Below are 115,343 nucleotides of genomic sequence, written 5' to 3'. Positions count from 1 at the left end.
TTCAGGAAATGATTGACATCTGTGATTTCGCGGTAGGATTATCACGCCAGTTAAACGGTCAAACCATGCCTTCTGAGCGTCCAGGGCACGTCATGAGAGAACAATGGCACTCTATTGGTGTTGTAGGTATTATTTCAGCCTTTAATTTTCCAGTGGCAGTTTGGGCTTGGAACACAGCTCTAGCATGGGTTTGTGGTGATGTTTGTGTTTGGAAAGCTTCAGAAAAAGTACCACTTTGCTCAATAGCTTGTCAAAATATTATTGCAGGAGTATTAAAAGAAAATAATTTGCCAGAAGGTATTTCTTGTATTATTAATGGAGATTATAAAGTAGGTGAAATGATGACTACTGACAAAAGAATTCCATTAATATCTGCTACAGGTTCTACAAGAATGGGACGTATTGTGGGAACAACTGTTGCAGAACGTTTTGGAAAATCCTTATTAGAATTAGGTGGAAACAACGCCATCATTATTACGCCAACGGCCGACTTAAAAGTAGTAGTACCTGGTGCTGTGTTTGGAGCTGTTGGAACCTGTGGACAACGTTGTACTTCAACAAGACGATTAATAATTCATGAATCTGTTTACGATAAAGTAAGAGATGCTATTGTTGGAGCCTATGGACAATTAACCATTGGGAACCCTTTAGATCAAAAAAATCATATTGGACCATTAATCGATAAAGAGTCTGTAAACACCTATTTAGCGGCTATTGAAAAAGCAAAAGCTGAGGGCGGAAACGTATTAGTTGAAGGAGGTGTTTTGGAAGGTGAAGGTTACGAATCTGGATGCTATGTAAAACCAGCAATTATTGAAGCAGAAAATAGTTTTGAAATTGTACAACACGAAACTTTTGCACCTATCTTATACTTAATGAAGTACTCAGGAGAGGTTGAAAATGCTATTGAAGCTCAAAACGGTGTTGCACAAGGGTTGTCGTCTGCAATTATGACTAACGAAATGAAAGAAGCTGAAAAATTCTTATCATTCTCAGGATCAGATTGTGGTATCGCAAACGTAAACATTGGAACTTCTGGTGCCGAAATTGGAGGTGCTTTTGGAGGTGAAAAAGAAACTGGCGGAGGACGTGAGTCTGGATCTGATGCATGGAAAGTGTATATGAGAAGGCAAACAAATACTGTTAATTATTCAGATGAATTACCTTTAGCACAAGGGATTAAATTTGATTTATAAGAAGTGTTAATTCAAATTGGAAAGCCACATCGAAAGATGTGGCTTTTTTTATTTAACAGCTTACCAAGCAACCTTTAAGTCTTTTTGCATCTATACTTAAACAGTAATAAGCTGACTAAAATTAGTTACGAATAACACCATTTTATTTTTTTATAGCATTACTATTTTTTAGTTGCAACCTTGAGTTTGATGCGAATGTGAGCGTTGAAAATTTAGGTAAAGTGGTCGATGAAAATAACACAGCGATACCAAATATCTCAATTAATCTCTCCTACATGTATCGCAATGATAAAACAAAAATTCGCACCTCTTCTAATTTACAATCAAGATTTGATCGTGCCCAGTTTTCTAATTTCGGGATTGGGATTAATTTTCAATTTGGAAAGGCGCCCGTAATTTCGGGTTTAAAAAAATAAAAGATAAAAAAACGCTTTTAAGAAACCAGGTTTCTATAATCCTTTGTGTGTTAGTCGTTTATTTTGTTTATTTCATCGAATTTTAAGAAATTAAACTCTAAATGTTTACAAAATATATTAATATTTTGATAACTTAATATTCAATAAGCTATTAATCAATATTACCATGAGTAAAAAAACCAGTTATTTATTGGGTATTTCACTAACAATTGTGCTTGGAACTATTTTCTCTTATTTTTTAGGTGGTAAGGGGTATTTTGATGCTCAAGAAAAAAAGGGTGAAGCGCGAGCGATAGTCGTGCAAGAATCAAAAGTTGATAAAGTCTCAAAAAAAGTGTTTTCAGCTATTGATTCTAAAAATGGAATGTCATTTAATGCAAATGACAATTTTAATTTTGAAAACTCAGGCTTTCTAATCGTTAACCCTTTATCAGAAGAACTACATGAAGTGGTTTCTAAATTAACAAGATATATTATTGATAATCCTAAAAAACAATTAGAAATTATAGGGAATTACGAAAGTAATGAGCAAAACAATTCTGCATTTCCTAATTTAGGATTAGCACGAGCTTATTCTGTAAAATCATATCTTGTTTCTCAAGGCATTCCTTCACATGCACTCAATATTTTTGGAAAGTTAGATGATGATATAATCTTAAGTACAAATGGCATTTATTATGGCCCTTTAGATTATAATATAAAGACAGTTATAGAAGGCGATACACATATTAAGGACGTTGTAAATGGTTTAGGAAAAGAGATTAAAGCCAATCCTTTAGTGATTCATTTTGATATTGGAAATGCTAACATAGAACTCTCTAATGCGCAGAGGTCAACATTTGCTAAAATTGCCAGTTATATAGATAAAGCTGATGAAAAAACATTAATACAAATTGTTGGACATACTGATGATATTGGAAATCGTTCAGAGAATATTAAGCTTGGACTAAGTAGGGCAAATATTGTAAAGCAATATTTAGTAAAAAATATGATTTTAGAAAGTAAAATAGAAACATCTTCAAATGGACCAGACCAACCTATTGCAGATAATAAAACAAAAGACGGACAGTCTATAAACAGAAGAGTAATAGTAACAATTAATTAACAAAAATTAAAATTATGGATATGTATTTATTAATTCCAATTCTAGTCGGACTTATTTGTGGTTTATTGGGGTATTTTTTAGGAAAATTTTTAGGAGAAAACAACCCTTCCAATACTAGTGTCGTAGACGTTTATAAAAATAGAATTTCAAAATTAGAAGCAGATCTTACTGCTCATAAGTCTAGTAATGGAAGTTTTGTAGTCTCAGGAAATGGAATTTCCTCAGGTGCTGGAAATTCTGGTGTTCGATCGGTCATGATGGCTAAAGATAGAGATTTGGTACACGATTTTAATTAAATTTAAAGTACTTACTGATGCATGCCGCTAAAGCTAAAAGTTGCTAAATGTAAAACATAACAAAAGAGCCAAATCTTGGTAGCTTTTATAGTCTGGAAATGCTTAGATATTTTAAATAGCGGAGTCGCTTCAATAGCAATATTTATAAAACTAATTTAGATAGACCAAGCCCATGTTGCTGTTCATGTAGGATGGCAAAAAATAAAAGTATAGAAAGGACCTCAAGTAGAGGCCAATAAACGGCATACTTTTAAAACCAAAAACCAGTACTCCTAAAATTTCAGGAGTACTGGTTTTTTTAAACTATTAACTTAATGGCAAAGGTCTATTGGTAGCGCTTAGATTTAAATAAATGATTAATCGTAGCGTAAATAGATAAAGCAGATGTAATTTTAGTTTACGAAAAGTATAATTGGTAAACTTCAGTCTAACTATATTTTACTTTACGTAAAATCCTTACAGATTCTTTAAACTTAATATAAACAGCATCGCTATAGGCTTTTAAGTAAGGCTTTGCTTCCATTAATTTATCTATAGCTTCATGAAATAAATTTAAATAACAGATTAAATACGTTGCAGATAAGTTTTCAAGATCACTCGTTTCGGAAAGGTTTAGAGTGCCCCCTTTTTTTAATTTTTCTAAAATGGCATTGTTAGTATTGTAGATATGGTGCAATACTTTTTTGTCAAATTCTGGTGGTTGAAACACTAGAGTAGAATCAATAGTATAATTAGCGTTGTCGTTAAATTGAATGATTGTTTCTTCTAAAGGATAGTATTTAAAATTGTCCTGAAGCCCCAAAGACACGTATTCTATTATTTTAAAGGTGTCCTCATCAAACGAAATAGAAACGTCATCTAAAGCTGAATAAAATAAACGAACCTGCTCATTAATGAGCTCAATGTCTACTCGTGAGAAGAACACGGTGTCTTTCACTTCTTTACGCTGCCCAGCCCAACAAACTACAAAATATTCTTTGAAGACTTTGTATTGTGGGTGGTAGTCTTTTCGTTTATTCATAAAATCGAAAACACCGTCCAACGTGTATTCGATATTATTGTGCGAGTGACTTTCAATAGCTTCAACTATTTCGGAATTAACATCTTTAATATCGCTTTTAAACACTTTAGGCATGCTCATGCTACCGTCTCTAAAAAAAACAGAGCCACCATAATATTTCCAGATGTTTTTTCGTAATGACGTTAAACCGTCATTACCGCGAATAGTAACTAAACCAACAACTTTATGGTCTGGTAAATGTGGAAATGGAATGTTCTCATACTGTACAACTGGTGGATTTGTGAGGTAAGCATTAATAAGGTTTTGAATTTTAGAATCATCAAAAAAATCAACACCAACAATAGCGTTATCCTCGTCTTCTACGCCAATAACAATAAACGAATTGTTTTTAGGATTGCTGTTTGAGAGTGCGCATACGTGTTTTAAAAACTTCGCTTTCCCCTCTTTTAGGCTAATATCAATTTTTCGCTTTTTGTCATAGAAACTGTTCTCGTCGTTATGGGCAAGTAGGTTTTTAATTAAAAGGCGTTTGTTAATCATATTCATTTCCTGTACGGGCAGGAATCTTATTAGTTATTTCTAAACTTCTATTGGGGTAAGCAATTGACTTATCGCTATGTTATGCCACATTTGATGTGGAATCCATATCAAAGTAACGCAATTTCTTTCTTTAAATTCTCTCTAGCCTGTTTTTCATATTTGGTTTGAAATGCTTCTGTAAAATAGATGGTTTCTCTTTCTAAAAAATACTGTAATACTTTTTTTCGTCCAGGCTTATACATAAAATTAGGATAGCGTTTGTATTCCTTTCTAATGTTAGTTATGTATCTTTTATAGGTTTTCCAATCTGTGCCTAGAATTGATAAATCTAGATCTAAAAGATAGGCGTTATCCTTGTTTTCTTTTAAAATTATTTGGTGTTTTTTTGTTGAAACAATCAAATTCATAACGATTTCTACTCGTTTTGGATTGAAACCAAATGAGTTTAGGCGTTTTTCAGCTAAAACAGCACTTTTCTCTTCGTTGTCTTTTTTGTGTGATTTATAGATACTGTCGTGATACCAAACAGCTAATTTGAAAGCTTCTAAATCTTGAATTTCAGCTTTTAAATCTTCAGCTTGAAATAACATATTATAAATATGTAAAAGGTTATGGTAATATCTGGTTTTCGAAGTGTATCTAGTTTCAATTTCAGTCCAAAGTTCTTCAATTAAAGAATCATCACAGTATACTGAAATCAAATGGTACCATTCCGTTTTTAACCAATCAATCATAGGTCTTTCTTAACAATAGTAGAGCTAGCTTGTGCCGTACAGAACATTAAGACGTCTGCAATATTAACATGAGCTGGACGAGAAATAGCAAAATAAATAACATCTGCAATATCTTCTGGTTGCAAGGCTTTATAGCCTTTATAAACATTGTCTGCTAAGCTTTCACCTTTAAAACGCACTTGAGAAAATTCGGTCTCTACTAATCCAGGATTAATAGCACACACCTTTATTCCAAACGGATTAAGATCGATACGCATGCCTTCTGTAATAGCAACAACAGCATGTTTACTAGCACAATACACATTGCCTTTTGGATAAACTTCTTTTCCAGCCGATGAGCCAATGTTAATAATATGTCCAGATTGGCGTGCTGTCATTTGCGGAATCACCGCTTTACTAACATAGAGTAATCCTTTTACATTAATATCTATCATAGCATCCCAATCGGCAATACTGCCTTCATGAATGGGATCTAAACCATGGGCATTGCCAGCATTATTGATTAAAATATCTATGTTTTTAAAGGCTTCTGGTAAAGCGGCGATGGCTTCAAAAACGGCTGCTTTGTCGCTGACATCAAAGTTTAAAGTGTGCACTTCGGTATGCTTACTTAACGCTAGCTCGATCGTATCCAAGCGCTCTTGGCGCCTGCCACAAATAATTAATCGAATGCCCTGTTTTGCAAATTCATGAGCGGTTGCTTTTCCTATTCCACTGGTTGCCCCAGTAATTAATGCTGTTTTTTTCATACTATTTCCCGCGTGAGCAGGACTCTTTTTAAAGTTATGTTTATTTTTCTCTTATTTTGGGCTGCGTAACATTGGTTTTCATAACATGAAATTCCTGACTACCTAGGAATTGGTTAAGGCACTTTATGCCCTTGACAAGACACTAATATTAAAAACCAGTCTTCTAAATCTAAATCAATAGCCACTGTCTTTGCGGCATTTGTCATCCTGTCTAAATTGGTTGTTCCAATAACTGGGTGAATAGCTGCGGGATGTTTTAACAACCAGGCTAATAATAACTGATCTTCGGTTGCATTATACTTATGTGTTAATTCATCTAATTGCTTACGAATGCGTCTAATTTGCTCCGTATCTTCTTTAAAAACAGTGCCTAGTGGCGACCAAGCCATGGCTTGTATGTTATTCGTGGTTAAATAATCAAGCGTACCATCATGTATCGCGGTATGTTGCGTTAAAGAAAATTCAATTTGATTCGCAGACACTTCCGTTTCTTTTCGAATCAAGTCCATCTGCGAGGGTGTAAAATTCGAAACACCAAAAGCCCTCACTTTACCTTGCTTTTTGAGCTGTGAAAAAGCTTCGGCAATAACTTCAGCTTCCATTAACGGACTAGGTCTGTGTAATAGCAGTAAGTCTAAATACTCTGTTTTCAAGTGTTTTAGGGATGCTTCCGCCGAAGCAATTATATAGGCCTTACTGTAATCGTAATGCTTCACTTTATTATAATGGCGTGTTTTGCCTAAATATTGAATGCCGCATTTGGATATAAATTGAAGGCTACTTCTGTTGGCTCCGCTTTCAGCGAAAGCACTACCAAATTCAGCTTCTGTAGTATAATCACCATAAATATCGGCGTGATCAAAAGCGGTAATACCATTTTCAATACAATGGTTGATACGTTTTATCATTTCAGTTTTAGAGAGTTTCTTTCCCCAAACGCCCCAAGTCATAGTACCGGCAATAATTTTAGAATAGTTCACTTAAAAACGGGTTAAAATAGTTTCCTTAAAAATAAGGAATAGCCTATAAATTCTCTTTAAAAAAAGACGCTTAATTGTTAAACTTATTATAATACGGGTTTACAAGAAGTCTGTAAGTTCACAGCTCACGTAAATTAGAGTACAAACTTTTAATAAACAAAAATTATTATTATGAATAAAATGAAATTTTTAAATTACGCAATTTTATCATTATCACTGGTATTTGCTTTCAGCTGTAACAAATCTGATGATACTAACCCTGTAGAGGGAACTTCTAAAATATCTGTTAGACTAATGGATATGCCAGGCGATTTTGATAACGTATTTGTAGATGTTCAAGATGTCATGATAAAATTGAATGATGATAGTGAAGACGATTCAGGTTGGGTAAGTGTGGAAGCAATAAACACTGGAGTCTACGATTTACTCGAATTGACAGGAGGTATTGATGTGTTGTTATTAGATGACTTTGAATTGCCATCGGGATATTTAAATCAAATCCGCTTGGTTTTGGGTACTGATAACACAGTGGTGATTGATGGAGAGACCTTTCCTCTAAATACGCCTAGTGCACAACAATCAGGATTAAAAATCAAAGTAAATCAAGATTTACAACCAAATATTAATTACACCTTTTTACTTGACTTTAATGTAGACGCGTCTATTGTTATGGCTTCAAATTCTGAAAATATTAATTTAAAACCAGTAATTAGAGCAAGCGTTGAAGCACAATCAGGTTATATTACAGGAATGGTAACACCGCTGGATTTACAAGTTTTAATCGAGGCAACTAATGGCGTTGAAACGATTTCGGCTTATGCTGATGAAACGGGACAATTTGTTTTAGCAGGACTTGGTTCGGGAACTTATACCGTTACTGCCACTCCAGATGCTGCTTCGGGATTTACAGCTCAAATATTTGAGAATGTAGAGGTCGTTGTTGGAGCATCAACAGACATTGGTACCATTACATTTGAATAAAAGGTCTTTTTTTTATATAAAGCCAGTATCAGTATGATACTGGCTTTTTTATTTTTAACCAATTATTAACAAGATATTAGTTAAAAAAGTGACAATTTGCAGATCTAAATTTCCGATATTATATTCGACGTTTAAAATTTATAAAAAGATGGAAGAAACCAATACAATTGATATTAAATCAATTAACGAGAAAATTGAAAAGGAAAGTGCTTTTGTCGATTTGTTGATCTATGAAATGAACAAGGTAATCGTTGGCCAGAAAGGCATGATTGAGCGGTTGCTTATTGGCTTGTTAGGTCAAGGACATATTTTACTTGAAGGAGTGCCCGGATTAGCAAAAACATTAGCGATTAATACCTTATCGAAGGCTATAGACGCAAGCTTTAGCAGAATTCAATTTACGCCAGACTTATTACCATCAGATGTTGTTGGGACTTTAATTTTTAATATGAAAGAGAATGATTTCTCAATTAAAAAAGGACCAATATTCGCCAATTTTGTATTGGCAGATGAGATAAACAGAGCGCCAGCAAAAGTACAATCTGCCTTACTAGAAGCAATGCAGGAAAAACAAGTCACTATTGGTGATGAAACGTTTATTTTAGATAAACCTTTTTTAGTAATGGCAACGCAGAATCCTGTGGAACAAGAAGGAACCTATCCTTTACCAGAAGCGCAAGTGGATCGTTTCATGCTAAAAACAGTGATAAATTACCCAAAGAAAGATGAGGAGCAACTCATTATGCGAGCGAATTTAAAAGGAAGCTGGGAGAAGGTAAATCCTGTAGTGTCTATCGCTCAAATATTAAGAGCTCAAGAAGCGGTTCGCGAAGTCTATATGGATGAGAAAATTGAAAAATACATTCTCGATATTGTTTTTGCAACACGTTTTCCAGAACAATATAAACTTGCCGATTTAAAACCCTTAATTTCGTTTGGAGCATCGCCTCGTGGAAGTATTAATTTAGCAACAGCTGCAAAATGCTATGCTTTTATTAAGCGTCGTGGTTATGTTATTCCAGAAGATGTTCGAGCAGTGGTTCACGATGTATTGCGTCACAGAATCGGGATTACTTACGAAGCTGAAGCTGAAAATGTCACTTCAGAAGATATCATTAACAAGATTGTAAATGTGGTTGAAGTACCTTAAATAGTTATCGGTATTCAGTCGCCGTTTGCAGTTGCTTACTCGTACTGGATACTTGCTCAAAACTAGAGGTTTAGTTGATAACTGAATACGGAGACTGAAAACTGTTTACTGAATACATGGATACTAAAGAATTACTTAAAAAAGTACGTAAAATTGAGATTAAGACACGCCGGTTGTCTGATCATATTTTTGGAGGTGAATACCATTCTACTTTCAAAGGTCGCGGTATGACTTTTTCTGAAGTGCGCCAGTACCAATATGGAGATGATGTTCGTAATATTGATTGGAATGTTACAGCCCGTACAAACGAACCTCATATTAAAGTATTTGAAGAAGAACGAGAATTAACAATGCTATTAATGGTTGATGTTTCTGGTTCTGAATTGTTTGGTACAGATCAGCAATTTAAAAATGAAATTATTACAGAAATTTCTGCGACTTTAGCGTTTTCTGCTACACAGAATAATGATAAAATAGGCCTGATTTTATTTTCAGACCAAGTTGAATTATTCATCCCGCCAAAAAAAGGAAGTTCTCACGTGCTTAGAATTATTCGTGAGTTACTAGAATTCGAACCAAAAAGCAAAGGCACAAATATCGTTGAGGCCTTAAAATTCATGCGTAATGTGATGAAGAAAAAAGCCATAGTATTTGTATTGAGCGATTTTATTGCAGACGATTATAAACAAACATTAAAAATTGCAGCGGGAAAACATGATGTTACTGGTATTCGTGTGTATGATAAAAAAGAAGAAGCAATCCCAAATCTAGGAATGGTGCAAATGCAGGATGAAGAATCTGGAGAGTTAATGTTGGTCAATACCTCCTCTAAAAAAGTACGACAAAACTACAGTAAATTTTACCATGAGAAAGTAGAATATTATAAGGATAGTTTTGCAAAAGCAGGAGCAGGAACTATAGATTGTAGAGTGGATGAAAGCTACGTAAGAAAACTACTGGGGTATTTTAAAAGAAGAGGATAATTAAGAATGATGAATAACGAATTACCAATGACGAATCATGAATTAAAGCAGAATAAAACAGTTTTTTTGTCTTTTTTCTTTGCTCTTTTTTCTTTCTTCTCTTTCTGTCAAGTCCAGTCTTCTATAGATGTGGATTCTATAAAAATTGGAGAACAAATTACGTTTAAAGTTGCCGTAGAAGCAGACACTTCAGAGGTTGTTATCTTTCCTGAAGGGCAAACATTTGGTGCTTTAGAGATCATAGAGTCTTATAAAATAGACACGACTAAAAAAGACGCCAGATTTAACCTTATTAAAAAATATGGATTGACCAGATTTGATTCTGGAACCTATACTATTCCTAAGCAAAAAATACTAATAGGTACTAAAGCATTTTATACAGATTCTCTTAGCGTGGAGGTGCGAGAAATCGCTGTAGATACTACTAAACAAGGCTTGTATGATATTAAACCCATTATAGAAGTTGAAAAAAGCACGGGTAATTGGTGGAAGTATTTACTGGGCATTTTATTGGGGTTTGCTTTAGCAGCGTTCTTGTTATGGTGGTTTATCTGGAGGCAAAAACCCTTAAGTGAAGAAGAAGAAATTGCTTTGCTTCCGCCTTATGATCGTGCAAAATTAGCATTACAGAAATTAGATGAAAGTGGCTATTTACAGAATAAAAATTTAAAAGATTACTATTCTGATTTAACCTTCATTATTAGAAAATATTTAGACGAGAAAGTATACGATCGCGCACTAGAAAGTACGACTTCCGAACTCGTTTCAAGGTTGAATTTGCTTAAAGACGGTAATCAAATAGAATTAAGTAAAGAAGATATTCGAAACATCGAAACGATATTAAACCGAGCCGATTTAGTGAAATTTGCTAAGTCTGCACCAGACGTTGCTTTGGCCGAGATTGATAGAAAAACCATTGCTTTAGAAATCGATCATGTTCAAGAAGCTCTACCCGAACCTTCTGAAGACGAGAAGCTATTGGACGCTCAGTACAAGGAAGCTCAAGAGCGAAAAAAGAAACGTAAAAAAATACTGGTGACCGTTTTTATTTCGGTGTTTTTGTTATTTGCAACGATAACAGGATTTGTAATTAAATTCGGATTCGATTACGTAAAAGATACTGTCATTGGGCATGAAAGTAAAGAATTACTCGAAGGCAATTGGGTAACGAGTGCCTATGGGAGCCCTCCTATTACTATAAGTACACCAAAAGTTCTAAGGCGCGTTGAAATTCCTGAAAACGAAAATCAAAATGAGGTAAAGACAAGTGCTTTTTCATATGGAACCGTTTTAGATTTGTTTAGTGTTACTGTTAATATACAAGTATTACCACAACAACAAAAACAAGGCGAGACCCAAGAAGAAGCAAACACTCCAGAAATTGATTTGAATGAAGTATCAGAGTTAGTCATAAAAAGCTTAGAATCTAAAGGCGTAAAAGACATCGTATTGTTGCGAGACAAGTTTGAAACGCCAAGTGGGGCTCAAGGCTTAAAAACATATGGGACATTAAATATGCCAAGTCCAGGAAGTGATAAACTAAGAGCAGGTAAATTTATTTTATTACAATTCACGGTACAAAATATATTACAACAAGTTATTATTACAGCACCAGATAATGACGATTATGCAGATCAAATGATTACACGCATTTTAAATTCAGTTGAAGTAAAACCAAAACAAGACTAATGTTCGAAGGCATAGAATTTTTAAATATAGAATTTTTCTGGCTGTTGTTATTGCTCCCGTTGGCTATGCTTTGGTATCTTTTTAAATACAAAGGGCAAACAGCAGAACTAAAAATATCAACCTTAAAAGGGTTTAAAATCACCAACTCTTGGTTGCCAAAATTTAAGCATTTGTTATTTGTTTTTAGATTGGTAGCATTAACCTTTTTAATCATTGCTTTAGCAAGACCAAGAACGGTTGATGTCTCTTCAAAAACAAAAACAACCCGTGGGATAGATATTGTTATGGCAATCGATGTTTCTGCCAGTATGCTAGCAAGAGATTTAAAACCAAATCGCTTAGAGGCACTAAAAAATGTGGCTTCAGAGTTTATTAAAGGGCGACCAAACGATCGCATTGGTTTGGTAGAATATGCGGGAGAAAGCTACACGAAAACACCAATAACAAGCGATAAAAGCATTGTTTTACGTTCATTAGGGGACATAAAATATAATACCATTATTGAAGGAGGAACAGCTATTGGTATGGGTTTGGCAACTGCTGTCAATCGTCTAAAAGATAGTAAAGCAAAAAGTAAAGTCATTATTTTATTAACAGATGGCGTAAACAATTCAGGGGCAATAAACCCTACAATTGCCAGTGAATTAGCCGTCGAGTTTGGTATTAAAACCTATACTATTGGTTTAGGAACCAATGGGATGGCACTATCACCAATTCAAATCAAACCAAACGGCGAATTTCAGTATGGAAGAGTTCAGGTAGAAATTGATGAGGCTTTATTAAAGGAAATTGCACAAGTAACAGGCGGAAAATATTTTAGAGCAACAAATAACAAGAAGCTGGTAGAAATTTATAACGAGATAAACAAACTTGAAAAAACCGAAGTAGAAGAGTTTAAATTCTATAACTATGAAGAGAAATTTCGATGGTTTGTATGCGTAGCAGGCGTTTTATTACTCATTGAGCTATTGTTGCGAATTACTATTTTTAGAAGTTTTGTTTAATAAAAGTCAAAATACTAAACATTAAAGATGTTTGATTTATTAGAAGAAAAAATATGGTTTTGGGGATTGCTGGTCATTCCATTAATAATTGTTTTGTTTTTAGGACAACAATTATGGAGACGAAGTGCCCAAAAAAAGTTTGCCGATAAGACATTGTTAAAACGGCTAAGCCCAAACAGATCCTTGTTTAAACCCGTATTAAAAATTGTGATTTTATGTTTGGCTTTTGCCTGTTTAGTCATTGCTTTAGTCAATCCTAAAAATGGCTCAAAATTGGAAACGGTTAAACGCGAAGGGGTAGATATTGTCTTTGCAGTAGATGTTTCTAAAAGTATGTTGGCCGAAGATATTGCGCCAAATAGATTAGAAAAATCGAAGCAATTGGTCACACAAATTATTAATAATTTAGCGAGTGATCGTGTCGGTATTATTGCCTATGCGGGTAAGGCATTTCCGCAGTTGCCAATAACAACGGATTATGCATCAGCAAAGATGTTTTTGTCTAATATGAATACAGACATGTTATCTTCTCAAGGCACTGCAATTAACGAGGCGATTGAGTTAGCTAAAACCTATTATGATGACGATGAGCAAACCAATCGCGTGCTTATTATCATATCAGATGGAGAAGATCATAGTGAGGTTTCAGCAAGAATAGCAGAAGAAGCCAGTGAAGAAGGAATTAGAATTTTCACCATTGGTGTTGGCGATGTAAATGGAGGTCCAATTCCTATAAAACGTAACGGTGTTATTCTTAATTATAAGAAAGACAACGAAGGTGAAACAGTAATCACCCGTTTAGACGAAGAGACCTTAAAAACCATAGCAAAAGAAGCTAATGGTGCTTATATTAATGGTAATAACACAGATAAAGTAGTTGAAGAAATAAAGGAAATCTTAAATAAAATGGATAAAACTGAATTTGAAGCGAAGCAATTTGCCGATTTCGAAGACCAGTTTCAGTGGTTTTTAGGTTTCGGAATTCTCCTTTTATTCCTTGATATTTTCTTGTTAGAACGTAAAACGGCATGGTTGAAGAAGCTTAATCTATTCAATGAGAACCTTTAGTTTTTTTAGAGCGCGCGCTTTAAATAATTGAGACTCTAAATTTTATAAAATCCTTAACACGTTTGAATCCAGGGCTTTCATATATTTAGACGTTGAAAAAACAATAATAACACCCACATTTACAAAAGTAAATATGAAACTAATAATAACCTACATATTCCTTTTAATAGCAGGATTTGCGTTTGCTCAAGAAGAAGGCAATAAAAAGGAGCAAGCCAAAATAACAAAGAAAGCCAATGATTTAATCAATGAAGCTAATGATTTAGCGAGCAATGATAACTTTGTGTTGGCAGAAATGGAATATAGAAAAGCGATTTCTACTAAACCCACTAGTGTTGCAGGTACTTATAATTTAGGACATTCATATTATGAGAAAGGAAATTATGACGAGGCGTTATATCGCAATCAGCAAGCGGCTAAAAATGCGACAGCTAAGCAAGAAAAACACAGGGCTTTTCATAATATCGGAAATATTTTAATGCAAAATAAAAAATGTAAAGAGGCTGTAGAGGCTTTTAAAAATGCGTTAAGAAACGACCCAACAGATGATGAAACACGATACAATTTAGCTCTGGCTAAAGACTGTGCTAAAGATGAAAAAGAACCACCTCAGGAAGAAGACAACAAAGACGATAAGGAAAAAGATAAGAAAGAAAACGAGGACGAGCAAAACAAAGATAAAGAGCAGGAAGACCAAAAAGATAAGGAAGGTGAAGGTGAGAATGAGGATAAAAAGGAAGGTGAAGATAAAAAAGATGAAGGAAAGCCTGATGAGAAAAAAGATCAAGAGGGTCAAGGGGATGATAAGAAAAAAGAACAACCAAATCCACAGCAGCAACCAGGACAATTATCGCCTCAGCAAATTAAAAACTTGCTAGAAGCGATGAATAATCAAGAACAGAAAGTACAGGAAAAAATGAATGCCGAAAAAGTAAAAGGCGTTAAAGTACAAACCGATAAAGATTGGTAATACGAACTATGATTTAGGAATTATGATATTAATTGTAAATCTAAAATCTAACATCGTGAATTATTATGAAACTGATAAAAAAAATAGCGCTTTTATTAATCATACTTTCAACAAGTATTGCTACCGCACAAGTTGAATTTCAAGCTAAAGTAAGCAAGAAAATCTTAGGTGTTAATGAGCGTTTACGTGTTGATTTCTCTATGAATCAAGATGGCGATAATTTCAATCCGCCAAGCTTTGAAGGCTTTACTATTATTGGAGGCCCAAATCAATCGGTAAGTAATTCTTGGATTAATGGAAACCGCTCTTTTGAAAAAACATACAGTTACTTTTTAGCACCAGATCGTGAAGGCGAATTCATGATTACACAAGCTACTATAGAGATTGGAGGTGAAACTTACAAAACAACACCTATTGTTATTAAAGTAACAAAAGCCATAGATAAGCCTAAAGATCCTAATGATCCAGATGTGATTGTTGCAGACAACATACACTTGGTCGCTGAGGTCTCTAAAAATAATCCCTACCTGAACGAAGCCATAACGGTTGTTTACAAATTATATGTATCTTCAAATACTGGCGTTAGTAATTGGCGTGAAATTGAAGATCCTAAGTTTGATGATTTCTGGAGTCAAAATATAAATGACAAAAGTTTAAAAGTCCAGAATGGAAAATACAAAGGAGAAGACTATAGATATGTGGTACTGCGCAAAACAGTGTTATTTCCTCAAAAAACAGGTAAATTAGAAATAGAGCCCTTAAAATTAGAAATCACCGTAGATGTCCCAACAACGCGACGCGATATCTTTGGAGGTCGCTTAATGAGGCAAGTACACAAAACGGTTGCTGCGAACGTACGTATTATTGATGTAAAACCGCTCCCAGAAGAAGGAAAACCTTTAGATTTTACAGGAGCCGTTGGTAATTTCGATTTTAAACTAATCACTTCGAAAACCGAATTAAATGCAAACGAATCCTTACAAGCCAAAGTAGAAGTTTCTGGTCAAGGAAATTTGAAATTGTTTGCACTGCCTAAACTTAATGTGCCTAGTTCTTTAGAAGTTTATGAACCAGAACATGAAGAAAACATAAATACTAACTTTAACGGAATGCAAGGGAAAATTTCCGATAGCTATACGATTGTTCCACAGTATAAAGGGAAATATCCAATACCAGCGATTTCATTTTCATATTTTGATTTAGAAACCAATAGTTACAAGCGCCTATCCTCTGAAGAGCGTACAATAAATGTTTTAGAAGGTCCTGTTTACGGTGCTTCAGACAATAACTTGGTGGCGCAAGGCGCAAATAAAAAACGTGTTATTCTAAACAATGACCAGTTTGCTTTTATTAAAACTGATGCCAATTTAGAACCAAAGCAGAGAACCTACTTTTTTAAATCTACGGTCTTTTGGGTGAGTTTATTAAGCCCTTTGTTGGCGATTCCATTGGCTATTGTTTTCCGAAGAAAAAGAGAAGCACGCGCTGGAGATATTGTAGGCAATCGCTTAAGAAAAGCAGATAGATTATCGAAAAAGTATTTAGGGGAGGCGAAGAAAGCTTTAGGTCAAAAAGAAGCTTTTTATGTTGCCTTAGAAAAAGCATTACACAATTATTTAAAAGCTAAATTAAATATAGAAACCAGTGATTTAAGTAAAGATAAAATCAAAAGATTACTGGCTGAAGGAGACGTTGAAAAAGAAGTGATTTCAGATTTTGAAAGTATTCTTGAAAACTGTGAATTGGCCCGATATTCGCCAATAACGACGGTAACAATGAAACAGGATTATGAAAAGGCTGCAAATACTATTAACTTAATTGACAAACAAATTAAATAACGTTTAACACTATTACTGTGTAAGCAGGACTCTATTTTTAAATGAAATGTTTCGTTTTCAAAGAAAATAAAATGAAAAAATTAAGCTACATATTTCTATTCATTTGCGGACTACTTTCTGCACAAAATGAAGTGGTATTTGATCAGGCTAACACCTTATATAATGAAGGTAAGTTTGCTGAAGCATTAGATAAATATGAAACGATTTTAAAGGGTAATCAGCATTCTGCCGAATTGTATTTTAATATCGCCAATGCACATTATAAGCTAAACCATATTGCTCCAAGTATTTATTATTATGAAAAGGCCGCAGCTATGGCGCCAAAAGATGAGGAGATAATGAATAATTTGGCCTTTGCAAATAACATGACAATAGATGCCATAGAGAATATACCAGAGACCAGCATTTCTAAAACGCTAAATAAAATTAAAAACGTCTTTTCTTTTGATGGTTGGGCACTACTCTCTGTTATCTCGGTTGTCTTATTTGTCTTACTTTATTTAGCCTATTATTTTACTTTTGAAACAGGAAAAAAACGATTATTTTTTACAGGAAGTGTACTGTCCATTTTTTTAACCTTTACGGCATTAGCGTTTACTTTTCACACGTATAATGTAGCAAAAAATAATAAACCAGCCATAGTTTTTGCTCAGGAAGCTCAAGTAACAAGTGAACCCAATTCAAGAAGCGTAGAGGCCTTTGTTCTCCATGAAGGCACAAAAGTCCAGGTTTTAGATACTGTGAGTCACTGGAAAAAAATTAAACTTTCAGACGGAAAAACAGGATGGATACCAGAAACTGACATTAAATTGCTGAATATCTTTTAAAGATTCCTTAACCTTTTTTTGCTTCACAAATCATATATTTGCATTTCAATACTAAGAAATGTTTAAAAACAGTGTATCTATTTTCTTGACTGTCTTATTTATGGCGTTTACAACGTTGCCATCAATATTGGTATTCGTCGATAATTCTATAGATATCTCATTTCTAATGAATGTTTCTGAAGAAGAGGAAGAAAAGGGCAACACCAAAAATAAAGAATTAGAAGTTTTTGTTTCAAATACTTCGTTGGGTTCAGATCACTTTTCAAATTCAGAAACCGAAGATAATGTAAGATATACTTACAAAAAGTATTCTAAACCACACCTTAATTTAATTTCTCCACCACCCGAATTCATTTAATACTTTTTTAAAAAAGGACTGCTTAGTCCAAAAAAAATTATTAAAACTAGCTATTGAATTTTTTCAATAGCGCAAATGAATTTATATATGTTTAAAACGTTGAAGAATGACTTGCCAGCGAGTATAGTCGTGTTTTTTGTAGCTTTACCACTATGTTTAGGTATTGCCTTGGCCAGTGGAGCGCCATTATTTTCGGGAGTAATTGCAGGAATTATTGGTGGTATTATTGTTGGAGCCTTAAGTGGTTCTAAAATAGGTGTTAGTGGACCGGCAGCAGGTTTAGCAGCCATTGTATTAACAGCAATTGGCTCATTGGGAGGGTATCAAAATTTCCTTGTAGCGGTTGTTTTAGGAGGTGCTATTCAAATTATTTTTGGTATTTTAAGATTGGGAATTATTGGCTATTATTTTCCGTCTTCGGTAATTAAAGGAATGCTAACAGGTATTGGAATTATTATTATTCTTAAACAAATTCCACATTTTTTTGGTTATGATGCAGATCCCGAAGGTGATTTTGCCTTTTTTCAGGTCGACGGAGAAAATACCTTTTCAGAAATCATTAACTCTGTAAATAATATTCAACCAGGAGCCGCTTTGGTTGGTATCCTAGGCTTAGCTATTTTAGTGCTTTGGGACAAGGTGCTTTCTAAAAAAGGCAAGATATTTCAGTTAATTCAAGGGCCTTTAGTTGCTGTTGTGGTAGGTATTATCTTTTATGCTGTTACTCAAGGAAATTCTGTTTTATCGATTGAAAATTCACACTTGGTAAATGTTCCAGTTCCAGATGATTTAACCTCATTTATTGGGCAGTTTAGTTTTCCAAATTTTAGCATTATAAGTAATATAGACGTTTGGATAGTCGCCTTTACAATCGCTCTAGTGGCTAGTTTGGAAACACTCTTATGTGTTGAAGCTACAGATAAGCTAGACCCAAATAAATATGTGACTCCAACGAATAGGGAGTTACTTGCACAAGGTACAGGAAACATCATTTCTGGAATGATTGGTGGCTTGCCAATCACTCAGGTAATTGTTAGGAGTTCTGCTAATATACAGTCTGGTGGTCGAAGTAAAATGTCTGCAATAATCCATGGTTTTCTCTTGTTAATTTCTGTGATTTTAATTCCAAGATTACTCAACATGATTCCACTTTCTGTCTTGGCTGCAATCCTTTTAGTGGTAGGTTATAAGTTAGCAAAACCAGGATTGTTTATAAAAATGTATGAACTGGGTTGGAAACAATCTATTCCATTCGCAATAACAGTTTTGGGTATTGTTTTTATAGATCTTCTTTGGGGAATTGGCTTAGGTTTAGGGGTAGGAATTGTCGTTATTCTAATTAAAAGCTTCCAGAATTCTCACTTTTTACACATAGAAGATAAAAGTAATGGACAACATAATATAAAAATGACGCTAGCGGAAGAGGTGACCTTTTTTAATAAAGGAGCCATACTAAAAGAATTAGATAGCTTGCCTAGAGATACGTATTTAGAATTGGATGTAAGAAAAACCAGATATTTAGATAATGATATTATTGAGATTTTAGAAGATTTCGCCTTTAAAGCCAAAGAGCGAAATATAGACATCCGCTTAATATCAGAAAAAGGAATTGTTGAAAACCCAGAAAGCTTCATCGAATTTTTCAAATTTAGACCAAAAACAGCCTAAAAGTTCAAATCATGAAATACAACAAATATAAAATACTAGTACTTTCAGATTTGAAAACCTCTGCCGAGTCAGAATTAAAAAGCACTGTAAGTTTAGCAAAATTAGTTGATGGTGAGATTACGCTTTTCCATGTTAAAAAACCAATAGACGTTGTAGAAACAGATAGTCAATTGTCTGCTATGCGTTCTATTAATGAGGAACATATTATCACCAGCAAAACGATTGAAAATTTGGTGCAACCTATCTGCAAAGAATTCGGATTACACATAGAATGTGAATTGGCGCTTGGTAATGCTAAGCATGAAATTGAGAATTATATAAATAAATATCAGCCAGACATTATTGTGCTTGGAAAGAGAAATCCAAAAAAACTTAACTTTATAGGCGATAATCTTATCGATTTTGTTTTAAAAAAGCATGATGGTATTATTATGATAGCAGCGAAACAACATGCACTACAACCAAATCAAGAGTTTTCTTTAGGCGTTTTAAATACCACGGAACACACTAACAATACGGGTGTTATTGAAGGATTAATTAATAAAACAAAACACCCCGTAAGGTATTTTGAAATTTCTAAAAACACGAATAGCACTCTCAAAACAGAGACAGCTTTAGGCAAAGGCGCGATAGAATTTGTCTTTGAGCAAGGTGCTAAAGCAATCGATAATGTTTCTAAATATGCATCAAAAAACAATATAAACCTGATGTGTGTAGATACAAGAAACAATGATAAAGCAAGTAAAACTATTAAAAACGTTATAAATAAACTTAACGTTTCACTATTATTAGTAGGGAAACAAAAACAAATGCTACACAAGTAGTACTAAAATATTAAATAATTATGAAAGCACATACAAAAGAAACACAAGCAACACTAACACCAGACAAGGCAATACAGTTCTTAAAAGAAGGTAATGAGAGGTTTCAAAACAACTTAAAGGCAAATCGTAATCTTTTAGAGCAGGTTAATGATACTAGTGATGGCCAATTTCCATTTGCCACAATACTTAGCTGTATAGACTCACGTGTCTCTGCAGAGTTAGTTTTTGACCAAGGACTAGGTGACATATTTAGCGTTCGTATTGCAGGAAATTTTGTAAACGAAGATATTTTAGGGAGTATGGAGTTTGCAAGTAAATTAGCTGGTACAAAACTTATTGTTGTTTTGGGTCATACCAGTTGTGGCGCAATTAAGGGAGCTTGTGATCACGCCGAAATGGGAAATCTAACAAAGCTAATTCAAAAAATAACACCGGCTGTAAACGCCGTTATAGAGCCTAAGGATGAAAGCTTAAGAACGTCAGCAAATCTAGAATTTGTTGATGAAGTATCTAAGAAAAACGTCCTATTAACTATAGATAGAATTCATGATGAAAGTCCAATTTTAACAGAAATGGAGAAAAGCGGTGAAATCAAAATAGTAGGTGCCATGTATGATATCAATACAGGTGCGGTAGATTTTTATTAATATAGAATAAGCTTAATGGGAAAAATTAAATTAAAAAATAAAAATATCATAGCAACACTAACTTTATCGTTAGTGTTGCCTTTTTATGCTTTAGGTCAAGCGAACGATTTAGGGAATTGGCTAATTTATATAGGGAGTAAAAACTTGAATAACGGTTGGAATATTCATAATGAAGTGCAATACCGAAATTATGATGCCATTGGTGATTTAGAACAACTTTTATTGAGAACAGGAGTGGGTTATAATTTAACCGAAAACAACAATAATCTCCTGTTAGGGTATGGTTATATTCTCTCTGAAAATTACATAGGAGAAACAGACGAAAAGCTAAGTGTAAACGAACACCGAATTTTCCAGCAGTTTACAACTAAGCAAGAGGTTGGTAAAGTTGGTTTAAGTCATCGTTACCGATTTGAACAACGTTTTGTAGAAGACGATTTTAAAATGCGATTCCGTTATTTTTTAGGAATAAAAATACCACTTCAATATAAGGAAGAAGGTAAAAACCCTTTGTATCTTTCAGCATATAATGAGATTTTTTTAAATACCGAATCATCAATTTTTGATAGGAACAGATTATATGGCGGCTTGGGCTATCAGTTTTCAGAAGCATTGCGGTTAGAATTAGGCTATATGAATCAGTTTTTTGAAACCTCAGGTAGAGATCAAATCAATATTATTGCTTTTGTTAATTTCTAAAGTACAGTAAACTTATAATTTGATAATTGTAAAAGACAAAAGATAAATATCAGCGTTTTATGTTGAGAATTAGTACTAAATTAGTGTAAAACCAAAATCACAGTTAATGAAGAAATTTTTTACCCATTTAAAAGGAGACGCATTTGGAGGTATCACTGCAGGGATTGTAGCATTACCTTTAGCATTAGCCTTTGGTGTGTCGTCAGGTTTAGGACCTCAGGCAGGGCTTTATGGTGCAATATTTATTAGTTTCTTTGCAGCACTTTTTGGAGGAACAAATACACAGATTTCTGGACCAACGGCGCCAATGACTGCCGTAAGTATGATTGTTATAGCTACAATAATAGCAGCAAATGATGGTAGTGTAGAAAAAGCATTGCCAGCTATTTTAACTGTGTTTTTACTGGCAGGTCTGTTCCAAGTAGGACTAGGTGTTCTGGGTTTTGGAAAGTACATAAAATACATTCCGTATCCTGTAGTTTCCGGTTTTATGACCGCTATTGGAGTGATTATTTTGGTGACTCAAATTTTACCAGCCGTTGGGTATTACCCTAAAGAGGACTTAGATCTAGTAAGCCAATTTAAGCCGCAGGCAGAAGAACTCATTTTAGAAAATATTTTAAGAGAAGAAGCAGGGGAAGGTATTTTGGTTTTAGAAAATTTTCAAGAAACTATTTTACGTGCTAATTCCTTAACAGAAGAAGATATTGCAAAAGAATCTCAAACTTTGGCCAAATCTGCAACTTCTGGGGTTATGGGAACCATTAAAACATTACCTAGAGCTATGAAAAACATAAATTGGCTGGAACTCGCTTTGGCATTATCCACCATATTTATTGTTTATGGTTTTAAAAAGATTACCACAAAAATACCAAGTGCATTAGTGGCATTAATTGTGGTCTCTGGGATCGCATTTGGATTTGGATTAGACTACCGACCTATTGAAGAAATTCCATCAGGATTACCAATCCCTAATCTTGAAATTTTTACAGGATTTAAATTAGCCTCCGTAACCCCTTACATATTTACAGCAATTACTTTAGCCCTCTTAGGGGCCATAGACTCTTTACTAACGAGTGTAGTGGCAGACAACATGACCAAGACCAAACACCAACCTAATAAAGAGTTGGTTGGACAAGGGATAGGTAATAGTATAGGTGCTATTTTTGGTGGTATTCCAGGTGCTGGAGCCACGATTAGAACCGTAGTTAACATTAACGCTGGAGGTAAGACCAAGCTTTCAGGAATGATTGCAGGGATCTTGCTTCTTGTCATTTTACTTGCTTTAGGCCCTGTAGCTTCAAAAATTCCAGCAGCTGTTTTGGCAGGGATTTTAATAACGGTTGGAATTGGTGTTATGGATTATAAAGGGCTTAAGGCAATTCCGTATTTACCAAAGGATATGAAAATTGGTCCAGTAAAGGTGAGTTCAGAAGTATTGATAATGATAGTCGTTCTTTTACTCTCAACTTTTTGGAACTTAGTGTATGCTGTTGGAATAGGTTTAGTGATTGCTTCTTTATTATTCATGAAAAAAATAGGAGATCTCACAGCCAGAAGAAGTGATGTGAAATCATTAAAGGAAGAAGCGTGGTCTGATGAAAGTAATTTTCCTGAAAATTTAAAAGAAGAAGTCTTTATAAAACACATAAAAGGCCCATTGTTCTTTGGTTCAACTTCAGATTTTCAAGCGTTATCAAAACAAATACCAATTACGGCCAAAACGGTTATTATTAGGTTAGGTCGGATGCAGTACATGGATCAGTCAGGATTATATGCCATGGAAGATGTTTTAGTAGACCTTAGAAAACAAAAGATTAATGTCTTATTTGTTAACTTGTTAGAACAACCTAGGTATATGATGGAACGCATAGATATTATTCCAGATTTAATACCAAAAGAGCATATTTTTAAAGATTTTAAATCTTGTCTTAATTGGGTCAAAAATAACGTGGAAGATAAATTTTAAAAGCACTATGGATTTAAAGCACGTATTTGATAATAATGAAAAGTTTATAAAAGAAAAGTTAGCTAAAGACAAAAATTATTTTGAAGATTTAGGAAAAGGTCAGAATCCAGAACTGCTTTATATAGGGTGCAGTGATAGTCGCGTTACTGCAGAGGATTTAATGGGACTGGGTCCAGGAGAGGTGTTTGTGCATAGAAACATTGCTAATATGGTTTCTGGGATAGATTTAAGCGCCATGTCTGTGGTTGAATATGCCGTTGTGCATTTAAAAGTAAACCACGTTGTGGTTTGTGGTCATTATGCTTGCGGTGGTGTAAAAGCAGCCATGCAATCTGCAGATTTAGGTATTTTAAATTCATGGTTGCGTAATATTCGTGACGTGTATCGCATTCACAAAGAGGAGCTTAATGACATTAAAGACGAAGAAAAAAAGTATGATCGTTTAGTAGAACTCAATGTAAAAGAGCAATGTGTTAATCTTATAAAAACGGCAGCAGTCCAAAAAGCGTATAGAGATAGAGGGTTAAAAGTACACGGGTGGGTATTTGATGTACACACCGGAAAATTAATAGATTTAAAAATAGATTTTGAACATTATTTAAAAGATATTATGGAAATCTATCATCTAGATTAAAAAAAAGCGGCGATTAATAGCCGCTTTTTTTAGATGCCATTTTCTGGAATAGTTTCTTCGTCTTCGTCACTTTCCGTTTTAATAATATTCGGAAAAATTAAAGGCGCAATCGATTTTACTGGTTCGTATAAAAGGGAATCCTCAATGTGTTCCTCATCTACAAAGGTTATAGTGCTATTAAGCTTATTAAACACAATCAATAAAATACTTAAAATCAAACCAACCTTTAAAACACCAAACAGACCACCAAGCAACTTATTTAATATGCCTAAAGCCGCAAAGTCGGCTAATTTTGTCAGCGCTTTTCCTGCTAAAGCAATAACAACGATAATAATCACAAAAGTAATAGCAAAGGCAGTAATGTTGATGGTTTTTTCGGCCCATTCTGTTCTGGTTTGAAGAAATTCAGCCACATAATAACTAAAGTGAATCGCGCCGTAAACGCCTGCAACTAAAGCAACAAGAGAAGCGATTTCAACAAAAAGCCCTTTCATAAAACCACGAACGAGTCCAAATAGCAAGAGCGCACCTAAAACAATATCAATAACCGCCATAAAATTAGATTTTACACAAACCTACACAAATTTTTACATTTTAATAAATAAGGTTCATAGAGAACGGTTTAGTTTGCTAACTTTGAACTTTTCAAACTTTATTTTGAATATATAAAATGGCAAGAGACGAAGCATTAAAAGAACGCTGGGATTTGGTAGTTACTAAGTTATCCAATCAATTTGCAGATGGAGATACACTAGATTTGGATGCTATTATTTATCTTATTGGTGTACAAGAATTAGGACAGCTAGATAGAGCTTTTAAAAAAGACCAAAAGTTAGACCTTATGCACATAGCAATCTGTAAGGTACTATCTCCTTATGGCTATTATGAATTAGATTTTGTTGACGACGAAGGTTGGCCACATTATACAATCAAAGAAGAATTACCACATTTAAAAGCTGGTGAGCAAAGTGTGTTAATGAAAGAAGCGATTGTTAATTATTTTATTGAAACAGAATATATAGAGTAATAGTTATTAGTCATCCACTTATAGGTGGACCATTCCAGAAAGATTAGTCTATAGGTAGTCGCCCATAAAATGGGTTTAATCTTGAAGATTCCTGACTATTTACTTAAGGCAGATCTCATAAAAAATAGTAAATTTGCCATTCATTTAGAAGATTATGATAGATAAGATAAAAGAACTCATTGCTGAAGCAGAAAGCTTTAAAACGCAGTCTAAAGACGAGGTTGAAGCCTTTCGTATAAAATACTTGGGTAAAAAAGGCCTGCTTAATGAATACTTTGCAGAGTTTAAAAACGTTGCTAACGAACATAAAAAGGAGTTTGGACAAGTCATAAATGAGTTAAAAAACACCGCTCAAGAAAAGGTTAATACTTTAAAAGAGGAGTTGGATAGTACCACTGAGAATTCTGGCGCGTACGGTGATTTATCACGACCTGGAGAACCCGTAGCTTTAGGTGCACGTCATCCCATTTCATTGGTTAAAAACCAGATTATTGATATCTTTTCTCAAATAGGATTTAATGTTAGCGAGGGTCCGGAAATAGAAGATGACTGGCATAATTTTACGGCCTTAAACTTACCAGAATACCATCCGGCACGAGACATGCAGGACACCTTTTTTATTCAAACGAATCCCGATATTTTATTACGTACACACACCAGTTCTGTGCAAGTGCGTTATATGGAAAATAATCCACCGCCTATTCGTACTATTTCACCGGGGCGTGTGTATAGAAATGAGGCTATTTCTGCCCGTTCACATTGTTTTTTCCATCAGGTAGAAGGTTTGTATATCGATAAAGATGTGAGTTTTGCAGATTTAAAGCAGACCCTACAATATTTTACAACAGAGTTATTTGGGAAATCTAAGATAAGGTTACGTCCCTCTTATTTCCCATTTACAGAACCAAGTGCAGAAATAGATGTGTATTGGGGACTAGAAACGGAAACCGATTATAAAATCACCAAAGGGACAGGTTGGTTAGAAATAGGCGGTTGTGGGATGGTAGATCCAAACGTATTAACTAACTGTGGTATTGATGCCAATGAATACTCAGGTTTTGCCTTTGGCGTTGGTGTCGATCGTATCGCGATGTTATTACATCAAATAAGCGATATTCGGTTATTAAGCGAGAACGACGTGCGTTTCTTAGAACAGTTTAAAAGTGCTTTATAAATAAAGACCTATAAAAAAAAGCCCAACTGAAACCCTCAGTTGGGCTTTTTTCTCACTTTAAAATCTTAAAAAACACAATATGAGATTACTAAAAGCTATAGAATCAGTAAAGAATTTAGTGTTTTAAATTATAAGCACTATCGCTTTTTGTAAGCATTTTGTCTCTATTGAGAAGATAAAGGAAAGAAATAAAATAAAGAGAACCGCTATTGCGGCAAGTAAGCATGAAAAACGACATTGAAATCCCTAAAGTTGAAGGCGTATACATTGCCATTGTAAACGAGTACAATGACCTCTACAAAACGCAAGATTGGAATGCCTATATTATTAATGATAAAGCGGTAGACCTAGAAATGGTATTGATCGTAACTAGTGGATATAACGCAGATAAAATGACTTCTATTTTTCGTAAGAAATTAGACCTTTTGCCAAAAAAAAGCTATGCTAAAATCGAATTGATGCAAGACGATTTATTTGCTTTAAACAATCAGTTTAAAGTGTCTTTTTTTGAAGGAAATAAGATGTTTGATAAAACCTATACCTTTAGAAAAAACACTATTAATTTAAAGGCCTTACAGCCCATACCATTAATGGAAGCACGAGGAGTTATGGTGAAGTAGTTTTTCTCTTAAAGTAGTCAACAGGGTTTTTTATTTATTGGAGAGATCAAAGAATGTGATCTCTTTTAAGTAGTCATAAAACCATATATTAATGTTTAAATAAGATAAGAATTTATATGCTGAATATATTTTCGTTGAACTTGAGGCACTATGGAAGTATAGTTTTTTTTTAAAATGCGTGTAACGTTTAAGTTACACGCATTTTTTTTGATAAAAAAAAATAATTATTTCTAATCTTTAGTAACTGTATAAGCTACAATAGTCCAGGCAATTAAGTTCATGGCAGAAATAACGCATGCCGGAGTTGAACCTCCGTCAACCAAAAGCATTTTTGAATCATTTAATTCTGTAATTGAGTTTTTGCTAAATGTTAGCTTTGAGTTTTGTGTTTTCATGATTTTTGTTTTTAAATTTAGTTTATGTTGTATTTTTTTAACGGCATACAAGTTTTCCGCTCTAATCATTTTTTAGATGCTTTTGTCTTTTAATCGATAAAGTCGATGGCTTCAGCAAACGTAAAAAGAGTTAGATTAATTAATAGTATTGTTTTAATGATTTCTGTATAAGTTTTTTAATTAAATATTTAGTGCAGACTAGCATCAGATTTTGATAATCCGTTTCTAAACTTATCTGAAATAGAGTCTGGAATACAAACGCCATGCGCATATGTAGTAGCTCCAATTTTTCAGGAAACAGTTTGTTATTAATTTCCGCATTTGAACTTTCTGTAAATACTAATTTTACCTTATCATGATTTTTTAATATATCTTAATTTTTTTAGCTCTGTTTCTTATGAAAAAAAGGGTTGTGCTTTTAGAATTAAATAGTCTATTGCAATTTTTTTTCTACAAAGAAATTTATAATGAACGCGTAAAACAAAGTTCTAATCGCTAGTTTTATAAAACTAGCGATTAGAAAAAGTATTGATTCTATTGGTTTTAGAAGGGATTTAAGAAATACTACTTATTTTTTTGATATAAACGGAAGGAGTCAATCCAGTAGCTTCTTTAAAGTATTTTGAAAAGGAATACGTGCTTTTATAGCCAATCTCTTGAGAAATTGCTTGTACAGAATATGATCTTAATCTTTTATTATTTTTGAGTTCAAGAATAACATAGTTTATTCTTAGTTCATTTATATAAGCACTAAATGTTTTATCTAAATGTTTGTTTATGACCTGTGAGAGGTATGAAGTGTTTGTTTTAAGACGCTTAGCCATATTATGCATTGTGCAATCCTGATTTAAATAATATTTTTTATCTTCAAATTCTTTTACTTTTATAAGTATTTTTTCTGCCTGTTCATTATCAATAATATAAGCTGTTTTTGCTGAAGTTTTTAAGAATTCTTCGTTCTCCATAACCGAATCATTACTAGTTTTATCATTAGCTTTAAATTGCTCTGATGTGGATTTGATAGTAATTATTGAATTTTTTATTAAAGCTTCATTATTTTCATGATTTTTTATTTTAACCATTAGATAATCAAAATGTTTTTGGCTCTTTCTTTTTCTAGTTTTTGATGTAATAATTAGCGTAAGTGAAATAAAACATAAGACTAGAGAAAGAAAGAGCCAAAATTGAGATTTATTTTTATGATGGTCTTTTTTATCTATTTGTTCCTTTACATCAATACTGTAAATATTATCTAAGGTAGCTAAGCGTTTATCTGTTAATTTTTGTTTTTCAATTGTAAACTTTTTATAATATATAACAGAAAGAGTACTGCTGTCAATAGCTTCATAGTTTGTGGCTAGTAATTTATAGTATTTAGAGAGTTCTTCTTCCGTTTTTTCTGAATTAGTACTAAGAATAGATTTAACTATGGTAATAGAATTTAAATAATCTCCTAAATTTCCTTGGGTTAGAGACAAAAGATAATTAGCCTGATTTTTAAATTTTAGGTTGTTAAGATTTTTTGCTATTTTTAGTGCACTATCAATCTCTATTAGTGCTTTTTTATGTTGCTTCTGGTATAGTAAGCATTCTGCTTTTAATTTAAAGAAATAATATTGAAGTTCTCTATTGTTTTCTGACTTGGCATCTCGCATTCCCTCATCAATGAGTATTAAAGCACTATCTGGTTTTTTAGTGTTTAAATAGATCTCCGCCAAGTACTTTCTTGTATACCTTAATTTTTTTACATTTTTTCCTTTCTTTTTTTCTAAAGTATAAATTTCTCGCAATATTTTTAAGGCTTTTTCTGGTTGGCCAATTTTATTCTCCATGATTGCTAGAGAGTGTTTTATAAAATCTTTTTGTTCTGGTAAGCCCTCTTTTTCTAGGATGTCATTACACTCTTGATAACATAATAGAGCATATTTGTAGTTATGCTGTTTTTCATATACTTTACCAATGTCATATTTAAATCTAAAAATATCTGCGGGGCTCTTACAATGAAAAAGGCCTTTGTTATAATAAAACAGAGTACTGTCTATATCTCCTTTTATGTTATGAGCTACTGCCAAAGCACCGTAGCCCATTAATACATACTCGTTTTTTTTACTTTGTTTAATCAATTTTTTAATGAGTGGAATAGCTTTTTCAGGTTCATTATAAAGGTATTTTTTAATAGAATCTACTAAAGTGTTTTTAGGATCTTGAACAACAGAATTACCACCTCTAAAAGAGAGAGTGGTAAATGAGATAATAAAAGAAAGGATTATAAGATGAAAGAGTTGTTTTGTGGCGATTTTAGGTTTAATCATTGAAGGTGAGCGGTTTGTTCTTTTAGGCGACTAACATTTTCGCTAAATTTATAAAAATAGCTAACTGTAGTTTCCGTTTCAGTTAGAATTACAATAAGTTTACAGCTAAAATTAAAACATACTATGAAGTCTCAAACAAAGGTAAATTTATATTTAATAAAACAAACCGTTTTGGAATTAAACGTTGAACAATTGAAAACTGTTGTCGCTGGTGGTGACACTATAATACCTACAAGTATTACAGAAACGAGGAGTTCTACTATTTTGTGTTTAGTTTAGCTCTTATTAAGTTCTGAGTGTTCTTTTATATTTCAATTAAAAACACTCTTAATTTATAATAAAAAGAGTATTAAATAGTGTTTGTGAAATTTAAAGTTATACTTAACACTGCTGGTTTAAGAAACCAGCAGTGTTAAGTATAATTGTATTTCTCTAGTATAAAGATTTTTAAAAAACTAAAAATCTCATTTTTTTATTTTTTATAAGTAGTTAGATTACTAATTTCCAGAGAAATTAATTATATGTTTCTTTAGGTAATGTGTGTTTACTGCAGGAATGAAATGATCTTTATTATTGTATAAATAGAAACATATTAGAAACGAAGTATTTTTTAGACTATATATTTATGTTTTAAATAGGTGGGTTAGCTATTACTTGTTGTCGTTCAGAAAGTAATGGTAATCGTTTTATTGTTGAGCGTTTTTTTTAGACTTTTTTCTACCAAAAAACCGAATCATGAAAGCACGAACTTTATGATAACACGATAAAAATTGAGACGAATCTTTTGCTAAGGCATTGGATTAATCCAACTTATCAGTTAATTTTATAAACACCTTTTTTGCATCTTTACCTTCATATAAAATATCATAAACTGCATTAATAATAGGAAGTTGCGTTTTCTTTTTATTAGTTTTATTTAGTTCAAAAGCACTTTTAGTGGCATAATAACCTTCAGCAACCATACTCATTTCCATTTGTGCAGATTTAACCGTGTAACCTTTACCAATCATATTCCCAAACATCCTATTTCTCGAAAAAACAGAATATCCGGTTACCAGTAAATCGCCTAGGTAAGCCGAGTTATTAATGTTGCGTTTCATTTTATGCATTTTCTTAATAAAGCGTTTCATTTCACGAATAGCATTACTCATTAATACACTCTGGAAATTATCGCCGTAACCCAATCCGTGAGCGATTCCGGCAGCAATGGCATAAATGTTTTTTAGCATAACAGCGTACTCAGTACCAATAACATCATCACTAATTTTAGTTTTTATATAGTCACTCGATAAAGCATCAGCAATAAGTGTTGCTTTTTCTGCGTCAGTACATGAAATCGTGAGGTAAGACAAACGCTCTAAAGCAACTTCTTCCGCATGGCAAGGCCCGGCAATAACGCCAATGTTTTCAAAAGGGACGTTATAATTATTGTGAAAGTGTTGCCCTAAAAGCAAGCCAGTTTCTGGGATAATTCCTTTTACAGCACTTACCACAATCTTATCTGTAAGTTCTAAATGTAGCTTTTTTAATTCAGTACTAATAAATGCAGAAGGAATAACAAAGATTAATACATCGGCATAAGCGACCATTTCATTAATGTCATTACTAAGCTTTAGTTTTTCTAAATTGAACTCTACCGAGCTTAAATAGCTTGGATTGTGCTGTTCTTTTAACAGATGCTCTTTAGTATAAACACTACGCATATACCAGCCTACCTTTTCCTGGTTTTCACATAACATCTTCACAATGGCGGTGGCCCAACTTCCAGAACCAAAAACAGCAAATTTTAATTTTTTACTCATAAATCAATTTCTAATCTCGTTCAAAAATACGGAAATAATAATATTTATTAAACAGGTGATAATCAAAAGAATAACATTTTTGGCACGTCTTTTGAAAACCTTGTAATATCAATCTTTAAAACGACAGATTATGAAAACATTTAAATTACTCTCGATATTTGCTTTAACAGCAACTTTATTTACTTCGTGTTACACAGAGGTAGTTGTAGATGATTATGCAGGAGGATCACCAGTAGTTCCCGTAATTACATTAGAACAAATGTTACGTTCACATGAATTATGGTATGTAGATATAAATCAAACGGTTGGTTATGGTGAAACTCCTTTTTTACAAATCGCTTTTACAGTTTCTTTTAGAAATGGTGCTTTATATGCAAACAATAATTTAGTGGGTATTGGAAGTCAGGGTAACGGCTTTGGGGTTCCTATAGGCTATTACAATACAAATAATATGATATTGGATATCGATCATACTGTTGACGGTTATGATAGCTTTGATGTGTATCAAATAGATAATAACACAATAGAATTATACAATCCGTTTAATGATACCTCATACTTTTTAAATGGATACCAGCGCTCAAATTTTGATTATGACTATGTGTTTTATGATAACATTCGTTATTTCATGCAAGAATATGAAGCATGGGAAAAAACATATACCAGTGAATATGGTGCTTTGAATGAGTTTGATAATGAAAACTACCTGCAGTTTTTAGCTGGTGGAAATGACAACACCTTTAGAAGTTCACAAGATCAAGTTGGTACAAATCCAAATAACTTATACTGGGATTTTACAGGATTTTATGGTGTGGCTGAGGTGTCAGGGAATATGTATTCAAAAATAATGACATTAGAGTATGATTATTTTGATAACGAACAATTTGAATTAAGTGTCATTAATGATCAGACAGTAGAATTATTTCACGCTTCTTCAGGAACAGTCTATGAATTTAAAGGACGTGGTTATATAGCATATTTAAAAGAAGGAAAGACTTTAGATAAATCTAAGTCTTCAGCAGAAAAGAAACGTAAGCAACACACAGCAAAAAAAGAAAACACACGCGAAAGCACACGAGAAAAATAAAATTTTGATTAGTTAATTTTATGAAACTGTTTAAGGAGTAATCTTAAAACAGTTTCTTTTTGCTCTAAACTGATTTTATGATAATAATAAGATTTATAAGTTGCAATTGAAAGAGAATTTATCCAACTTTACAAGTAGTACGAACCAATTAAAAAAAACAGAGACTATGGGATTATTTTCATTTATTAAAAACGCGGGAGCTAAAATTTTCGGTTTAGGAAAAACGGATAAAGAAGATACTAAAGGAGCTGCTACTACAGAAGTAGATAAAGAAGCGGCTGCATCACGAAAATTAGAAGAAACAATAAGAGACTTAAACTTAGATGTTGAAGGACTAATTGTACATATTGATGATGATAAAGCGACTGTTTCTGGTTTGGCAAAAGATCAGGCGACTAGAGAGAAAACAATTTTGGTGGTTGGAAACAGTGAAGGTATTGCCACGGTAGATGACCAAATGACGGTTGAACATAAAGAGCCAGAAGCACAATTTCACACGGTTGTGAGTGGAGATACTTTAGGGAAAATAGCTAAGAAATTTTATGGTAATGCAATGAAATATCCAGTTATTTTTGAAGCTAACAAACCTATGTTAGAGCATCCAGATAAAATTTATCCTGGCCAAGTATTACGTATTCCTGCTTTAGACTAAAAAGTTCCTGTTTTACGGAAATAAAAAAAGCCAACTCTGACGAGTTGGCTTTTTTTCGCTATTAATCAAACTAATAAATAAAACCTACATTACCTATTAGAGATACTTTATAATTACTTTTGAGAAAGTGTTTAGTAAAGTACTACCCCAAAACTAGGGGAAACTTAGAGAGTCCACAAATGAATTTTTTGCATTTTTATGCATTTCATCGAAAAACAGTACTTTTAGGTAGTTTGCGTTACGGTGAAAACCGTAAATCGATAAAAAAAGGCTTTTTTAGGTTTTTAAAAAGGAGTATTTTATTAAAAAAGGGCTGAAAACAGCAATTGTCATTATTCGTATTTTTCAAAAATACCCGAATCTAAGGCAGTCCAAAGGCAGGCTTTTTGTCCGCTAACTTTTAAAGTTTCATTTGCCTGGCTATTGCAAGTTTTAAATAAGCTATAACTTCCACTACCTTCATAAAAGGCATTTCCTCTTTTTTAAAACTTTTTTCAATGTGTAAAATAAGTCGGGCATATTGTTCCTTACTTAACTTATTATGATTTTATGGCAGTTCTATTTAGTAGAACAAAAAAAAGCCAACTCTGACGAGTTGGCTTTTTTTCGCTATTAATCAAACTAATAAATAAAACCTACATTACTTATTAGATATACTTTATAATTACTTTTTAAAAGTGTTTAGTAAAGTACTACACCAAAACTAGGGGTAACTTAGAGAGTCCACAAATGAATTTTTTGCATTTTTATGCATTTCATCGAAAAACAGTGCTTTTGGGCAGTTTGCCTTACGGTAAAAACCGTAAATCGATAAAAAAAGGTTTTTTTAGGGGTTTAAAAAGGAGTGTTTTATTAAAAAAGTGCTGAAAACAGCAATTGGCATTAGTCGTATTTTTCAAAAATACCCGAATCTAAGGCAGTCCAAAGGCAGGCTTTTTGTCCGCTAACTTTTAAAGTTTCATTTGCCCAGCTATTGCAGGTTTTAAATAAGCTATAACTTCCAGTGCCTTCATAAAAGGCATCTGTATAGCCATAATGGGCATTGGTTTTGATTTTTATAAAAAAGCCATTTTCGTCTTTTTTAAAGCTTTTTTCAATGTGTGAAATAATGCGGGCATATTGTTCCTTACTTATCATGATTTTACGGCAATTACTATTTTCTTGTAAACGATTATAATAAGTAGTATGCATAGCAGTTGTGCCAAGACCAGTAGTCGCTTTAAATGCCGTTGAGAATTTTAATTCAGACCAGGTAGGTGTTTCTAAATAAAAACCTTTGTCTCCCCAACCAAAAGCAATGTATTCATAGGTATTGCTGTCATTATTTATCTGCTCCTGCTTTATTAGTTTACTCCAATTTATTTGTTCAGTCTTTACAGGTAAAATAATGTCTGTATGTACCCCGTTCGTTTTAATATAAATAGCCATCTCATCGGGAGCATCGGCTTCTTCATCAATGCTGATTTTAGATAAGCCATAACCCACAATAAGATATAAAGTTATTAAAGCTACAAGAGAAAGTGCTGTTTTGCCTAATATTTTTAAGTATTTTGTAATGGGTCTGTTTTTAATTGTAAGTTACTAAATAAAGTGGACTATTTCTGAATACTTATACTTGATAAACTTAATATAACAAAAAACGCCAACTCTATTTGAGCTGGCGTTTTTTCGCTATTAATCAAACTAATAAATAAAACCTACATTACTTATTAGATATACTTTATAATTACTTTTTAAAAAGTGTTAAGTAAAGTACTACACCAAAACTAGGGCAAACGTAGAGAGTCTACAAATGATTTTTTTGCATTTTTATGCATTTCATCGAAAAACAGTACTTTTAGGCAGTTTGCATTACGGTAAAAACCGTAAAGTGCAAAAAAAAGCTTTTTTAGGATTTTAAAAAGTAGTGTTTTATTAAAAAAGGGATGAAATAGCAATTATTAGTATTCGCATTTTTCAAAAATACCCAATCGAAAGCAGTCCAAAGGCAGACTTTTTGTTCACCAACCTTTTAATAGCACAAAAAAAGCCAACTCATTTGAGTTGGCTTTTTTTAAGCTAATAGTTTAAGGGATAAATATGAGCTTACTTGTTTGTTAGTGATACATGTGAATCACTTTGGATTAAATAATTAATAAAATACGCTGTTGAGCCTATAAATGGAATACCTAAAATGAAAAAAACCCAATACAATTTATTCTGATTGTAATTTTTGTTAACTAGCCAAAGGCTCAAGGCTGTATAGCCAAATAAGAGTAACAATAAAAGCAATAAATTTGTAGGGCTTACTACGTTCATTTCTTGATTTTTTATCAAAGCTATTCGAATGATACTTTGCTTACAAAAGTTTTTTTGCTGTTTTTGTGTCGTTCGTCGAAAAGTACTGTTTTTAGGCACTTTGCCTTACGGTAAAAACCGTAAATGAAGAAACGGGCTACTTTTTAGGGTTTAAAAAAGGAACTGTTTTTTTGTTAAATGGAACGTTGAGGGTGTAATACGCCTACTGTACTCTTCGTTTTTTGGTTTGAGTAATTACCTATAAAAGTTCATCTCATCTAAGTACTCCCAAACATTTTTAGGCAATAGTGGCTTCACGTTTTTTCCTGCCTGTATGGCTTTTCGAATCATGGTAGAAGAGAGTTCTATGATTGGTGCATCAATTTTATGAATCTTTTTATGTCCGGTAAACCGTGTTTCTACTGTGCCTTCAGAAATTCTTGGATAGACATAAATACTATGATTTTGAAGTATACGCTCATAATTTTTCCACTTGTGAAAACTTTTTAAATTATCCTCTCCCATAATAAGAGAGAATAGATGTTTTGGGTGTTTCTCTTGGAGATAAGTAAGGGTGTTAATCGTATAATTAGGTTGCGGTAAATTAAACTCTATGTCAGTTGGCTTTAGTTTGGTGTAGTCTTTTGTCGCACGATAGACCATTTCCAAACGTTGATAATCAGCTAACAACGTCTGCTTCTTTTTAAAAGGATTATGAGGGGTTACTACAAACCATATCTCATCCAAATCGCTATTTTCTACCAGTTGGTTAGCAATGATTAAATGCCCAACATGTATGGGGTTAAAAGAACCAAAATAGAGACCAATGTTCATTATTTAATTAAGTCTTGTTGTGATATTTAGTATTATCAAGGCGTTATGCTTATTTTTTAATTTCTGTGATTATAAAATGTCCAACCACAGCTTCAGCTTCTTTTAATGCTTTTTCTAAATTATCATTTTCTATAATAACATCAAAAAGAGGAGCAGTCGCTAATTCGGCACTAGCTTTAGCAACACGCATATTTATTTTATCATCACTTTCGGTTTTTCGCTTTTTTAACCTAATTTTTAACTCATCAATACTTGGCGGTTTAACAAAAATAGATAAGGTTTGCTCTGGAAATTTTCGCTTTATACGTAGCCCTCCCGATACGTCTATATCAAAAATAACATTTTTACCTAAAGCCCATAGGCGCTCTACCTCAGTTTTAAGAGTTCCATAAAAATTGTCTCTGTAAACTTCTTCCCATTCAAGAAAGTCTTCATCTTTTATGTGCTGCTTAAATTCCTGGGCAGACATAAAATAATAGTCTTCCGCGTGGCTTTCTTGCCCACGTTTTTCTCTGGATGTAGCAGAGATTGAAAACGCAAGGTTTAAGTCTTCTTGATTTAGTAAATGTCTTACAATGGTTGTTTTTCCAGATCCTGATGGAGCAGAGAATACAATAAGTTTACCTTGTTTCATTAAAGTACATTTAGAAGTTGTTCCTTAATTTTCTCGAGTTCATCCTTCATTTGTACTACTAATTGCTGCATTGGTGCATAATTACTTTTTGAACCTATAGTGTTGATTTCTCTACCCATTTCTTGACCTATAAACCCTAATTTTTTCCCATTAGAATCTTTAGAGTTTAGCGTTTCTATAAAATAATCTAAGTGGTTTTTTAATCTTACTTTTTCTTCTGTGATATCAAATTTTTCTATGTAATAGACTAATTCCTGCTCAAAACGGTTTTCATCATATTTCTCGCGTAACTCTTCAACCCCTTTCTTTAGTCGTTCACGAACACCTTCAATACGCTCAGGGTCCATAGTAATCACTTGCTCTAATAAATCACTAATGCTTTCCACGCGGTTTTTAAAATCTTGCTCTAAAACTTGACCTTCATTTAAGCGATACTCATTTATAGCTTTGATGGCGTTTTTAATTTCAGCTTCTATTTGCTTCCATTCGTTTTCGTCTATTTCTTCACGCTCTGTATTTAATGCATCTGGAAAACGTACAGCCATTTTTAGTAAATCCATCTCATCGCCGTCAACTACATTTTTTAATTGCTGTATGTACTGTTTTACAACAGGAGTGTTAATTTTAGTGGACGTGTCCTCGGCAGTAGCCTCTACATAAATCGAGAAGTCTATTTTTCCACGATCTAATTCTTGAGCCATTAATTTACGCAAATACAATTCTTTTTCTCTATAAATAGAAGGCATCCTGGCATTCAAGTCTAAGCTTTTACTATTAAGCGATTTAAGCTCAATTGTTATTTTCTTTGTTGGTAATTGTAATACAGATTTACCATAACCTGTCATTGAATGTATCATAAAATCATGTCTAAAGTTGAACAAAAGTAAGGGTTTTTTTTTGTTTGTGAATTTGGCAGCCAAATAAAATAACTCTCAGACTAGTGAAGCAATTTCTTATTTACAGAATAATGTTGAAGATTTGTGCTACAAGTCTTCTGTTATATATTAAAGATAGTGAAACCTTAATCCTAAGAAAATAGTATTTTTGTACCCGAACCTTCGGTGCTCATGGAAGATATAAGCCAGTAAACAAGTTTAGAGCAATAAAAATAAGTTTTGCCGAATGTGATCTAACCGTTTAAAAATAATGAATTAAAAATGTACACAAAACAGTTCGAAATACGTTGGAGTGATGTCGATGCCAATAGACATTTAGCCAATTCTGCGTATACTAATTTTATGAGTCATACACGTATGGCCTTTTTAATAGAGCAAGGGTTTACCATGAAAGAATTAGCGACATACAACATTGGTCCTGTAGTTTTTTACGAACACATGCATTATTTTAAAGAAGCCTTTTTGGGGCAGCCCATAACCGTCTCTTTAGAGGTGTCTGGACTAAGTGAAGACGGTACGTTCTTTAAATTCGATCATAATTTTTACAATCATAAAGGTGAGAATATAGCCTTTTGCGAAATGCTTGGCGCATGGATTGATTTAGGCGCAAGAAAAATGACGGGTTTACCTACATTTTTGTTAGACCTAGCAGAGCATTTTCCAAAATCTGAGGAGTATAAAAGGTTGACTAAAGAAGATACGCGAGCGAATGGTAGAAGACCTAAAAACCTAAACCTGTAGCTTGTCGTCTATAAGTGTTTTTGGCTTTTTAGTGACTAAATAAACGCCTGTGAATATTAAAGTTGATGCGATGAGCTTTACTGCTGTTATGCCGTCGCTACCCATAATTATAGCAAATATACCGGCGATTACGGGTTGAAGATATATAAAGGTACTTACAGTGGAGGCTTTTAAATAGAGAAGCGATAAAGGGTTCAAAACATAGGTGCCAAAAGTGGCGCCGATAACTACAAAAAAAACAGAAAAGTAAATATAAGGGGTAAAGGTTTCTAGTGGGGTTGCTATTAAATCATTGAATCCAAAAGGTAGAACCATAACAAAGCCAAATAAAAATAGCCAACGTATAAAAGTGAAAGGATGGTATTTATCGGTTAGCTTTTTAATAATGATGATATAAATACTGTAAGACACCGCATTTATAAAAATAAACAAATTACCTAACGAAATATTTTCGCCAACGAGATTCCCGCGACCATAAATACTTAAAACCAGAGCGCCTGAAAAGCCCAAAACGACACCTAATACTTTAAGTATTGTAATGCGCTCTTTTAAAAAAAAAGAAGACAGGACTAAAACAATTATTGGAACGGTAATCATGATTACAGAGGCATGAATAGGAGTGGTATATTCTAATCCTTTTATAAAGAGTAGCATGTTTACTGCAACACCAAAGACAGCGCCAAAAAAGAAAGTTTTGTAGTCTTTTTTATCAATTTTTTCTTTGGGGCCAATGCTTTTAAAAAGCCAGAATAGTGAGGCTGCACCTATTATTCGCAATAGCACGAGCCCGTTAGAGCGCATATGTCCACCGGCTAGTATCACTTTTACAAAAGTGTAGTTTAAGCCATACAGTAGTTGTACAGCAAAAGCAGCAATTAAAGCCCAAGATCTAGTTTTCATTTAAAGCTATTTTTACAGCTTCAACATTGCTTTTAGAATTACCAATAAAGATGGCGTTATTTAAAATAAAAACGGGACGACTTAAAAAAGTGTAGTGTTCTAAGATGAGGCTTCTATACGCTGTTTCCGTAAGCTTTTTGTTTTTTAAATCGCGCTGCTTATACAGTGTTGCTCTTTTGCTGAAAAGTGCTTCGTAGCTTCCCGCTAGGTCTTTCATTTCATCTATTTGAGCTTCAGTAATAGCCTCTGTTTTGATGTTCTGAAGCACTGTGTTTTCAGGTAAATCTAGTTCTTTTAGAATACGAATACAGGTACTGCACGATTTAAGATAGTATACTTTGTTCATTCAAATTTCTTTTGCATTTCCGCGTGAACAGAAATATCTAAAACATTTAATACTGCAAAGTAAATTCATTTGTATTAGATTCTATTATATTTATAAAAAAAATGAATTATGGATTTTACTTTTGATGTTTTTGCTAAAACTCGAGGCTTTTTTAAGGCCTATTTGGAACAATTGTCGTTGGCCCAACTTAATGCCATTCCTAATGGATTTAATAATAACGTGCTTTGGAATATTGGACATTGTATTGTTACTGAACAGATTCTAGTGTATAAACTGTCTGGATTGAAACCTAATGTAAGCGAAGCGCTTATTGAAAAATATAAAAAAGGAACGAAACCAGATGGTTTGGCGACACAAGCAGATGTCGATGAATTAAACGCATTAGCATTCACTACTATAGAGCATACCAAAGCCGATTTTGGCTCCAAAACCTTTAGTACCTTTCATGAATATACCTTATCAACAACAGGAAATACGTTAACCAATGTTAATGAAGCGATTCAATTTGCACTGGTTCACGAAGGCATGCATGCGGGTTATATTTTAGCGCTATTACGTGTTTTAAAAGTTTAAATAGGGTTCTGCTATAATATAAGGAATGGTAAATTCAATCACCTTGTTACTTACAGGATTAAAAGTATCATAAACTAAAATGACACCGTCATCGCTAAATCCTATATTTTCAGGAATTTCAAATGCCTTAGTTTTAAAGGCTGAAACCCGACTTTCTTCTGCAGAGAGTAATTCTTTATCATAGTATTTTTTAGCTAAAGCAGTAAAGGCTTCAACGTCGTTAATTAAATTTTTTGTAGTGAGTTGTTTTCCGGTTTTCAGATCAAAATTATAAAACTCAAAAACGAGGTTGCTATGTGCGCCACCAGTATTAATACTGGAAGTCATGGCCATAGAAACTAGAGTCTTACTTTTATAAAGGACTTCACCATCAATTAAAACAGACCATGCAGGGAGTTCTGTATAGAGCGTTTTTCCTAATTGTGTTTTGAAATCGGTGTAGGCTTTATTAAAACCAGCAATACTTTTTTTAGTATCTACTTTAAGAGGATAAAAGTTTCCTATGTTTAAGACTGAATTAACAAACCTATTCAAAGTGCTGTTGATTTGTTTAGCAGCTTCCGATTGGCCTTCTGCCTTTGGAATATTGATTTCAATAGTCGTTTCTCCTTCGGCTAAAATTTGGATTTCAGTAAAACTTAAAGCGGCTTCCTTTTCGCAAGAAAATAAAATGGTTAGAAGCAGAATAAAACAGAATGTTTTCAGAAATTTAAAAGGCCGGGTGTTGAACATAGGCTAAAGGTATTAATTCAATTTGAATACAACGAATGAAAGGTTATTTTTGTTGTTGACCAACTGGTGAGAGGACCAGGGCTAAATATTTTAGTCATGGAAACATTTTTTTGTTTTAGATGCACTATCTCAAGGCTAAAACTAGAAAACAATAATTATAAAAAGATGAAATTTAATACTAAAACAATTCATGGTAAGCAAAAATATGACCCTGCCTATGGAGCCGTAATGCCACCAATATATCAAACATCAACCTATGCGCAAAGCACACCTGGTGGACATAAAGGTTTTGCCTATTCGAGATCACATAATCCAACACGCCAGGCATTAGAAAATGCTTTTGCAAGTATAGAAAATGGAGCATTTGGCTTGGCTTTTGGCTCTGGTCTTGCAGCCATTGATGCGGTAATGAAACTTCTTAAATCTGGAGATGAGGTAATCTCTACTAACGATTTGTATGGAGGAACCTACCGTTTGTTTACTTCCATTTTTGAAGGCTTCGGCATTAAATTTCATTTTATTGGTATGCAAAATGTCGCTAATATTGAAGACTATATAAATGATAACACAAAATTGATATGGGTAGAAACACCAACAAACCCAATGATGACTATTATAGACATTAAAGCAACTGCTGCAATTGCGGAAAAGCACAAGCTTTTATTGGCTGTTGATAATACATTTGCAACCCCATACTTACAACAACCTTTAGATTTAGGTGCAGATATCGTAATGCATTCTGCAACAAAATACATTGGTGGACATAGTGATTTGGTTTTAGGGGCATTAGTGGTGAAAGATAAAGAATTGGCAGACCAATTGTATTTTATACAGAATGCAAGTGGCGCTATTTGTGGACCACAGGATGCATTTTTAGCACTTCGCGGCATTAAAACCCTGCATGTAAGAATGCAACGGCACTGTGAAAATGGCAAGGCTGTTGCAGAGTATTTGGCGTCTCATCCTAAAGTAGAAAAGGTGTATTGGCCAGGTTTTGAAGACCACCCAAATCATGATATTGCCAAATCTCAAATGAATGACTTTGGAGGGATGGTTTCTTTTACTACAAAAGGAAACAATTATGAAGAAGCGATTAAATTCGTTGAGAAACTAAAAATTTTCACACTAGCAGAATCTTTAGGCGGCGTTGAGTCTTTAGCTGGACACCCTGCAAGTATGACACATGCAAGTATTCCAAAGAAAGAACGTGAAAAAACGGGCGTGGTAGATTCTTTAATTAGATTAAGTGTTGGTATTGAAGATGAAGAAGATTTAGTAAGCGATTTAAAGCAGGCTTTAGGATAAAAGTAAATCTTTCGTATAACAAAAAAGCTCAAGTTATAGACACTTGAGCTTTTTTATTGTTTTTTTTAGATTAATTTAAGTAATAAATATAACCAAAGTTTAACCAAACTAACCAATCGTTATGCTTGTTATATTCCAATTCATGGTTTAAGCCATCTACCCAATCACTAAAATAGTATTGACCACGAAGATCTAACATGATATCTGCTAAAGGTGATATTTTGTAGCGAACACCAACACTTGAAACGATAGACCAGGTACTTCCAGAGCTTGGGTCTACAGGTATTTGTAATCCCGTTGGATTGGTGTCTGCGTCAAAGGGGTTGTCTGCATACCAAGGATTGTAAAAATTAGAAAAATTTTGTTCGTTACCATTACCGTAATCTGTATTAACCTTTGGGTTGTATGCCACATAATGTGCACCAAGACTTAAAAAAGGAGCAAATTTATAGCTATAGGCCTGAAACGAACGAATACTTAAAGGAAAATATTCAAGTTGCATGCCTATATCAAAATTATTCGCCTCACCAGTATGAGCCCTTAAACGGTTAGATTCTTCACTGATTTTATTAGGTGCAACGAACTCGCCAACATGTTCTAGTTTTGTTTTATTCCAAGAAAGTTCGGTACGTAATTTGAAATGGTCGTTAAAATAATTGTCTGTAGTATAACAATTACAATCTGCACGATACGCGAAATTGATGTAATGTACTAAACCAACGCCAATTCCGGTATTTTCTGCATTTGTTTTAAAATCAGAGCGAACGCCAAAATCAGACTTAAGAGCCACAGGACCAGCAATAATGCCTAACTCGTGAGAGAATCCTAACTGTGCTTTTGCAGTTTGCATGGTGAAGCAAATAAAGAATAGCACAACTATTTGTTTTGTTTTAAACATCGTATTGTTCAAGTTTAGAGGCAATATATAAAGCAAATATAAAAAAATCCGATTAACTAACAAATAATATAGATGAAATGCAGAAGATTAATTTTTTTAAATATGAATTTTTCTTTTGTGAATTTTAAAAAAATACAAGGTCATTTTTAAAGATAATGTATCTTTGCATCAACAATTAACTATATATATAATAGTATCATAATTTTACTTTTAATGAAAAATAAAATACAAGCATTTTTAGACTTAGTTAAGGAGAAAAATAGTCACGAGCCTGAATTTTTACAGGCTGTACATGAAGTCGCTGAAACAGTTATTCCTTTTATTGAAGACAATCCACAGTATCAAAACAAAATGTTATTAGAGCGAATGGTAGAGCCAGAGCGCACTATTATCTTTAGAGTACCTTGGATTGATGACAAAGGCGAAACACAGGTAAACAGAGCTTTTAGAGTAGAGTTTAATTCCGCGATTGGGCCATATAAAGGTGGTTTGCGTTTTCATCCATCGGTAAACTTAAGTATTCTTAAGTTTTTAGGATTTGAGCAAGTCTTTAAAAATTCTTTAACAACCTTACCAATGGGAGGTGGAAAAGGAGGAAGTGACTTTAATCCTAAAGGAAAAAGTGACAATGAAGTCATGCGTTTTTGTCAATCTTTTATGAGTGAATTATTTCGTCATATAGGTCCAAACACAGATGTTCCTGCCGGCGATATAGGTGTTGGAGGACGTGAAATAGGTTATATGTTTGGCCAGTACAAAAGGTTGCGCAATGAGTTTACTGGTGTATTAACTGGTAAAGGAATTTCGTATGGTGGTTCATTAATTAGACCAGAAGCTACAGGTTATGGCTGTGTTTATTTTGCCAAAAACATGTTAGCAACAAAAGGAGATTCTTTTCAAGGTAAAACAGTGGTTATTTCTGGATCTGGAAATGTCGCGCAATATGCTTGTGAGAAAGCAACGCAACTTGGAGCTAAAGTATTGACTATGTCAGATTCTGGAGGTTATATTTATGATAAAGAGGGTATAGATGAAGTGAAATTAGCCTATATCATGGAGATTAAAAATGTAAAACGAGGAAGAATTAGTGACTATTTAGATAAATATGCTACAGCAACTTATCACGAAGGTGAAAGACCTTGGAGTGTTGATTGCGATTTAGCGATGCCGTGTGCAACTCAAAACGAATTAAATAAAGAAGATGCTGAAGCTTTAGTTAAAAATAAGGTTATTGCTGTAGCAGAAGGCGCTAATATGCCTACTACACCAGAAGCCATTGAGGTTTTTCAAAAAGCTAAAGTGTTGTTCTCTCCAGGAAAAGCATCGAATGCGGGTGGTGTAGCAACTTCAGGTTTAGAAATGAGCCAGAATTCATTACGTTACAACTGGACAAGAGAAGAGGTTGATGTTAAGTTAAACCAGATCATGAATGATATCCATGAGTCTTGTGTAAAATATGGAATACAAAAAGATGGTAGCATAGATTATGTAAAAGGTGCTAACATTGCTGGGTTTGTTAAAATAGCAGATGCTATGTTAGCACAAGGCGTTGTATAAATAGTTTCGATAAGAATAAAAAAGCTCCTCAATTTAGGAGCTTTTTTTTTATTTGTATATATTTTTATCATAATTCTACGTTATGTGTACGTAATTATAAGCTATGAAATTTAAGTTTTTATTTGTTTTCTTTTTAATTCCAACGCTAATCTTCTGTCAAGAACTTTATAAAGATTGGACTGGACATTTTTCATATCTCGATGTCTCAGATATTTCATATGGAGAAACAAAAGTTTTTGGAGCTGCAGAAAATGCTATTTTTGTTTACGATAGAAATACGAATGAGATCGATAAAATATCTACAATTGAAGGTCTTTCAGGAGAGATTATTTCCAGTATAAAATATATTGAAAATAAAGGCTTGCTTTTTATTGGTTTTGAAAATGGATTGATGCAGATTTATATTGAGTCGAGTGGTGCTGTTAAAACAGTAGTCGATATTTTAGACAAACCTTCTATTCCGCCTAACGATAAAACAATTAACGATTTTAACTTGGTTGGTGATGCTGTTTTTATTTCGACTAATTATGGCATTTCTGTATATAACGCTAGTGCCTTAGAATTTGGTGACACCTATTTTATCGGACCAAATGGAACTCAAATTAAAATCTATGAAACAGCAGTCTTCAATGGCTTTATTTATGCAGCAACAGCAACGGGATTAAGAAAAGCGGCTATAGATAACCCTAATCTTATAGATTATCAACAATGGGAATTGGTTACAACAATTCCGTTTAATGGAATTGAGTCTACGGGTTTAAAACTTTATGGAACGAGTACCAATAGAAGTTTATACGATATAACTAACGCGGTTCCTGTTTCTTTATTTACATATGCTACTCTGCCATTAGACATGCACTATATAAATGAGAATCTCGTGGTAACCATTCAAAAAACCGCCTTCGTTTATACAGACGATTTTGTAGAAGTTTTTACCGTTTCGGCTTCAGACTATAATAATATAAATTTCACTTCAGCATTTTCAGATTTCGGTAAAAATAAGCTATACGTTGGGACTAGTCGTATAGAAAGCACTGGTGTCTCTGGTTTGGGAATTATTGAAATTGATGTTAATAATCCTTCAACATTTCAAGAAATACACCCACAAAGTCCGCTTCGTAATTATTTTTTCCAAGTAAGAACACAATCTAATGAAGTTTGGGTAACGCACGGAAGTCATGATATCTATTATAATCCGTATACAGGTATTAGAAGATCTGGATTGAGTCATTATGTTAATGCGGAATGGAATAATATTTCATACGATTCTTTAACCTCAATCACGCCAAATCCTTGGGCATTAACCTATATTTCTATAAACCCTTTTAACACTGGAGAGGTTTATGTTAGTTCCTCTATAAAAGGGCTTGTTTACATTAAAGACAACGTGCCAGAGCTATTTTACAATGAAGACAATAGTACATTAACGCCTTTTTTTGAGGATAACACTTTTGTTTTTGCTAGTAATTTTGACAAAGAGGGAGCACTTTGGGTGTTAAATGGGAGAAATGAAATGGAACTTAATAGGTTTAAAGAGGGGCAATGGACAGACTACAGTTTAGGATCCCTTATTAGTTCAACTGCAGCAAATTTAGGATTCTCCTCTGTCGTTTTTGATAACAATACTACTATTTTTATAGGCTCATATGGTTTTGGAATAATTGGTTTTAACCCTACTACAGGGATGATTAGAAATATTAGTCAACAAGAGCAAAACATGCCTTCGCAAATTGTAAATACTGTCGCTATCGATAAACAAAATCAATTGTGGTTGGGTACAGATAAAGGGTTAAGAGTTGTGTTCAACACTTCAGCTTTTATGGAAGGCGAGCCAGAAGTTTCAAATATTGTTATATTAGACGATGGAATTCCCAGAGAATTACTATTTCGACAATTTGTAACCGATATAGAAGTTGATGGCTCAAATAATAAATGGATTGCAACATTAGATACTGGCGTTTATTATTTTTCTTCAGATGGGCAGGAAACCATTTATCATTTTACAAAAGACAATTCTCCATTACCTACAAATAGTGTTTTAGATGTTGCTATAGATGCTATAAGCGGTCAAGTTTACATGGCTACAGAAAAAGGTATGGTTGCTTTTAACTCAGAAACTTCTGCTCCATTAAATGATTTACAAGAGGCTTATGTCTACCCAAATCCTGTTAGACCCAATTTTAATATTAATGAAGAAAAAATTAAAATTAAGGGTGTTACTGGTAATGTAAATATAAAAATAACAGATATCGAAGGTAATTTAGTAACTGAAGCAGAATCAAGAATCAACTCAAAGTTTAAAGGATATAACTTAGAAATTGAGGGAGGAACAGCGCTCTGGAATGGGAAAAATATGTCTGGCAGAACTGTGGCTACAGGAGTATATTTGGTTTTAATTTCAGATTTGGACTCCTTCGAGACTAAAGCACTCAAACTAATGATCGTAAGATAATGCTGGTTACAACCAATGCTATTGTTCTGTCTAAAATTAAATATAGAGATAACGATTTAATAGTTAAGTGCTACACACAAAAAGAGGGAATTGTAAGTTATCTGTTACGAGGTGTTTTAAAAAACGCAAAAGGGTCAAAAGTAGCATACTATCAGCTATTGACACAATTGCAGTTAACTACAGATCATAAACCTTCCCGAGGCTTACAGTATATTAAAGAAGTTAAAATCAACCACCTTTACTCTAGTTTACATACCAATGTTTTAAAAAGTGCTATCGTTATGTTTTTAGCTGAAGTACTCTCTATGTCGCTTCAGGAAGAAGAACAAAATGATACGCTTTTTAATTATTTAGAAGCAACCTTACAGTGGTTGGACGCACATGACCAGTATGCTAATTTCCATTTATTATTTTTGTTAAATCTATCAAAACACTTGGGTTTTTATCCCGATACATCGCAAATTGATGCCCCTCATTTTAATATGGAAGATGGGGCGTTTGTGATTAAAAACACAAGTAGATACCATTTGGAAGGAGAAAATTTAATGTTACTAAAACAACTGTTAGGCACAACATTTGATGCGTTAGAAACAGTAAAAATTAACGCAAAACAAAGACAGTCTTTTTTAAGTTTTATCTTATTGTATTTCGAATTACATTTGGGAAGCTTTAAAAAACCAAAATCCCTACAAATATTTAATGACGTTTTTAAGTAAAAATACCTCTGTTTTTTTCTTCTTTTTAATTCTTATATGCTTTAGCATTGATGCTGTAGCGCAAGAAATTACCGTTTTAAATATAGAAACAAAAGAGCCAATAGTAGAAGTTGCAGTCTATAATAAAGAACAGAATAAAAGCGCAATTAGTGATTTTTATGGTAAAATAAATTTAAATCCTTTTAATAAAAGTGAAACTGTTTACTTCAAGCACATTGGTTATCATTTGTTTTCCATAAAAATAAAGGACATAAAAAATGGAACAGTTTTATTGGAGCAAAAGGCAGAAGGCTTGGATGAAATTGTTATCTCTGGTTCAAAATTTGAAGAAAGTAAGAGAGATATTCCAAAAAAAATAATAAGTATTAATGCTAAAACTATAAGCTTTACTAATCCACAAACTAGTGCAGATCTATTAGAAGCGTCAGGTCAAGTCTATATTCAAAAAAGTCAATTGGGAGGTGGAAGTCCAATAATTAGGGGGTTTTCTACAAATAGACTTTTAATCACTATAGATGGTGTGCGTATGAATAATGCTATTTTTAGAGGTGGAAATATTCAAAACGTAATTTCTATCGATCCGTTTTCTATTCAAAATACAGAAGTATCCCTGGGAGCAGGAAACGTTATTTATGGTAGTGATGCCATCGGTGGCGTTATGAGTTTTTACACACATAAACCGCAGGTGTCCTATTCAGAGGCTACCTTTATACAAACACAAGCAGTCTTGCGCTATGCAACAGCAAGCAATGAAAAAACCGCACACCTCGGATTTAATTATGGTTTGAAAAAATGGGCCTTTATATCCAATCTTAGTTATACTTCTTTTGATGATTTAAGAATGGGAAGTCATGGTCCAGAAGCGTATTTACGGCCTGAATTTGTTGTGACAAATAATGGTGAAGATGTGATTGTAGAAAATAGCAATCCGTTAATTCAAAAATTTTCTGGTTATAATCAGGTGAATCTCATGCAGAAAGTGCGTTATGAACCCAAAGAAAACTTAACGTTTGACTTAGGTGTTTTCTACACTGCTAGTTCAGATAACCCAAGATACGATAGACTTATTCGTTATCGTAATCAAACACTGCGATCTGCTGAGTGGTATTATGGACCACAAAAATGGTTTATGACTAATTTAAATGTAACAAAGTTAAGTAGTAGTTCAAATTTATATGATAAAATTCAGGCTACTGCCGCCTATCAAAATTTTGAAGAAAGTAGAATAGATCGTGGGTTTCAATCTGCAATTCGAAATAATAGAGAGGAGTTGGTAAACGCACTTTCTTTTAATTTGGACTTAGAAAAGGCGTTGAGCAGAAGTACTACTTTGTTCTATGGTCTTGAGTATGTTTATAATAAAGTAAATTCGGAAGCTTTTGAAGAAAACATAGAAAATTCGGAAACACGGCCAATAGTCACACGATATCCAAACGGATCTACTTGGCAATCTGCCGCGGTATATGGAAACATAAAATATAAGCCTAATAACACTGTGGTATTTCAATCTGGAATACGATACAATTATGTCGTTTCACATGCAGATTTTTCTGAAAACAATGTGTTTTTAAATTTACCCTTCAGAGCTTCAACTAATAAGGCAAGTGCTTTTACAGGAAGTGCAGGCGTAAGTTGGTCTCCTAATGACACCATGCAATGGCGATTGAATGCATCTTCTGCTTTTAGAGCACCCAATATAGACGATATTGGTAAGGTGTTCGACTCAGAACCAGGCTCAGTAGTCGTCCCAAATGAAAGTTTAATGCCAGAATATGCTTATGGAGGTGAACTTGGTTTAAAATTAAATTTTGATGGTGTTTTCATTTTAGATACAGCAACGTATTATACGTATTTAGATAATGCTTTAGTAAGACGACATGGCACTTTGAATGGTGAAACTGAAATTTTTTACGATGGAGAACTAAGTGAGGTACAGTCTATACAAAATGCCTCGAAATCTTGGATTTATGGTTTTGAAATTGGAGCTAAAGTAAATTTCAGTAATGCTCTCAAATTAACCTCACAATATAATATTACTGGCGGAACAGAAGAGACTGATGGCGTTGAAGTACCTGTTAGACATGTCGCTCCAAATTTTGGAAACACACATTTGGTTTGGCAAAATAAATCTCTAAAAGTTGATGGGTTCTTAAATTATAATAACACGCTTGATTATAATCAACTAGCGCCTTCTGAGAAAGAGAAAGAGTATTTGTATGCTTTAGACCAAAATGGAAATCCCTATTCACCGTCATGGTACACACTTAATCTGAGAACTCAATATCAAATAAATAGAGCGACTACTGTAACAGCAAGTTTAGAAAACATAACAGACCAACGCTATAGAACCTATTCCTCTGGTATTTCGAGTCCTGGTAGAAACTTAATAGTATCTCTTAAATATAACTTATAAAAAAGCAGGGGCTGAGGTGCTCTTAATTATTTTAATCTTTTTCCCGATTTTTAAATAATTAGATGTGATGTGAATTTATTTTGATACGGTAGACTGATGAGACAGGAAATTAATAAGAAAAGGTTTAATTAGTAGGTTGAACCTTTTTAATGCAACAGGATTTTTTGTATTATTTTTTAATCGCTTATTTTTGGAATATGTACCAAAACATAAAAACGTATACAGTAGAACAGGCGACTAAAAAGTTAGAACACTACTGTGCTTATCAAGAGCGTTGTCATCAAGAGGTAAGGCAGAAGTTAAAAAACATGAATATGATAGCTGAAGCTACAGATGTTATCATTGTACACCTTTTAGAGCACAACTATCTTAATGAGGAACGCTTTGCCAAAACTTACGTTAGTGGTAAGTTTAGAATTAAAAAATGGGGACGACGGCGTCTTCTTATTGAATTAAAGAAGAAGGACATCTCTAAATTTAACATCAATCAGGCGTTTAAAGAAATTTCAGAAGATGAGTATATCGACGTTTTTAATGAGTTAGCCGAAAAAAAAGCCAATGCCATATTTGAAAGCAATAAACTAAAGAAGAAAAAGAAATTAATAGACTATTTATTATACCGTGGCTGGGAGTCGCATTTGGTCTACGAAAAGACCAATGAATTGATAAAATAACTTAAAAAGAAAAGCCTTTCAATTAGATATTGAAAGGCTTTTTAGTTTGTTTAAAAGTAGCATTACAGATTAAAAATAGCGCCAATATTTGCTACAAATTGATTGTGAATTTGTTCTGCCTCAGTTAAGTTGTCCGTATTGTATTTTGCAAAAGTTGTTCCTACTTCGCTATAAACACCAAAACCAGAAGTAAAAAGATAGCGTATACCAAAATGACCTCCAAAGTTTTTTAAGCCTAAACTCAAACCTGGATACACATCTAAGTTATCACTAATGTTTAAAACATTGCCTAAATTAGCATTAAATCGCCCTCTTAAATCGAAACGATCTACAAAATCTGCAGTTAAATCATTAGATAAATTTAAAGCATAGGCACTACTTATACCCAACGAAATGTTTTCACCCATACCGTAATCTAAACCAATGGTAATGCCCGTCGCATTTTCCTGTAAATTAGCTCCTACAAATAATTTTTTGTCATCCTTTCCTGTGAATGCTTGTGCATTTCCTAAATAAGCTGCTAGTAAAAATGCTATAAGGACTATTTTTTTCATTTTATTGTATGTATTTATTAGTATTTGTTATTGCTTTTTTGTTTTTCCAATCAATCCATTTTTGACCTTTTACACGGCGCATAATAGTATCTAAAGTACGCATAAAAAACAGGTTATAAATAGCATGACCTAATGTTTTTGGATGTCTTGCAACAGCACGAAGACTCATAGAGAACCCAGGTGTAATATAACGCATATAATGCCAATAGCCTTCTGGCATATATAAAACCTCCCCATGATTCAATTCGCACTCCCAGCCTTTTGCTTTTTCCAAAGCAGGCCATTTTTCAAAATCTGGATTTGCAAAATTAATATCTTCCCGTACTATTAATGAATAGGGGATTTTATACAAATAATTGTTTTGCTCTTGGTCGAATAAGATGCATTTTTTTTTACCTTCGAAATGGAAATGAAAAATATTCGCTAAATCAATATCATAATGCATGAAGGTGTGTGAATTGGATCCTCCAAAAAACAGCATGGGCAAACCTTTCATAAGTTTCAACCCAAAATCTGGAAAGGTAAAATCTTTTTGAAGTTGCGGGACTTCCTTTAAAACATTCCAAAGAAAAATCCTGAGTTTTGTAGGTTCACGCTTCAATAAATCGATATAATCACTCATCTTCATCTGCGCATGAGGCTCATTAAATCCGTCTTTGTAATTAACAGGCCTGTCGTCGTAAAGGGGTACAATTTTATCGCCAGCTATTTGTTTTATAAATTCTAAGTTCCATTTGGAATAGGCTGGCCAATCTTCTATAAATTGCTCAATAACCACAGGCTTTTGTGGTTTAAAATAATCGCGAATAAACACTTCTTTCGAAATTGTTTTTACTCTTGGTATATCTTGAAGATTCAATTTCAAAAAATTAGATGTTTTATACCGATAAAGTTAAGAAAAGGTTACGGAATTGAAGCTTTTATAATAATAATTTAACTATTTAGCTGTCTTCGCTTTTTGCTTTGCTTCCTCATTGCGCTCAATTTTATGTTCTGGTCTAGACCATTTAGGTTTTTCACCTAAAGCTTCAAATTGAGAATCTTTGGCTTCTACAGATTCTGGCTTCATTTTTTTAATGAATGGTTTCTGTGGATTCAATCCTAACATTTCAAACATTTTCATATCCTCATTGACATCAGGATTTGGTGTGGTTAAGAGCTTGTCTCCTGCAAAAATTGAGTTAGCACCTGCAAAGAAACAAATGGCTTGACCTTCGCGACTCATTTCTGTTCTACCAGCACTTAGCCGTACTTGGGTTTCTGGCATGATGATTCTAGTTGTAGCGACCATTCTAATCATATCCCAGATAGAGACTGGTTTTTCTTCTGCTAAAGGTGTGCCCTCAACAGGTACTAAAGCGTTTATAGGTACCGATTCTGGTTGCGGATTTAAAGTAGCTAAGGCAATAAGCATACCCGCTCGGTCTTCAATAGCTTCTCCCATGCCAATAATACCCCCAGAGCAAACGGTTACATTTGTTTTACGAACATTGTCAATCGTTTTTAAACGGTCTTCAAAACCACGTGTAGAGATAACTTCTTTATAATAGTCTTCAGAGGAATCTAAATTGTGGTTGTAGGCGTATAAACCAGCTTCAGCTAAACGCTGGGCTTGATTCTCTGTAATCATGCCTAAAGTACAACAGACTTCCATGTCCAATTTGTTAATGGTGCGCACCATTTCTAAAACCTGGTCAAACTCTGCGCCATCTTTAACATTACGCCAAGCAGCACCCATACAAACACGAGAACTTCCAGATGATTTTGCACGTAAAGCCTGCGCTTTCACTTGTTGAACACTCATTAAGTCATTGCCTTCAATGTCTGTGTGATATCTTGCAGCTTGTGGGCAATACCCACAATCCTCAGGACAACCTCCAGTTTTAATAGACAGTAATGTGCTTACCTGAACCGTGTTTGGATCGTGATGCAACCTATGTACCGTAGCCGCTTCGTAAAGCAATTCCATTAAAGGTTTGTTATAGATGTCTAAAATTTGTTCTTTAGTCCAATTGTGTTTTATCTCGCTCATAAAATCGTGTCTGTTTGTTGGATTCAAAAATAGTTATAACCATTTACATAAAATATTAAAATTTAAAATTTTACACATAATTTGTAATTCTGAAAACTTTAAAGACGTGCAGGTTTTGAATCTATTAAAATAGCATTTTTTATTGGGGTAATTACAAGTAATTAAATCTATATAGCAATTATAAATGCCTACAACCATTTAGATTCTGCCTGTGTTGCATCTAAAATGTCGATATTTAGTATTTGTGCAATTTCTCCAGCTACTTTAAAGGCATCGTCTTCATCTTTGGTTCTGTAGGCCGTAATTTTTTGATTTCTGTTATAAAATAAATTTAACTGAATGATATCACTTTTTACATTTGCTTCTGCTCCTAATGATCTTACAGTGTTTATTTCTGCAGTTTTAAAAACAGAAACATATTCGACGTCTGGTAGTGTTTTCCATTGACCAAAACGAAAACCAAATAAAGAATGAAAGGTTCTGTAGGTTTTAGAAGACAAATCTATTTCGGAACCGTCTGTATAGAAAAAGAAAACAGACATACCGCAAAGAATAAATCCATAAAAATGAAAGAGGAAAGAAAAGCCTAAGAGAAAGAATGATATACCAAAAGCCATTTTCATTATTGGTACTTTACGTTTGTATACTATTTTATTCATTTAATAAAAGTGTTAAAGATTTTAAAGAATTTTTTAGGCTCTTCTAAATAGGGGTTATGCCCGCTATTCTCGAACATTTCAAATTGCGCTTGTGGCATAAATTTTTTGTATTGTATTGCAAATTCTGGGGTTGAGACTCCATCATACCGCCCGGCAACGATTAATGTTTTTGCTTTTATGTTTTTTAATTCCTTTCGGTAATCTTGATGAATCATACTTCCTGATACGTCGAAGTCTCCATCTCTACCAATGATGGCCACATACACATCGTTGGCCCAACCACGGTGTTCTGTTTTTGGTGTGTTTTGTGTTAATTTAGTATTGTGATAGTAAATATATTTTGTTGGAAAACTACCGTAAACACTTGCTAGTTCTTTATCACTCGATAAATAGCCTAAAGCGCGAAGAGAGTCTACTTTGTGCCATTTTTCAGGAAAATGTGTTTTGGCATAGTGGTTATAGCTATCGCAATTGGCTTGCCACATCGTGCCACTATGAAAGCCGTTAATGAGTACCATTTTGGCTACATTATCTGGATATTTAATGGCGTAAGCTTGTGCAGGAACAGTGCCGTAGGAATGCCCTACTAATGCTATTTTTTCAAATTTAAGAAGGACTCTTAGTTTTTCAATCATTTCTAAATCATTCTCTACAGAATATTCTGATGGATTCTTGGCATCATCGCTCTTTCCCCGGCCCAACCAATCGAAAAAAACCACCGTATTCGTTTTGTAATACTGCCCAAAATTACCTTGCATATAATCGTGAGAATTTCCGGGTCCACCTGGTAGAAAAAAGATAGGATCTCCAGAGCCTTTAATTTCTACATTTATTTTATAGCCATCAATGTCGTAGAATTTAGATTCGAATTGCTCAAAAATAGCTGGATCTTGTTGTGTATTGTTGCAAGCTGTGACTAAAAACACAGTAATGTATAACATTTTAAGTAAAGGGTTCATAGGTGTATGGTTTCTTGTAAATAGGTCATAAAAAATCCGCTACGAGAGCGGATTTTAAAGGTCATTATGTCTTTTATTTTGAAGCTTTTTCTTCTACAACTTCTGCTTCAGCATCACCTTTTGGGTTCTTACCTTTTAAGTATTCTGGAAGCTCCATTCCTGCCATATTAAACATTTCTTGTAATGGTGGAACCGATTTGTACATTCCTGATAAGAAATTAGCTGTGGATGATTTTCCATCTTTTCCACCTCCATTTTCCCAAACAGTAACCTTATCAATTTTAATATTCTTAATCGCTTCAGACTGCATTCTTACTAATTCTGGTAATTTATCTGCGATTAATAATAAAACAGCGTCTTTAGAATTGTTTCCTGCAGCTTTAACAATTTGCTCCATACCGGCTGCTTGTTTCGTCAAAATTTCATATTGACCTTGTGCTTCAGCTTGTGCTTTAAATAATATGGCATCTGCTTCACCTTTTGCACGTCTTCTAATGCGTTCAGCTTCAGCTTCAGCATCAATCTCAACTTTACGTTTGTCAATTTCGGCAGGTACAATGATATCTGCCATTTGAGAAGAACGCTCTCTTTCTGCTCTTACCACTTCGGCTTCTTGCTCTGCAGCATAAGATTCTTGTAACGCTTTTGCCCCTTGCACTTTTTCTGAAGCAATAGCCACGCGTTCTGCTTCTGCTTCACGTTGACGACGCAGAGAATCTGAATTTGCTACAGCAATTTTCGCTGTGTTTTCACCTTCTACTGCTTGGGCATTGGCAGCGGCAACCTGGGTTCTTTCATCTTGAACCGCATTAGCTTCACCAATAGAACCGTCTCTGGTTTTTTCGGCTACAGACTTACGAGCGGCGTTAATAGCATGTGCAGCAGCTTCTTTACCTAAAGCTTCAATATAACCAGACTCGTCTACGATATCTGTTATGTTTACGTTGATTAATTTTAGCCCCACTTTTTTAAGTTCCGATTCTACACTTTGAGAAATGTTAGTTAGGAATTTATCACGGTCATTATTAATTTCTTCAATGTCCATAGAAGCCACAACTAAACGCAGTTGGCCAAAAATGATTTCTTGCGCTAATTCCTGAATATTACCTTGGTTAAGCCCCAGTAATCTTTCAGCAGCATTTTGCATAATACCAGGCTCTGTAGAAACACCAATGGTAAAACGTGAGGGTACGTTAACACGAATGTTTTGTTTAGATAAGGCGTTGACTAGGTTTACCTCTATTGAGATTGGCGTTAAATCTAAAAATTGGTAATCCTGAAATACAGGCACGATAAAGGCTGCACCCCCATGGATACATTTGGCAGATTGGCCGCCGCCAACTTTACCATAAACGACTAGTATTCTATCTGAAGGACAGCGTTTATAACGTCTGATTAAAATAATTAAAAATACAAAGACAAAAAGTATCGCAAAAATAATGGCGATAGGAAAGCCTAAATCAAAGCTTTGTTGTGTTAGGAGGTAGTTCATAAGTTTCTGTTTTAATGGGTTCTATAGGTTTTTTAGTTTCATTTACTATCAAAATACCGTTACTGGTGACCTCTATTACTTGTATGAGTGTTCCAGACTTTAGGTCGGTTAATGCGTCTGTAAGCGCTTCTAATTCTCTTAAAGAGCCTTGCACTCTAACGCTCACTTTACCCATTCTTGAGCGGTTGGCACCAATGGTTAAATAGACTTCGCCAATAGCATTGATGGCATTGTTGTAATTCAATGTGCCGCTATCGGTTAGTTTTTTCATGGCGTAAAACATGGCGGCCATAATAGCCATCATTAGTAAACCACAGCCAAAAGCGGTGATAACCGTTACTGGTTTAGAAAAACCAGCGTTGATTCCTGCAATACCAATCCATCCAAAAATGGTAAAAAAGCCAATAAGATTTTTAAATGTTATAAACTGAAATTCAATACCAATATCGGTTTCAAAGTCATCAAAATCGTCAGCACCTTCAATACCAGCAAAGGATGTAATAATTACAAAAACGAATATTAATGAGCTAATACCCGCAATAATCCAAAAGAATTGGGAAAAAGAATCTAAATCCGAAAACCATTCAGTCATAAGTAAAAGTTTTAAATTTATTGTTTAAATATACAGCTTCATTATTTTATTTTGAAAGTAAAATACTCACAGCATTACCTCCAAATCCTACAGCATTGACTAAGATGTTTTTTAGTTGTTTTGGTTGTTGCGTTTCAATATATGGAATAGTAATAAATTCCTGTTTTTGAAGCATTAAAATAGCCATTTCTATGCTTAACATACCAGAAGCGCCTAAGGTATGCCCAAGCTTCCACTTATTAGTAGTCAAACTTGGGGTAGTGTTACAAAAAATTGTTTTAATTGCATTAATTTCGGCAGTATCGCCCTTAATGGTGCCCGGTGTATGAGTCACAATGACATCAATTTCACTAGGATTTAAATCACCTAATGCCATAGCCATAGATTTTACAAAGCAAATTCCATTTGCAGAGAGAGAGACATTGTGTTCCAAAATTTCGGTGGCATAACCAATACCTGTAATTTTAGCTAGAGCGTTTGGTGTTTCTTCAGATTCTAAGCATGCCATGGCTGCACCTTCGCCTAAAACCATGGTGTTTTGTTTTTTATTACCATCTAAAGAACGACAGGGATAATGAGAGCCTTCACTTTGCTCTGCTTGCTTAGCATAAATCTTTAAAGCTTGCATTTGCGCAATAGTAAAAGGGGTTAAAGGCGCTTCGCTACCACCAACTAAAAATTTGTCGCATAGTCTAGCTTGTAACCAGGCGACACCGTTAAGCATGGCGTGAAGCGCAGTTGAACAGGTGATGGAGTGTGAAATTTCTGGACCTTGCGTTTGTAAATCGTGAGCAATCCAAGAGGATATATTACCTAAAGTAGTGGTTGGAGAACTCAAGGTTTTTGCGGTCTTGTTGTTTAAAAAATCTTCGTGATAGTTTTCAAATAGTTGTGTTGCACCTCGGGAAGATCCTATGTTTATACCGAAGTTATCTTGCGGTTTCCAACCTGCTTTTTCAATGGCTTCTCTGGCTGAATAGATGCCGAATAAAACTGAATCATCTAATGCTTTATATTTAGTGTCTGAAGCCTTAAGTTTTAAAATCTCTGCTTTGGCGTCTTTTGATAATTCGGAAACCAAATGACCGTTTTTTTTAGAAATGAAATGTCCTTCGCTCTTATAATTTTTCCAGATCTGTTCTGGGGTGTTTCCTAGTGCAGAAATAGAAGAAATAGCCGTAATATATATTGGTTTAAGCACAAAAAAAATATTTGAAGACAAAAGTAATGGATATGGTTTTTAAATCATATGATTTATGCTTGTAAAGCAGAATTATTTTGCTGAAATTGTAACAAGATTCCATTAGGGTGGACCTATTGGTAACAAATGTAATAATTATGGAAGTTGTACAAGAAAGAAGTTGGTTTAGCAGAAATTGGGGTTGGGTACTTGGCGGAGGCTGTTTGACGCTAATTGTTATTGTCGTCGTTATAGTAGGCGCCTTAGTTTATAAAGTTTCAGATGCCATCACGGGTTCTGAACCTTATAGTCATGCCTTTGCTATGGCCACAGAAAACGAAAAAGTGATTTCATTTTTAGGGGAACCTATCGAGACCAATGGCATGGGGAGTACAAGTTATGAGCATGTAAATGGGGCAAGTACTGCCGAATTAAGCATCCCAATAAAAGGCCCAAAGGGCGAAGGGGTAATTGTTGTTGCTGCCGAAAAAATAAACGATGCGTGGACCTATAATCTGTTATACGTAAAAATCGATGGTGAAACAGAAACCATAAATTTACAGGAATTAGAAGCGGAAGAAGGTTTAGACGATTTCTAGAACTTCTTCAATAACCTGATAGATTTTATCGAGTTGCGCCTCTGTAATGGTATAGGGTGCCTGAATGTAAATCGTTTCACCAAGTGGTCTTAAAAACACACCGTTTTCCATAAAGAAATTAAAGAGTTTGTAACGTAAATCGCCATAGCGTTCCATTTCAACATTTAAATCGAGGGCAAAAATAATGCCTTTTTGGCGTATTGATTTTACTTTTGAGTGGGTCTCAATATAGGCCCCAAAAACCCTATGTTTCTCTGTAATACGTTTAATATTTTGTTGAATGGTATCCGATTGTAATAACTCTAAACCTGCGATTGCCGCAGCGCAAGCCAAGGGGTTGGCAGAATAAGTATGGCAGTGAAATAAGCCCTTGCCTATATCGTCGCTATAAAAGGCATCGTAAATGGCTTGAGTACAAGAGGTAATGGACATGGGCATTAATCCAGCAGTTAAGGCTTTACTCATACAAATAACATCTGGTTTGGTTTCCATAAAATCTGAAGCGAAATGGCGTCCTGTTTTACCAAAACCAGTCATGACTTCATCGGCAACAGTAATAATCTTATTTGCTTTACAAAATTTTAAAATAGTATTTAAACCCTCTGCATCATGCATTTTCATCGCAGCTGCGCCTTGAACTAGTGGTTCATAAACAAAGCCAGCTACTTTATTGTTTTTGACGATAGCTTTTAAAGTTTCTAAGACTAGGCTTTGATTATTACCATTTGGGGTAGGAATACGCTTAACGTCGAGAAAGAAATCTTCAAAAGGACCATTATAAACAGATAACCCAGACACGCTCATTGCGCCAAAGGTATCCCCATGAAAACCGTCTTCGAAAGCGATTAAGGTATTGCGTTTTTCACCGGTATTAAAATGATATTGTAAGGCCATTTTAATGCCAATTTCTATACTGGTTGAGCCATTATCTCCAAAAAATATTTTTTCCTGATTTTCTGGTAAAATTTTAATGAGTTCTTCACTGAGTTTTACAGCTGGTTCGTGTGTAAAACCTGCGAAAACCACATGATCTAAAGTTTGCATTTGTTTATAAACCCGATTGGTGATAAACGGGTTACAATGCCCATACATACTGGAGTACCATGAGGCAATACCATCAATGTATTGGTTGCCGTCTTCATCAAACAAAATACAGTCTTTGGCTTTTACAATAGCCATAGTTTCTGGATGTAATTTGTGTTGTGTTAAGGGATGCCAGATGTGTTTTTGATCGCGTTGTTTTATTGTCATAGCTTTATTTCCGCATGGACGGAAATTTTATTAATTAAACTTCAGTTTTTGTCGCCACGAATTCACAATAGTTTAGTTAGCGAAGCGTGGAAAATACCCACTCAGAGTTTTTAATGGAAAAAGCCTCTATCAAGCTGCGCTTGCGCTCTTCAAGTTAAAAAATAGCTTAACTTGTTGCAGGTTCAAAATAACCCTTAGAACTTTTTTATAGTTGAGCGGAACTTAGCGGCATACTCTAAAATAACATTTTTATCAAAATAAGGTTCCTCTTCAATGCGACCAATAACAGGCACATTAGTCATTTTTTTAATAATATCTTCTGTGGTTTTATGCGCATTGCCACTAAAAACAATAGCGACTTCAAGGCCTTTTTGTTTTAGCAAATTTACGGTTAATAAGGTGTGATTAATGCTCCCTAAGTAATGTCGCGAAACCACGATAACTTTATAATGAGGCTGTATGATATCAATAATCGTCTGTTTAGTATTTAACGGCACTAATAATCCGCCAGCGCCTTCTATGACTAAGTGGTTTTTTGTTTTTGGCGCCGCTATTTTGTTTAAATTGATAGTGATACCATCAATTTCTGCAGCGGCATGCGGACTCATGGGTGTTTTTAATGCGTAAGCATTGTCGTGAAATTGTGATTTAGGGTTAGAAACCAATTGCTTTACTTTTTTGGTATCACAATGATCAAGTTCTCCTGCTTGAATGGGTTTCCAATAATCGGTTTCTAAAGCTTCAGTAATAATAGCCGATGCGATAGTTTTACCAACTTCAGTCGAAATGCCTGTTATAAAATAAGTATTCATTTAAAAAATAGTATTACAAACATTACAGCGGAATTTTGTTTTTTCAAAAAAAGGAAAGAGCATATAAAAAATGTTTTTCCGCGTGAGTTCTGCTATTAATATTTTGGTTGATTGGCAGTTTGGGCAAACAATAGCATCACCAGCGTTGTCTTTTTCATAAAGTCTGATTCTATTGTATATTTTTAAAGCGGCTTCAGCATCATCATTATAAACTAATAATTTAACACCTCCAATAGCTTGACTAATTAGAGGGTCGGAATCTATAGTTTTTTCATCTAATAACATGACGCGAATCCCTTCTGCTTCCAGTTTAGATTTGGTTATTTGCGCCTCAGAGGAATAGGGAAACGTCGTTAAAATCGTATAATTATCAATCATGAGATGGTATCATTTTAAACAAAGGTAGTGAGTAAGTTTAAAACTTGAGAGATTTCGTCTTTAGTATTATAAGCATGTAAGCAAAAACGCAAACGTTCTTTTTCTTTTGGAACCGTTGGTGATAAAATGGCCTTGACATCAAAGCCTTTATTTTGATAATGCTTTGCAATAGCTTTTACCGTTTCATTGCCTGGTATAATACAACATTGAATGGCTGAATGGCTTTCTATAAACTTTTTTTTAAGCTGAAGTCTTTCAATTTCAGATTTAAAAAACGAAATATTTTGATGGAGCTTTTCAATTTCTATAGTCTTTTTAAGGGTCTCATATGCCTGATGTATGGTTGCTAAGGCATGTGGAGGCAAACCTGTTGTGTAAATAAAGGGGCGTGAGAAATTCACTAAATATTGTTTTAATGTGTCGCTCCCTAAAATAGCCGCACCATGAGCCCCTAATGCCTTGCCGAAGGTTATAATTCTTGCGAAAGCCTCTGTTTTTTCTGTTTGAATTAATCCAGAACCATGAGTTCCAAAAACACCAACGGCATGTGCTTCGTCAACTATGAGATGGTAGTTATTTACCTTGCATAATTGCAATAATAATTTTAGATTTGGTGTATCGCCATCCATGGAGAAGACAGATTCTGTGACGATGTAAATCTCTGCTTCGTTAGCACTTCTCTCAACATTTCGGGAGCGTTCAGTCTGACATTTAGATTTTAAATCCGCTATATCGTTATGTTTAAACTTATACGCTTTAGCATTGCTCATTTTTATACCATCTCGAATGGAGGCATGAATGTATTCGTCGTAAAAAATAATATCCCCACGTTGCGGTACCGAAGAGAAAAATCCCAAATTTGCATCATAACCAGAGTTAAAAATCAGGGCTGCTTCACTGGTATGAAAGGCGCAAAGTTGCTGTTCTACGGTATTATACAATTGATGATTGCCAGAAAGTAAACGTGAACCGGTTGCGCCATTCTCTGCAATATTATTGTCTAATAAATAGTTGTGAGAAGCATTAAAAATAGCATCATTCTTAGAAAAACCTAAATAATCGTTAGATGCAAAATCCACCAGTTTATTTTGTACGTCTAATTTACGTAAGGCGTTTTCTGCTTCACGTTGATTTAGCTTGTCTTTAAGTTTTTTAGGTATCACAAACCAAAGGTACAAAGACCTCATAGGATTTGAAAACCTGTGAGGTCTAAAAGATTAATTTTATTCTTTTTTAATAAATAGTTATTGTTTATCAATAATTATTATATATTTGTTATCGTAAAACAATAATTTTAATGCCTTTAAACATGAAAAAACTCATTATATTAAAATCACTAGTAGACTTTATCTGGATTGTAACATGCATTCCTCTCATTCCGTTAACACTATTTATTTCAGTATATATGTTTTTCAACGATGAGGTACTCAAAGTATTTAATGTTCTTAATCAAGGCGTTATTATAACACCATGGTATTTAAAAGTTTTCGTATTATTAATTGCTCTACTTCTATTTGTTTCAATTTATAGTTTCTATTTATTTAGAAAAACCTTACGTTTTTTTCAAAAGCGGAAACCCTTGGATGATTTTGTGATTATCAACTATAAAAAAATCGGCAATTTGTTAATGGTTTCAGGTTGTTCAGGATCTCTTATCTCATTTGGCTTCCATTTGTTTTTAAAACAGCGTCTACAGCTTAATTTTGGTTTGGGTCCCTATTTATTTCTTGTTTGTTTAGGCCTATTCTTTCTGGTTTTAAGCGAGACATTTAAAGTAGCAAAAGAAGCTAAAGAAGAAAACGAATTAACCGTATAATTATGAAAAAAATAATAGCACTTCACTGGTTTATAATCCTTTTGATAATAGTTTATGTCATTCAATTTTTGGGGAACACCTATCTTACTATTTTTACTCCAGAATTTATGGATTTTTCTGATTCGTTTTATGATAAGTTTATTCTTGGTTACTACACGCAATTTGTCGCTTTAGGTTTTTCAGTTATAACCTTTGTCGCCTTATTTTTTGTACAAAAAGCTTTGCTTATCACTATTAAAAAAGGATTTTTTAATAAAGATAGCGCTGCAAAATTTAAAGTTGCTGGTAAACTATTTTTAGTCTCTGGTATTTTAAGTATGCTCTGGGACTTTATACTGCTTGTGTATTCAAAAGGAGAGCCCTATTTTATAACAGCTCTAAGCTCAGACTTTTTACTATTGTTAATTGGCTTTGGTCTGCTAATTGTTGCAGATTATATTAATAACGGTAATACCATTCAACAAGAAAATGAACTAACCATTTAACCCATGTCAATAATCGTAAATTTAGATGTGATGCTTGCCAAGCGCAAGATGAAAAGTAATGAGTTGGCAGATCTTGTTGGTATTACTACCGCGAATCTTTCTATTTTAAAAACGGGAAAGGCCAAGGCGATTCGGTTTTCCACCTTAGAAGCCATTTGTAAAGCATTAGAATGTCAACCCAGTGATATTTTAGAGTATATAGCCGATTAATTTTATATTTTTATATAAAATTAAAAGAGATGTCTTCTGAAATCACCTATCACAGAGCAAAAAGCATTGAAGAACTCAAGGCTATTTTAAAACTTCAGAAAGAAAACTTACGTGATTTAATTTCTGATGAGGTAAAACAGAAAGAAGGCTTCGTCACGTTGCGGCATGATTTTGACCTGTTGAAAAAAATGAATGATGCTTGTGGCCATTCCATAGCAAAATGCAACGGTGACGTTGTAGGCTATGCATTGTCCATGCTGCAGCAGTTTAAAAAGGATATCCCTTTATTAATCCCCATGTTTACTGAAATAGACAAAACTCTTAAAGTGCAAAACCTGACTATTAACTATATTGTTATGGGACAAATTTGTATTGCTAAAAGAGTTAGAGGCAAAGGCGTTTTTAGAGAATTGTACAATTATATGGCTGGCGAGCTTAAATATGATTTTGAGGCTATTATTACAGAAGTGGATACGAGTAACACCCGTTCTTCCAATGCGCATAAAGCCGTTGGTTTTAAAGTTTTAAAAAACTATACATCCAATAATCAACTTTGGGAAATTATTAGTTTGGAGATTTAAAACGTGTCTTAATGTCAAGTAATGATGTAATTAGAACAGTTATGTCTATCTTTAAAACTGGAAAAAAACACGTATTTATGATAACTCTCCATTCAGAAAGTTTAACTTTCTTCACTCCAGAACCCATTCCTGATGCGGCAGGGCATTTTTTTGATACCGGAATTTCGGCGGGTTTTCCTTCGCCGGCTGAAGATTTTCTAGGGCAACGACTCTCTTTAGACGAAGCCTTAGTAAAAAATAAAGAAACAACATTCTATGCTAAAGTTAGTGGACAATCTATGATTGGTGCTGGATTAGATGATACCGATTTATTAGTTATCGACCGTAGTTTAGAACCAGAAAACAACAAAATCGCAGTCTGTTTTCTAGATGGCGAGTTTACGGTAAAACGCTTAAGAGTCTCTAACGGAGAAGTATGGCTACAGCCAGAAAATCCAGAGTATCCTATTATTCATATTACAGAAGCTAATAACTTTTTAATTTGGGGCATTGTCACGAATGTGATTAAAAAGGTATAACTCTTTGCTCTATTCATAAATTTAAATTGACATCTATAAAACATGAAATTACTTTATTTCTTACTTATTATTATTTCCAACACTTTTGTTTTCGCTCAAAACACCAGGTATACCATAAGTTTCGAGAATGCAGTACACCATGAAGCAACTATTGCTGTTTTATATACAGATTTAAGTGATTCTACGCTTGTGGTACAAATGAGTAGAACCTCACCAGGGCGTTATGCCATTCACGATTTTGCTAAAAACGTGTATGCTGTAAAAGCACTTAATAGTAAAGGTGAGCCACTAAAGATAAAGCGTATTAACCCGCAAGCCTGGGAAATACAAAACCATGATGGCACTGTAAACCTTTCTTATACTTTATTTGCAGATAGGGCAGATGGTACCTACAGCCAAATAGACGAAACACACGCTCACCTTAATATTCCAGCGACATTTATGTACGCACCAGTATTAAGTGAAAAGACTATAGAAATCACCTTTGCGCCGAGGGTCGATTTGAATTGGAAAATTGCGACACAGTTACCACTAAAATCGGGAACCACTTATACTGCGCCAAATTTGCAGTATTTTATGGATAGCCCAACAGAATTGAGCAATTATAGTATGCGTCGCTTTAAAGTAAAAGAACAAGACATTGAATTCGTATTACATCATAAAGGTACAGACGAAGATTTAGACACTTATTTTGAAAAAGTGAAGAGAATAGTATTGGCAGAAGAAGCGGTTTATGGTGAATTACCAATATTCGATTACGGGAAGTATACTTTTTTAGCCTGTTATATTGGTCATGTTAGCGGTGACGGCATGGAGCATAGAAACTCTACCATTTTAACGGACAAAGAAGGTTTGGCCGAAGGCGGCATGGAAGGTAATATTGGTACGGTATCTCATGAGTTTTTTCACGCCTGGAATGTAGAGCGTATACGTCCTGTTTCTTTAGAGCCTTTCGATTTTGAAGCGGCTAATATGAGTGGTGCGCTTTGGTTTGCCGAAGGATTCACCAGTTATTACACCAATCTTATTTTGTGTAGAGCGGGACTCATCACTCCAGAACAGTATGTTTCAGGATTAAATGGTACGTTTAATTACGTTTGGAACTCCCCTGCACGACAGTTCTTTAATCCTATTGAAATGAGCTATCAGGCGCCCTTTGTTGATGCAGCATCGTCTATAGATCCTGTGAATCGTGACAATACTTTTATTTCTTATTATTCCTACGGAAGTGTTTTGGGTTTAGCATTAGACCTAGCATTGAGAGAGAAGGATTTGAATTTGGATGATTATATGAAGCGTGTTTGGCTTAGGTATGGTAAAACAGAAACGCCATACACGATTAAAAATCTTAATGACGTTTTAAATGACTATGCAGGTAAGGATTTTGGAGTGCACTTTTTTAATAATTACATCTATAAAAGTGAGATGCCTAATTATGCTGAACTATTTAAAACGGTAGGTTTACAAATAGAACAAGATTCTAAACCTATGTATACAGGAGCTTCATTTAACAAGAATACAGTGAGTAAATACCCTAAAATAGGGTCGCCAGCGTATCTTTCAGGATTAGAAAAGGGAGATGAAATACTAAGTGTTAATAATATAAAATTAAATGATACTCATACTATAGAAACGATCATTGATGAATCAAAAACGGCAATACTGCAGATTGAATACCTCAGACATGGTGAAACAAAAGCTACGGAGTTAAACTTAGTAGCGAATCCAAAATACACGATTAGTATGTTAGAGGAGATTACTAAAAAAGCAATGCAGAATCAAAAAGAGTGGTTAAAGCAATAAATAGAAAAGTAAAACAGAAGCCATTCGAAGGCTTAGCGAATATATAGTAAAACAAAAAAACGCGAAACTAAAAGTTTCGCGTTTTTTATTTATCTGTTATAAAAGACTAATCGGCTAGAATAATAACCTTATTATCTTTCATTTCTATTGTTCCAGAATTAATTTTCAGAGTTAATAGCTTTTTGTCATTATTACTTGGTACTACTTCAGTATGAAGGTCGTCTACAGTAAGTTGAGATTTTGTTTTAATTTTCACAAAACCTTGACCTAAAAGCGAAACGATAGCTGCGTGATTATTCAACAGTTGAAATTCACCATCTACACCTGGTACTATTACAGAGTCAACTTCATGAGCAAACAAAGTAGCTTCTGGTGATACGATTTCTAAATACATATATTATAGTTGTTTGTTATTAGTTTTTGGTTGTTGGCAAAACGAATAACCAACAACAATAAACCATAAACCAATTACGCTTCAGCTAACATTTTTTCGCCAGCTTCAATAGCTTCATCAATAGAGCCTTTAAGGTTAAAAGCAGCTTCTGGTAAGTGATCTAATTCACCGTCCATAATCATGTTAAACCCTTTAATGGTTTCTTTAATATCTACTAATACACCTTTAAGACCTGTAAATTGTTCAGCTACGTGGAATGGTTGCGATAAGAAACGCATCACACGACGTGCACGACCTACAGCCATTTTATCTTCTTCAGATAATTCCTCCATACCTAAGATGGCGATAATATCTTGTAATTCTTTATAGCGTTGTAACAACTCTTTTACGCGTTGTGCACAATTGTAGTGTTCATCACCTAAAATATCTGCTGTTAAAATTCTTGATGTAGAATCTAACGGGTCTACCGCTGGATAAATACCAAGCTCAGCAATTTTACGAGACAATACTGTTGTTGCATCTAAGTGTGCAAAGGTTGTTGCTGGAGCAGGATCTGTTAAATCATCTGCAGGTACGTAAACCGCTTGTACAGATGTAATAGACCCTCTTTTTGTTGAAGTAATACGCTCTTGCATCGCTCCCATCTCTGTTGCTAATGTTGGTTGGTAACCTACAGCAGAAGGCATACGCCCTAGTAATGCAGATACCTCAGAACCAGCTTGAGTAAAACGGAAGATGTTATCTACGAAGAAAAGTACGTCTTTTCCTTGTCCTTCACCAGCGCCATCACGGAAATATTCAGCGATAGTTAAACCAGATAAGGCAACACGCGCACGTGCTCCAGGAGGCTCATTCATTTGTCCGAAAACGAAAGTCGCTTTAGACTCTTTCATTATTTTTTTGTCCACTTTTTTAAGGTCCCATCCACCTTCTTCCATAGAATGCATAAAGTCATCACCATACTTGATAATTCCTGACTCTAGCATTTCACGAAGTAAATCGTTTCCTTCACGTGTTCTTTCTCCTACTCCTGCGAATACAGAAAGACCACCGTGACCTTTTGCAATATTGTTAATCAACTCTTGAATAAGTACTGTTTTACCTACTCCGGCACCACCAAATAATCCAATCTTACCACCTTTTGCGTAAGGCTCAATTAAATCGATGACTTTAATACCTGTGAATAAAACTTCTGTAGAGGTTGATAAATCTTCAAATTTTGGTGCTTGTCTGTGAATTGGTAAACCTGCATCACCAGCTTTAGGTAAATCACCTAAACCGTCAATAGCATCACCAATGACATTAAAAAGACGTCCGTAAACATCAGGACCAACTGGCATTTGAATTGGAGCACCAGTTGCGTGAACTTCTGTTCCTCTACTTAAACCATCAGACGAATCCATAGCGATAGTACGTACGGTATCTTCGCCAATGTGAGACTGTACTTCTAGTACTAAAAGAGAACCATCAGGTCTGTTAATTTCTAATGAATCGTAAATTTTTGGAAGTTCAGCACCAGCAGCGAATTCAACATCGATAACCGGACCTACTATTTGTGCAACTCTACCTGTAACTTTTGACATTACTTATCTATTTAATATTATGCTATTTAATTGTTTGAAAACACGATTTGTTTTCGCGTGCAAAGATAGGAGATTTAATTTAAAATGAAAGTTGTTTTTTAAGGTTTTTTGCGCATAAAAAACGCCTTCGTATAGAAGGCGTTTTTAAACATATAAATTTTGTTTTATTATTGTAATGAAGGCGAATATGTAACGCCGTAATCGTCAGCTTTTGCTACATTTCCAGAAGCTCTAAAGTTAGAACCGTAAGTAGTGTCAATAGCATCTAAGAAAGCATTAGCCATTAAAGCATAACCTCTAGCATTTAAATGAACACCGTCTAAACTTATTAGGCCACCAGTAACTAAGTTGGTGCTTAAATTATAGTTATCAAACTGAATACCCATTGTTGCTGCTTGCGCTAGAATACTGTTTAAATCAACTAAAGCTAAGCCATTGCTAGTAGCAGCAGCAGAAATTGATGCATTGTAAGCAGCTGTAGCATCAGCAATTTCTTGTTGTTCTTGTGGGGTTAATACAAAACTGTCTCCCATTGGTGATGAAACACCTAGGCCAGTTGGTATCTGTGAGGCAGCAGTAAGTGTAATTAAATCGGTACTTGTAGCTTGTCTTAAATTTACTAAAGCCGGGTTTAAGGCTGTTAAATCTCTTAAGTCTTCATCGATAATAACAAGAGCATTATCTTCAGCTTCAGCAAAAACAATCGTTCTCTGTGCTATTTCAGCATCAGCCATTTCTTGTGTTAGCGGTGTATTGGCTACTAAAAAAGCATAAGCTTGAACAATCCCCGCATTGTATGCTGCATAAGGACTGGCAGTATTTAAAAAGTTAGCTGTCGCTGCGTCTAAAGGAACAGGGTTATGAGCAACCGTTGTGAAAAAAGATAAACTAGTAATATCGGGTAAGTTTCCAATGGCTCCTTTTGCGCCGTTAGCTGTTAATCCTGTTACTAAAGTATTCAATGCAAAATCAAAAGTAGCAGTTGGAGTAATAGGGTTAGAGCCATCACCTCCAGAAGTAGCATAACCTAAAACGTCGTTTCCACCAACTTCACTTAAGGTGAAGAAAGTTGCATTTTGTGCTACAGCTAATTCTAACATTGAAGCATTAGGGGTTGAACCAGTCATGCGTATAGCATAAGGGTTTGCTGCTGCAGGAAAATTAGATAGATTACCGTATCCAGGAGCTATCATGTGAAAGCTTTTTGCGCCAGGAACACCAAAATTATTAAAAGGTCCTGTTGGGTTATTTAATGCAAAATCTGTTGTAGACATGGCAGACGGGTTAACGCTTTGTAACGGTACGGGACCTGCGCCTCCAAAAACTAATCTTTCTGTAAAAAGTCTTTGATTAGTTACTGGGTTTATTACAGGACTTCCTCCTAAAATAAGTCCGCCATAATTGTCATTCATAAGCGGTTGTGAAAACGTACCACCACCAACTTTAGCAAATTCTTTAGCCATAATGTTTGGGAAAGAATTTTCTTGACTAGCAATAAAAAGAGCATTATCAGTATATCCAGCAGTAAAAGAGGCTCCTACAGATACAAATGTAGAGAAATCAGCACTTCCAGCCGTTGCAACTTCTAAAGCAGGAGCAGGTTCTGGTGTTTCTAACATGTCTTCAAAATCACTTTCATCATTACAGGCGGTTAGCCCTAATGCGATGGCTAGCAGCCATAAGTATTTTATGTTTTTCATAATTTTTCTTTTTTATAAGTTGTTAATAGTAATACCAACATAGTACATAGACCCAATAAACCCAGTACCAAAAGCAGTAAAGTATTCTTGACCTCCTAAATTAGTTCCACCAGCTTTAAGTGTTGTTTTTAAACTAGGAATTTGGTAGTTTATTTGGGCATCTATAGTATGGTATTCTGGTACAATACCATTACCAAAAGTAGCTTCCCAGAAATAATCATCACTAAATCTATAAGCAACATTAAAACCAAAGTTTGTAAATAAGTCTGTGTTACCAAAAGACGCTTTGAATTTGTGTTCTGGTGTGTTAAAACTGGTCATTAAATCTGGATCACTTGACTGATCAAAATCCTGCTTAGTAAAGGTATAACTTCCACCTAAATCGAAATCTCCGAAAACCTTAGTAGATAAGCCTAAAGACGCACCATAAGACCCTACATCTGCACTGGAGTTTGTATAAGCACTATAGGTCTGGAAATCGCCGTTTGCTATAGCTTGAATAGATAAGCCGTTATCGCCAACAGTACCGTAGTAAGGAGAAATCACAACTTCTTGAGAGATGAAATCTTTGTATTGGTTGTAATATGCACTAAAGTCTACAATTAATTTATCAAAGCGACCTCTATACCCAACTTCTACTGAAGTTACTTGTTCTGGTTTTACTAAATCTGGGTTTGCAATAGCGTCAGCAGTCGTTAATAATGCAGGATTTCCTGTGTTAGCAAATTGTTGAACAGCAGAAGCAGAGTAAGAATTGTTATAGGCATTTGCACCTGTTTGAGTAACTGTAGAAGGTTGACCATAAGTGGTTTGACCTTCAGTGCTTACAGCAAAAGTTCTTGAATATCTTGCTAGGTTATCAGCCCCTGAACCAATTAAAATAGCACGGCCAGCATCTAAACCAATAAATAAATCTTGAGTGGTTGGGTTTCTAAAACCTGTTTGAACAGAAGCTCTAATGTTGTGGTCTCTATTTACTGTTAGGCCCGCCGATAATCTTGGTGATACAAAACCGTCGAATAATTCAGATTTGTCATAACGCGCAGAAGCTGTTATTTTTAACTCCATATCGTCAGTAACATCAAAATCTTTTTGAATTTGAGTATATACGCCTAATTCTGAATAGGTAATATTACCGTCTTTATCGGTATAAATCGTTCCACCAGAATTTAAATCGTAGCTTCTAAAAGAGGCTCCAACTTGAATATCTGCAAAGTCTGTTAAGTGACTAAAATTATAGTTTGCATCTGAATGGTAGTATTTCGAGGCATCCTGGAATTTAGAACCAGTACTTAAATCTGGATCGTTTACACTTCTATTGAATGCAGCTTTATATTCTGCTGATCCAGGTAAAAAACGCCCTGTATCTGCAACAGCTCTTGAAGCATCATGTTTTTGTTGCTCTGATAAGCCTTGTGGGTTACCACTTAGCTCAATACCTGCATAAGTAGCAATATATTCCTGAAACCATTGTGAATCACTTTTCCAGGCTCTGTTAATATTAATACCAGTGAATACCATATCGTATGAATCACCAGATTTATCGCCTACAACATAGCCTCTTAAGAAGAAGTTATCATTTTTTACTTCAAGTTTGTGCTGTTCTTGAAAAAAGCCTTTTATATTGTATCTGTTTGTGCCTTGGTAAATTGTTGTACCTGTCCCTACTTTACCAACGTAAGATAATTCTAAACTATTATCTTCAATAGGTCTAAAGTATAATCCCCAATCTGCTTTAATACTTTCTGCATTATAATTGGTTAAGTCGCGCTCGTTATATCCTGTTCTACTAACAACAACATCTGGAATGATTCCTAGACCTGAAGCCGCTCTAATATTTGTAGATACTTCATCTCCATAAACGTTAATACCGTCATAGTTAGTGTTTGCACGTGTTTTTGTAGGATCCGTTTTATCCACCTCACTTGTTGCTGCCCAATCGGTTCCTTTTAAGTAGCCAAAGTTTACTTTAGCAGCAAATTTATCTGAGAATTTATGAGCCATTCTAATACCAGCATCTGTGTATGCGTTATCGCCAGCTGCTTCTTGAGAAGTAATACCTTGCTTAAGGTAACCGCTAATACCAGCGTGATCAAATGGATTTTTACTTCTCATGAATAAAATACCGTTAAAGGCATTTGCGCCATATAAAGCAGAAGAGGCACCAGGCAGTAATTCTACACTTAATACATCTGTCTCAATCATCCCTACTAAATTCCCGATAGGGAAGTTTAAAGCTGGGGTAGAGTTGTCCATGCCATCTACTAACTGCATAAAACGCGTATTTGCAAAGGTTGCAAAACCACGGGTGTTCACAGATTTAAAGGTTAAACTGTTTGTGTTAACATCGACACCTTTAAGATTTTCTAACCCATCGTAGAAATCTGCAGAAGCCGTGTTTTTTATTTCTTTTAAACCGAAACGTTCAACCGTAACAGGGGATTCAAAAATACGTTCTGGTGTTCTAGATGCTGAAATAACAACTTCGTCAAGAATACTTCCTTCTTGAAGTACAAAGTCTAAGGTCTGACTGCTAGACGTAACATCCATGACTTCAGTCGAATAACCCACACTACTTGCTTGAACCGTAAACGGAGGTGTGCTGTCTGTTGTTATTGTAAAAGTCCCGTCGAAATCAGTGGTGTTTCCTGATGAGGTGCCAACGATAATAACATTTGCACCGGCAATTGGTCGCCCGGTATTATCCGCAACGGTTCCAGTCATTGTTGTTTGAGCGAATGTGATTCCGCAGAAAGCCAACAATACTATAGATAAAATTGTTTTCATTTTTTAGATTTAGTTAAATTATAGATGCCAATATACGGTTTTTAACCAAATCTTAAAAAAATCTTAAAGGAATTTATGCGTGCATAATAAATTTATGCCAAAAGAGAAGGCCTTATTTTATGAAAGTCGCATAGAATAAGGCCCAAAATTAAATTTATATGAATTAAAATGTGAAAAAAATATTACTCAACCGTAACAGATTTCGCTAAATTTCTTGGTTGGTCCACATTTCTATTCAAAAGAACAGCAATATGATACGATAATAGTTGAAGCGGGATAGTTGTTAATAGTGGTGTTAATGACTCGAGTGTTTCAGGAACTTCTATAATGTGATCTGCTAGCACTTTTACGTCGGTATCTCCTTCTGTTACGATAGCAATAATTTTTCCTTTTCTGGATTTTATTTCTTGAATATTACTTACTACTTTTTCATAGTGTCCTTTCTTTGTAGCGATAACAAAAACTGGCATATGTTCGTCAATTAGTGCAATAGGACCGTGTTTCATTTCTGCTGCAGGGTACCCTTCTGCATGGATATAGGAAATTTCTTTTAACTTTAAAGCGCCTTCAAGTGCTACTGGGAAATTATAACCTCTTCCTAAGTATAAACAGTTTTTAGCGTCTTTGTATATCTCAGCTACTTCTTTAATATGGCTATCAGAAAGTAGTGCTTTTTCAACTTTACCTGGGATTAGTTCTAGTTCGTATAAGTGATGCTGAAATTGAGATTTAGAAATTGTTCCTTTTTCTTTCGCTAGTTTTAAGGCGATTAGTGTTAAAACAGTTATTTGGGTAGTGAATGCTTTTGTAGAGGCTACTCCTATTTCAGGTCCAGCATGCGTATAAGCACCAGCATGAGTCTCTCTAGCAATAGAAGAACCAACAACATTACAAACACCAAAAACAAAAGCGCCTTTTGATTTTGCGAGCTTGACAGCCGCTAAAGTGTCTGCAGTTTCACCAGATTGTGAAATGGCGATAACCACATCTTTTTCTGAAATTACTGGATTTCTATATCTAAATTCAGAGGCGTATTCTACTTCAACAGGGATACGTGCTAAATCTTCAAAAATGTATTCTGCAACTAAACCAGCATGCCATGATGTACCACAGGCAATAATGATTATTCTGTTCGCATTCAAAATTCTTTCAAGATTATCATCAATCCCAGACATTTTGATAATGCCTTCTTTAACTCTTAAACGACCTCTGTACGTATCCTTAATAGCTTCTGGTTGTTCATGAATTTCTTTTAACATGAAATGTTCGTAACCACCTTTAACAATCTGTTCTAAGTTTAATTGGAGTTCTTGAATATATGGGTCTACTAAAGAATCATCTTTAATTTTTCTTATTTTCACACCCTTTCTTAAACTTATAATAGCCATTTCTTCATCTTCTAAATAGATGGCTTTCTTAGTATACTCTAAAAAAGGAGTTGCGTCGCTGGCAATAAAAAATTCGTCATTTCCAATACCAATAGCTAATGGGCTACCTAATTTTGCGACCACGATTTCATCTGGCTTATTTTTATCAAAAACGGCTATGGCATAAGCGCCAACTACTTGGTTTAATGCGATCTGAACTGCTTTTCCAAGTTTAACTTTTTCATTCTTTTTAACATCTTCAATAAGATTGATAAGTACTTCTGTATCTGTATCAGAACTAAAAGTATAGCCCCTGTTAATAAGCTCTTTCTTTATAGAGGCGTAGTTTTCTATAATGCCATTATGGATAATGACTAAATCTCCAGAGTTTGAGTAATGTGGGTGTGAATTAACATCGTTGGGAACACCGTGTGTTGCCCATCTGGTATGTCCAATACCAACCGCACCACTGGTTGTGATGTCTTTACTTATTTGTTCTTCTAAATCAGAAACTTTGCCTTTAGTTTTTGAAAGCTTTAAATTTTTACCATCATATAAAGCGATTCCAGCACTGTCATAACCACGATATTCCAGTCTTTTTAGTCCTTCCAAAATAATGGGATAAGCTTCTTTTTTGCCTATATATCCAACGATACCACACATATACTATTAGTTTTCTGGTTCTGTATAAAATATTTCGAATTCTGCTTTCTGTCCTTCTGGTAAGTTGCCACTTCCATAAAGAATTGTTCCTTTAGGGCTTAGTATGCTTGCAGGCGGAAGTGCATCAATAGTAGAACTCTCTTCGTCGTTGTTAACGCCTTGAATTTTAGATTTTACAATTCTTTCAATACCACCAGAGATAAATATTGGTTGATTAATATTATAGGTTAAATATAGGCCTAACTTAACATTTGTGGAGTCTCTTTGTAAAATATTATTGATATGGTTAGTAATTCGGAATTTATAGCGCACACCTTCACCATTACTGTCACGTTTTAATATTTCGGAAAATTGGGTTCTTGATTGGTTTGTATTATTACTGGCACTACCATCTAAAAAGTAATCAGCGATGGGGATATTGTTTGTTAAATCGTAAAGTATGACACGTTCTGGCTCATCTTCTGGTTCACTGTTAGTAATTAAACCTTTATTTACGTAAAATACAAGATTCGCTTCGTTAATTAACCATTGGTCTTTTTTACCTTTAAAGTAAGTTAAAGCATCAACTAGGTTGCCCTCATCATCTTCAATGTTACCTGCAAATAAATTCAATTCAGCAAGCGCCCCATCACCGCCTTTAAGGTAAAGGTTGTCTTCACGACCCTCTACATCTTCATTGCTAATAGTGTTAAAAGTATTTACGGTGTTGCCATTAAATTGTAATCTGTAGGCTGTAGCATCTCTAACATCAAAAGGCTCTTCAGATTCTATTTCTTCATCGTTAGTATAGTCTACAACAATACTTGCGCCATCCATGTTTACATAGAATATACTTCCATCAGTACTGCTTTCAAATTTAAAGATTAGACCTCTAAAATAATTAGTAAATAGATTTTTATTACTTAAATCATTAGACGTAGCATTAACAAAAAGTAAATCTGAAAAAAAGGAGGTGTTCACATAGATGTTATCTGGAACAGGGTCAGGATCAACGGTTAAATCAATTCTTAGGCCTGGAGGAAAACGCGTTGTATCTTCTTGTTCCCCAGTGTCTGGGTCAAGTTCCCCGATAACAACATGCTCTGATGGATCTGGTTTAAATGCCGTGTTCTCATAGATTAAGTCTGCTGCAGCAACTGTAGCGTCAAACAATTCTTGCTGATTAGAATAATAACATTGCGGATTTTCAAAATCTGCATCAGGATTTAAATCTCTTAAAAGATAATTATTTCTATAGATAGATAATTTGTATTCAACATTGGTGTTGCCATATATGGAGTCTAAAGTATAGGTATTATTACCTTCACCGTCTGTGCTTACTAATGTGGAAAAATAAGGAATATTTAGGATCACAGATTCCAAAACAGGATTTGTGCCAAAATCAGTATTGAAATTAGTGGGAACTAGCTGGGCAGTCAGATTAGCTTCTGTGATGCCAAAAACACCGTTAGGGTCTTTATAAACACCTAAAAGCGTTCCTGGTAAATTATCTGCTTGCACGCCTACAAAATCTTCGTTTCCGGCAGGAGTGAAAGGCGTAAACAATCTGGTTTTAGCAACCATAGGAAATAATTTGCTGGTGGCTTCAAAGTTTTTTATGCCTTGAATATCGCTTTCGATATTTGAGAAATCGTTATCACATGATACAGAAATACCCAGTATTAAAGTAAGTAATGTTATAAATTTAAGGCTGTAAATTATCTTTTTCATAGGTAATTATTGTAATACGCTTGTATTATAAAACTCTGTGTATGCTTCTGCAAATTCATCTTTATCTTTAAAGTCTAGCACAGGTTTTTTAGATTCTTTTAAATAATTTTCTAGTTCTTCAGGTATTTCTTTTGAACCTATAATAAGTGCATCAGACTGGTCGATTGCTACTTTCATTAGGTTATTATAGGTAGGGTCTTTTAATGCCTTAATAGTACTTGGGTCTATATTATCAAACGAGACTTTGTTAATTAGGTCTTTGTTTAACGCTTTTTCGAAACTTTGATTGTATACAGACGTAACAATTTTACTTTCATTAAATAAAGGTTCGTCTTTATAAAACTGTTTTAGGTACAGCGGTAACAGGGAAGCTAGCCAACCATGAACATGAATAATATCTGGAGACCAGTTTAATTTTTTTACAGTTTCAATAACGCCTTTGGCAAAGAAAATAGCACGCTCATCGTTATCAGGAAATAAATTTCCATCCTCATCTGTAAGTGTTGCTTTTCTTTTAAAATACTCATCATTATCAATAAAATAGACCTGAATACGTTCTTTTGGTATCGAGGCGACCTTTATAATTAAAGGCATATCTAAATCATTGATCACTAAATTAATTCCAGATAAACGAATGACTTCATGAAGCTGGTGTCTTCTTTCGTTAATGTTTCCGTATCTGGGCATGAATATTCTTATCTGTCCGCCCTGCTGGTTCACCATTCTTGGAGTTTCAAATGACATTGAAGAAATCTCAGTTTCAGGTAAATAAGGCACCACTTCAGACGACACGTATAATATTCTCTTATCTTTCATACATTAGTTTTACTAGTTCAAAATAGGGTTGTTAATAGCTTAACGTTTTAAAAAAACCTCAAAAACTTTTGGTATGTGAGGTTTGGCTTTTGGAAAAATCAAAATAAAAAACACGCAAAAGTACAAAATTTTATGCAGATTGCGACTAATATATTAAGTTTGCACGCGTTAATTTTATATTAAAAATGACTGTTTTCAAGGATAAAAGTAAAATTCAAAAGCATATTGCTCACTATAAAGCCCAAGGGATCACCGTGGGTTTCGTGCCTACAATGGGTGCTTTACATTATGGGCACTTGTCTTTGGTAAGAGAGGCGTTAGCTAATAATGCGCTATGTGTCGTAAGTATTTTTGTAAACCCAACACAATTTGACAATGCCGAAGATTTAAAAAAATACCCAAGAACGCTTGATAAAGATGTAAAACTTCTGGAAACAGTTTCTAAAGCTATTATTATTTATGCCCCTAGTGTTGAAGATTTATATGGAGCCGATACAAAAGTGGAACATTTTAATTTTGACGGTCTCGAATTCGAAATGGAAGGAAGGTTTAGAACAGGACATTTTGACGGTGTTGCCACTGTAGTAAAGCGACTTTTTGAAATTGTAAAACCAGACCAAGCGTATTTTGGTGAAAAGGATTATCAGCAATTAGCAATCATAAAAAAGTTAACTGAAAAACATAACTGTCCAGTACAAGTTAAGGGCTGGAAAATTCACAGAGAAGAAAGTGGGCTAGCAATGAGTTCAAGGAACATAAGACTAAAACCTGATTATAAAAGAGCAGCACCATTTATATACAAAACATTACAGGCTGCCAAAATAAAATTTGGCACAAAAAGTGCTAAAGAAGTGACGGAATGGGTTGAAAAACAATTTGCACAACATGAATTATTGGAATTAGAATATTTTAGTATTGCAGATATTAAAACCTTAAAGCCAGTAAAACGAAAATCTAAAACAAAAACCTACAGAGCGTTTATTGCTGCTTACGCAGACGACATAAGATTAATAGACAATATCGCCCTAAATTAATTATCTTTGCACCATGCAAATACAAGTAGTAAAATCTAAAATTCACAGAGTAAAAGTTACGGGCGCAGACCTTAATTATATAGGCAGCATTACCATTGACGAAGATTTAATGGATGCCGCAAATATTATACAAGGTGAAAAAGTTCAAATTGTAAATAACAATAATGGCGCGCGATTAGAAACTTATGCTATTCCTGGTCCACGAAATACAGGAGAAATCACGCTCAACGGAGCAGCCGCAAGATTGGTATCACCAGGAGATGTGCTTATTTTAATTACCTATGCCTTTATGAATATCGAAGAAGCTAAAGTTTTTAAGCCGTCATTGGTGTTTCCAGATGAAGCAACAAATTTACTAAAATAACAGCTCTTGAATAACTCCACCAAAAAAACGCTCAAAATTGGTCTCCCGCTTTTGTTAGCGATATGTTTTGGCTGGTATACATTTACACAATTACCTATTAAAGCGATCCTTCCGTATTTTAAATCTGCTAATTATTGGTGGATTTTATTAGGCGTCTTTTTTGGTTTTTTAAGTCATTTATCAAGAGCTTACCGCTGGAAATACCTTCTTGAACCTATGGGGTATACTCTTAGATTCCCTAATAGTGTCATGGCTGTGTTTATAACCTATTTGGCTAATTATGGCATTCCAAGATCTGGCGAGGTATTAAGAGCAGCAGTCCTTACCAATTATGAAGCAGTCCCTTTTCAAAAAAGTTTTGGAACCATAGTGGCTGAGCGAATGGCAGATTTGGTGGTTATGCTCGGTATCATAGGGTTTACATTACTTATTCAGTTTGATTATATATATGAATTATTAAGCAAATCAATCGACCCACAAAGGCTAGTTCAATTTGCTGTTGCTGGGCTAATCTCTTTTGGTTTAATTTTTATAATTCTGAAGAAAAGCCAGTATAAAATAGCTTTAAAAATCAAAAGCTTTTTATCAGGTTTAATAGAAGGCGTGTTGAGCATTTTTAAAATGAAACACAAATGGGCCTTCATATGTCATACTTTATTTATATGGTTTATGTATTTACTTATGTTTTACGTAACCACTTTGGCATTACCAGATTTGGACACGATTACAGTTGGTGCCATTTTAGTGGCATTTATAGCAGCGAGCTTCACTATTGCTGCCACTAATGGCGGTATCTTTGTTTATCCTGTGGCAGTAATGAAAGCCTTCGGTGTTTTTGGTATTGCCGCTGTACCGAGTTTAGCCTTTGGTTGGATTATGTGGACCTCACAAACTATTATGATTATCATTTTTGGAACACTGTCTTTCATTTTAATACCCGTATACAACAGAAAAAAATAATTTGTACCTTGCTTTTCTGAATTTTTACCTGCTAAATTTAAAATCACCTACTATGAAACGCTTATTATCTATACTCGCTCTTTGCTTTTCAGTCCAATTCATTAGTGCACAAGTCACTTACAAAGTGTTCAACTCCGAAAAACTAGGAGGCTCTCGAGAGATTAAAATTCAATTACCAAGAAGTTACGATAGCAGTAAAAAAAGTTACCCGATTATCGTAACTTTAGATGGAGATTATATGTTTGAAATAGTCGCTGCAAATGTAGATTATGCTTCTTATTGGGAGGATATTCCAGAGGCAATAGTAGTTGGTATTAATCAATTTGGAAAACGCGAGGAGGACGTTATGTATTCAGGAATGAGTTCATTACCTATTGAAAAAGGAGTTGCTTTTTTTGAATTTATTGGTATGGAATTAATTCCTTACATTCAAAAAGCCTATAGAACCGGAAACTTTAAAGTTGTCGTAGGTCATGGTCAAACAGCTAATTTTATTAATTATTATTTACTAAAACCAGAACCATTATTTAATGCATACGTATCAATAAGTCCTGATTTGGCGCCAGATATGATACGGTTTTTGTCTGAAAGACTTAAGACTATAGAAACTAAAACATTTTACTATTTGGCAACCTCTGATAAAGATGTAAGCGTATTAAAACAAAATACTGAAGCATTAAATAAAGCTATTAACGGCATCGACAATAAAAATCTGTTAAGCACTTTTGATAATTTTGAGGAACCCTCACATTATGCGCTTCCGGCTTATGCTATATCAAAAGCTTTGGAAAGTATCTTTTTTGTTTTTCAGCCTATTTCAAAAAAAGAATATAAAGAATCCATATTAAAATTAGAATCTTCACCTGTAGCGTATTTAATTGAAAAATACCAAACTATCGAGGACCTTTTTGGTATAGATAAAACTATTGTAGTTAATGATTTTAGAGCAGTAGCTGCAGCAATAAAAAAGACTGAAAAATGGGAATACCTTGAAGCTCTTGGTGAATTAGCAAATAAAGAAAGTCCAGAGTTGCTCTTAGGACATTACTACTTAGGACGTTTTTATGAAATAGAAGAAGATTATAAAAAAGCAATAAAAAATTATGAAGCAGCATATTTATTGGAAGATGCGGGAGGTGTTACTAAAGATATTGTTTTAACTTATCTTGAGGGTAGTCAAGAAAGTCTAGCAGAAATAGAGGCTGAAAAAGAGGAAGAGAAAATGGCTAAAAAAGAAGAAAAAGCAAAAGCAAAAGAATTAAGAAAGATAGAGAGAGAATTGAAAAAAATGGAAAAGGATAAGAAAGAGGAAGATGAGGATTTTGAGGATTTATAAGTAGTCCTACTATAAAGAAAAACAGTTGTATTAATAATAGAATAAACCGTAACGCGCTTTTAAACAAGAGTTAAAATAAAAAACGAAAAAATGACTACACTAGTTAAACCCCATTACTTAATGAGACGTTTTATTCATACAGTAATTATACTATTTTGTTTTCAGTTTGCAGCATCTCAAACCTCATATCAAAGTTTTAATTCCAATAAATTAGGTGAGGCAAGAGATCTTAAAATTCAATTGCCAAGAACCTATGGCAACGGTGAAAAAAGCTACCCGGTCATAGTGGTATTAGATGGCGACTTTATGTTTGAAATCGTTGCAGGAAATTCAGATTATACAGCCTATTGGGAGGATATGCCAGAGGCTATTGTTGTAGGGGTTAATCAAGTTGGTAAACGTGAATCAGATAATCTTTATTCTGAAACAAGTTCATTGCCTACAGCTACTGGCGCTGCTTTTCTTGAGTTTATTAGTTTGGAGTTACTTCCATTTATTGAACAAACGTATAGAACAGTGAAATTTAAAGTAGTAGTAGGTCATGGAGAAAGTGCAAATTTCATCAATTATTTTTTGTTAGAAGACAAGCCTGTGTTTGACGCATATATTGCTATAAGCCCAGATCTGGCTAAAGATATGACTTCTTTAATTTCAAAAAAACTGAACACAATTCAAAGTCCAACATTTTATTATAGTGCCACTTCTGATAAAGATTTTGAATCAATTCAAAAAGAAACAAAAGCATTGAATACAATGATTGACGAAATAGAAAACGATTATGTAAATAGCAGTTTTGATGATTTTACAGGTCCGTCACATTATTTATTGCCAACTATTGCAATACCTCAAGCCTTTGCAAATATCTTTAATGTATATAAACCAATATCTAAAAAAGAATTTGCTGAAAAGATATTAGTATTAGAATCTTCGCCTGTAGACTATCTTTTAGAAAAATATCAAACTATTAAAACCTTTTATGGTTTTGACAAACCTGTTTTGATAAATGATTTTAAGGCCATTGAAGCGGCAATTAATAGGAAAGAAAAGTACGAATATTTTGAGCCTTTAGGCAATTTAGCTAGGAAAGAATATCCGGAAACCTTATTAGGAAACTATTATTTAGGTCGTTTTCATGAAGAAACAGGAGACGCTAAAAAGGCTATGAAAATTTATCAATCCGCCTATATTTTAAAGGAAGCTGGTGGGATTACTAAAGATCATGTTTTAAAATTATCTGATCAAATTAAAGCAGATTTTGGATATTAATTTCCTGCAAGGCTTTAGAAATCTTGTAGGTTTATATCAAACAAAAAATAAAATTAATTAATGAAGTTTCCGGCTTTCGCGGAAAGTAAACATGGCTAAAGTAAAAACGACCTTTTTCTGTCAGAGTTGTGGGACACAATATGCAAAATGGCAAGGGCAATGTACCGCTTGTAAAGAGTGGAATACGATTGTTGAAGAAGTGGTTCAAAAACCAGAAAAAAGCGATTGGAAAACACCAACAAACACTTCAAAACGGGTGTCTGAAGCGCTAAGAATAAAAGAAATTGACGCGTCTAAAGAAGCACGCCTGGATACTTTAGATGCTGAGTTTAATCGTGTTTTAGGAGGCGGAATTGTTCCTGGTTCTTTAACCCTTTTAGGAGGAGAACCAGGCATAGGCAAGAGTACGTTGTTGCTTCAAATTTCATTAAAATTACCCTACAAAACACTTTACGTTTCTGGAGAAGAAAGCCAGAAACAAATAAAGATGCGTGCCGAACGCATTAACCCAAATAACGAAAGTTGTTACATCCTTACAGAAACAAAAACGCAAAACATCTTTAAACAAATTGAAGGCTTAGCGCCAGACATTGTTATAATAGACTCTATTCAAACTTTACACAGCGATTATATAGAATCATCTAGTGGCAGTATTTCTCAAGTAAAAGAATGTACGGCAGAGCTTATAAAATTTGCGAAAGAAACCAATACGCCAGTGATTCTAATTGGTCATATTACCAAAGACGGGGGCATTGCCGGACCAAAGATTCTGGAGCATATGGTAGACACGGTTTTACAATTTGAAGGCGACCGTAATCATGTGTTTCGAATTCTACGCGCACAAAAAAATAGATTTGGCTCAACACATGAGCTCGGCATTTACGAAATGCAAGGCTCAGGATTACGAGAAGTTAGCAATCCCAGTGAGATTCTAATTTCTAAAAAAGACGAAGAACTCTCCGGGAATGCTATCGCGGCCACTTTAGAAGGCATGCGCCCGTTAATGATAGAAGTGCAAGCTTTAGTGAGTACAGCTGTTTACGGTACGCCACAACGCAGCGCTACAGGTTTTAATGCTAAACGGTTAAATATGTTGTTAGCCGTGTTAGAAAAACGTGCTGGTTTTCGCTTGGGAGCAAAAGACGTTTTTTTAAATATTACTGGCGGGATAACGGTTGATGACCCAGCTATTGATTTAGCGGTAGTGGCAGCCATTTTATCCTCCAATGAAGATCAAGCCTTGCCATCCAATTATTGTTTTGCGGCAGAGGTTGGTTTGTCGGGAGAAATTAGACCCGTACAGCGTGTAGAACAACGTATTCTTGAAGCTGAAAAATTAGGGTTCTCAACCATATTCGTTTCAAAATACAACAAAATTTCACTTCAAAACACCGCAATAAAGATTCAATTGATTTCTAAGATTGAGGATTTGGTGGAATTTATAGTTTAATAATTTTTGTGCCAGAGCATCAAAAATTGAAATTACCATTGAGACTTGTTGACCCTTTTGTAATTCAAATTAATACTATGGGGTAAGTCTTTTCGGTCTTTCAACATGGGTATATTTTTATATTTGAAAGAGGGTAGCAAAATCTGCTTTTCAGACATCAAAAAAATAACAAATTCCAAAATTCTTTATTACCAGAATAGCATACAAAAAGAATTGTTTTTCAATTATTTTTATACTGCGAACAGCGTTTCTTTTTTAAATAAAAAATTTCGAAATCATAAATAGGTTTTTTTCACTTCTTACTTTCCAACCAATAACCTCTTCTTTTTTCCCAAAATTTCTTAATTTCGCGACTCGATAACGAAACCACATAAAATGAGCGCAGGATTCCCTGAATACAAAGGACTTAACTTACCAAACGTTGCAGAAGAAATACTAGCGTATTGGGAGGCGAATAACATCTTCGAAAAGAGTGTGACTACGCGTGAAAACGCTGAACCGTACGTGTTTTTTGAGGGGCCACCAAGCGCCAACGGCTTGCCTGGTGTGCATCACGTTTTAGCACGTGCTATCAAAGATATTTTCCCACGTTACAAAACAATGAAAGGTTTTCAGGTTAAGCGCAAGGCCGGTTGGGATACACACGGTTTGCCTATAGAATTAGGAGTGGAGAAAGAATTAGGCATTACCAAAGAAGATATTGGCAAAACTATTTCAGTAGAAGATTACAATGCAGCCTGTCGTAAAGCAGTTATGCGTTACACCGATGTTTGGAATGACCTGACTCAAAAAATGGGCTATTGGGTAGATATGGACGATCCTTACATTACCTACGAGCCCAAATACATGGAAACTGTGTGGTGGTTGTTAAAAGAGATTTATACTAAAAACTTAATGTATAAGGGCTATACGATTCAGCCGTATTCACCAAAAGCAGGCACTGGATTAAGCTCGCATGAGGTTAATCAGCCAGGAGCCTATCAAGATGTAACCGATACGACTATCGTTGCTCAGTTTAAAGCTTTAGACGAAACACTGCCAGATTTTCTGCAAAACGAAGGGGATATCTATTTTACAGCATGGACAACAACACCTTGGACCTTGCCTAGTAATACGGCATTAACCGTTGGTCCCAAAATTGATTATATACTCGTTGAAACTTATAATCAATACACGTTCAAACCAATCAATGTGATTTTAGCAAAAGCATTGGTCAATAAACAATTTGATGCTAAATTTCATAACGTTGAAACGAAACCAGAATTATTAGAGTACAAAGAAGGTGATAAGAAAATTCCATTCTACATCGTTAAAGAATTTAAAGGGAAAGACTTAGTAGGAATAAAATACGAGCAGTTATTACCATACGCCTTACCAAATGACAATCCAGAAAATGCCTTTAGAGTCATTGCAGGAGATTTCGTAACAACTGAGGACGGTACAGGTATCGTTCACACCGCGCCAACATTTGGAGCAGACGATGCCTTAGTCGCTAAACAAGCCACACCTGAAATCCCACCACTGTTGGTGAAGGATGATAATGGAAACTTGGTACCATTAGTAGACTTGCAAGGCCGCTTTAGACCAGAAATGAAAGAATTTGGTGGAAAGTATGTTAAAAATGAATATTATAAGGACGGAGAAGCGCCAGAGCGTTCAATGGATGTTGCCCTGGCTATTAAATTAAAAGAGGAAAATCGCGCTTTTAAAGTTGAAAAGTATAAGCACAGCTACCCACATTGCTGGCGAACAGACAAGCCCATTCTATACTATCCATTAGACTCTTGGTTTATTAAAGTCACAGATGTTAAAGAAAAAATGGTTGCGCTTAATGACACCATTAACTGGAAACCAAAATCAACAGGAACGGGACGTTTTGGAAATTGGTTAGCCAATGCAAACGACTGGAATTTATCGCGTTCGCGTTATTGGGGCATACCGTTACCCATTTGGAGAACCGAAGATGGTAAAGAGGAAATCTGTATTGGTTCTGTTGAAGAACTAAAAAATGAAATGGCAAAAGCCGTTTCGGCAGGCGTTTTAAAAGAAGACATTTTTGCAGATTTTGAAGTTGGAAATAATACTGAAGATAACTATGCAAAAATAGATTTACATAAGAATATTGTAGATGAAATTGTATTAGTATCGCCAAGCGGCCAACCTATGCGCCGTGAAAGTGATTTAATTGATGTATGGTTTGATTCTGGTTCTATGCCTTATGCACAATGGCACTATCCTTTTGAAAACAAAGAAAAAATAGATGAGAATAAAGCCTTTCCGGCTGATTTTATAGCCGAAGGAGTAGATCAAACTAGAGGTTGGTTTTATACCATGCATGCTATTGCTACTATGGTTTTCGATTCTGTTGCCTATAAAAATGTAGTCTCTAATGGCTTGGTTTTAGATAAAAACGGACAGAAAATGTCTAAGCGTCTTGGGAATGCTACAGACCCCTTTGAGACCTTAGATACTTATGGAGCAGACGCGACACGCTGGTATATGATTGCCAATGCAAATCCGTGGGATAATTTAAAATTTGATTTAGAAGGTATTGAAGAAGTGAAACGTAAGTTTTTTGGAACCTTGTATAATACGTATTCCTTTTTTAGTCTGTATACTAATTTAGATAAATTCAGTTATGCAGAACCAGATATTCCGTTAAATGAAAGACCAGAGATAGACCGTTGGGTTTTGTCTGAACTACATACCCTGATTCAAAAAGTAGATGCCTATTATGCAGAATACGAACCTACCAAAGCGGCTCGTGCTATTTCAGATTTTACACAAGATTATTTAAGTAACTGGTATGTGCGTTTAAGTAGAAGACGTTTTTGGAAGGGCGATTACCAGCAAGATAAAATTTCAGCCTACCAAACATTATATACCTGCATGCTTACCATAGCAAAGTTAGGCGCCCCAATAGCTCCTTTCTTTATGGATAAACTGTACCTAGACTTAACAAAAACGACACAAACAGAACAATTTGAAAGTGTACATTTGGCAGAGTTTCCAAAATTCAATGCGGATTTTATTGATAAGTCTTTGGAACGCAAAATGGAAAGTGCGCAGACAATAGCTTCATTAGTGTTATCGTTAAGAGCTAAAGAAAAGATAAAAGTAAGACAACCTTTACAGAAAATTATGATTCCTGTGGATTCTGTTCAACTTAAAGAAGAGATTAATGCAGTAGGCGATTTGATAAAAAGTGAAGTTAATATCAAGGAAATTGAGTTGCTTGAAGACGCATCAGATATTTTAGTAAAGCAGATAAAACCTAACTTTAAAACATTAGGACCACGGTTTGGGAAAGATATGAAGTTGATTGCGAATGCAATACAGTCCTTTGGTCCGGAAGACATTAAAATAGTTGAACAAAAGGGAAGTATAAATGTTGATTGTAACGGAAAAATTATTAAATTACATCGTGATGATGTTGAGATTACATCCCAAGACATCCCAGGGTGGCTTGTCGCAAATGAAGGGTCTATTACCGTTGCATTAGATGTTACTATTTCAGAAGCATTACGTGAAGAAGGGATTGCTCGTGAGCTCGTGAACCGTATTCAAAATTTGCGTAAAGATTCAGGATTTGAAGTAACAGACAGAATTGTGGTGCAACTGCAAAAAGACGCTGAAATTACGCAAGCTGTAAAAACAAATTTAGAGTACATCAAGGCCGAAACCTTAACAGATAGTCTTGAAATTATGGACCAAATAAATAACGGTATAGAAATTGCGTTTGACACTATAAATACCAGGTTGTTTATTAAAAAAAATTGATAGTATGGCAGTAGAAAATACAGTAAGATATTCAGATAAGGAATTAGCTGAATTCAAAGTCTTAATTTTAGGAAAAATAGAAAGCGCTAACCATGATTTAGAGCTAATAAGAAGCGCGTACATGAACGATCATGACAACGGTACAGATGATACTTCGCCACAGTTTAAAGCATTTGACGAAGGTAGTGCCGTAATGAGTAAAGAGTCTAATTCACAATTAGCGATTAGACAAGAAAAATTCATTCGTGACTTAAAAAACGCATTAATTAGAATTGAGAATAAAACCTATGGTGTTTGCCGTGTTACTGGTAAATTAATCAATGCTAAGCGTTTAGAATTAGTCCCTCATGCTACATTAAGTATTGAGGCTAAAAACATGCAGTAATAGTGCGTAAAGCATATAAAATTATAAACGCTTCAATGAAAATTGAGGCGTTTTTTTGTTAATGAATAAAATTCTCTTCATAGTATTATTTAGTCTTTCGCTCACCTGTCATGCGCAAAAAAGTATAGAGAAAATCATTAAAAATGCGGCTATTAAAACAATAGTGGTTAGTGACGATTCTATTTTTAAAATTAAAATAAGTACCACTCAAAATGATGACATTCAATTACAATCAAAAATAGAGGGAGAATATGCTAATGCGATTATAGTTTCAGCAGAAACTAAAAATGATACCTTATATATTTCAAGTGCTTTTCAGCCTTTTTTTAAAATGAAGAATGATAAGTTAAGTGCGCATAAAGTAGTCTCTGTTGAACTGGTTTTAGTGCTTCCTGAAAACTTAACGGTGTATGCTAAAAGCGCTATAGCATCGGCAGAAATAACAGGGAAATATAAAAAGCTTTCATTAGAATTTGCTCAAGGAAACACAACTGTTAAAGATTTTACTGGAGATGCAATAATCAATTCTGTTAATGGAAACATTAAAATAGAATCAAATTATGCGGTAGTGGAAGCCAATTCAAAAACTGGGATCATTGAAAAGGAACCCTTAGTTATTGGAACACAATATATTAAACTAAATACAATAAACGGAAATATTAGCGTAACTAAAACTAAAAATTAATTCTATTTTTGTTTCAAATTTAATTTATGTCCTTAAAGAAAGCCTCAATTTTAATTATTGTTATTTTACTTCTTGACCAGTTGAGTAAAATTTATGTAAAGACACATTTTCAATTACAGGAGTCTCTTACCGTTTTTAGTTGGTTCAAAATTTATTTTGTAGAAAATGATGGTATGGCTTGGGGTACTAAGTTGAGCGACATTATTCCCTTTATAAGTGATAAAACAGCAAAACTGAGTTTAACACTCTTTAGAATAGTCGCTATTTTTGGTATTGGGTATTGGTTATTTAACGCTGTAAAAAGACAACAATCTCAAGTTTTGGTTGTCGCTTTAGTTTTTATTTTTGCCGGAGCTTTAGGTAATATTATAGATTCGGTTTTCTATGGTATTTCTTTTAATGATAGTTATGGACAAGTCGCACAGTTTTTACCAAAAGAAGGCGGCTATGAACGTGTTTTTTTTGGCAATGTAGTAGATATGTTATATATGCCAATATGGGAAGGCAATCTACCAGAATGGATGCCTTATTTTGGGGGTAGGTATTTTATGTTTTTTGAACCCGTGTTTAATATTGCAGATATCGCTATAAGTATTGGTTTTGTAATTTTGATTTTATTCAATAAAAAAGCATTTCCTAAAACAGATAAAAACCCCTAGTTTTATAGGCTATATTTCTTCTGTTGGTTTGCAGAAGATGTTTTCTAGCTCAGTGATATTAATTGGCTTTATTAAATAATCCTTTACACTAGATAATGATTTTGCGCGATTAACATCTAATGGATTAATTGAAGAGCTTACCACGTAAAGTGTAATCACTTTGTTAAATTTGTTTTTTATTTTAGTAAACCGTTCTAAAAATTCCCAGCCATCCATAACGGGCATGTTTAGGTCTAAGAATATAATTTCTGGAATACGATCTTCTTTCATGTTTTCCATTAAAGCTTCAAAATAATCGATACTTTGTTTTCCATCCCTAAAAACCATTAGGTTTTCACAGAGCTTTTTAGTTTCAATAATTTTCTTAACTAGATTAACATATACCTTATCATCATCTATAATACAGGCTAATTCAACAGTGGGGGATTTCATAGAGTCAGTTAGTTAAAAATGTATTTTAAATGAGGTTCCTTTTTCTAGTGAGCTGTCTACAAATATTTGCCCATTAAGTGATTCAATTTGATTTTTAGTAATAAATAAACCAATGCCTACAGCGTCCTTATTATAATGGAAGGTTTTATACATGCCAAAAAGCTTATTGCCAAACTTCTGCATATCGATACCGCTACCATTATCAGTGACTTCTAAGAATTTGTTTTTATCTAAAAGAGAGGATGTTATACTAATTTCTGGGTCCCTATCTGGATGCTTATACTTAATGGCATTAGTTACTAAATTCAATAGTATACTTTCTAAATAGGCTGGTATATACTCAATAGTAGGTAGTGCCGAAAAATCGGAATTTATTTTGGCATTAGTCTCTCTAATAATTCCACCAATAGATTTTTTTACATTATCCAGAGTGGCAGAGAAGCTAACCTCTAATTTGTTTTGATTGGTCTGTGTTTGTATCGTTACGACCTCATTTAAGTGGTCAATGGTGGTGTTAAGACTTTCAGAAACATCTTTAATGCTATTAAGCAATTCTAGTTTTTCATACACCGTCTCTACGTCATCAATAAGTTGCGTAATCAAGGTAAGATTACTGGTGTGAGAACGCAAATTATGGGATACTATGTGAGCAAAATTAAATAACCTCGAATTTTGAGAAGCAATAATATCTGATGTTTTTTGAAGGGTTATGACTTTCAATTTTTCATCATCAATGTCTTGAAAAATCCCTCTTATTCCAATAATCTCTTTGTCATCATTATAAACGGGTTTTCCAACAGCTTTCACCCAGAAGGCTCTCCCTTTAGCCGTAAGCATTTTAATCTCAGTCTCAAAAGGCATACCTGCCATGGCGCATTTAAAAAAACAATCTACGGCTAATTGCTGATGCTCTTCAGCATAGTATTTTGTAGAATTTCTTATTGAAGGAATATAACCTTCTGGATATTCTAAAATTTTTCTTGCTTGGTCATCCCAATAACTTTTTTGCTTTTTAAAGTCCACATACCAACTTCCTGTAGAAGTCATTTCGGCATTTTCGCGATAATAAAAATAATCTTTTTTTACTTTTTCACTGGTCTTAAACTTTCTTTCATTAAAGAAAATAACCATCGCATCGCCATGTACATTGATAGGTAAATTATCATTGGTTAAGCATATAAATTCTTTGTATTCCCCATTTTTACACTTAATTGATATCACTTGCTTAAAATCAAGATGATTTCTTACTAAACTATAAAAATTGTCTCTAAAATCAGGGCGATCATCGGTATGAATAAGATGATTTAAAAAATAATCTAATTTAATTTCTACATCTTCAGGCTCATAACCTAAAACCTTTAAAAAAGCGGCAGACCAGTTGCTGATATTGTTATGAAGCTCCCAATAGCCAATATCTAGGTCGTCGATTACGTTCTTAAAAAGATGGTTCTGTATCATTCTAGTAACAGGGATGATTTGGGGTTAATATATCAAATATAATATAAAAATACAATTTAACGTTAAAAAAAGCATTTTATCGATAAAATGCTATATAAATGTAAGAATATTCTTGGGATTAATGCAAAAATCAAGCGGGATATCAGAAGAAGAAACATCCGTTATACAGGCTTCGGGTTCAAAAAAAGATAACCCTACTTTTACGGTTTCAGGTTTACAATTCGCTAGAAAATTATCGTAGAACCCTTTGCCGTACCCTATGCGGTTACCAATATTATCATAGGCTAATAAAGGCACAAAAACGACTTCAATTTTTGAATTGTCAATTTCAATGCCATCAACAGGTTCAGGAATGTTATGACTGTTTAATTTTATTTTAGTCGCATCGGTTAGTAAAAAATGCTGAAGGTTGCGCGTTTCAAAATCACTTTTTGAAATCACAATATTTTTATCCTTACCTGAGAGTATGCTTAAAATATAATCTGTATTGATTTCTTTTTGACTTTCAATACTCAAAAAAACATGATAGAAGCTATAGTTCCAGATGTCTAGTTTAAGAAGCTGATTGGCAATTTCTAAACTTAAAAGATTAATTGTTTCTTCAGACAAGTTTTTACGAAGCGTCTTATATTTTAGTCGTAATTCAGCTTTCGTCATGGGATTGAATTAGTCTGATAATTTAGTTGAAATATGAAACAGAGCATCCCCTTGGTACACTATCGGAGATTCATTAACATTGATAATATAACCTTCATAGGAGGCTTTAACAAAGTGGTTGAATTTCCCATAAGGATCTGTAATATTACCTATAATTTGGCCTTTTTTTACCTTTCCATTGATTTGAATGGAGGCTTTAAACATGCCTGAAAAATTAGCGCGAATCCATCTGCTTTCAGCAATAAATATAGGACGCTCTTTAGGTCTAGAAACTTTAAAATTACTCCTGAGCATGCCTAGGTGATGTAAAATACGCTTAGCGCCGTTTACGCCTGTATTGGTGATATTATTATCTATATGAATCGATTTCCCACCTTCAAACAACAAAATAGGTTTTCCCATTTTATTGCAGGTATTTCTAAAGGTTTTAGCGATGTTATCTGAATAGAGTACAAATGGAGCTCCAAAAATTTGAGCAGAAATATTAAAATCTGCATTGCCTTTAGAGATTCTAACTTGTGGGGCATTATAACGCATAGCACCACCAGTGTGAAAGTCTAAAACAAAATCAATATGTGGTAAAATTTCGGTGGTTATGGTATAAGCAACTCTACTCGCTAAAGAGCCTGTTTTACTACCAGGAAATACACGGTTTAAGTCGCGACCATCTGGAAACTCACGTTTCATATTTATAAATCCAAAAATATTGAGTACCGGAATGCAAATAGTGGTGCCCGTTTTTGGCTTATTAATACCCTTGGCAATGAGTTGTCTAACAATTTCCACACCATTGATTTCGTCACCGTGAATACCAGCAGTGATTAAAATGGTCGGCCCCGGTTTTTTAGAACGCTCAATTATAATAGGAACATCTACAGGTGTTCGTGTATGTAATTTGGCAAGATTAAAACTAACTTCTTTGCTTTCGCCAGGTTTAATTATTTTGCCTAAAATTTTTAAATCGTCTTTATTTTGAATAACCTTCATTAATAAATTAAGTTAAACATTTCTTTCAATAAAACGAATAATTGTGGATGCAATATCTTTTTTGGTTGCAGCTTCTATGCCTTCTAGCCCTGGTGAAGAATTAACTTCTAAAATTAAAGGGCCACGCGCCGATTGTAGCATATCTACGCCACAAATGCCTAAGCCTAGAGATTTAGCAGCTTTTAAAGCGGCATTTTCCTCTTCATCTGTTAGTTCTATAATATTGGCGCTTCCACCTCTGTGTAAATTAGATCTAAATTCGCCTTCTTTTCCTTGGCGTTTCATAGCGCCAACAACGGTGCCGTCAACAATAAAGGCACGAATATCTGCACCTTTAGACTCTTTAATAAATTCTTGAACAATTACACGGGCTTGCAATCCATTAAAAGCTTCGATAACAGATTCGGCAGCATTATTTGTTTCAGCCAATACTACTCCCAAACCTTGAGTACCCTCTAATAATTTAATGACTAAAGGTGCTCCACCTACATAATCAATCATACTTTGAACATCTTTAGCATAGTTTGAGAACACCGTTTTTGGCATCCCTAAACCAGCTCTAGATAATACTTGTAAACTACGTAACTTGTCACGTGATCTAACCAAAGATTGCGATTCTACAGCTGAAAACACTTTCATCATTTCAAACTGTCTCAAAACTGCTGTACCATAAAAGGTTACAGAGGCACCAATTCTAGGAATTATCGCATCTGCTTCTAAAGCTCTTCCTTTAAAAATAACCTTCGGACTTTTTTTCTCAATAATAATATCGCACATTAGTGGATCAATGATTTCAACGTCATGCTTGCGTTTTTTTGCAGCTTCTACAAGACGTTTGGTAGAATATAAATGAGCGTTTCTAGATAGAATTATTATTTTCATTGTTGTAAATTAATATATTATTATTTGTTAAAAAATAGTGCTAGGTGTAATTTATATTATTTGGACAGTAACTTTTTATCATAAGATAAGTTTTTTAAATCAATGTCTACAATAAATTTTTTAGAGAGGAATTTCCGACCTATTAAAATAGGATATTTCATCTCGTCTCTGGTGCTTAAGGTGAGATTGATTTTGTATTTTTTATCAAAGAGAATGATACTCGTTTTGACGATATACCTGTTTTGAACGATCCCGTTACTACTTTTAACTTTGGTTGTAGAATAATTCTTAAAAACAATAATCTTCCTATTATAATTAGGGTGCTCTTTATCAAAAAAAAGACATTTAAGTAAATTGTCTTCTTCAATTACTTTATGGCAGTGCATAGATGAGGTAAAGGCGCCTGTATCAATTTTTATATCAATATCAAATAAATCAAGAGTGGGAAAATCTGCTTTATCTATTCTGCCTATAATTCTTTTTGGCATTTTTAAAACTTAACTTTTGGCGCAAAGTAAGAAAAACTTGTGTTAAACTAATCTTGTAATCATAATTTCTATTGAAAATATTTTTTAAGTATTACCTTTGAGACATGAGTAAACCCGCTTTAGACATACAACTTAAAACCCTGCCAGAATCTCCTGGAGTCTACCAATATTATGATGCAGACGGTGTGATAATTTATGTTGGAAAAGCTAAAAATTTAAAAAAACGGGTTACCTCTTACTTTACTAAGACACATGATAACGGGAAAACCAGAGTACTGGTAAGAAAGATTACCGACATTAAACACATTGTTGTTGAAACCGAAAGGGATGCGTTATTATTAGAAAACAACCTGATTAAAAAATACAAACCAAGGTATAATGTCTTGTTAAAAGACGACAAATCCTATCCTTGGATTTGTATTAAAAAGGAGCGGTTTCCTCGAGTATTCTCAACACGTCGCGTGATTAAAGATGGTAGTGAATATTATGGTCCTTATACTAGTATGAAAACGGTAAAAACCTTGTTGGATTTAATCAAAGGACTCTATTCTTTACGCACCTGCAATTATAAATTAGATCCTGAAAAAATAGCAGAGGGTAAATTTAAAGTCTGTTTAGAATATCATTTGGGGAACTGCAAAGGCGCCTGCGAAGGTTTAGAAAGTCAGGCTAGTTATCATGAAAATATCACAGCGATTAGAGAAATTTTAAAAGGAAATTTTAAAGAATCACTAGGCCAGTTTAAAGTGCAAATGAAAACTTTAGCCGAAGAGATGCACTTTGAAGAAGCTCAAAAAATTAAAGAGAAAATTGAAATTTTAGAGAATTATCAAGCAAAGTCCACCATTATTAACCCTAAAATTAGCAATGTCGACGTGTTTTCTATTGTAAGTGATGAAAGTTTTGGTTACGTTAATTTTTTACAGATTTCTTATGGCTCGATAATACGGTCGCACACTTTAGAAATAAAGAAAAAATTAGATGAATCAGATAAAGAATTATTAGAACTAGCAATCATTGAGTTAAGAGAGCGTTTCAATTCTAACTCTAAGGAAATTTATGTGCCTTTTAAAGTTGATGTTGGTGGTGATGTTAAAGTGTCAGTACCACAGTTAGGTGATAAAAAACATATTTTAGAATTGTCTATTCGCAATGCGAAGTATTACAGAATCGAACGTTTTAAACAGGTTAAAATTACAGATCCAGACCGCCATGTAAAACGCATCATGGCACAAATGCAAAAAGATTTACGTTTAAACGAAGCACCTACACATATCGAATGTTTTGACAACTCCAATATTCAAGGCACCAACCCAGTAGCGGCTTGTGTGGTTTTTAAAAACGGAAAACCGAGTAAGAAAGATTACAGACATTTTAATATAAAAACCGTAGTTGGTCCAGATGATTTTGCGTCTATGGAAGAAGTGGTTTACAGGCGCTATAAACGTTTGCTGGAAGAAAATGAGCCACTACCACAATTGATTATAATTGATGGAGGAAAGGGACAATTATCTTCTGCTTTAAAAAGTTTAGACGCTTTAGGCTTACGCGGAACGATTGCAATTATTGGAATTGCAAAACGTTTAGAAGAATTATTCTATCCAAATGATCCAATTCCCTTATATTTAGATAAAAAAAGTGAAACGCTAAAAATCATCCAACAATTAAGAAATGAAGCGCATCGTTTTGGCATAGAACACCACAGGAATAAACGTAGTAAACAAGCCCTAAATACAGAGTTAGAGACTATTTCTGGTATTGGTGAAAAAACAATTGTAGATTTATTAAAGGTTTTTAAATCTGCTAAACGTATTGCAAATGCTAAATTAGACGAACTGGAAAATGTTGTTGGTGTGTCTAGAGCAGAGAAAGTATACAATCATTATCATAAAAATGAAAACTATTAAATGAGATACTTCATCGTTGTTATATTATTATTATTAAATGCTGAAGTTTTCGGGCAGGATACAGAAACTACAGAGCCTAAAGTGGGTCTGGTTTTAAGTGGAGGTGGGGCTAAAGGACTGGCGCATATTGGTGCTTTAAAAGTAATAGATAGCCTGGGTATTCGTATAGATTATATAGCAGGTACAAGTATGGGGGCTATTATAGGATCCTTATACGCCTCAGGTTATTCTGGTAAGGAATTAGATTCTATTTTTAAAACGGTCAATTTTGATAATATTATTACAGATAATATTCCAAGAGCTGCAAAAACATTTTATGAACGAGAAAATGACGAAAAATATGCGGTTATACTACCATTTGATAATTTTGAAGTCAAACTCCCATCAGCCTTATCTCGTGGTCAAAACACCTTTAATTTATTGTCTAAATTAACACTTCATGTTAGCGATGTCAAGGATTTTAGTAAGCTTCCTATTCCGTTTTTTTGCGTCGCAACAAATATAGAAAATGGCAAACCTGTAATTTTAGAGGAAGGCAACTTAGCGCAAGCTATAAAAGCCAGTAGTGCATTCCCCTCATTGTTTCAACCTGTTTTAATTGATGATCAGCTATTAATAGATGGAGGCGTACTTAATAATTATCCCTTAGATGAACTTCGGGCAAAAGGTATGGATGTGATTATTGGTGTCGATGTGCAAGATGGATTAGCAAATAGAAGTGATTTGTCTTCGGCACCAGCAATATTGTTTCAAATAAATAATTTTCGTACCATAAATGATATGAAAACCAAAGGGCCAAAAACCGATATTTATATTAAGCCAGATATTACAAATTTCACTGTTGTTTCGTTTAGTGATGGCCCTAAAATAATTGAAAACGGGAAAATTGCGGCCTTAATTAAAATAGATGAATTAAAAGCATTAAGTAAAAAACAGATTATAGAGCCCTCAGATTTTAAGGTAAAAAACACACCAGACAGCCTTCAGATTAATCTTATATATTTTGAAGGACTAGAGAACTACACCTTTTCGTACGCCTTAGGAAAGCTAAAACTCAAACCCTTTGAAAAAGTTAGTTATGACCGTTTTATTAGTGGTACAAATAATCTAGTAGCTACCAACAACTTTGATAGTTTTACATACAAATTAGTGCCGTCAAAATATGATGGTGTTGAAGGTTATGATCTTTATACAGAGTTGGTGGAGACTAAGAAAACAGCCTCGTTAAAGTTTGGACTGCATTATGACGGATTATACAAAAGTGCTTTGTTGGCTAATGTCACTAAGAAACAATTACTTTTTAAAAATGATGTTTTGTCCTTAGATTTAATTGTGGGAGATAATGTACGCTACAACTTTGAGTATTATATCGATAAAGGATTCTATTGGAGTGTAGGTCTTAAATCTCGCTATAATGAATTTAATAAAAGTGTAGCTGCCTCAGCATTACTAACACCTGAGCAATTAACGATGGCAGGAGTTAATAAGTTAGGCGTTAGAATTGTAGATTTTACCAATAAGTTTTTTCTACAAACGCAATATGAAAACGATTTAACCTTAACACTGGGAGTAGAACATAAACGGTATAAAATCACTACCGAAACTGTAATTTCCTCTTTAAGTCAAAATAATACCGTCTTCGATAATAGCGATTATGTAAGTGCCTTTGCAAACTTGAGATTTGACTCTTTCGATAATCGTTATTTTCCAAATGAAGGAGTCTATTTTAACACCGATTTTAATTTTTATGCCTACTCTTCAGATTTTAATAATGACTTCTCTGAGTTCTCTGTTTTAAAAGCAGATCTTGGTTATGCTTTTAGCTTTACACCAAAAATTAGTACTAACGTTTCTTTTGAAGCCGGTACTAAAATAGGCGCAGGAGAGGATACCTACTTGAATTTTGTTTTAGGGGGTTATGCCAGAAATTTTATTAATAATTTTGAAACTTTTTACGGTTATGATTATTTGTCAGTAGCCGGAAATAGTTTCTTAAAAGGCACTTTAAATGTGGATTATGAAATTTTTAATAAAAACCATGTCACATTTGCAGCAAATTACGCAAACGTTGAAAACGACTTATTTAGCTCAGAAGATATAGAATGGTTCTCGATTCCTGATTATTCAGGTTACGCAATAGGATACGGCATAGAAACCTTTTTAGGGCCTATTGAGGTTAAATATACCTTTTCACCAGAAAACAGTCAAGATTATTGGTTTTTTAATTTAGGGTTTTGGTTCTAGCATCATTATTATGTTGTGTAATAAAAAACAGCACTTTCAAAGTGCTTTTTTTTAAAGGAATTACATTTTCCTAACTGCAAAAAAATTCCGATATTTGTTTACAATGAAATACTTCTGGCAAGACATACTATCCTTTTTAAAATTTCTTATTAAAAGAAATCCAGAATGACTTTGTAATTTTCTTTTTCACCTTTAAAATAATTTGAAAGTCACGCTTTTAAATTTTATTTTTTTAACTTAAAACTGAAGAAAATGCCACTATATCATAAATTAGGAAACATTCCGCACAAAAGACACACGCAGTTTAGAAAAGCAGATGGGTCTTTATATTACGAGCAATTATTTGGAACAATTGGTTTTGATGGGATGAGTACAAACTCCTATCACGAGCAAAGACCAACACAAGTAAAACAAATAAAAAAGCAATACAGTGTTGCGCCTAAAATTGCAAAAAAAAACCACATACAATCTTATCGTTTTAGAGGGTTTCAAGTCAAACCTGAAAAGGATTATTTAGACAGCCGAAAAGCCATATTAACCAATAGTGATTGTACAATTATTTTAGCAGCACCAAAGCAATCAACAAAAGATTATTTCTATAAAAATGCCGATGCAGACGAACTTATTTTCGTGCATAAAGGCTCAGGAAAACTTAGAACACACTTAGGTAATCTTGATTTTAAATATGGAGATTACTTAATAATTCCGCGAGGTATCATTTATAAAATAGATTTCGATACCGAAGACAATCGCTTATTTATTGTAGAATCTCGTCGCCCTATTTACACGCCAAAACGCTATAGAAATTATTTTGGACAATTGTTAGAGCATTCACCCTTTTGTGAACGTGATATTCGAAGGCCTTATGAGTTAGAAACCAATAATGAATCTGGCGATTTTTTAATGAAAATTAAGAAACAAGATGAGATTTTCGACATGGTCTATGCCTCGCATCCTTTTGATGTTGTAGGTTACGATGGGTATAATTATCCTTATGCGTTCTCCATTCATGATTTCGAACCCATAACTGGTCGTGTGCATCAACCACCACCAGTACACCAAACGTTTGAAACAGATGCTTTTGTAGTCTGTAGTTTTGTGCCACGGCTATACGATTATCATCCACAAAGTATTCCAGCACCTTACAACCACAGTAATATAGACAGCGATGAGGTATTATACTATGTTGATGGTGATTTTATGAGTCGTAACGATATCGATCAGGGCCATATTTCCCTGCATCCAGCAGGTATTCCACACGGCCCACACCCAGGTGCAACAGAGCGCAGTATTGGTCATACTAAAACAGAAGAACTAGCAGTAATGGTTGACACGTTTAAGCCATTAATGGTTACAGAAGAAGCACTTAAGATTGCCGATGAAGACTATTATAAATCATGGTTAGAATAAGCTGTTTTTTTATTCCCAAGAAGACGGGGGTCTAGTAGATTATAAATGAAGTATTAAAGAATAGGATTCCCGCCTTTGCGGGAATGGCAAAAATATAAGTAATGAGTAAAAAAGAAGTACAATCGGTAAACTACGGTTTAGAAAAAATATTTGAGGGCGCACAAGATTTCTTGCCGCTTTTAGGAACAGATTATGTTGAATTTTATGTGGGTAATGCCAAGCAGGCAGCGCATTTTTATAAAACAGCATTTGGGTTTCAATCCTACGCCTACAAAGGTTTAGAAACAGGCTCAAAAGATAGTGTAAGCTACGTTTTGAAACAGGATAAAATTCGTTTGGTTTTAACATCTCCTTTAAACAGTAAATCTAAAATAAACGACCACATTGTTAAACATGGTGATGGTGTTAAAGTAGTCGCACTTTGGGTAGAGGATGCTAGAAAATCTTATGAGGAAACCACGAAACGAGGCGCGAAATCTTTTATGGAACCTGTTGTTGAAACAGACGCACATGGTGAAGTGGTAAGAGCAGGTATTTATACCTATGGTGAAACGGTCCATATGTTTGTTGAGCGTAAAAATTACACAGGCACGTTTATGCCAGGTTTTGAAGCATGGGAAAGTGATTACAATCCAGAGCCAGTGGGATTAAAATATATTGATCACATGGTTGGTAATGTGGGCTGGGGGCAAATGAATACTTGGGTAAAATGGTATGAAGACGTTATGGGCTTTGTGAACTTCTTGTCTTTTGACGATAAACAAATCCATACAGAATACTCTGCATTAATGAGTAAAGTAATGAGTAATGGTAACGGGCGTATTAAATTCCCAATTAATGAGCCAGCAAAAGCTGCTAAAAAATCTCAAATTGAAGAATATTTAGACTTCTATGAAGATTCAGGGGTGCAACACATTGCAGTCGCAACAGACGACATTATTAAAACCGTAGCGCAATTAAAAGCACGTGGCATAGAATTTTTGCCACCACCGCCACAAGCGTATTATGATGACATCCCTAAGCGATTAGGAGAGCACATGGATATGATGAAAGAAGATATTGGTGAGCTTCAAAAATTGTCTATAATGATAGATGCAGACGAAGAAGGTTATTTACTTCAAATCTTTACAAAACCAGTAGAAGACAGACCAACTTTATTTTTTGAAATTATTCAACGCATGGGTGCCCAAGGTTTTGGTGCAGGAAATTTTAAAGCCTTGTTTGAGTCTATTGAGAGAGAGCAAGCTAAGCGAGGAACCTTGTAGAACTGCGTTTAATGTTAAATAATAACTAAAAATGTCATCCAATATACAGATGGCATTTTTTTGTTTTATATTTTTGGAATAGTAATTGTAATTAACTAGATGTTGTACCAAACGAATTTTAAAAATATTGATAATAAATTCGAATTGTAATTTCTTTAAATAGAACAGAAAATACAAACATAGCCTTAGTTACGGTTCTATTTTATGTTAAAACATAAAGGAAATAGAAAGGAATGTAATCGACTATTTTAATCTTTATTTGGTATTATAATAATTGTCAGCATTTTAAGTTGATATTAATTACTTAAAGACTATGAAAAAATTACTACTTATATTATTTACAGTAGCCACTGTTAATAGTGTTCTTGCCCAAGAAAAAGAAGAAGCTTTTAAAGATGGCGAATGGTTTAAATTTGAAATGAGCTATAGCGGGTTCTTTAAAGCAGGAAATGCCACGCTTCAGGTTAATGAAACTAATTTAAAGGGAAAACCAGTATTCCATGTCGTTGGTAAAGGTTGGACCACAGGAGCTATTAAATGGTTTTTTAAAGTAAAAGACAGATATGAGAGTTATTTCGATATCCATTCATTTTTACCTTATAAATTCATTAGAAATATTGATGAAGGTGGTCATAAAAAAGATATTGAAATTGACTTTGATCAAGTTAATAATAAAGCACTTGTTTTTAATAAAAAGCACAATACTAAAAATACGGTTGATACTAAGCCCAATATTCAAGACATGGTATCAACATTTTACTATTTAAGAAATAAATTAGATATTTCCGCATTAAAAGTAGGCGATGAAATAACGTTAGACATGTTTTTCGATCAAGAGAATTATGGTTTTAAATTGAAGTATTTAGGAGAAGAAACCATTGAAATTGATAACGGTAATGATGTCGAAGCTCTAAAATTCAGACCCTATGTAATGGCTGGCCGCGTGTTTAAAGAAGAAGAAAGTTTAACGCTTTGGGTTACAAAAGACAAAAATAAGATACCTTTACGTATCAAAGCAGATTTAGCTGTAGGTTCTTTAAGAGCCGATTTAGTAGATTGGAGAGGACTAAAACATCCTTTTAAAATGATTATAAATAATTAATGAGTCTAGATAAAAACACAACCGACCAACTAATTGATAAATACCAAAAGCTGGGGCAAAATGTAAATACACATTTAGATGGATTATTGCATAGCAAACCCATAGATTATTGGGATTATATTCAGACCGATGCCCTGTTGAATCTTCAGGTTCAACGCACAACCTTGCCAGACGAGATGGTGTTTTTAATGTACCATCAAGTCAATGAGTTGTTGTTTAAAATGGTGCTGTGGGAAATGGATCAAGTGGCAAAAAAGGAAGACATGACCGCTGCTTTTTTTGAAACTAAAATCATGCGTATTAGCCGCTATTTCGATGTGTTAACGTCGTCTTTTACCGTTATGAAAGATGGTATGGACGTTGAGCAATATAATAAGTTTCGTAATACGCTAACGCCAGCAAGTGGTTTTCAAAGTGCGCAATATCGAAAAATTGAATTTGCAAGTACAGAACTTATTAATTTAATAGATAAACGTTTTCGAGAAACTATTGACAGAAATACGCCTTTTGAGCATGCTTTCGAGCATTTATACTGGCAAGCAGCAGGAAAAGATTATAAAACAGGTAAAAAAAGTTACACATTAACAGTTTTCGAAGAGAAATACAAAGACGAATTTATTAGATTTGCTGAATTCTATAACACACACAACTTGTGGACGATTTTTAAAAAATTACCGCAAGAGGTTAGAGAAGACGAAGATTTAATTAAAGCCATGCGTCATTATGACTATACAGTCAATATTACATGGGTTATGGCACATTATAATACAGCCAATCATTATTTAAATATTGGTGGTAAAACAGCAGAAGCAACAGGAGGAAGCGAATGGGTAAAATATATGCATCCAAAATATCAAAAACGAATATTCTTTCCAGATTTATGGAGCACTCAGGAATTGGAAGATTGGGGAACAAACATTTAATACTATTAATATTATTAACTGCTATTTATAGTTGCAAAAAAGACGTTGAGGCACCAATTGTTACTACGGATACAGTGGTCGTTGAAGCGCCCAAAGACCTCTACGAATTTGGCTTCAATTTAAACGATTATGTTGTTAAAAGAGATACGATTCAAAGTGGTGATACCTTCGGGAAAATATTAGAACGCAACAACATTACCTATCCGCAAATTTATCAAATAAGCGAAAAAGCTAAAGATAGTTTCGATATTGCAAAATTACAATTAGGTAAACCATACACCTTATTGTGCTCAAATGATTCTCTTCAAAATCCAAAATGCTTTATTTATCAACCCAATAAGGAAGAGTATGTGGTGATTGATTTTCAGGATTCTATTAAAGCCTATACGAGTAGGAAACCAATAAAATATGTGGAAAAAGAAATATCGGGTGTTATCACCTCTAATATTTCAGAAGCCATGGCGAAACGAGGCGCTAGCGTTATTTTAGCATATAAAATGAGTGATGTGTACGCCTGGACAATAGATTTTTCAAGATTACAAGTAAATGATAAGTTCAAGGTTATTTATACTGAAAAATATATTGATGATAGTATTTATGCGGGAATTAGTAATATCAAAGCAGCCTATTTTGAACATAATAAGGAGCCGTTTTATGCTTTCGAATATCAAACGGATTCTGTATTAGGACTCACAGAATACTTTAGTGATGAAGCTAAAAATTTACGTCGAGCATTCTTAAAAGCACCAGTTAAATTTAAGGGTATTTCGTCACGTTTTAATTTAAACAGACGTATTGCGTTGTATGGAAACCGTGTGCGCCCGCACAAGGGCACAGATTTTAGAGCATCACTAAACACACCAATTTTAGCCACAGCCAACGGAACGGTTATAGAGTCTAGAAAACGTGGCGGTAACGGTAATTATGTAAAAATTAAGCATAACGCCACTTACACGACGCAATACTTGCACATGAGTAAGCGAAAAGCCAAGGTGGGACAATTTGTAAAACAAGGCGAAATTATTGGTTATGTAGGGATGACAGGAAACACTTCTGGACCGCATGTTTGCTACCGCTTCTGGAAAAACGGACAGCAAGTGGATCCCTTCAAGCAAAAACTACCAGAAGCTAAACCTATTTCAGATAGTTTAAAAACAAAGTTTTTAGAATTTATAAAGCCTTTAAAAGTGCAATTAGATAACATAAAATTGCCTTTGGAAACTATTGAAAAAGATACGATAAACACCCTTTTCAAGGATAATAAACTAATTACACAAGTCAATAAAAATGGCATTACCAACGGTTAACCCTACAACAACAAAAGCGTGGAAAGCTTTACAAAATCATTTTGAATCTGTAAAAGATGTAAAAATGAAAGCGCTTTTTGCTGGTGATAAAAATAGAGCTAACGCGTTTACGATACAATGGGAAGATTTTTATGTCGATTTTTCAAAAAACAGAATCACAGAAGAGACCTTCAAATTATTGTTAGAATTAGCAGATGAGGTAAAGCTAAAAGAAGCGATTCAGTCTTATTATTCTGGTGATATCATTAATCAAACTGAAAACAGAGCCGTTTTACATACTGCACTTCGCGGAAAAAAAACAGAGACTGTTCTCGTTGATGGCCAAAATGTAATGCCAGAAATTTTTGAAGTGAAATCAAAAATGGAAGTGTTTACTAACGATATCATCAACGGAAAGCGAACAGGTTATACGGGTAAGGCTTTTACAGATGTTGTAAATATAGGTATAGGCGGTAGTGATTTAGGTCCCGCTATGGTAGTTGAGTCCCTTCAGTACTATAAAAATCATCTCAACACACATTTTGTAAGTAATGTTGATGGTGACCATGTGAATGAAGTCATTAAAAAACTAAATCCTGAAACAACACTTTTTGTGATTGTTTCAAAAACGTTTACCACTCAGGAGACCTTGTCAAATGCCATGACTATTAAAGCGTGGTTTTTAAAAAATGGGGCAGAACAAGATGTGGCAAAACATTTTGTTGCCGTGTCTACAAATATTGAAAAAGTAAAAGCATTTGGTATAGATGCATCTAATATTTTTCCCATGTGGAATTGGGTTGGAGGCCGTTTCTCTTTGTGGAGTGCGGTTGGTTTAACCATTAGCTTAGCTGTAGGTTTTAATCATTTTGACAGTTTGCTAAAGGGTGCAAACAAAATGGATACACACTTTAAAAATGAAGATTTTGAGCGTAATATTCCAGTAGTTTTAGCGCTTATAGGTGTTTGGTATAACAACTTCTTTAAGGCAGAAAGCGAAGCCGTTATTGCTTATTCACAATACTTAAACCAGTTTGCAACCTATTTGCAACAAGGTATTATGGAAAGCAATGGTAAAAGTATTGATCGTAATGGTCAACGCGTAAATTACGAAACAGGCACCTTAATTTGGGGAGAACCTGGGACAAATGCGCAACATGCCTTTTTTCAGTTAATCCATCAAGGTACAAAATTAATTCCAGCAGATTTTATTGGTTTTGCAGAGAGTCTTTATGGAAATAAAGACCATCAAGACAAACTCATTTCAAATTATTTAGCACAAACAGAGGCGCTTTTAAACGGAAAAACGGAAGAGTCGGTTTTAGAGGAGCTAAAAAATCAAAATCTTTCTCAAGAGGAAATAGAAGCAGTATTACCTTTTAAGGTTTTTGAAGGTAATAAACCTACAAATTCCATCTTTATAAAAAAATTAACACCTGAAAGCCTAGGTTCACTTATTGCCATGTACGAGCACAAAATTTTCGTGCAAGGCATTATCTGGAACATTTTTAGCTACGATCAGTTTGGAGTGGAATTGGGCAAACAATTGGCTAGTAAAATATTAAATGAATTCGACTTTAACACAACTGCGAATCATGATGGCTCAACTCAAAATCTTTTAGAATTCTACAAAAAAATAAGATAAAAATTGTTAAAAAACCTGTTAATAGGTTTTTTTTTGTTAATTCATTTTCAGGCAATTATAAATTACATTTGTAAAAAGGTAATATGTTAACATTAAGTTAATGTATAAACCTTAATAATGCGTATTTTTGCCGAAAATTTAAATTAAAAAAAATTTAATCTAATAAAATGAAGAACACATTCAAATTTTTGTTTTTAGCAGTAGCATTATTCTGCTCTGCAATCACGATGGCTCAAAGCACGATAAAAGGTATTGTAGCAGAGACTGAATTTAATGGACTTTTACCAGGAGCCAATATCTTGGAAAAAGGAACAACTAATGGAACAACATCAGATTTTGATGGAACATTTACATTACAAACACAATCGAGTTCAGGTGAGATAGTAATTTCTTACGTAGGGTACGGTTCGCTAACGGTTCCTTTTAATGGAGATGCTAATCTTGGAAGATTGACTCTTGAGTCTAATAATTCTTTAGAAGAGATTATTATTATTGGAAAAGGAGTTATTGATGTAGCAGAAGGAAGAAAAACGCCAATAGCCGTTTCTACTATTAAGTCTAAGCAAATTCAAGAAAAAACAGGTAATTCAGATTTACCAGAAATATTGAAATCAACCCCTTCAGTACAATCTGTTCAAGGTGGTGGTTTTGGAGAAGGGCAATTATTCTTGAGAGGTTTTGATCAATCTAATACGGCATTTATGCTTAATGGTCAACCAATTAATAGTCCTGAAGATGGAAGAATGTTTTGGTCTAATTGGTCGGGTGTTTTAGATGTGGCTCAAGCAGTCCAAGTACAACGTGGTCTTGGATCTTCTAAGTTAGCAATATCTTCAGTTGGTGGTACGGTTAACATAGTAACTAAAACTATCGACAGAAGACAAGGCGGTTCATTTCAAACATTGGTTGGTAATGATAACTATATTAAAACAACAGCATCTTACTCAACTGGTATTATGGAAAATGGATGGGCATTCTCTGGAATGTTAGGTCATTGGCAAGGTGATGGTTATGTGGAGGATACAGACGGTCAAGGCCAAACATATTTTTTATCTGTTGGATATAAACCGAATGAGAAGAACATTTTTAACTTTTTACTTACTGGAGCACCACAATGGCACGCAACAGCTGGCTTTTTTGACTTGGAAACATTGTTAAGAGAAGGACGAAAGTATAATGATGCATTCACGGGTGTAAATAGTCCTAATACTTTACAAAGTGGAAATTATCCAAGAGGTAGAAACATTTATCACAAACCAGTTGCCAATTTAAGTTGGGATTGGGATCTTAGCGAAAAATCATCGCTTTCTACAGTACTATATGGCTCTTTGGGTAGAGGTAGTTTTGCTTCTACTAGAACAGGTAGTGATCGCTCTGTTCCTACATATGCAAGAGGGTCAAACAATAACCATGATTGGTATGGTTTGGTAAGTAATTTTAGCACAGATTTAAATGAGAATTTAAGTTTAAATTTTGGAGCAGATGTACGTTTATATAATGGGGTTCACTTTAGAGATGTTAGAGAATTTATAACTGTAGATTCTGTTTCAGCATTTAGTGTATACAATGGAGGTTCATATGAATTAACAGATGCTTACGGAGGTGTCAATCCTTGGGATGTTACTTTTAATCCAAACGATGATCATGCACAGCGTTTTGGTTACGACTACGAAGAACAAATCAATTACGCAGGCGTATTTGGTCAATTAGAGTATTCTAATGATGAGTTTTCTGCATTCTTTCAAGGATCTGCCTCTTCTCAATCACACGTAAGAACAGAATTCTTAAACGCAGCTAATGAAGGTCAATCTGAAGATTCTGAAAAAGTTACAAATCCAGGATTCAATGTTAAATTGGGTGGTGCTTATAATATAAATGAAAGTAATATTGTTTTTGTAAACGCAGGATATTATTCAAGACAACCTTACCATAGTGATTTATTCGTAGATGATAGAGGTGGAAATCAATTAAATCCTCTTGCAGATACTAATCAAAAGATTACTGGATTTGAAGCTGGTTATAAATTTTTGGGTGATAGAATTTCGGCGAACTTAAACCTGTATTATACTATCTGGGATGATAGAATAGAATACAGTGCCGAGGATACATTGGGAGCAAATGGATTGCCAATTAATACTTCTGTTCCTTCTACAGACCCGGCATTTAATCCTTCTGATGGTCTTTTTGATGCTTTTGATCAAACAAGTCCTTTAACACAGGTTCACTCAGGAATCGAATTAGAAGTGTTTACTAAACCATTTGATAAATTAAATGTAAATGGATATGTTTCTGTAGGAAATTGGGAATATGATGGAAATGTAACGGTGACTAGAAGTGATGAGGATGGTAATGTAATATCAACTGGAAATGAGAGCTATATTGATGGTGTTAAAATTGGCCAAGCAGCACAATTTACAGCTGGAGTAAATGCAGATTACGAAATATTACCACGCTTTAAGTTAGATGCTAACTGGAATCAATATGATAATTTATATGGTAATGCTACTTTTGGAGCGGATGAGTTTGAAGAAGAGGATAACAGAGGTGCTATTAAACTACCATCTTATGATACTGTAGACTTTGGTATGTCTTACAAGTGGTTGTTAGGAAAGGAAGCTCAAAATTCTTTACAGTTTAGAGTTAATATCAATAACCTTTTTGACGAAGTTTATATTGAAAATTCGAGAACTAATATACATGCAGAAGAAGGAGATGTAACTTATAAAGGAGTAAATGTTAGTAATGGTGTAAGATTAGGTTATGGAAGAACATGGAACGTTAGTATGCGTTATAATTTCTAATCACTAAAAATTATTTAGTCATAAAACCGCTTCATTTATGAAGCGGTTTTTTTATGCCTAATAATTACTACATTTGTTTCTAAACTAATTATAAAATAAAAACTATGCTTTCAACAGTAAAAATGCTGCACTCGTATTGGGCTTATTTAGTCTTTTTAATGATGATTATTGCGGCTGCAAATGCGCTTATAAAACACTTTGGTAAAAAAGAATATGACCCTAAAGATTTCAGGATTGCGTTATTCACCTTAATCGTATCACACATTCAGTTATTAATAGGAATTGTCTTGTGGTTTGCTGCAGATTATTTTGGAGAGAGCACAATGAAAGACGTTATGGGTAATGATGCTTTACGCTCTAATGCGGTAGAACATCCGTTAACCATGATTATTGCAGTGGCCTTAATTACCATTGGTTATTCTAAACATAAAAAGAAACTAACATCTGCCGGTAAACTAAAACCACTCGCTATTTTTTATACCATCGCTTTAGCATTAGTGATTATTAAGTTACCATGGAGTCAATGGTTTAATTTGTAATCCTAGCAATGGATGATAGAATAGCTGTAATAAATAAGCGGCGGTCTAAAAAGACGAGTTCATTGTCATATTGAGCCTGTCGAAATATTTTAACCTACTGGTGATCAATATTGGTTTCGACAAGGGCAACCTGATAAAGTAAATTTAAAAGTCTTTTTAGGCAGTCTCTTTTTTATTTTATAGGAGTATGTCGTTACTCATCAGAATTGGTCTCTTTCACTTCCTTAATCAAATAAATCCAGTTCTAGTCAGAGTGCTGTGCGACGTTTGAACTTCGTGCCGTGTAGAGCAATAAATATTAAGAGAAAGCTTTTACAGAGATGTAAGAGCTTTTTTTATATTATTTATTTACAGGTATTACTGCCCCCTGATGGCGCTAGTATGTCAAATTAACGGCTACCGCTCGTTTTTAACGAGTGGCGTTACGAGTAAGAAAAACCCGATAGCGCGGATTTTGTAATCGATGCCATCAAGTAGAAAATATGGAAAAATAAGGAAACCTGTCTCGTCCTAAAAAAGTTTACAACTTATTCTGTGACCTATTATTAATTTACAATGATAGGAATTTTATAAAATCAATTCTCCATAATATTTCAGTTTTTAAATGGTTTCGATCCATTTAATTTGGAGTGAGATTTCCGATGCTCATGTGTGATTTTTATTATTATATAAGTTAAGAGGTCAGTATTTAAATTCATATACTAAGTTTCAATAAAAAGGAAAACTATAATTTTTTTAAAGGTCAAAACCTTATAGAGTTTCGTCCATAAATATATATTATCAACGGAAAGCTACAAACAGAATAATCTTGAAAGTTTATACCAAGCTGTAAATGAGTTCTATCCGTTGAGTTAAATATTAAATTAAAAGTACTTAATTAAGTGCGTTTATATATCTTTGTGTTATGGAAACAGTAAATTATACAGACTTTCGTTCAAATTTGAAGCATTGGTTAGACAAAGTAGTCAACGATGTGAGCGATATCGTCATCAAACGTAAAAGCGGTAAAGATCTTGTTTTAATATCTTTGGATGAGTACAACTCGTTAAAGGAAACGACCTATTTGTTAACAGGAAAGAATAGAGATATTTTATTAAAATCTATCAAAGAACTGGAAGCGGGTAAGGGAGTTCAAAAAGACTTAATTGAATAAATGAAGTTAACCTGGTCTACTTCTTCCTGGGAAGATTATTTGTATTGGCAGAAAGTCGATAAGAAAATAGTAAAACGAATTAATGAACTCATTAAAAGTTGTATGCGAACACCTTTTGAAGGTATAGGGAAACCCGAAGCTTTAAAAGGTGATCTGCAAGGCTATTGGTCAAGACGGATAACATCAGAACATCGGTTGGTCTATAAATATGATAATGATCAAATATTCATAGCAGCTTGCCGTTATCATTATGGAAAATAAAATCAAAACAAAACAATATTCTTAAAACGCCAGAGCACTGGAAAACAGGTTTATTTACTACCTAACCTATTCAGCAAAAGCTATAACATCATAGCAGAAATACACAGCCAGCTGTGCGAAGCTTGCAACTTCGTACCGTAATAGTGTTTATTTTAATAGTGCCTATTTTTTATACCATCGCTTTAGCTTTAGTGATTATTAAGTAATCATGGCGTCAATGGTTTAATTTATAATCCTAGCAATGGATTATAGAATATCTGTAATAAATAAGCGGCGGTCTAAAAAGACGAGTTCATTGTCATATTGAGCCTGTCGAAATATTTTAACCTACTGGTGGTCAATATTGGTTTCGACAAGGGCAACCTGACAAAGTAAATTTAAAAGTCTTTTTAGGCAGTCTCTTTTTTATTTTATAGGAGTATATCGTTACTCATCAGAATTGGTCTCTTTTACTTCCTTAATCAAATAAATCCAGTTCTAGGCAGAGTGCTGTGCGCAATTTGTAACTTCGTGCCGTGTAGAGCAATAAAGGTTAAGAGAAAGCTTTTACAGAACTGTAGGAGTTTTTATTGTTTTACAGTCACGTAAAGCCTATCAAACAGTTCTGTAAAGTGGATAACCTATGCTAAGTCAATAAAAAAAAACGATTCAAACTTGAATCGCTTTTTTTATTTAAGTCTGTGTAGTTTTAATTACTTCACCTCTTTAATCAAATAAATATAAACAGGAAAGTGATCACTAAACCCATCTGTGAAACCACCGTCAGCAAAGCTTCTTAAAGGATACCCTTTATAACGGCCTTGTTTATTTACGAGATAGTATTTATTATAAATGCCTGCTTGATAAAATTTAAAAGACTCATAACCTTCATCAATTAAAGGTTTAGTAAACATGATCTGGTCAAATAAGCTCCAAGCATCTCTGTAGGCCGTTGTGCCTAAGCCTTTCTTTTTAAATAGATCTATATAAGGATTATATATGCCTTTTAATTTAACTTTACTCTTCTTATTTTTTGCTTGTAAAACGTCTTTTACACTTTCGTTTGTTGGGTCATCATTTAAATCACCCATGGTAATAATTTTAGCATAAGGGTCGATAACCTGTAACGAATCAATAATTCGTTTGTTTAATTTTGCAGCGGCAACACGTTTAGAACGACTTCTGGCTTCTCCGCCACTTCTTGACGGCCAGTGACTAACAATGACGTGAATTAATTCACCATCTAATTTTCCAGAGACTAATAATTGGTCTCTGGTATAGACCCGCTTTCTGGTTTGATCGTCATATATTTTTAAGGTATGTGAACTTTTAGAAATGGGTTGAAACAAGGCCTTTTGATACATTAAGCCGACATCAATACCACGCCGGTCTGGTGATTCAAAATGCACAATGCCATAATCTTTAGCCAGTAGCAAAGGATCATTAGCAACATCTTCAACGACATTAACATTTTCAACTTCACAGATGCCAATAAGAGCAGGAGCGTTTCCAGCAGTTTCATAGCCAATATCTGAAATGACGCGCGCCATGTTATGTACTTTCTTTTTATAGATGTCCTCACGGTCGGCTTTTATTTCCATCATCGGGCTCGCCTCATCGTTTTTTGTTGGATCATTTATAGTGTCAAATAGGTTTTCAAGATTGTAAAAAGCTACAGTATGAATTTTAAAGGTCTTTTTTTCTTGTGCGTTTGCATTAAAAAAGACAACTATTAAAAGGGCTGCAAGCCAAGTGTTTAGGTGTTTCATTTAGTTTGTAAGTTATGTTTTTGTTACCTCTAATTCAAAAGGCTTGCCAAAAGTAAATATTTATTATAAAAAATGTAACTTTGCACGCCTTAAATATTAAATACTTACGGCACACAAAACTATTATTAACTATAATTTCAGACATGAAAAAAAGTTTTTTTATTTTTTTATTCGGAATCTGCTCAATCTTTACAGCTTTCGCTCAAGATACTGTTGTAAAAGGAAGTGTTAAAGACGCTGTTACAAATGAGCCAATTCCAGACGTTACCATTACTGTTGAAGAAACAGGACAAACTGAAAAAACCGATGGCTTGGGTCAGTTTAAATTTTCTCAACCCGTGCCCTTTGGCGAGCAAATGCTTAAAATCTCAAAACCGGGATTTTTACCTAAACGCTATCCTATTGTGGTAAACGAAGGCAAAACCGTAGACATTCAGGATATGACTCTCGAAATAGACAGAGGAAGTCAAGCTGATTTATTTACCATTACCTTATCAGACGACGAATTAAATGATGATACCAGTGGTTCAGACAATATCTCTGGATTATTATCTTCTTCACAAGATATTTTTCAACGTACTGCTGCTTTCGAATTTAGTTCTTCTTTCTTTAGAGTAAGAGGGTTAGATTCAGATAACGGTTCTGTTTTAATAAACGGAATTGAAATGAATAAGTTCGATACCGGAAGACCACAATGGAGTAACTGGGGCGGATTGAATGATGTGGTACGTAACCAAGAACTAACAGTAGGGTTAAAGCCTTCAGATTACGGTTTTGGCGGGGTTTTAGGAACGACTAATATTAATACGAAAGCTTCAGATTATAGAGAAGGTGGACGTATCACCTATTCTTCTTCAAACCGTAGTTATACCAACCGTTTAATGGCAAGTTATGCCTCTGGTTTAATGGAAGATGGTTGGGCATACACTATAATGATGGGTCGCCGTTGGGGAGATGAAGGGTATCAGGATGCAACCTTATATGATTCTAATTCATTTTTTGCGTCTGTTGAAAAGAAGATTAACGATAAACATAGCTTAAACTTCACTTCAATATATACACCTAACCGTCGTGGTAAATCTTCAGCAAACACACAAGAGGTTATAGATTTAAAAGGGATTAAGTATAATGAATTTTGGGGCTATTTAGATGGTGAAAAAAGAAATTCACGAATTAAAGAAGTAGAAGAGCCAATCTTGATGTTAAATCATAGTTGGGACATCTCCTCTAAGACTTCTTTAAACACGAACATTGGATACCAATTTGGTAAAATAGGTAACAGTCGTATTGATAATGCCGCAGGTGCAAATCCAAGCCCTGCTTATTACCAAAACTTACCAAGTTATTATTTGGCCGATGACGATGGGCCAAATTTTGCTGGTGCTTACGGAGCAGAACAAGAATTTCTAAATGATGGGCAATTAAATTGGTTAGCATTATTTCAAGCGAACGCTAATAAAAACTTAGGGGGTGATACCGCCGCTTATGCATTATATGAAGATAGAACAGATGATAAAACACTTACTTTAAACACCATCTTTAGAACAGAACTAAATGACAATATCGTTTTAAATGCTACAGCAAATTACAGCAAATTAACGTCTGATAATTTTGCAGAAGTCATTGATTTGTTAGGAAGTACTGTTGGTGCTTCTAACGTTGATGCTTTTAGCCAGAAACAGTTCGATCTATTAAATCCAGATCGGATTATTCAGGAAGGCGATAAATTTAGATATAATTACAGAATAGATGCCAATGAATTATCTGGTTTCGCACAGGCTCAATTTAAATATAATAAAATAGACTTTTATTTAGGAGGTAGTGTAACAAAAACAGATTATCAAAGAGACGGTTTATTTAAAAATGAAAACCAAGTGTTACGAAATGCTGATGGAAGTATACGTGTAGACAATTCTTCTGGAAAAGGAGATA

General features: G+C 34.2%; 106 protein-coding genes and 1 pseudogene (2 of these 107 cut by a window edge). 64 read left to right on the top strand and 43 right to left on the bottom strand.

Annotated elements, in window-relative coordinates:
- The 4 genes from GQ46_RS09235 to GQ46_RS09220 form a co-directional block, all read left to right on the top strand.
- Window positions 1–1,196, top strand: partial view of an aldehyde dehydrogenase family protein gene (locus tag GQ46_RS09235; protein ID WP_044400906.1) — the 3' portion only. It extends 358 nt beyond the left edge of the window; only the last 1,196 of its 1,554 coding nucleotides appear in the window; its start codon lies off the left edge, out of view; its stop codon occupies window positions 1,194–1,196.
- A 197-nt stretch (window positions 1,197–1,393) separates the two neighbouring features.
- On the top strand, window positions 1,394–1,612 hold the full coding sequence (locus GQ46_RS09230) for a hypothetical protein (protein ID WP_044400903.1): 219 nt from the start codon (window positions 1,394–1,396) through the stop codon (window positions 1,610–1,612).
- A 166-nt stretch (window positions 1,613–1,778) separates the two neighbouring features.
- A complete protein-coding gene (locus GQ46_RS09225; RefSeq protein WP_044400900.1) occupies window positions 1,779–2,717 on the top strand; it encodes an OmpA family protein in 939 nt (312 codons plus the stop codon).
- A 14-nt stretch (window positions 2,718–2,731) separates the two neighbouring features.
- Window positions 2,732–3,013, top strand: a complete 282-nt coding sequence (locus tag GQ46_RS09220) for a hypothetical protein (RefSeq protein ID WP_052503442.1) — start codon at window positions 2,732–2,734, stop codon at window positions 3,011–3,013.
- A gap of 427 nt (window positions 3,014–3,440) precedes the next feature.
- On the opposite strand, the gene GQ46_RS09215 is transcribed toward GQ46_RS09220, so the two are convergent.
- The 4 genes from GQ46_RS09215 to GQ46_RS09200 form a co-directional block, all read right to left on the bottom strand.
- Window positions 3,441–4,574 (bottom strand): ATP-binding protein, encoded by a 1,134-nt coding sequence (locus GQ46_RS09215; protein WP_044404822.1) that lies wholly within the window; start codon window positions 4,572–4,574, stop codon window positions 3,441–3,443.
- Between the two features lie 107 nt (window positions 4,575–4,681).
- Complete coding sequence (locus tag GQ46_RS09210) at window positions 4,682–5,308, bottom strand: hypothetical protein (RefSeq protein ID WP_044400897.1); 627 nt, start codon at window positions 5,306–5,308, stop codon at window positions 4,682–4,684.
- Window positions 5,305–6,057: an SDR family NAD(P)-dependent oxidoreductase gene (locus GQ46_RS09205; protein ID WP_044400894.1), complete on the bottom strand. Its 753-nt coding sequence runs from the start codon at window positions 6,055–6,057 to the stop codon at window positions 5,305–5,307. Before GQ46_RS09205 ends, GQ46_RS09210 begins: the two co-directional genes overlap by 4 nt.
- A gap of 113 nt (window positions 6,058–6,170) precedes the next feature.
- Complete coding sequence (locus GQ46_RS09200; RefSeq protein WP_082041735.1) at window positions 6,171–7,037, bottom strand: aldo/keto reductase family oxidoreductase; 867 nt, start codon at window positions 7,035–7,037, stop codon at window positions 6,171–6,173.
- Between the two features lie 171 nt (window positions 7,038–7,208).
- Between GQ46_RS09200 and GQ46_RS09195 the strand changes: the two genes are divergently transcribed.
- The 16 genes from GQ46_RS09195 to GQ46_RS09120 all read left to right on the top strand — a co-directional run bounded on the left by GQ46_RS09195 (window position 7,209) and on the right by GQ46_RS09120 (window position 24,346).
- Window positions 7,209–8,018: a DUF4382 domain-containing protein gene (locus GQ46_RS09195; protein WP_044400888.1), complete on the top strand. Its 810-nt coding sequence runs from the start codon at window positions 7,209–7,211 to the stop codon at window positions 8,016–8,018.
- Window positions 8,019–8,166: 148 nt separating this feature from the next.
- Window positions 8,167–9,168, top strand: a complete 1,002-nt coding sequence (locus GQ46_RS09190; protein WP_044400885.1) for a MoxR family ATPase — start codon at window positions 8,167–8,169, stop codon at window positions 9,166–9,168.
- A gap of 116 nt (window positions 9,169–9,284) precedes the next feature.
- A complete protein-coding gene (locus tag GQ46_RS09185; protein ID WP_044400882.1) occupies window positions 9,285–10,151 on the top strand; it encodes a DUF58 domain-containing protein in 867 nt (288 codons plus the stop codon).
- Window positions 10,152–10,157: 6 nt separating this feature from the next.
- Window positions 10,158–11,840 carry a hypothetical protein gene (locus GQ46_RS09180; protein ID WP_231567343.1) on the top strand — a complete coding sequence of 561 codons (1,683 nt, stop codon included), beginning with the start codon at window positions 10,158–10,160 and terminating at the stop codon, window positions 11,838–11,840.
- Complete coding sequence (locus GQ46_RS09175; protein WP_044400879.1) at window positions 11,840–12,844, top strand: VWA domain-containing protein; 1,005 nt, start codon at window positions 11,840–11,842, stop codon at window positions 12,842–12,844. The genes GQ46_RS09180 and GQ46_RS09175 overlap by 1 nt, the downstream gene beginning before the upstream one ends.
- Window positions 12,845–12,871: 27 nt before the next feature.
- Entirely contained in the window at window positions 12,872–13,912 is a 1,041-nt protein-coding gene (locus GQ46_RS09170; RefSeq protein WP_044400876.1) for a VWA domain-containing protein, read from the top strand.
- A 133-nt stretch (window positions 13,913–14,045) separates the two neighbouring features.
- A complete protein-coding gene (locus tag GQ46_RS09165) occupies window positions 14,046–14,882 on the top strand; it encodes a tetratricopeptide repeat protein (RefSeq protein WP_044400873.1) in 837 nt (278 codons plus the stop codon).
- Window positions 14,883–14,947: 65 nt separating this feature from the next.
- Window positions 14,948–16,720, top strand: coding sequence for a BatD family protein (locus GQ46_RS09160; protein ID WP_044400870.1), 1,773 nt, complete (start codon window positions 14,948–14,950; stop codon window positions 16,718–16,720).
- Window positions 16,721–16,791: 71 nt separating this feature from the next.
- Window positions 16,792–17,547 carry a tetratricopeptide repeat protein gene (locus tag GQ46_RS09155; protein WP_044404817.1) on the top strand — a complete coding sequence of 252 codons (756 nt, stop codon included), beginning with the start codon at window positions 16,792–16,794 and terminating at the stop codon, window positions 17,545–17,547.
- Between the two features lie 100 nt (window positions 17,548–17,647).
- Window positions 17,648–17,905 (top strand): hypothetical protein, encoded by a 258-nt coding sequence (locus GQ46_RS09150; RefSeq protein WP_156133133.1) that lies wholly within the window; start codon window positions 17,648–17,650, stop codon window positions 17,903–17,905.
- A gap of 87 nt (window positions 17,906–17,992) precedes the next feature.
- Window positions 17,993–19,573, top strand: a complete 1,581-nt coding sequence (locus GQ46_RS09145; protein WP_044400862.1) for a SulP family inorganic anion transporter — start codon at window positions 17,993–17,995, stop codon at window positions 19,571–19,573.
- Between the two features lie 11 nt (window positions 19,574–19,584).
- Window positions 19,585–20,397, top strand: coding sequence for a universal stress protein (locus GQ46_RS09140; protein WP_044400858.1), 813 nt, complete (start codon window positions 19,585–19,587; stop codon window positions 20,395–20,397).
- Between the two features lie 20 nt (window positions 20,398–20,417).
- Complete coding sequence (locus GQ46_RS09135) at window positions 20,418–21,044, top strand: carbonic anhydrase family protein (protein WP_044400855.1); 627 nt, start codon at window positions 20,418–20,420, stop codon at window positions 21,042–21,044.
- Window positions 21,045–21,059: 15 nt separating this feature from the next.
- Window positions 21,060–21,743, top strand: coding sequence for a DUF2490 domain-containing protein (locus tag GQ46_RS09130; protein ID WP_044400852.1), 684 nt, complete (start codon window positions 21,060–21,062; stop codon window positions 21,741–21,743).
- Window positions 21,744–21,849: 106 nt separating this feature from the next.
- Entirely contained in the window at window positions 21,850–23,712 is a 1,863-nt protein-coding gene (locus GQ46_RS09125; protein ID WP_044400849.1) for a SulP family inorganic anion transporter, read from the top strand.
- Between the two features lie 7 nt (window positions 23,713–23,719).
- Window positions 23,720–24,346 (top strand): carbonic anhydrase, encoded by a 627-nt coding sequence (locus GQ46_RS09120; RefSeq protein ID WP_044400846.1) that lies wholly within the window; start codon window positions 23,720–23,722, stop codon window positions 24,344–24,346.
- A gap of 29 nt (window positions 24,347–24,375) precedes the next feature.
- On the opposite strand, the gene GQ46_RS09115 is transcribed toward GQ46_RS09120, so the two are convergent.
- Window positions 24,376–24,900, bottom strand: a complete 525-nt coding sequence (locus GQ46_RS09115) for a CvpA family protein (RefSeq protein ID WP_044400843.1) — start codon at window positions 24,898–24,900, stop codon at window positions 24,376–24,378.
- A gap of 116 nt (window positions 24,901–25,016) precedes the next feature.
- Here GQ46_RS09115 and GQ46_RS09110 point away from each other — a divergent pair, with 116 nt between their 5' ends.
- The 3 genes from GQ46_RS09110 (at window position 25,017) to GQ46_RS09100 (ending at window position 27,167) form a co-directional block, all read left to right on the top strand.
- On the top strand, window positions 25,017–25,373 hold the full coding sequence (locus GQ46_RS09110; RefSeq protein ID WP_044400841.1) for a hypothetical protein: 357 nt from the start codon (window positions 25,017–25,019) through the stop codon (window positions 25,371–25,373).
- 154 nt (window positions 25,374–25,527) lie between these two features.
- A complete protein-coding gene (gene pheS / locus GQ46_RS09105; protein ID WP_044400838.1) occupies window positions 25,528–26,547 on the top strand; it encodes a phenylalanine--tRNA ligase subunit alpha in 1,020 nt (339 codons plus the stop codon).
- A gap of 224 nt (window positions 26,548–26,771) precedes the next feature.
- Entirely contained in the window at window positions 26,772–27,167 is a 396-nt protein-coding gene (locus GQ46_RS09100) for a hypothetical protein (RefSeq protein ID WP_044400835.1), read from the top strand.
- Window positions 27,168–27,397: 230 nt separating this feature from the next.
- Here GQ46_RS09100 and GQ46_RS09095 read toward each other — a convergent pair whose 3' ends face one another.
- Entirely contained in the window at window positions 27,398–27,562 is a 165-nt protein-coding gene (locus GQ46_RS09095; RefSeq protein ID WP_197077347.1) for a class I lanthipeptide, read from the bottom strand.
- Between the two features lie 554 nt (window positions 27,563–28,116).
- A complete protein-coding gene (locus GQ46_RS09090; RefSeq protein ID WP_044400829.1) occupies window positions 28,117–29,874 on the bottom strand; it encodes a helix-turn-helix transcriptional regulator in 1,758 nt (585 codons plus the stop codon).
- Window positions 29,875–29,997: 123 nt separating this feature from the next.
- On the opposite strand from GQ46_RS09090, the gene GQ46_RS17605 reads away from it, so the two are divergent.
- Entirely contained in the window at window positions 29,998–30,153 is a 156-nt protein-coding gene (locus tag GQ46_RS17605) for a hypothetical protein (RefSeq protein WP_156133132.1), read from the top strand.
- Between the two features lie 521 nt (window positions 30,154–30,674).
- On the opposite strand, the gene GQ46_RS09085 is transcribed toward GQ46_RS17605, so the two are convergent.
- Window positions 30,675–31,676: an NAD(P)H-dependent glycerol-3-phosphate dehydrogenase gene (locus GQ46_RS09085; RefSeq protein WP_044400826.1), complete on the bottom strand. Its 1,002-nt coding sequence runs from the start codon at window positions 31,674–31,676 to the stop codon at window positions 30,675–30,677.
- Window positions 31,677–31,806: 130 nt separating this feature from the next.
- Here GQ46_RS09085 and GQ46_RS09080 point away from each other — a divergent pair, with 130 nt between their 5' ends.
- Together GQ46_RS09080 and lysM are read left to right on the top strand one after the other, a co-directional pair.
- The gene (locus tag GQ46_RS09080) at window positions 31,807–32,763 is read left to right on the top strand and encodes a hypothetical protein (RefSeq protein ID WP_044400823.1); all 957 of its coding nucleotides are present in this window, start codon (window positions 31,807–31,809) and stop codon (window positions 32,761–32,763) included.
- Between the two features lie 166 nt (window positions 32,764–32,929).
- Window positions 32,930–33,415: a peptidoglycan-binding protein LysM gene (gene lysM, locus GQ46_RS09075; RefSeq protein ID WP_044400820.1), complete on the top strand. Its 486-nt coding sequence runs from the start codon at window positions 32,930–32,932 to the stop codon at window positions 33,413–33,415.
- Between the two features lie 332 nt (window positions 33,416–33,747).
- Here lysM and GQ46_RS17975 read toward each other — a convergent pair.
- From GQ46_RS17975 to GQ46_RS09050, 5 genes and pseudogenes are all read right to left on the bottom strand, one after another.
- A pseudogene (locus GQ46_RS17975) lies at window positions 33,748–33,879 on the bottom strand (DUF2459 domain-containing protein); the annotation flags it as partial.
- A gap of 418 nt (window positions 33,880–34,297) precedes the next feature.
- Window positions 34,298–34,918: a TIGR02117 family protein gene (locus tag GQ46_RS09070; protein ID WP_255350651.1), complete on the bottom strand. Its 621-nt coding sequence runs from the start codon at window positions 34,916–34,918 to the stop codon at window positions 34,298–34,300.
- Between the two features lie 1,029 nt (window positions 34,919–35,947).
- Window positions 35,948–36,526: a nicotinate (nicotinamide) nucleotide adenylyltransferase gene (gene nadD, locus GQ46_RS09060; protein WP_044400815.1), complete on the bottom strand. Its 579-nt coding sequence runs from the start codon at window positions 36,524–36,526 to the stop codon at window positions 35,948–35,950.
- A 49-nt stretch (window positions 36,527–36,575) separates the two neighbouring features.
- Entirely contained in the window at window positions 36,576–37,160 is a 585-nt protein-coding gene (gene gmk, locus GQ46_RS09055; RefSeq protein WP_044400814.1) for a guanylate kinase, read from the bottom strand.
- Complete coding sequence (locus GQ46_RS09050) at window positions 37,160–38,017, bottom strand: YicC/YloC family endoribonuclease (RefSeq protein ID WP_044400808.1); 858 nt, start codon at window positions 38,015–38,017, stop codon at window positions 37,160–37,162. The genes gmk and GQ46_RS09050 overlap by 1 nt, the downstream gene beginning before the upstream one ends.
- 300 nt (window positions 38,018–38,317) lie before the next feature.
- On the opposite strand from GQ46_RS09050, the gene GQ46_RS09045 reads away from it, so the two are divergent.
- Window positions 38,318–38,797 (top strand): thioesterase family protein, encoded by a 480-nt coding sequence (locus GQ46_RS09045; RefSeq protein WP_044400805.1) that lies wholly within the window; start codon window positions 38,318–38,320, stop codon window positions 38,795–38,797.
- Here GQ46_RS09045 and GQ46_RS09040 read toward each other — a convergent pair.
- Entirely contained in the window at window positions 38,786–39,697 is a 912-nt protein-coding gene (locus tag GQ46_RS09040) for a DMT family transporter (protein ID WP_044400802.1), read from the bottom strand. The two genes, GQ46_RS09045 and GQ46_RS09040, sit on opposite strands and share 12 nt — an antisense overlap.
- A complete protein-coding gene (locus GQ46_RS09035) occupies window positions 39,687–40,043 on the bottom strand; it encodes an arsenate reductase family protein (RefSeq protein WP_044400799.1) in 357 nt (118 codons plus the stop codon). The genes GQ46_RS09040 and GQ46_RS09035 overlap by 11 nt, the downstream gene beginning before the upstream one ends.
- Window positions 40,044–40,151: 108 nt before the next feature.
- On the opposite strand from GQ46_RS09035, the gene GQ46_RS09030 reads away from it, so the two are divergent.
- Entirely contained in the window at window positions 40,152–40,616 is a 465-nt protein-coding gene (locus tag GQ46_RS09030; RefSeq protein ID WP_044400795.1) for a DinB family protein, read from the top strand.
- Here GQ46_RS09030 and GQ46_RS09025 read toward each other — a convergent pair.
- Window positions 40,605–41,348 (bottom strand): PdaC/SigV domain-containing protein, encoded by a 744-nt coding sequence (locus tag GQ46_RS09025; RefSeq protein WP_044400792.1) that lies wholly within the window; start codon window positions 41,346–41,348, stop codon window positions 40,605–40,607. The two genes, GQ46_RS09030 and GQ46_RS09025, sit on opposite strands and share 12 nt — an antisense overlap.
- Before the next feature lie 96 nt (window positions 41,349–41,444).
- On the opposite strand from GQ46_RS09025, the gene GQ46_RS09020 reads away from it, so the two are divergent.
- Window positions 41,445–42,653: a cystathionine gamma-synthase gene (locus GQ46_RS09020; protein ID WP_082041734.1), complete on the top strand. Its 1,209-nt coding sequence runs from the start codon at window positions 41,445–41,447 to the stop codon at window positions 42,651–42,653.
- Window positions 42,654–42,723: 70 nt separating this feature from the next.
- Here GQ46_RS09020 and GQ46_RS09015 read toward each other — a convergent pair whose 3' ends face one another.
- A complete protein-coding gene (locus tag GQ46_RS09015) occupies window positions 42,724–43,551 on the bottom strand; it encodes a hypothetical protein (RefSeq protein WP_044400785.1) in 828 nt (275 codons plus the stop codon).
- Between the two features lie 213 nt (window positions 43,552–43,764).
- On the opposite strand from GQ46_RS09015, the gene gdhA reads away from it, so the two are divergent.
- The 5 genes from gdhA to GQ46_RS08990 all read left to right on the top strand — a co-directional run bounded on the left by gdhA (window position 43,765) and on the right by GQ46_RS08990 (window position 51,363).
- Window positions 43,765–45,108: an NADP-specific glutamate dehydrogenase gene (gdhA, locus tag GQ46_RS09010; protein WP_044400783.1), complete on the top strand. Its 1,344-nt coding sequence runs from the start codon at window positions 43,765–43,767 to the stop codon at window positions 45,106–45,108.
- Between the two features lie 103 nt (window positions 45,109–45,211).
- Complete coding sequence (locus GQ46_RS09005; RefSeq protein ID WP_044400779.1) at window positions 45,212–47,560, top strand: hypothetical protein; 2,349 nt, start codon at window positions 45,212–45,214, stop codon at window positions 47,558–47,560.
- Entirely contained in the window at window positions 47,560–48,276 is a 717-nt protein-coding gene (recO, locus tag GQ46_RS09000) for a DNA repair protein RecO (protein WP_044400777.1), read from the top strand. The genes GQ46_RS09005 and recO overlap by 1 nt, the downstream gene beginning before the upstream one ends.
- Window positions 48,260–50,689, top strand: coding sequence for a TonB-dependent siderophore receptor (locus tag GQ46_RS08995; protein ID WP_044400776.1), 2,430 nt, complete (start codon window positions 48,260–48,262; stop codon window positions 50,687–50,689). Before recO ends, GQ46_RS08995 begins: the two co-directional genes overlap by 17 nt.
- A gap of 197 nt (window positions 50,690–50,886) precedes the next feature.
- Window positions 50,887–51,363 carry a regulatory protein RecX gene (locus GQ46_RS08990; RefSeq protein ID WP_044404814.1) on the top strand — a complete coding sequence of 159 codons (477 nt, stop codon included), beginning with the start codon at window positions 50,887–50,889 and terminating at the stop codon, window positions 51,361–51,363.
- Between the two features lie 62 nt (window positions 51,364–51,425).
- Here the strand turns inward: GQ46_RS08990 and GQ46_RS08985 are convergent, their stop codons facing one another.
- The 8 genes from GQ46_RS08985 to GQ46_RS08950 all read right to left on the bottom strand — a co-directional run bounded on the left by GQ46_RS08985 (window position 51,426) and on the right by GQ46_RS08950 (window position 58,852).
- Window positions 51,426–51,917, bottom strand: a complete 492-nt coding sequence (locus tag GQ46_RS08985; protein ID WP_044400774.1) for a DUF6646 family protein — start codon at window positions 51,915–51,917, stop codon at window positions 51,426–51,428.
- A gap of 1 nt (window position 51,918) precedes the next feature.
- The gene (locus GQ46_RS08980) at window positions 51,919–52,782 is read right to left on the bottom strand and encodes a cupin-like domain-containing protein (RefSeq protein WP_044400772.1); all 864 of its coding nucleotides are present in this window, start codon (window positions 52,780–52,782) and stop codon (window positions 51,919–51,921) included.
- A gap of 72 nt (window positions 52,783–52,854) precedes the next feature.
- Window positions 52,855–53,949, bottom strand: a complete 1,095-nt coding sequence (gene bioB / locus GQ46_RS08975) for a biotin synthase BioB (RefSeq protein WP_044400769.1) — start codon at window positions 53,947–53,949, stop codon at window positions 52,855–52,857.
- A gap of 188 nt (window positions 53,950–54,137) precedes the next feature.
- Window positions 54,138–54,608, bottom strand: coding sequence for a hypothetical protein (locus GQ46_RS08970; protein WP_044400766.1), 471 nt, complete (start codon window positions 54,606–54,608; stop codon window positions 54,138–54,140).
- Complete coding sequence (locus GQ46_RS08965) at window positions 54,605–55,567, bottom strand: alpha/beta fold hydrolase (protein ID WP_044400763.1); 963 nt, start codon at window positions 55,565–55,567, stop codon at window positions 54,605–54,607. The genes GQ46_RS08970 and GQ46_RS08965 overlap by 4 nt, the downstream gene beginning before the upstream one ends.
- Before the next feature lie 73 nt (window positions 55,568–55,640).
- On the bottom strand, window positions 55,641–57,059 hold the full coding sequence (locus tag GQ46_RS08960; protein WP_052503440.1) for a flotillin family protein: 1,419 nt from the start codon (window positions 57,057–57,059) through the stop codon (window positions 55,641–55,643).
- Window positions 57,028–57,651: a hypothetical protein gene (locus GQ46_RS08955; RefSeq protein ID WP_044400760.1), complete on the bottom strand. Its 624-nt coding sequence runs from the start codon at window positions 57,649–57,651 to the stop codon at window positions 57,028–57,030. The genes GQ46_RS08960 and GQ46_RS08955 overlap by 32 nt, the downstream gene beginning before the upstream one ends.
- Window positions 57,652–57,697: 46 nt before the next feature.
- Entirely contained in the window at window positions 57,698–58,852 is a 1,155-nt protein-coding gene (locus GQ46_RS08950) for a beta-ketoacyl synthase N-terminal-like domain-containing protein (RefSeq protein WP_044404804.1), read from the bottom strand.
- A 137-nt stretch (window positions 58,853–58,989) separates the two neighbouring features.
- On the opposite strand from GQ46_RS08950, the gene GQ46_RS08945 reads away from it, so the two are divergent.
- Entirely contained in the window at window positions 58,990–59,430 is a 441-nt protein-coding gene (locus GQ46_RS08945; RefSeq protein ID WP_044404802.1) for a cytochrome c oxidase assembly factor Coa1 family protein, read from the top strand.
- Here the strand turns inward: GQ46_RS08945 and bioA are convergent.
- From bioA to GQ46_RS08925, 4 genes are all read right to left on the bottom strand, one after another.
- Complete coding sequence (gene bioA / locus GQ46_RS08940; protein WP_044400757.1) at window positions 59,416–60,681, bottom strand: adenosylmethionine--8-amino-7-oxononanoate transaminase; 1,266 nt, start codon at window positions 60,679–60,681, stop codon at window positions 59,416–59,418. The two genes, GQ46_RS08945 and bioA, sit on opposite strands and share 15 nt — an antisense overlap.
- A 194-nt stretch (window positions 60,682–60,875) precedes the next feature.
- On the bottom strand, window positions 60,876–61,493 hold the full coding sequence (bioD, locus tag GQ46_RS08935) for a dethiobiotin synthase (RefSeq protein WP_044400754.1): 618 nt from the start codon (window positions 61,491–61,493) through the stop codon (window positions 60,876–60,878).
- A complete protein-coding gene (locus tag GQ46_RS08930) occupies window positions 61,494–61,871 on the bottom strand; it encodes a putative signal transducing protein (RefSeq protein WP_044400751.1) in 378 nt (125 codons plus the stop codon).
- A gap of 14 nt (window positions 61,872–61,885) precedes the next feature.
- Entirely contained in the window at window positions 61,886–63,058 is a 1,173-nt protein-coding gene (locus tag GQ46_RS08925) for a pyridoxal phosphate-dependent aminotransferase family protein (protein WP_044400748.1), read from the bottom strand.
- Window positions 63,059–63,180: 122 nt separating this feature from the next.
- Here GQ46_RS08925 and GQ46_RS08920 point away from each other — a divergent pair, with 122 nt between their 5' ends.
- The 6 genes from GQ46_RS08920 (at window position 63,181) to GQ46_RS08895 (ending at window position 67,284) form a co-directional block, all read left to right on the top strand.
- Window positions 63,181–63,687, top strand: coding sequence for a DUF2975 domain-containing protein (locus tag GQ46_RS08920; protein ID WP_044404797.1), 507 nt, complete (start codon window positions 63,181–63,183; stop codon window positions 63,685–63,687).
- A 2-nt stretch (window positions 63,688–63,689) separates the two neighbouring features.
- A complete protein-coding gene (locus tag GQ46_RS08915; RefSeq protein ID WP_082041733.1) occupies window positions 63,690–64,172 on the top strand; it encodes a DUF2975 domain-containing protein in 483 nt (160 codons plus the stop codon).
- Between the two features lie 3 nt (window positions 64,173–64,175).
- Window positions 64,176–64,382 (top strand): helix-turn-helix transcriptional regulator, encoded by a 207-nt coding sequence (locus GQ46_RS08910; RefSeq protein ID WP_044400739.1) that lies wholly within the window; start codon window positions 64,176–64,178, stop codon window positions 64,380–64,382.
- Between the two features lie 29 nt (window positions 64,383–64,411).
- Window positions 64,412–64,963, top strand: coding sequence for a GNAT family N-acetyltransferase (locus tag GQ46_RS08905; protein WP_044400737.1), 552 nt, complete (start codon window positions 64,412–64,414; stop codon window positions 64,961–64,963).
- A 77-nt stretch (window positions 64,964–65,040) separates the two neighbouring features.
- A complete protein-coding gene (locus tag GQ46_RS08900) occupies window positions 65,041–65,481 on the top strand; it encodes a LexA family transcriptional regulator (protein ID WP_044404794.1) in 441 nt (146 codons plus the stop codon).
- Window positions 65,482–65,523: 42 nt separating this feature from the next.
- A complete protein-coding gene (locus tag GQ46_RS08895; RefSeq protein WP_044400734.1) occupies window positions 65,524–67,284 on the top strand; it encodes a M61 family metallopeptidase in 1,761 nt (586 codons plus the stop codon).
- A 106-nt stretch (window positions 67,285–67,390) separates the two neighbouring features.
- Here the strand turns inward: GQ46_RS08895 and GQ46_RS08890 are convergent, their stop codons facing one another.
- The 7 genes from GQ46_RS08890 to GQ46_RS08860 all read right to left on the bottom strand — a co-directional run bounded on the left by GQ46_RS08890 (window position 67,391) and on the right by GQ46_RS08860 (window position 78,304).
- On the bottom strand, window positions 67,391–67,678 hold the full coding sequence (locus tag GQ46_RS08890) for a F0F1 ATP synthase subunit epsilon (RefSeq protein WP_044400731.1): 288 nt from the start codon (window positions 67,676–67,678) through the stop codon (window positions 67,391–67,393).
- 74 nt (window positions 67,679–67,752) lie between these two features.
- Window positions 67,753–69,261 carry a F0F1 ATP synthase subunit beta gene (gene atpD, locus GQ46_RS08885; RefSeq protein WP_044400728.1) on the bottom strand — a complete coding sequence of 503 codons (1,509 nt, stop codon included), beginning with the start codon at window positions 69,259–69,261 and terminating at the stop codon, window positions 67,753–67,755.
- 167 nt (window positions 69,262–69,428) lie between these two features.
- Window positions 69,429–70,961, bottom strand: coding sequence for a lipase (locus tag GQ46_RS08880; RefSeq protein WP_044400725.1), 1,533 nt, complete (start codon window positions 70,959–70,961; stop codon window positions 69,429–69,431).
- 12 nt (window positions 70,962–70,973) lie between these two features.
- A complete protein-coding gene (locus GQ46_RS08875) occupies window positions 70,974–73,748 on the bottom strand; it encodes a TonB-dependent receptor domain-containing protein (protein ID WP_044400722.1) in 2,775 nt (924 codons plus the stop codon).
- Between the two features lie 182 nt (window positions 73,749–73,930).
- Window positions 73,931–75,778, bottom strand: a complete 1,848-nt coding sequence (gene glmS, locus GQ46_RS08870) for a glutamine--fructose-6-phosphate transaminase (isomerizing) (RefSeq protein ID WP_044400719.1) — start codon at window positions 75,776–75,778, stop codon at window positions 73,931–73,933.
- Window positions 75,779–75,784: 6 nt separating this feature from the next.
- Complete coding sequence (locus tag GQ46_RS08865; protein ID WP_044400716.1) at window positions 75,785–77,488, bottom strand: DUF4270 domain-containing protein; 1,704 nt, start codon at window positions 77,486–77,488, stop codon at window positions 75,785–75,787.
- Between the two features lie 6 nt (window positions 77,489–77,494).
- Window positions 77,495–78,304, bottom strand: a complete 810-nt coding sequence (locus tag GQ46_RS08860; protein ID WP_044400714.1) for a glycogen/starch synthase — start codon at window positions 78,302–78,304, stop codon at window positions 77,495–77,497.
- 185 nt (window positions 78,305–78,489) lie between these two features.
- Here GQ46_RS08860 and panC point away from each other — a divergent pair, with 185 nt between their 5' ends.
- The 10 genes from panC (at window position 78,490) to GQ46_RS08810 (ending at window position 90,223) form a co-directional block, all read left to right on the top strand.
- Complete coding sequence (gene panC, locus GQ46_RS08855) at window positions 78,490–79,338, top strand: pantoate--beta-alanine ligase (RefSeq protein WP_044400712.1); 849 nt, start codon at window positions 78,490–78,492, stop codon at window positions 79,336–79,338.
- Window positions 79,339–79,351: 13 nt separating this feature from the next.
- On the top strand, window positions 79,352–79,702 hold the full coding sequence (gene panD / locus GQ46_RS08850) for an aspartate 1-decarboxylase (RefSeq protein ID WP_044400710.1): 351 nt from the start codon (window positions 79,352–79,354) through the stop codon (window positions 79,700–79,702).
- Between the two features lie 6 nt (window positions 79,703–79,708).
- Window positions 79,709–80,662 carry a lysylphosphatidylglycerol synthase transmembrane domain-containing protein gene (locus tag GQ46_RS08845; protein ID WP_044400707.1) on the top strand — a complete coding sequence of 318 codons (954 nt, stop codon included), beginning with the start codon at window positions 79,709–79,711 and terminating at the stop codon, window positions 80,660–80,662.
- Window positions 80,663–80,714: 52 nt separating this feature from the next.
- A complete protein-coding gene (locus tag GQ46_RS08840; protein ID WP_082041732.1) occupies window positions 80,715–81,998 on the top strand; it encodes an alpha/beta hydrolase in 1,284 nt (427 codons plus the stop codon).
- Window positions 81,999–82,088: 90 nt separating this feature from the next.
- Window positions 82,089–83,264: an alpha/beta hydrolase gene (locus tag GQ46_RS08835; RefSeq protein ID WP_231567341.1), complete on the top strand. Its 1,176-nt coding sequence runs from the start codon at window positions 82,089–82,091 to the stop codon at window positions 83,262–83,264.
- A 91-nt stretch (window positions 83,265–83,355) separates the two neighbouring features.
- Complete coding sequence (radA, locus tag GQ46_RS08830) at window positions 83,356–84,714, top strand: DNA repair protein RadA (protein ID WP_044400704.1); 1,359 nt, start codon at window positions 83,356–83,358, stop codon at window positions 84,712–84,714.
- Window positions 84,715–85,089: 375 nt separating this feature from the next.
- Entirely contained in the window at window positions 85,090–88,494 is a 3,405-nt protein-coding gene (gene ileS, locus GQ46_RS08825; protein WP_044400701.1) for an isoleucine--tRNA ligase, read from the top strand.
- 4 nt (window positions 88,495–88,498) lie between these two features.
- A complete protein-coding gene (locus tag GQ46_RS08820) occupies window positions 88,499–88,879 on the top strand; it encodes a TraR/DksA C4-type zinc finger protein (RefSeq protein WP_044400698.1) in 381 nt (126 codons plus the stop codon).
- A 61-nt stretch (window positions 88,880–88,940) separates the two neighbouring features.
- Window positions 88,941–89,564 carry a hypothetical protein gene (locus tag GQ46_RS08815; protein ID WP_052503438.1) on the top strand — a complete coding sequence of 208 codons (624 nt, stop codon included), beginning with the start codon at window positions 88,941–88,943 and terminating at the stop codon, window positions 89,562–89,564.
- 26 nt (window positions 89,565–89,590) lie between these two features.
- Window positions 89,591–90,223 (top strand): lipoprotein signal peptidase, encoded by a 633-nt coding sequence (locus GQ46_RS08810; protein ID WP_044400694.1) that lies wholly within the window; start codon window positions 89,591–89,593, stop codon window positions 90,221–90,223.
- Between the two features lie 9 nt (window positions 90,224–90,232).
- Here the strand turns inward: GQ46_RS08810 and GQ46_RS08805 are convergent, their stop codons facing one another.
- The 6 genes from GQ46_RS08805 to GQ46_RS08780 form a co-directional block, all read right to left on the bottom strand.
- Window positions 90,233–90,655 (bottom strand): two-component system response regulator, encoded by a 423-nt coding sequence (locus GQ46_RS08805; protein WP_044400691.1) that lies wholly within the window; start codon window positions 90,653–90,655, stop codon window positions 90,233–90,235.
- 12 nt (window positions 90,656–90,667) lie between these two features.
- Window positions 90,668–92,113 carry a PAS domain-containing sensor histidine kinase gene (locus tag GQ46_RS08800; protein ID WP_044400688.1) on the bottom strand — a complete coding sequence of 482 codons (1,446 nt, stop codon included), beginning with the start codon at window positions 92,111–92,113 and terminating at the stop codon, window positions 90,668–90,670.
- A gap of 90 nt (window positions 92,114–92,203) precedes the next feature.
- Window positions 92,204–92,770, bottom strand: a complete 567-nt coding sequence (locus GQ46_RS08795) for a 5-formyltetrahydrofolate cyclo-ligase (RefSeq protein ID WP_044400685.1) — start codon at window positions 92,768–92,770, stop codon at window positions 92,204–92,206.
- Window positions 92,771–92,779: 9 nt separating this feature from the next.
- Entirely contained in the window at window positions 92,780–93,757 is a 978-nt protein-coding gene (locus GQ46_RS08790) for a succinylglutamate desuccinylase/aspartoacylase family protein (protein ID WP_044400683.1), read from the bottom strand.
- Window positions 93,758–93,769: 12 nt separating this feature from the next.
- The gene (rimK, locus tag GQ46_RS08785; RefSeq protein WP_044400680.1) at window positions 93,770–94,639 is read right to left on the bottom strand and encodes a 30S ribosomal protein S6--L-glutamate ligase; all 870 of its coding nucleotides are present in this window, start codon (window positions 94,637–94,639) and stop codon (window positions 93,770–93,772) included.
- Window positions 94,640–94,695: 56 nt separating this feature from the next.
- Complete coding sequence (locus GQ46_RS08780) at window positions 94,696–95,127, bottom strand: RimK/LysX family protein (RefSeq protein WP_044400677.1); 432 nt, start codon at window positions 95,125–95,127, stop codon at window positions 94,696–94,698.
- A 104-nt stretch (window positions 95,128–95,231) separates the two neighbouring features.
- Here GQ46_RS08780 and uvrC point away from each other — a divergent pair, with 104 nt between their 5' ends.
- The 12 genes from uvrC (at window position 95,232) to GQ46_RS08720 (ending at window position 111,663) form a co-directional block, all read left to right on the top strand.
- The gene (uvrC, locus tag GQ46_RS08775) at window positions 95,232–97,034 is read left to right on the top strand and encodes an excinuclease ABC subunit UvrC (RefSeq protein WP_044400673.1); all 1,803 of its coding nucleotides are present in this window, start codon (window positions 95,232–95,234) and stop codon (window positions 97,032–97,034) included.
- Window positions 97,035–99,278, top strand: a complete 2,244-nt coding sequence (locus GQ46_RS08770; RefSeq protein ID WP_044400670.1) for a patatin-like phospholipase family protein — start codon at window positions 97,035–97,037, stop codon at window positions 99,276–99,278. It abuts the gene before it with no gap.
- A gap of 252 nt (window positions 99,279–99,530) precedes the next feature.
- Window positions 99,531–100,688: a homogentisate 1,2-dioxygenase gene (locus GQ46_RS08765; RefSeq protein WP_044400667.1), complete on the top strand. Its 1,158-nt coding sequence runs from the start codon at window positions 99,531–99,533 to the stop codon at window positions 100,686–100,688.
- A 101-nt stretch (window positions 100,689–100,789) separates the two neighbouring features.
- Window positions 100,790–101,953: a 4-hydroxyphenylpyruvate dioxygenase gene (gene hppD, locus GQ46_RS08760; protein WP_044400665.1), complete on the top strand. Its 1,164-nt coding sequence runs from the start codon at window positions 100,790–100,792 to the stop codon at window positions 101,951–101,953.
- A gap of 313 nt (window positions 101,954–102,266) precedes the next feature.
- The gene (locus GQ46_RS08755; RefSeq protein WP_044400663.1) at window positions 102,267–103,055 is read left to right on the top strand and encodes a DUF3108 domain-containing protein; all 789 of its coding nucleotides are present in this window, start codon (window positions 102,267–102,269) and stop codon (window positions 103,053–103,055) included.
- Window positions 103,055–103,978: a tryptophan 2,3-dioxygenase family protein gene (locus tag GQ46_RS08750; protein ID WP_044400661.1), complete on the top strand. Its 924-nt coding sequence runs from the start codon at window positions 103,055–103,057 to the stop codon at window positions 103,976–103,978. The genes GQ46_RS08755 and GQ46_RS08750 overlap by 1 nt, the downstream gene beginning before the upstream one ends.
- Window positions 103,936–105,285 carry a peptidoglycan DD-metalloendopeptidase family protein gene (locus GQ46_RS08745; RefSeq protein WP_044400658.1) on the top strand — a complete coding sequence of 450 codons (1,350 nt, stop codon included), beginning with the start codon at window positions 103,936–103,938 and terminating at the stop codon, window positions 105,283–105,285. The genes GQ46_RS08750 and GQ46_RS08745 overlap by 43 nt, the downstream gene beginning before the upstream one ends.
- Window positions 105,266–106,909 (top strand): glucose-6-phosphate isomerase, encoded by a 1,644-nt coding sequence (gene pgi / locus GQ46_RS08740; RefSeq protein WP_044400655.1) that lies wholly within the window; start codon window positions 105,266–105,268, stop codon window positions 106,907–106,909. Before GQ46_RS08745 ends, pgi begins: the two co-directional genes overlap by 20 nt.
- Before the next feature lie 167 nt (window positions 106,910–107,076).
- Window positions 107,077–109,710, top strand: a complete 2,634-nt coding sequence (locus GQ46_RS08735) for a TonB-dependent receptor (protein ID WP_044400652.1) — start codon at window positions 107,077–107,079, stop codon at window positions 109,708–109,710.
- A 104-nt stretch (window positions 109,711–109,814) separates the two neighbouring features.
- The gene (locus GQ46_RS08730; RefSeq protein WP_044400649.1) at window positions 109,815–110,249 is read left to right on the top strand and encodes a hypothetical protein; all 435 of its coding nucleotides are present in this window, start codon (window positions 109,815–109,817) and stop codon (window positions 110,247–110,249) included.
- Window positions 110,250–111,153: 904 nt separating this feature from the next.
- Window positions 111,154–111,402, top strand: coding sequence for a type II toxin-antitoxin system Phd/YefM family antitoxin (locus GQ46_RS08725; protein WP_044400646.1), 249 nt, complete (start codon window positions 111,154–111,156; stop codon window positions 111,400–111,402).
- Window positions 111,403–111,663: a Txe/YoeB family addiction module toxin gene (locus GQ46_RS08720; RefSeq protein ID WP_044400643.1), complete on the top strand. Its 261-nt coding sequence runs from the start codon at window positions 111,403–111,405 to the stop codon at window positions 111,661–111,663.
- Between the two features lie 692 nt (window positions 111,664–112,355).
- Here GQ46_RS08720 and GQ46_RS08715 read toward each other — a convergent pair.
- Complete coding sequence (locus tag GQ46_RS08715; protein ID WP_044400640.1) at window positions 112,356–113,411, bottom strand: endonuclease; 1,056 nt, start codon at window positions 113,409–113,411, stop codon at window positions 112,356–112,358.
- A gap of 143 nt (window positions 113,412–113,554) precedes the next feature.
- On the opposite strand from GQ46_RS08715, the gene GQ46_RS08710 reads away from it, so the two are divergent.
- Window positions 113,555–115,343, top strand: the 5' portion of a protein-coding gene (locus GQ46_RS08710; RefSeq protein WP_044400637.1) for a carboxypeptidase regulatory-like domain-containing protein. The gene runs 1,037 nt beyond the window's last position; only the first 1,789 of its 2,826 coding nucleotides appear in the window; it begins with the start codon at window positions 113,555–113,557; its stop codon lies beyond the right edge, outside the window.

The organism is Lacinutrix sp. Hel_I_90, assembly GCF_000934685.1.
Taxonomy (GTDB): Bacteria; Bacteroidota; Bacteroidia; order Flavobacteriales; family Flavobacteriaceae; genus Lacinutrix.
The sequence above is the reverse complement of the archived record's forward strand: the minus strand, read 5'-3'. Positions and strand labels throughout refer to the sequence as shown.

Coding starts and splice junctions, on each gene's coding strand:
- GQ46_RS09225 (WP_044400900.1), top strand. CDS start 1,779: ATGAGTAAAAAAACCAGTTATTTATTGGGTATTTCACTAACAATTGTG.
- GQ46_RS09220 (WP_052503442.1), top strand. CDS start 2,732: ATGGATATGTATTTATTAATTCCAATTCTAGTCGGACTTATTTGTGGT.
- GQ46_RS09215 (WP_044404822.1), bottom strand. CDS start 4,574: ATGATTAACAAACGCCTTTTAATTAAAAACCTACTTGCCCATAACGAC.
- GQ46_RS09210 (WP_044400897.1), bottom strand. CDS start 5,308: ATGATTGATTGGTTAAAAACGGAATGGTACCATTTGATTTCAGTATAC.
- GQ46_RS09205 (WP_044400894.1), bottom strand. CDS start 6,057: ATGAAAAAAACAGCATTAATTACTGGGGCAACCAGTGGAATAGGAAAA.
- GQ46_RS09195 (WP_044400888.1), top strand. CDS start 7,209: ATGAATAAAATGAAATTTTTAAATTACGCAATTTTATCATTATCACTG.
- GQ46_RS09190 (WP_044400885.1), top strand. CDS start 8,167: ATGGAAGAAACCAATACAATTGATATTAAATCAATTAACGAGAAAATT.
- GQ46_RS09185 (WP_044400882.1), top strand. CDS start 9,285: ATGGATACTAAAGAATTACTTAAAAAAGTACGTAAAATTGAGATTAAG.
- GQ46_RS09180 (WP_231567343.1), top strand. CDS start 10,158: ATGATGAATAACGAATTACCAATGACGAATCATGAATTAAAGCAGAAT.
- GQ46_RS09175 (WP_044400879.1), top strand. CDS start 11,840: ATGTTCGAAGGCATAGAATTTTTAAATATAGAATTTTTCTGGCTGTTG.
- GQ46_RS09170 (WP_044400876.1), top strand. CDS start 12,872: ATGTTTGATTTATTAGAAGAAAAAATATGGTTTTGGGGATTGCTGGTC.
- GQ46_RS09165 (WP_044400873.1), top strand. CDS start 14,046: ATGAAACTAATAATAACCTACATATTCCTTTTAATAGCAGGATTTGCG.
- GQ46_RS09160 (WP_044400870.1), top strand. CDS start 14,948: ATGAAACTGATAAAAAAAATAGCGCTTTTATTAATCATACTTTCAACA.
- GQ46_RS09155 (WP_044404817.1), top strand. CDS start 16,792: ATGAAAAAATTAAGCTACATATTTCTATTCATTTGCGGACTACTTTCT.
- GQ46_RS09150 (WP_156133133.1), top strand. CDS start 17,648: ATGGCGTTTACAACGTTGCCATCAATATTGGTATTCGTCGATAATTCT.
- GQ46_RS09145 (WP_044400862.1), top strand. CDS start 17,993: ATGTTTAAAACGTTGAAGAATGACTTGCCAGCGAGTATAGTCGTGTTT.
- GQ46_RS09140 (WP_044400858.1), top strand. CDS start 19,585: ATGAAATACAACAAATATAAAATACTAGTACTTTCAGATTTGAAAACC.
- GQ46_RS09135 (WP_044400855.1), top strand. CDS start 20,418: ATGAAAGCACATACAAAAGAAACACAAGCAACACTAACACCAGACAAG.
- GQ46_RS09130 (WP_044400852.1), top strand. CDS start 21,060: ATGGGAAAAATTAAATTAAAAAATAAAAATATCATAGCAACACTAACT.
- GQ46_RS09125 (WP_044400849.1), top strand. CDS start 21,850: ATGAAGAAATTTTTTACCCATTTAAAAGGAGACGCATTTGGAGGTATC.
- GQ46_RS09120 (WP_044400846.1), top strand. CDS start 23,720: ATGGATTTAAAGCACGTATTTGATAATAATGAAAAGTTTATAAAAGAA.
- GQ46_RS09115 (WP_044400843.1), bottom strand. CDS start 24,900: ATGGCGGTTATTGATATTGTTTTAGGTGCGCTCTTGCTATTTGGACTC.
- GQ46_RS09110 (WP_044400841.1), top strand. CDS start 25,017: ATGGCAAGAGACGAAGCATTAAAAGAACGCTGGGATTTGGTAGTTACT.
- pheS (WP_044400838.1), top strand. CDS start 25,528: ATGATAGATAAGATAAAAGAACTCATTGCTGAAGCAGAAAGCTTTAAA.
- GQ46_RS09100 (WP_044400835.1), top strand. CDS start 26,772: ATGAAAAACGACATTGAAATCCCTAAAGTTGAAGGCGTATACATTGCC.
- GQ46_RS09095 (WP_197077347.1), bottom strand. CDS start 27,562: ATGAAAACACAAAACTCAAAGCTAACATTTAGCAAAAACTCAATTACA.
- GQ46_RS09090 (WP_044400829.1), bottom strand. CDS start 29,874: ATGATTAAACCTAAAATCGCCACAAAACAACTCTTTCATCTTATAATC.
- GQ46_RS17605 (WP_156133132.1), top strand. CDS start 29,998: ATGAAGTCTCAAACAAAGGTAAATTTATATTTAATAAAACAAACCGTT.
- GQ46_RS09085 (WP_044400826.1), bottom strand. CDS start 31,676: ATGAGTAAAAAATTAAAATTTGCTGTTTTTGGTTCTGGAAGTTGGGCC.
- GQ46_RS09080 (WP_044400823.1), top strand. CDS start 31,807: ATGAAAACATTTAAATTACTCTCGATATTTGCTTTAACAGCAACTTTA.
- lysM (WP_044400820.1), top strand. CDS start 32,930: ATGGGATTATTTTCATTTATTAAAAACGCGGGAGCTAAAATTTTCGGT.
- nadD (WP_044400815.1), bottom strand. CDS start 36,526: ATGAACATTGGTCTCTATTTTGGTTCTTTTAACCCCATACATGTTGGG.
- gmk (WP_044400814.1), bottom strand. CDS start 37,160: ATGAAACAAGGTAAACTTATTGTATTCTCTGCTCCATCAGGATCTGGA.
- GQ46_RS09050 (WP_044400808.1), bottom strand. CDS start 38,017: ATGATACATTCAATGACAGGTTATGGTAAATCTGTATTACAATTACCA.
- GQ46_RS09045 (WP_044400805.1), top strand. CDS start 38,318: ATGTACACAAAACAGTTCGAAATACGTTGGAGTGATGTCGATGCCAAT.
- GQ46_RS09040 (WP_044400802.1), bottom strand. CDS start 39,697: ATGAAAACTAGATCTTGGGCTTTAATTGCTGCTTTTGCTGTACAACTA.
- GQ46_RS09035 (WP_044400799.1), bottom strand. CDS start 40,043: ATGAACAAAGTATACTATCTTAAATCGTGCAGTACCTGTATTCGTATT.
- GQ46_RS09030 (WP_044400795.1), top strand. CDS start 40,152: ATGGATTTTACTTTTGATGTTTTTGCTAAAACTCGAGGCTTTTTTAAG.
- GQ46_RS09025 (WP_044400792.1), bottom strand. CDS start 41,348: ATGTTCAACACCCGGCCTTTTAAATTTCTGAAAACATTCTGTTTTATT.
- GQ46_RS09020 (WP_082041734.1), top strand. CDS start 41,445: ATGGAAACATTTTTTTGTTTTAGATGCACTATCTCAAGGCTAAAACTA.
- GQ46_RS09015 (WP_044400785.1), bottom strand. CDS start 43,551: ATGTTTAAAACAAAACAAATAGTTGTGCTATTCTTTATTTGCTTCACC.
- gdhA (WP_044400783.1), top strand. CDS start 43,765: ATGAAAAATAAAATACAAGCATTTTTAGACTTAGTTAAGGAGAAAAAT.
- GQ46_RS09005 (WP_044400779.1), top strand. CDS start 45,212: ATGAAATTTAAGTTTTTATTTGTTTTCTTTTTAATTCCAACGCTAATC.
- recO (WP_044400777.1), top strand. CDS start 47,560: ATGCTGGTTACAACCAATGCTATTGTTCTGTCTAAAATTAAATATAGA.
- GQ46_RS08995 (WP_044400776.1), top strand. CDS start 48,260: ATGACGTTTTTAAGTAAAAATACCTCTGTTTTTTTCTTCTTTTTAATT.
- GQ46_RS08990 (WP_044404814.1), top strand. CDS start 50,887: ATGTACCAAAACATAAAAACGTATACAGTAGAACAGGCGACTAAAAAG.
- GQ46_RS08985 (WP_044400774.1), bottom strand. CDS start 51,917: ATGAAAAAAATAGTCCTTATAGCATTTTTACTAGCAGCTTATTTAGGA.
- bioB (WP_044400769.1), bottom strand. CDS start 53,949: ATGAGCGAGATAAAACACAATTGGACTAAAGAACAAATTTTAGACATC.
- GQ46_RS08970 (WP_044400766.1), bottom strand. CDS start 54,608: ATGAATAAAATAGTATACAAACGTAAAGTACCAATAATGAAAATGGCT.
- GQ46_RS08965 (WP_044400763.1), bottom strand. CDS start 55,567: ATGAACCCTTTACTTAAAATGTTATACATTACTGTGTTTTTAGTCACA.
- GQ46_RS08960 (WP_052503440.1), bottom strand. CDS start 57,059: ATGAACTACCTCCTAACACAACAAAGCTTTGATTTAGGCTTTCCTATC.
- GQ46_RS08955 (WP_044400760.1), bottom strand. CDS start 57,651: ATGACTGAATGGTTTTCGGATTTAGATTCTTTTTCCCAATTCTTTTGG.
- GQ46_RS08945 (WP_044404802.1), top strand. CDS start 58,990: ATGGAAGTTGTACAAGAAAGAAGTTGGTTTAGCAGAAATTGGGGTTGG.
- bioA (WP_044400757.1), bottom strand. CDS start 60,681: ATGACAATAAAACAACGCGATCAAAAACACATCTGGCATCCCTTAACA.
- bioD (WP_044400754.1), bottom strand. CDS start 61,493: ATGAATACTTATTTTATAACAGGCATTTCGACTGAAGTTGGTAAAACT.
- GQ46_RS08930 (WP_044400751.1), bottom strand. CDS start 61,871: ATGATTGATAATTATACGATTTTAACGACGTTTCCCTATTCCTCTGAG.
- GQ46_RS08925 (WP_044400748.1), bottom strand. CDS start 63,058: ATGAGGTCTTTGTACCTTTGGTTTGTGATACCTAAAAAACTTAAAGAC.
- GQ46_RS08920 (WP_044404797.1), top strand. CDS start 63,181: ATGAAAAAACTCATTATATTAAAATCACTAGTAGACTTTATCTGGATT.
- GQ46_RS08915 (WP_082041733.1), top strand. CDS start 63,690: ATGAAAAAAATAATAGCACTTCACTGGTTTATAATCCTTTTGATAATA.
- GQ46_RS08910 (WP_044400739.1), top strand. CDS start 64,176: ATGTCAATAATCGTAAATTTAGATGTGATGCTTGCCAAGCGCAAGATG.
- GQ46_RS08905 (WP_044400737.1), top strand. CDS start 64,412: ATGTCTTCTGAAATCACCTATCACAGAGCAAAAAGCATTGAAGAACTC.
- GQ46_RS08900 (WP_044404794.1), top strand. CDS start 65,041: ATGATAACTCTCCATTCAGAAAGTTTAACTTTCTTCACTCCAGAACCC.
- GQ46_RS08895 (WP_044400734.1), top strand. CDS start 65,524: ATGAAATTACTTTATTTCTTACTTATTATTATTTCCAACACTTTTGTT.
- GQ46_RS08890 (WP_044400731.1), bottom strand. CDS start 67,678: ATGTATTTAGAAATCGTATCACCAGAAGCTACTTTGTTTGCTCATGAA.
- atpD (WP_044400728.1), bottom strand. CDS start 69,261: ATGTCAAAAGTTACAGGTAGAGTTGCACAAATAGTAGGTCCGGTTATC.
- GQ46_RS08880 (WP_044400725.1), bottom strand. CDS start 70,961: ATGAAAAACATAAAATACTTATGGCTGCTAGCCATCGCATTAGGGCTA.
- GQ46_RS08875 (WP_044400722.1), bottom strand. CDS start 73,748: ATGAAAACAATTTTATCTATAGTATTGTTGGCTTTCTGCGGAATCACA.
- glmS (WP_044400719.1), bottom strand. CDS start 75,778: ATGTGTGGTATCGTTGGATATATAGGCAAAAAAGAAGCTTATCCCATT.
- GQ46_RS08865 (WP_044400716.1), bottom strand. CDS start 77,488: ATGAAAAAGATAATTTACAGCCTTAAATTTATAACATTACTTACTTTA.
- GQ46_RS08860 (WP_044400714.1), bottom strand. CDS start 78,304: ATGAAAGATAAGAGAATATTATACGTGTCGTCTGAAGTGGTGCCTTAT.
- panC (WP_044400712.1), top strand. CDS start 78,490: ATGACTGTTTTCAAGGATAAAAGTAAAATTCAAAAGCATATTGCTCAC.
- panD (WP_044400710.1), top strand. CDS start 79,352: ATGCAAATACAAGTAGTAAAATCTAAAATTCACAGAGTAAAAGTTACG.
- GQ46_RS08840 (WP_082041732.1), top strand. CDS start 80,715: ATGAAACGCTTATTATCTATACTCGCTCTTTGCTTTTCAGTCCAATTC.
- GQ46_RS08835 (WP_231567341.1), top strand. CDS start 82,089: ATGACTACACTAGTTAAACCCCATTACTTAATGAGACGTTTTATTCAT.
- radA (WP_044400704.1), top strand. CDS start 83,356: ATGGCTAAAGTAAAAACGACCTTTTTCTGTCAGAGTTGTGGGACACAA.
- ileS (WP_044400701.1), top strand. CDS start 85,090: ATGAGCGCAGGATTCCCTGAATACAAAGGACTTAACTTACCAAACGTT.
- GQ46_RS08820 (WP_044400698.1), top strand. CDS start 88,499: ATGGCAGTAGAAAATACAGTAAGATATTCAGATAAGGAATTAGCTGAA.
- GQ46_RS08815 (WP_052503438.1), top strand. CDS start 88,941: ATGAATAAAATTCTCTTCATAGTATTATTTAGTCTTTCGCTCACCTGT.
- GQ46_RS08810 (WP_044400694.1), top strand. CDS start 89,591: ATGTCCTTAAAGAAAGCCTCAATTTTAATTATTGTTATTTTACTTCTT.
- GQ46_RS08805 (WP_044400691.1), bottom strand. CDS start 90,655: ATGAAATCCCCCACTGTTGAATTAGCCTGTATTATAGATGATGATAAG.
- GQ46_RS08800 (WP_044400688.1), bottom strand. CDS start 92,113: ATGATACAGAACCATCTTTTTAAGAACGTAATCGACGACCTAGATATT.
- GQ46_RS08795 (WP_044400685.1), bottom strand. CDS start 92,770: ATGACGAAAGCTGAATTACGACTAAAATATAAGACGCTTCGTAAAAAC.
- GQ46_RS08790 (WP_044400683.1), bottom strand. CDS start 93,757: ATGAAGGTTATTCAAAATAAAGACGATTTAAAAATTTTAGGCAAAATA.
- rimK (WP_044400680.1), bottom strand. CDS start 94,639: ATGAAAATAATAATTCTATCTAGAAACGCTCATTTATATTCTACCAAA.
- GQ46_RS08780 (WP_044400677.1), bottom strand. CDS start 95,127: ATGCCAAAAAGAATTATAGGCAGAATAGATAAAGCAGATTTTCCCACT.
- uvrC (WP_044400673.1), top strand. CDS start 95,232: ATGAGTAAACCCGCTTTAGACATACAACTTAAAACCCTGCCAGAATCT.
- GQ46_RS08770 (WP_044400670.1), top strand. CDS start 97,035: ATGAGATACTTCATCGTTGTTATATTATTATTATTAAATGCTGAAGTT.
- GQ46_RS08765 (WP_044400667.1), top strand. CDS start 99,531: ATGCCACTATATCATAAATTAGGAAACATTCCGCACAAAAGACACACG.
- hppD (WP_044400665.1), top strand. CDS start 100,790: ATGAGTAAAAAAGAAGTACAATCGGTAAACTACGGTTTAGAAAAAATA.
- GQ46_RS08755 (WP_044400663.1), top strand. CDS start 102,267: ATGAAAAAATTACTACTTATATTATTTACAGTAGCCACTGTTAATAGT.
- GQ46_RS08750 (WP_044400661.1), top strand. CDS start 103,055: ATGAGTCTAGATAAAAACACAACCGACCAACTAATTGATAAATACCAA.
- GQ46_RS08745 (WP_044400658.1), top strand. CDS start 103,936: ATGGAGCACTCAGGAATTGGAAGATTGGGGAACAAACATTTAATACTA.
- pgi (WP_044400655.1), top strand. CDS start 105,266: ATGGCATTACCAACGGTTAACCCTACAACAACAAAAGCGTGGAAAGCT.
- GQ46_RS08735 (WP_044400652.1), top strand. CDS start 107,077: ATGAAGAACACATTCAAATTTTTGTTTTTAGCAGTAGCATTATTCTGC.
- GQ46_RS08730 (WP_044400649.1), top strand. CDS start 109,815: ATGCTTTCAACAGTAAAAATGCTGCACTCGTATTGGGCTTATTTAGTC.
- GQ46_RS08725 (WP_044400646.1), top strand. CDS start 111,154: ATGGAAACAGTAAATTATACAGACTTTCGTTCAAATTTGAAGCATTGG.
- GQ46_RS08720 (WP_044400643.1), top strand. CDS start 111,403: ATGAAGTTAACCTGGTCTACTTCTTCCTGGGAAGATTATTTGTATTGG.
- GQ46_RS08715 (WP_044400640.1), bottom strand. CDS start 113,411: ATGAAACACCTAAACACTTGGCTTGCAGCCCTTTTAATAGTTGTCTTT.